This window comes from Mycoplasma sp. 888 (assembly GCF_035609225.1).
Classification (GTDB): Bacteria; Bacillota_I; Bacilli_A; order Mycoplasmatales; family Metamycoplasmataceae; genus Mycoplasmopsis.
In genome coordinates this window covers 1-115,343 of sequence record NZ_CP141192.1, presented here as the reverse complement: position 1 = coordinate 115,343, position 115,343 = coordinate 1, and the positions used below count along the sequence as shown (strand labels likewise).

Here is a 115,343-nt window from a genome sequence, read left to right as displayed (position 1 = left end):
TAATTTTTGCATTATCTAAAATTTGTTCTAATTCGCTAATTCTACCTTCAACAGCACCTTGTTTATCTCTAGCCGCATCATATTCAGCGTTTTCTGATAAGTCCCCTTGTGCTCTAGCTTCTTTTAAAGCAGCTTGAACAGCAGGTCTTTCAACATTAACTAAATGTTCGTATTCTTTTTTATATCTATCATAAGTTTCTTGCGATAGGTAAACAACACCTTTTAATTCTTCATTGTTCATAATCATTCTCCTTATGTTATTTTGAGAAAAGTTAATTTAATTATATTTTATTTTAGTCTGATTTTATCTTTTTACTATAAAAAGAAATTTAGAACTTAAAAATGATACTTCATATGGGATTGAAGATATTCTAAGTAATGAAATTAATCTTTTAATTTCAGATCTTTTTGCATTATCAAAATTAATAATACACATACCTTTTTTCATCTTGTGAACATACTTATCATATAAGTCATTTATGTCTTGCTCAGTACGTAAAATCGCAACAAAATCTAATTCTTGATTTTTATATTCTATTATTCCTTCACCAGCTTCATTACCAAAATGCTCTTTAACTTTATCATATAAGTCTTTATTTAAATTTGAGTTTAAATAATAAATATTTGATTTTGTTTTTGAATCAATTGCAACTATTGGAAACATATCTTTTTCATCAATAATTAAGCAATTTTGATAATGATTTTGATAAATTGTATTAATAATACCTTCAATGTCTAAATCGTTTGCTTTTGATTTTAGGAAGTCTTTAATATCAAAAGGTAATACACCAAGTTCACTACGTAAAGATTCAATTTGAACAAGTGCTTCAGCTTGCGCTTTTGCTAAATATTTTTTACGAATCTTTCTGGAGTAAATATTTAACCCAATGTAAATAGCAATACCTAAAACAAACACAACTATTGCAGATATCATTAAAATCGTTCTTGTTGTATCACTCATTATTTACCTCATTTATGTTTATAGTAATCTAAATAATCATTAAGTATGATTTGTGCCGCAAGTTTGTCTTTATGATCTTTTCTTTTTTTTCTAGTTAAACCGGCTTCAATCATAGTCTCATGGGCTTTTTTAGTTGAATATTGTTCATTGATCAATAAAACAGGTAAGTTAAATTTTTCTTCAAGTTGCTTTTTGAAATCTTCAACCATTAAAGTTCTATCGCTCTTATCTCCACTAATTTTAAGTGGGTAGCCAAGGACTATTCCGTCAATTTTGTTTTTATAGACTTCATTAATGTAGTAGCTAATTCTGTCAAGAGCTTGAGTGAATTTATATTCTTGGAATTTAAAGTTTTCTAATCCTGATGCAATGATTTCACTTTCATCAGTGATTGCAATTCCACAACTTTTAGTTCCTAAATCTAGACCTATTTTTCTCATGTAATCTCTTCTAATGCAGCAATTAAGTTATTAGCAGTTTCGACTTTACCCATAGATAAGATAGCGTTTCCACCACCACGTCCATTAAGTTTTGCAAATAATTGTTGTGCAATAGCATTTGAATTGTATTCTTTTGAAGCTACAACAATCATTGGATTGGTTTCATCATTTGATGTAAGCACGACTAAAATGTCGTTGTATTTTTCTCTTAATGTAGAAGCTACTGTTTTAATGTTTGATTTATCAAGTGTTTGATTTACGTAAATTTTGTTTCCATTTATTGTTAAAACTTCAATTGAGTCATAATCGAATTCAAATGAATTTTGTAAATATTTTTGAATTTGCTTATTGTCTTCTTTAAGTTTTTCAATTGTTTCTTCCAAGTAGTCGATTGCTACTTCTTTTGCAGTAGGAATATTTAAATTAAAGTTGTATGAAGCTTGTAGCTTAGTGTTTTTGTCAATTAATTTTTCTGCTTCAATAATTAATTTATCAATTTCTTCATCTAAAAACTCATCAACTAAAGCATTTGATGAAATAGCTCTAATTCTATATACACCAGCAGCTTTCTTATCAATGTTTGTAATTTTGAAATTTTCTAATTTAGCTGTATTTGATAAGTGAGTGCCTCCACATAAGTCAGCTGTAATATTGTCAAATTTAACAATTCTCACATTTAATGGGTTCATATATTCTTGTTCTTCAAGAGTCATAATTGCGCCCATTTCTTTAGCTTGGTCTGTAGTCATATTCAAGTAATCTCTTACAGCATCCATCTTAATGTACTCACGAACTAAGTTTTCGATTGCTTTAATTTGTTCTTTTGTAGGTTTTGTATCAGCTGGTAAATCAAATGTTAAACGTTCTTCATTGTTATTTGAACCTAATTGTTTAATTTGATTTCCTAAAACACTTCTAAGTGCACTGAATAATAAATGTGTTCCAGAATGGTTTCTTTCAAGACCTAGTCTAATTGTTTCGTCAACAAAGCATTCTACAGGTAAGTTTTTAACAATTTTCCCTTCAACTTTGTGAATGTGGTTTCCAAATTTATCTTTGAAAACATCTAAGATGAAAATTGTATTTGTACCTTGTTTCATGTAACCACGATCGTGTTTTTGTCCACCACTAGTTGCATAAAAAGGCGTTCTATCAAGCACAACATATGAAATTTCGTTAGTTTGCTCAATTTCTGTTTCAGTATCTAGTAAGTATAAAATGTTTGAAACTGATTTTGTGTATTCATAACCAATAAATTCATCAACTTTTGATTTGATTAAAGTTAATGAGTTGATTACTTTATCCATTCCTGAAACTTTTGTCCCTTTACTCATTTCAGCGTGTTTTTGTTTTGCTGCTTCAAAAGCTTCATAATCGATTTGGATATTTTGTTGAGCTAAAATTTCTGCAGTTAATTCAACAGGAAAACCATATGTTTCGAATAATTTGAATGCAATGTCTCCTGGAAAAACTTTTAAATCTTCAACAATAAAGTCAGATAGAATTTGTTTTCCGTTTTCAATAGTTTTAGCAAAAGTTAATTCTTCATCTTCAATAACTTTTTTAATTGGATTTAGATCATATTCAAAAGGTAATGTTTCTTTAATCACATCAACAAGTTTGTATAAGAAAGGTTCGTGAATATTTAATTGCATAGCTTTGTAAACACTACGTCTAATTAATCTTCTCAAAATGTAACCTCTACCAACATTAGATGGTTTAGCTCCATCAGCAATAGCATTAGTTACTGTTCTCATGTGATCGGCAATAACTTTAAAATACGAGTTTATTAAAGTTTGATCTTTATCATTTACAAAGTAATTGTTTGTATCATATCTATAATTTGTGAATTTCTCAATTTCATGAATAATAGGTAAAAATAAGTCAGTATCAAAGTTTGTAGGTGCATCTTGCATAATTGAAACAATTCTTTCTAATCCAGCACCAGTATCAATATTTTTTTGTTTTAATTCTGTATATTCACCTTCACCATTTGAGTTATATGTTGAAAACACAATGTTTCAGATTTCAATGTATCTGTCATTTTCAATGTCTTCTTTAAGTAACTCGATTCCTCTTGAATCATACTTCTCACCACGATCATAGAAAATTTCTGTGTTAGGACCACAAGGGCCTGAACCAACTTCTCAGAAGTTAGTATCTTTGTCACCTGGTATCATGTGTGATTCATCAAAACCATGAGCAATTCAGTAATTTTTAGTTTCTAAATCTTCATAGTAGTATGTGAAATATAATCTGTCTTTATCAAGTTTTAGAACATCTAATAGAAACTCAACAGCAAAATCAATAGCTTCTTTTTTAAAGTAATCTCCAATTGAAAAGTTTCCTAACATTTCAAAGAATGTATGATGTCTAGCTGTAATACCAACATTTTCGATGTCATTTGTTCTAATTGCTTTTTGTGAGTTAGTTAATCTTTTTCCAGGAGCTTCTTTTTTACCTGAAAAGTAATCTTTCAAAGTTGCAACACCACTATTGATTCAAAGTAATGATGGGTCATTTTGAGGAACTAAACTTTTTGAAGGAAGAACAAAGTGTCCTTTAGATTCGAAAAACTTTAATCATGATTCTCTAATTTGTTTTGAATTCATACTTACCTTTCTTATGTTCTTTTATTTCTTTGAAATAAAAGTAAAAATATTACTAAATTATATTAAAAAGATTTTTAAACAGTTTAAATTTTCAATTTGTTTTAATGAATATCCTTATTTTCATTTTTATTACTAAAACATCTTGTACACTAAGTTAAAAGTTTTAATTGCATATTTGAATTCAAAATAACTAGCACAAAATTTTGTTAATTTCAGTTAATTGAAAAGATAAAAAAATATGTCACTTCAAAATATCAATCTTGAATCGTAAAACTAAATAGTGTCAACATAAAAAAATTAGACGATTTTGAACTAGATAATTTGGTTACTTTAGCCTATTATATGTTGAAATCGACTAGCTCATATTTTGATAACATGTATCCGACAGTTATGAAAGTTATTAGAGATAAATATATCTTACTTAATAGAATGGATATAAATTCTTTAAATGATCTATTTACAAATTTAAAGGATCAAGAGTAAGTTAAACAATTCTTTATTGCTGCAATAACAAAATTATATGAATCTTTTAATTCATAATGATAAAACTTTAAAAGAATTAGGCAATAATTCTCTTATTTTTCTATTTTTGAATTATTCTAATCCGGAATCTGATATTCAAGCTGAAAGAAACTTGAATATTGAAACCTATGGAATGGTAAAAACAATTGTTGATATTTCTCAATTAGTAAATTCTGTAATAAATAATCCTAAAACGTTTGATTCATTAGGAATTGAGAAAAAGAAAAAATCGTAACTTTCTTAAAAGAAATAAATAATAAACATAAGGATAATACCAATTTTACTTATATATGATCGACCAAATGCTTGATAACAATGTTATAAAGATTGAAAAAACATAATAGTTGACAATGTATCTTTTATGTTTATTCAAAAAGATGAGACTACAACAATGCTGAATTCAATCATTAGTGAATTTACTGATTTCTTTTTAAAGAAATAAAACAATACTGTTTTAGAACTTAAATACGAAATTCAAAAAAACAAATAGCTATTTTTTCTTAAATGAAAATTACACTGCAATTATGGATGAAGCATTTAAGGATAAAAAAGTTTCATATGTTTATTCTCCATATGTTGAAAAAATTAGAGAAGATTAATTAAATACAGAAGATATTAGAAATGTATTTTTACCAAAAGTAACTTATTTAGGACAAAATGCGATTAGACATCAATTGTTAGCAGAATTTGCGAATACAGTTCCGGAGAACTTTAAAAAAACAAATTTAATTTAATGAGAATACTTATATATCTATGAATAGCAAGCAACTGATCTGCAAATAACTTCGAATAAACCGCTTTATTTTGTAAATGGTTTATTTAAAAGCAATAAAATATTAATAATAAAACTGAAATGACTTTAGACCTATGAATTACACAAATCTACAACTCTGCATTTTCATTTGACAATAAAAATTTCAGAAGCAGCAACTGCTAATGAAATTATTACAAGTATAGCAGCAGAAAATGTTAAATCAGTAAATCAAGGAACATTTGGATCATTATCAAACTTAACAAGTTTAAACTTGCCTAACTTAACTTCTCTAGGTGTTACAGCACTTCAAAGAACATCATATTACAATAACATCTTAAACGATTAAGAAAGGACAAAAGCGATGTTAGGGAAAGTTTTAATTAAACTTAAATCTGATAATCCTTATGTTGCATTGTCTGATGACGTTGAATTTATTTACACAACTGCATTCAATAACTCTCATACTAAATAAACTCAATTCAAGGAAAAAATATTAAGGGTATTGCTTCAAATACATTTGCAAATGGATTTGAAGCAATTTTTGCACTTAATTCCCTAACTTGGAAAGTGTTAGTTCATCTTGAGTAAGATCAATTTTTCCACAAAGTCAACCCCAGTTCTAGTTGCGCCTAAATTAAATGTAGTTAATAAAAACCAATTAATTGAAAATTAAGATAAGAAAAATCATATGAGTTAATTTAACACTCATATGATTTTTTGTTATATGTATCATTTTTTAGTTTCATCATCATAAACTTCATCAATTGTTGCTCCACCAATACATTTGTCTCCATCGTATAAAACAACTTGTTGACCTGGTGTAACAGCTGGTGAACCCTCAGGATAGAATACTCTGATTTTATCATCACCTAAAAATTCAACGGACACTTTAATATCTTTTTGTCTATATCTAAATTTAGCAGTTAAATTGTTAGGATTAAAATCTTTGTTATTTAAGGTTAATCCTGAAGCGATTAGATTATTTGAAATTAAGTATTCAGGTTTTGAGTTAGGCGCAACATATAAAATATTTTTTTGCACATCGTGACCACAAACATAATATGGTTCACTCATACCACCTAAATTTAAACCTTTTCTTTGTCCAATTGTGTAATAGAAACATCCGACATGTCTTCCAACAACTTTATTTGTTGTAATATCTACAATATCTCCATCTTGTGCTGGTATATAGTTTTGTAAGAATTGCCCAAAGTTTCTTTCTCCAATGAAACAAATTCCTGTTGAATCTTTTTTAGTTGCAGTAATTAGACCTAATTCAGAAGCAATTTGTCTAATTTCAGGTTTAGTTAATGTGGCAAGTGGCATAATAACTTTTTTAAGTTGATCATGACTTAATTGAGCTAAAAAGTAAGTTTGATCTTTATCTTCATCTTTTGCTCTGTACAAGTGACCATCAATTACATTTGCATAATGTCCCATAGCAATATAGTCAGCTTTAAGTTCATTAAATGCATACTTAGCAAAAGCATTAAATTTTATGTACTTGTTACATAAAATGTCAGGATTAGGTGTTCTTCCTTTTTTGAATTCTTCAATAAAGTTTTCAAAAACATTATCTCAATATTCTTTAACAAAGTCAACTCTTTCAAGTTTGATACATAATGAATTTGCAACTGATTGAGCATCCATATAATCTCTTTCCTGTGGGCACATATCTTGTTTAAGATCATTGTTTCCAAGAAAATCATTATTAACAACGCTGTCTCAGTTACGCATAAATAATCCTACTACTTCGTAACCTTGCTTTTGTAATAAATAAGCAGCAACTGATGAATCAACACCACCGCTCATACCTATAACAACTCTTTTAGACATATTTCTCCTTTATATACTTAAATAAGTATATAAATTGTAATATAAAAACCAAAAAATCGAAATTTTTTAGTTTTTAATGTAAAAATTCAACTTTTTGCTATTAAGCAAATGGCTCTCATAACTCAAGAACAACTGATTTATCAGCTTTAAGATATTCTTCTGGAACATATTTAGGGTCTACAATAACTGAGAAGTTGTATTCATCAAATCATTCATCAGACATTGAGTAAACACCTTTTTTACCAGAATCATCACCTCAACTGTTTTCAACCTTTCAAGCAATTGGTTTACTGTTTTCTGTCTTAACACCTACAAAAGCCATCGCGTGATTTAACATTGAGTTAAAGTAGATAATTCTATCTTCTTTATTAAAGTCACTAATTGGTTCAAAAACTGAATCAAAATCATAAAGTTTGGGGTCAAAAATTCCTGATTTATTATCTTTGAAAGGATCGACATCACAAGCGAATCAAACTGGTAAGTTATCTTTTAATGAAGCAATTACAGCACTTTTAATCACATCTAATGGGATGTTAATCATTTCAACATCTTGATCTTCATAAACTGATTTTTGATATTTAAGAACATATTTAGTTCCATAGTCATAAAGATTTCTGGGGTCGTGCACTAGATTAACTTTTTTATCAAAATCTTTTCCAACATATTTTTCGAAAAACTCTATTGGAGTTATGTTTTCAATTTTGTGATACTTATTACCTTTATCTTTGTATTCATAAGTGAACTCAGTAACTGGTGTTCCTAAACATTTAGAAACAATGTCATAAACTCTGTAAAGAACATCTTCTTTAACTGCTTGAATTTGTGTTTCATCAGCGCCTTGTGCAACAAGTAATCTAATTTTCTTCATTCCATTTTTAAGATGCTTATCAATTTGTTCATTCATATCTGTTGTATTTCCTGAATGGAATGTTTCAGGCATAATTGATTTTGGAATTGCACCATATTTTTTAAGTAAGTTAGCAAAATATTCTCAGTATCCACCATCTGAAGCAACATTTCTATTAATTAAGTGATAAACTTTTCTATTTTCTAATGGTAAGTTCGCTGTTTGGATTGCATAATTTAAAAATGTATTTGCTTTTTCAATTTTGTCATAGAAAGCAAAGTAGTTTTGTGAAAACTCAAAGCTGCTTACATTTAAGTTTTTAGCAGCTTCAACTCTAGCCATATTTAATGAAGCGAAAATTCAACATCTTCCACTATTTTTTTGTGATGTTATATCACCTAATGTTGTTTCTATATTAAAAATGTGATCGTGTTTGATAAATGTTTGATGATCAAAAACTGTATTCTTAATACCATTTTTGATGATTGAGTTCTGAATCATTTTATTGTTTGATTTTGATTCAAATTTTGACTTAAATTCATCTAATAAGTTTTTAGTTACATTCATTTTTACTCCTATATGCCTTGTATATTAGTTATTAATTTATTTTAGTTTAATTCATAATGTATTACAATTTAAATTATGAATAATCAAGAAACTATTAAAGCAGTTCCTGATGTTAAATCAGGTTCTGTAAAATTATTTTATGGAATTATACTATTAACAAGCACTGGTGGATTGTTTTTATTATCATTATTATCAATCTTCTTTGTGTGAATTAATTTACTAATACTAAATTCAATCTCAGATTGGTCTTATCAACTTTTATTTTTAATAATAATGATATTCGTTCCTTTTATTGGAATTATGATTCTAAGTTTTATAAAACCGAAAAATGAATCTCAAAATGTAATACTCTTGAGTATCAAGTTCTTCTTCTATGCATTATTCTATGGATTTTTAATCGGAACAGCTTTATTATTAATTAGTTTTGGAACACGTACACATGATAACTCTCCATTAGAAATTATCAAGTATGCATCATTGCAATTAGCATCAGTTATTTTTATACCAGTAGGAATATTATTCTTGACCGGAATATTAGGGATGTTAAAAATTATTAATGTAAGATCACTAATAGTAATGATTTCAGTTCTATTATTTGCAATATTAGTTACATTCTTAATTTCATTCTTTGCTTTTAGACAAAGAGATAACATTAACTGATGAATTGGGATTTTAATGGTTGCATTAATTTCATTATTTATGATACTTCAATGATATTCAATTAGAAAAACAGCTGATTATGTTGAGTATATGAGCATAAAATCATTAATCACTTTAGGAATTCAGCACGGACTTCAATTGTTTATTTCATTAGCTCAACTACTTTATTTCGTTATTGTTATATTAGTTAAAAGAAGATAAAACAATTTACTCTCAACACTACGGTGTTGATTTTTTTGTTAAAAATGCAAAGAAAATACACAGACCTAAATCTGTGCATTTGAAATTATTTGTGAAAAACAATTAATCAAATTATTTAATAATTTTTGTAACTGTTCCTGCACCAACTGTACGTCCACCTTCACGGATTGAGAATTTTGTTCCTTCTTCAACAGCGATAGGCGCGATTAATTTAACTTTTAAGTTAACGTTTTCCCCTGGCATAACCATTTCACGTCCTGGTTCAAATTCAACTCCCCCTGTAACGTCTGTTGTACGGAAGTAGAATTGAGGTTTGTAGTTTTTAAGGAATGGAGTGTGACGTCCTCCTTCTTCTTTTTTAAGAACGTAAATAGCTGCTTCGAATTCTGTGTGAGGAACGATTGAACCTGGTTTAGCTAAAACTTGTCCACGTTCAACTTCATCACGGTTAACTCCACGAAGTAATAATCCAGCGTTATCTCCAGCTTGTGCTTCTTTAAGGTTTTTACGGAACATTTCGATTCCTGTAACAACTGTTTTCTTAGTAGGTTTTAATCCAACGATTTCAACTTCATCGTTTAATTTAAGTGTTCCACGTTCTACACGTCCTGTAGCAACTGTTCCACGTCCTGTAATTGTGAAAACGTCTTCAACAGCCATTAAGAATGGTTTGTCAAATTCTTTAACAGGTGTTTGGATGTATGAATCAACTGAATCCATAAGTTCCATAATTTTTTCTTCGTATTTTGCATCACCTTCTAATGCTTTAAGAGCTGATCCACGAATGATTGGAGCATTGTCTCCGTCAAATCCGTATTCTGAAAGAAGTCCACGGATTTCCATTTCAACAAGTTCGATCATTTCTTCTTCACCTTCAAGCATATCTACTTTGTTTAAGAATACAACGATACGAGGAACCCCAACTTGTTTAGATAAAAGAATGTGTTCACGTGTTTGAGGCATTGGTCCATCTGTTGCAGCAACAACTAAGATAGCTCCATCCATTTGAGCTGCCCCTGTAATCATGTTTTTAACATAGTCAGCGTGACCAGGACAGTCAACGTGTGCATAGTGACGTTTTTCTGTTTGGTATTCGATGTGTGACGTGTTAATTGTAATTCCACGTGCTCTTTCTTCTGGTGCATTATCGATAGAAGCGTAATCACGAGCTTCTGATAATCCTTTTTTAGCTAAAACTGTAGCAATAGCAGCAGTTAAAGTTGTTTTACCATGGTCAACGTGTCCGATTGTTCCAACGTTAACGTGTTCTTTACTACGATCAAAATCTAATTTTGCCATGTAATTTCCTTTCTATTTTATATATAAAATTGTTTAATAAATGTATTGTGTTTTAGCGCCAAAACCAACCTATGCCTAGCCTTTCATCTAGGTCCTGTCCATTTGTTAAATTAGCACATTAATTTTATCAAAAATAATTTTTGAAAACATTATTTCCAATAATATTTAAATTAGTTTTTATATTGTATCACAAAATGCAATTTCTTTTATTTCTGCCTAATAATGAAACTAATTAGAGATGCAGTTTTATATAAAATCATCAATTAAATTTAATAAAAATATATGCGATAAATAATACTAAAAATTTCTAAAAATTAATTATATAAATGCACAAAATTTATGAAGTTTGATGGTGCAAAATATTGGTTACTTTCGGTTTTGTTTAAAAAATAAATAAAGTAAAATAATGATACATTAAGTTACAAAACGCTTTTAACTTGATGTTTAAATTTATTTCGAAATAAAATCAAACAAAAAAGGAAACAAGATGAAAAAAACTTTATTTGATAGTAAAAATTATTTAGATAAAGTGCATGCTTGATGACGTGCTGCTAACTATCTTTCAGTTGGGCAAATGTTTTTAAGAAACAACCCTTTACTTAGAGAAGAGTTAAAAGCCGAAGATGTTAAGATGTACCCAATCGGTCACTGAGGAACAATCCCAGGACAAAACTTAATCTATGCTCACTTAAACCGTGTTATTAACAAATACGACTTAGAAATGTTCTACATTGAAGGTCCAGGACACGGTGGTCAAGTTATGATTTCTAACTCATACTTAGATGGAAGCTACACAGAATTATTCCCAGAAATTTCACAAGACGAAGAGGGATTAAAAAGAATGTTCAAGAGATTCTCATTCCCTGGTGGAACTGCATCTCACGCTGCTCCTGAAACACCTGGTTCAATTCACGAAGGTGGAGAGTTGGGATACGCATTATCACATGCAACAGGTGCTATTTTAGATAACCCACAAATCATTGCTGCTACAGTAATCGGTGATGGAGAAGCTGAAACAGGACCACTTACAGCAGGATGATTCTCATCATCATTCATTAACCCAGTTAATGATGGAGCTGTATTACCAATCATTCACATCAATGGTGGAAAAATTGCAAACCCAACAATCTTAGCTAGAAAATCAGATAAAGAAATCAGAGATATGTTAGCTGGATTCGGGTGAGAAGCTATCTTTGTTGAAGCTGATGTTTTTGACCAAAGAGGAATTCACAAACCAATGGCAAAAGCATTTGATAAAGCTATTGAAAAAATCAAAAAAATTCAAGCAAAAGCAAGACAAAAATCAGCTGAAGAAGCTACAAGACCTATTTGACCAGCTCTTGTTGTTAGAACACCAAAAGGTTGAACAGGACCTCACACATACAATGGTTTAACATACGAAGGAAGCTTTAGATCGCACCAAGTTCCACTTCCTGTTACATCAGAAAAACCAGCTACATTAGACTTATTAAAAGAATGATTAACTTCATATCATCCAGAAGAATTATTTGATGAAAATGCTAAATTCAAAGCTGAATATGCTCAAATTGCTCCTAAAGGTTCAAAAAGAATGGCAATGCACCCTATTACAAATGGTGGTGTAAACCCTAGAGCATTAAACTTACCAGACTGAACACAATTTGCATTAGACATCAAAAAACCTGGTTCAGTTCAAGACCAAGATATGGTTAACGCTGGAAAATGATTTGCTGAAGTAATCAAAATGAACCCAGATAACTTCCGTGTATTCGGACCAGATGAAACTAAATCTAACAGACTTTACGATGTTCTTAAAGTTACAAACAGACAATGATTAGAAAGAGTAAATCCTGAATTAGATGAAGCTATCGGACCAGTTGGAAGAGTTATTGACTCACAATTATCAGAACACCAAGCTGAAGGATTCTTAGAAGGATACGTATTAACAGGACGTCACGGAATGTTTGCTTCATACGAATCATTCTTAAGAGTTGTTGACTCAATGCTTACACAACACATGAAATGAGTTGCTAAAGCAAGAAAAGTTCACTGAAGAAAAGATTATCCATCTCTTAACGTTATTGCTACATCAACAGCATTCCAACAAGACCACAATGGTTACACACACCAAGATCCAGGTATTTTAGGTCACTTAGCTGACAAAAAACCTGAATTAATTCGTGAATACTTACCAGCTGACTCTAACACATTATTAGCTGTATTAGACAAAGCTTACAGAGAAAGAGATGTAATTAACCTTATCGTTGCTTCAAAACAACCAAGAGACCAATTCTACAATGTAGAAGAAGCTAAAGAATTGGTTGAAAAAGGTCTTAAAGTTATTGATTGAGCTTCTACAACAAAACCAGGTGAAGAACCAGACTTAGTTGTTGTTGCATCAGGTACAGAACCAAACTTAGAAGCATTAGCGTCATTAGAATACATCAACAAAGCATTCCCTTCACTTAAAATTAGATTCGTTAACGTAGTTGATTTATTAAAATTACGTCACCCAAGCATTGACCCACGTGGATTATCAGATGCTGAATTCAACGCAATCTTTACAAAGAACAAACCAGTTGTATTCGCATTCCACGGATACGAAGGTCTTGTTAGAGATATCTTCTTCTCACGTCAAAACCACAACTTATTTGTTCACGGTTACAGAGAAAACGGAGACATCACAACATCATTTGACATTAGACAAATGAGCCACATGGATAGATTCCATATCTCAATCACAGCTGCTAAAGCAGTTTACGGTGATAAAGCAGCTGACTTCATAAAACAAATGGAAGAAAAAGTTGCATACCACAACAGATACATTAAAGAAGTTGGAATTGACATTGACGAAGTTAGATTCTGAAAATGATCAGGTCTTAAAAAATAAGACAAACACTTTATAAGTGTTAAAAGATAATCAAAAACACCTTAGTAATTCAAACTAGGGTGTTTTCATTTTGCTTTTTTAATTAACTATTTTCTAAACCTACTAAAATACCTCTATTAACAAATGGTTTTCTTCCTTCAAGACTATCAATAAGGTCTGGATAATCGATAAATGGATTTCTTAATCCACCTTGGTAACTAGCTGTTTCGTTATTTCTATCAATATCAAATTGTGAAATTGAATCTGTTGAAACTCAGTTTTTGTATGTTTGATAGTAGTGGTCTTTAATATATGGTTTAGTGTTTGAGAATATTGAATTTGGTTTTTGATTTAAGCTTCTATTTCTATATGTAACTGTAAAATATAGATATGCTCTAGCAATATCTCCTTTGAATTCATCTATTGGTTCAAATGTTGTTGCACCAATTGAGTTTCTTCCTAATTTTCCACCATTTCTTGATGTTTTAGTTGCATCACTAACGTTGTCGTGAGGGAAATTACCTCTGTTTGCATTAACTTTAATATCTGTAGGTCAAACGTGGTGTGCGTCTGAAACCATTGGTGATTCTCTGTTGAATCAAGATTGAGGAATTAAGTGTTCCTTGTTTGTTCCTTTCCCTTCGTCTCTTGCAGATGATTTTTCTCCTCATTTAAAATTAGGGAATGTATATGGATCTTTTCCATTTGGATTTTCTGAATAAATATCTAACAGTGTATTATCTTTTTCAAAATATTTATCTTTAAACGCATTATATTGATCATAGAATGTTCCTAAAGCACCATATGAGCGAACTCCTCCAAAGTGACTGCTTTGAATTGCTAATAATGCATCATATAACTCATCTCCCATTTTGCCATCAGCTTGTGCATAATAATTATTACTTGCATCATATCTTAAACCATTAGTTATAACCGGTTGAGTTGGTTGCGAAGGCTTTGGATTTGAATTTGATCGCGTTTCATCATTTCCTGATGTTGGTAGAATTGATGGATTATCACTTCCATTAACTGATTCTTCTGTAGATGAGTCTTCAACAATATTAAGTTTTACAACAGATGTGTATAAATTATCATTCGAGTAGTCAAATGTCTTATCTTCATTTCTAACTGTTAATTTATATTTAATTGTTAGTGTTTGCGTTTGTGCATTATATTCATAATTTAAGAAACTATTTGGATATTTCTTATTTTTATATGTAAATTCTTTTTCTACATCATTTACCAATTGGAACTCATCGTTTTCAAATTCTGGTTTGAATTTAAGAAATGCTGGTCCTTTTTTCTTATCTAATCCAACCGTTCTGTCTGTGTACATATAAGCAATATTTTCGTGAGCATTTAACTTTGTTAAAACTTGTGTTTTTAAGTCTCCTGAAAGCTGTAATGAAACTAAAATATTGTTATATAAAGTTTTTATATCCTTTTCAGCTGGTTGAGTCACGTTGCCTGAAAAATCAAGAGTAAATGTTGAAGTATACGCATTGCTTCCAACTGCAATATAACCATCAGCTGGTTGTGCAGCTTTATAACTAATTACAACTGTGTTTGTTTGTTCATTGAATGAATCAACATCTATTAATTTGTTGCTTGCAATTTCTTCATTTGTGGTTTCATTTCCTACAAATGATTTATTAATAAGTTTAAACTCTTGAAAAATACCCTCATCATTTAACAACGCAACAAATGTATTATTTGTATCATTCAAATGAAGTGTGCTATCAGCAGCATTGAAGACAAGTTTTGCATTTTGTGCACTTAATCCTGAAACAATTGCTTGCTTGTTTTCTTCTGTTAATGACATTGGGTTAGTAACTATGTTTGAAGCATCAGGCATTTCGTATTCATTTATGGGTTGTCCTGGATTTGGTTCAGGGTTTGGATTTGAAACAGGTAGAGTTATTGGATCTGTAACCGGTTTATTAGGTTCTGATGTTGGGTTAGAAACTATGTTTGAAGCATCAGGCATTTCGTATTCATTTATGGTTTGTCCTGGATTTGGTTCAGGGTTTGGATTTGTAACTGGTTTATTAGGTTCTGGTATTGGGTTACCATCAATTGGATTTGATGGTTCTGAATTTTTTTGTGAACATTGAGTTGATAATACTGATGTAGATGTAACAAATAATGATAATACTAATAATGGTTTTAAAAACTTTTTCATACCCTTACTATTATCACTTTTTTAAAAAAGTAATAGAAAATAGCCTTAATTTTCACAAAATGTGAAAAAAATAAGCCATTTTGGCTTATTTGATTAATTCTTTGGCGTAGCTGAAACAAGTACTCCTAAGTTTGTGAATGGTTTAGGATTTGATCCAACTAAGTTTTCTAATAAGTTAGGATAGTCAATGAATGGGTTTCTTAATCCACCTTCAAATGCAGCAATTTTATTATTTCTTTCGACGTCAAATGGAGAAACTGGATCAGTTGCTGTTCAGTTTACAAAAGTATTAAAGTAGTGTTCTTTAATGTAAGGTGCTGTTTTTGTGAAGATTGATTGAGGTGTAGCTGCTAAGTTTCTGTCATTGTAAGTTACAGTAAAGTAAAGGTATGATCTAGCAATATCACCTTTGAATTCATTGATTGGTTCAAACGATGTAACACCAATTGAATTTGTCCCTAATTTTCCACCGTTCATTGATGTTCAAGTAGCAGAAGCGTCTGTAACTAAATCGTGAGGATAGTTATTTCTTTTTCTGTTTACTACAATATCTGTTGGATAAATGTGGTGAACGTCTGAAACCATTGGCGTCTGTTTGCTGAATCAAGATTGAGGAATAACGTGTTCTCTGTTCATTCCATCGCTTTCACTAGAAGCATCATTACTTGTTGGGTAAGATCTATATGTGTACGGATCTGTGCCTGTTGGATTTTCGGAATAAATATCTAACATTGTGTTATCTTTTTCAAAGTAAATATCTCTGAATGGTGAGTTGCTTGATTGGTAGAAAGCTGGAATATATTTATATTCTCTAACACCTGATAAATGTGCTTTTTGAATCTTTAATAATGCAGCATATAATTCTACACCGCTTTTTCCATTAGCTGATGCATAGTAATTATTGCTTGAATCATAGTTATATGAGTAGCTTGAATTTACTGGTGTAATAGTTATATTTGAACTACCTGTGTTTCTACCTGTTGATGATGGAGTTGTTATAGTTTGTGCTTCCTTAAAGAAAACAGTAAATTTTGATGTGAATGTTTTAGTTGAAAATTCATATCCACTATTATCAGCGGCACCTGTGTTAATTGCAGCTTTGTATGTTAAAGTTAATTCATTTGTATTTGCATTAAATTGAAAGTTAATATCACCATTTGGTCTACCTGTACCATTGTATGTGAAAATTGGTTCTTCAAAATTTGCTGGATGGAATTTAGCATTAATAGCTTCTTTAAATAATACTCCAACAGCTGGCCCTGTTTTTCTGTTTAAACCAATTTCATTTGTATTTCTCATGAAGTATAAGAATTTGTTATTTCCATCTTTTAAATAAGTTAAGATTTGATCTTTTGAAGTAGCAGGAATTTCGATAGGTTTAAATACATTGCTTGCATTTTCTAATGAAACTTCAGCTGGTGAAGCAGGAATAACTGGTTTTGGTGTAACAATTTCTTTTTTTACATCATCACTTGTTTTATTACATGAAAGTGAAACCATCGATAAAATACCACTAGCTGCTAAACTTGATGTTAAAAATAATTTTTTAAAAATTTTCTTCATTTTTCCTCCTTAAAATAAGGTTAAAAATTTCTATTATTTTAGTTCTATTATGTATCAATATAATAATTGGAAATTATATTACTTATAATTTTATACAAATAAAAAATAAAAATATGGAAAATTTATTCCATATTTTGTGAAAATTTACTTGTCTAAAAATTGAGATAAATACTTTGCAAGTCCTGATTGATCGCATGGGAATTCAGTAATTTCATCTGCAATTTTCTTTAGTTCGGAAACTGAATTTTGCATTGCAATTAATGTTCCGACTTTACCTTTTGTAGTTGAATCATTCATTGAATCACCAATGTGCATAGCGTCTTCAGGATCAATTCCCATAAGTTTACAATATGCAACTTCAGCTTCACCTTTCGATGAACCAATTTTAGTAATTTCTAAGGTTTTATTTTTTTCTCCAACAAATGCTATTTCAAATATGTCTTCATATTTTTCTTTTCATCTTTTAGCAAATTTAGCAGCCTTTCTAGCTGATAAACTAGATAAAAGAGCTTTGTGTATAGGAAAATCGTTTTTAAAGTCTTTGTATGGTTTTGCATTTGAAATTCATCTGAATTTCTTAGAAAAGTTTTTGTAAATTTTCTTTACAAATTTAATAATGTAATATAAGTAGTTTTTTACATATACGTGTTTTGAATCAATTGTTACAAAAGCAAAGTTTTTAGAGATTAAATCAAATAATAACTGTGCTTTTTCAGGTTCAATTATTTGCTCTGAAATAATTTTTCCATTCTCAACTGTAACAGCTCCATTTCAAGCTATATATGTAATTTCTCCTGTTAAACCTTTAACAATATCAGAAGTTTTCTCACTTACACCACGACCAGTTGCAACCACAACTGGAATTTGTTTATTTAACTCTGTAAGTGTTTTTTTAGTAAATTCTGTTGCACTACGCATTCAGAATTTTTCTTCTGGACCATCTAATGTGGTTCCATCTAAATCGATAAAAATAATTTTAGGTTTCTGCATTAATCTCCTATTTAACAATGTCAACTAAGTTTTTCATTAAGGCAACCACAGTCATAGGTCCAACTCCACCAGGAACTGGTGTAATTGCAGCTACTTTATCTTTAACATTTTCAAAGTCAACATCACCTGATAATTCTGCTGAAAGTTTGTCATCTAAGTTAGTCCCGACATCGATAACAATAGCTCCTTCTTTAACATTGTGAGCTTTGATGTATTTTGCGACACCTATTGCGACAATTAAGATGTCTGCATTTTCAATACCTTTAATTCCTGTTTCTTCATTATATGTAGAAACGTTAGCATTTTTTCTTTTAATAATGTGTGCAAGAGGTTTTCCTACAACATGTGATCTACCAACAACACATACTCTTTTGTTTTCTACATCAATTCCATAGTGTTCCATTAATTCTAAAACACCACGTGCTGTTGCTGGAATAAAGTGTTTGTCAGTTGTATCATTATATAATCTGAATTCATTTTTTGTTGTAAGTCCATCAATGTCTTTATCGTATGGAACTGCATCTAAAATAACTTGAGTTGGTAAATGAGAAGGTAATGGTAACTGAACAATGATTCCATCGAATTTTTCATTGATTCTGTCCATTTTCTTAAGTAATCTATCTTGAGAAATATCTTCATCGAATTTGAACAATTCAGCCTCGATCCCTAAATCTTCAGCTACTCTTAATTTGTGAGCTATGTATTTGTTTGAAGCAGCATTATCTCCCACTTGGATAATTGCCATTCTTAATTTTCTTTCTAAATCAAGATCAATTATCTCTTGTTTCAATTTAGCTAATTCTTGTTTAGCTAACTCTTTACCACTTAATATTTGCATGATAATTCCTCTTCATATTTTTTAAGTTCATCTGTATATTTTTCTAATTTTGCTTTTTCAACAGCAACTTTATCAGCAGGAGCTTTTGAAACGAATCTTTCATTATTTAAAAGCTGCTCTGCTCTAGCTATTTCTGCTTTAACAAAATTAATTTTTTCTAAAAGTAGCTCTTCATTTCTTTGTTTTGTTTCATCTGATTGTTTTATGAATAAAACATTGTCATTTAGTGCTATTAAGTAATCGTTATTATCTTCGTATAAAGCAAATACCATTTTGTTAATTGTCTCAATAGCAACTTGTGGAACGTTATTTTTAAGTGAATAAATAAGAAGTTCTTTTTTAGAAATTTGATTATTTTCACGATATTTTCTAAGTTCAGTTACAACTTCAATAACTGTGTTTATATAATCAGTTGAATGATCATCTTCAAATGTAGGTCATAATTGTTCTAATAATTCAGCATTAAAAATTTCTGAATATAACCTGTCTGTTATGAATGGTAAGAATGGATGAAGCACAATTAAAGTTTTTCTTAGGACTTCAAGAGCTGATTTTTTAGAATATGAACTCTTTAAGAATTCAACATATCATCCACTAAGGTCAGTGAAAATAAATTTGTAGATTTCTGAACCTATGATTGAAAACTCATAGTTATCAATAAGTGAATCAATCTTAACTGATAAGCTTTTAAGTTGATTTAATATTGACTTATCTGCATCAGTAGCTTCATTGTTATTATCTTCTAGTTCATTAATGTATCTAGCAATGTTTCATAACTTGTTATTAACTCTTCAAGCAGCTTCAACTTTATCGTCTGAGAATTTAATATCTAAACCTGGTGTTGTATTTGTGATTAAGAATCATCTTAAAGCATCTGAACCATATTTATCAACCATATCCATAGGGTCAACACCATTATTTAATGATTTAGACATTTTTCTACCTTGTGCATCTCTAATAAGGCCGTGAAGCAGTAATCTATCAAATGGTTTTTGACCTATAAATTCAAGTCCAAAGAAGTACATTCTAGCTACTCAGAAGAAAATAATGTCATAACCTGTAACTAAAAGAGATGTTGGATAATATCTTTTTAGTTTTTCATCAATTTGAGGTCATCCTAAGAACACAAATGGAGCAAGTCCTGATGAGAATCAAGTATCTAGAACATCTGGATCTTGAACTCATTCTTCACCTGGTGAATCAACTTGAACTTTCATATTGCCATCTTGGTCATATCAAGCAGGAATTCTGTGTCCTCATCAAAGCTGTCTAGAAATTGTTCAATCATAAACATTTTCCATTCATTGACGCATAGTTAATTCAAAACGTTTTGGATAGAACTTAACAGCTTCTGGAAAATCTAAATCTTTTAAGATTAAATCCCTGAAGTGTTCCATTTTAACAAATCATTGTGGTAGCACTAAAATTTCAACTGGTGTTTTAGATCTATCTGAAATACCAACATTTGAAATTGTTATTTCAACTTTTTTAATATAACCATTATCTTGCAAGAATTGTGCAATCTTCTCTCTTGCTACAAATCTTTCTAAACCGTGGAATTCAGGTAATGCAGGATAGTTAATTAAACCATCTTTTGAAATTGTTTCATTGATTTCAAGATTGTGTTTTTTTATAATATCAATATCAACTTCAGCATGTGCACTAAGTTTCATTAATCCTGAACCAAAGTTAATATCAACATATTCATCAGTTATAATTGGTAATTCTTTTTTAGTAATTGGGTGAATTACAAATTGTCCTTCTAAATCTTTGTATCTTGAGTCATTTGGATTAAATACAACAGCAACGTCGCTTAATAAAGTTTCAGTTCTAACAGTAGCAATTGTAAGCACATCGTTTGAATCCTTAATTGGATAATTGATGTAGTACATTTTTTGCTCTGTAGGTTCATTATTAACTTCAATGTTTGATAAAGCAGTTTGTAACTTAACATCTCAGTTAATTGCTTTAACACCTTTGTAAATGAAACCTTTGTTGTATAAGTCGATGAAAACTTTTGAAACAGCTTCATTAGCTTCTGCATCAAGTGTGAATCTTTCAGCTGAATAATCAAGTGCTAGACCAATTTTTGATCATTGTTGTCTAAATAAATTTGCATATTCAGATTTTCATTCTCAAATCTTATCAACGAAAGCTTCTCTGCCTAAATCGTGACGAGTTTGACCTGTTGATTGGAATAAAACATCCTCAACTTTTGATTGTGTAGCTATCCCTGCGTGATCCATACCTGGAACTCACATAACATCAAAACCATTAAGTTTCTTATATCTGATAATTGTGTCTGGTATATAAACATCAAGTGCATGACCTAAATGTAGCTTACCAGTTACATTTGGTGGTGGTAACAAAATAGTAAAAGGTTCTTTGTCTAAATCATGAGTTTGAAAATATTTCTTAGCTTGTCATTTTTTATCAATGTCTTTTTCAACTAGCGTGTGATTATATATTTTGTCCATTAATACCTCCTTTAAATAACTTCAAGGTATTTTTACTTAAAAAAATATCTATATAAATAATTATTAAAATTATATTAAATTTTGCTAAAATTCCTTACCCCTTTTACTGGTAGTACATAAGTGAAAAAATAAAATGTTTATAAAAACAATATAGTAAAATTTAATTGTATGAAGATAATTAGTACAAATAAAAAAGCTCATCGCAATTATGAAATTATTGATAAATATGAAGCAGGAATTGAATTACTTGGTTGAGAAGTAAAATCAGCTAGAACTAATTCAATTGACATTTTGAATGCATTTTGTTCAATTTACAAAGGTGAAATGTATCTTAAGGAAGCTTACTTCAAGCAATATATGCACGTAAAAGCAGATGAGTTTAGAGATAGAAAATTACTTCTTCATAAAAATGAGATTTGTAAGATTAAATTTGCTACAGAATCACAAAGTCTTACTATCATACCTTTGAAAATGTACTTTAATTCTTCGTCAAGAATTAAAGTAGAAATAGCTTTAGCTAAAGGTCTTAAAAAGTACGATAAGAGACAAAAAATCATTAAAGACGAAGTTAATAAAAAACTCAATAAACTAATTAATTCATATAAATAATCATTATGGGGATATAATGGTTTCGACATACTTTGGGGTGTTGTTGTTGCAGTAGTGTGGTAGACTATAATTACTTCTAGACTTTCTTAAATGGAAACGTTAAAAAAGAAAACAAAGTTTCAAACTTTGCAATGTTCTCAATGAACAACTTAAACCCAGTTTTTGCTTAATTAAATGCAATCTGGTGACTTTAATTTAGCTCCTTTCTATATTAAAGTTGGTCTTAAGAGGATAGCATTAGTTTTGGTAAACTAATGTGAAATTTAACCAAACTGTTTAATATTTTTCGAATACTTTATCATTAAAACAGTTGTTAAAAGTGTTCTAAACTGTAGACGCAGCAATATACTCAATTTGTGGACAGGGGTTCGATTCCCCTTATCTCCACCATTAGCCGCTTTAGTTCTAGTGGTAAAACAGTTGACTCGTAACCAACCATCATGAGTTCGATTCTCATAAGCGGCACCATTAGATTAATTTATTTAAACATCATGACTATTGAAGTTGTGATTTTTTAATGTCTTTTTAAAACAATTACTAAATACCTGATTTTCCAGAATTTATTTACATTTTTTTAGAATAAGGATAGATAACTGTAATTATTAAAAGAAATGTATGAAAATAACTAAAATATTAATTCCATTTGGTGAAATATAATCTATTGTTGATGTAGGAGCAATTTCGGTATCTTATGGTTAAAGATACCAACAGGTTGGCTAATAACTAAAACAAAGACAAAATCATAAAAGAGTTCAATGAGTGCGCTTTTTTAGCTATTTGTTTGATTTTATTTATATTACTCTTTTTGAATAAATTACATTGTTTTAATAGTTTATATATTTTGCAAAAAGTTAATATTTAGCAAATATTTTAATCAAATTTCAACGTTTTAATAAAGAAAATCAAAAATAAAAAAACACCTTAGCAATAACTAAAGTGCCTTATATGTTTAATTGAATTTAGAAATTATAATTCGTTAATTGTTCCACCTAATTTAGCAAAAGCTTCTTTAGCTGATGCTGATGCTTTGTGCACATCGATTGTTAATTTCTTTGTTAATGTACCATTTCCTAATAATTTAACAGGCATATTTCTTTTAATTAAGTTTACACTGAATAAAGCTTCGATTGTGATCACATCACCGTCATTAAATCTTGTTTCTAAATCAGCAAGGTTGATTACTTGATATTCAACGTGGTTAACATTGTTAAATCCACGTTTTCCGATTCTACGGAATCATGGTGTTTGACCCCCTTCGAATCCTAATCTGTGACCTTTACGTTTGTTTTGACCTGATTGTCCTTTACCAGCTTGTTTACCTTTTCCAGCAGCGTGTCCTCTACCTTTACGGTGTTTTTCTGGTCTTGAACCTTCTGTAAATTTTAAAGTATTTAATTTAATTGCCATATTATAAATCCTTAACTTCTTTTTCTCTGATTTCAGCGATTTCTTCAACAGTTCTTGTGTTTAATAATGCTTTAACTGTAGCTTTAACAACGTTTGCTTTTGAACGAGATCCATATGTTTTTGTAACGATATCTGTGTATCCAGCTAATTCAACAACAGCACGAACTGTTCCAGAAGCAATAAGTCCTTTTCCTTTTGGAGCAGGTTTTAACATTACTTTAGATGCTAAGAATTTAGCAGTAATTTCATGTGGAACTGTACCATTAACTACTGGTACTGAAACAAGGTTGTTTTGCGCATCTTTAACAGCTTTCTTGATAGCATCTGGAACTTCGTTTGCCTTACCATGTCCAAATCCAACAAGACCTTTTTTGTTTCCAACTACAACAAAAGCTGAGAAGCTGAATCTTCTTCCACCTTTAACAACTTTTGTAACACGAGCAATGTCAACTACTTTTTCTGAGAATTCTGATTCGAATTTAGGAGCTGCTTGACGTGGTTTTCTGTTGATTGGTTTTCTGTTTGCACGTTCTTGTTTATTTTCTGTAGCTTCTGATTTAACTGTTCTTGGTCTTCTTGCTGTAACTTCTTTTGTTCCAGCTTCTAATTTAACTTCTTTTTTGTTTTCCATTAGAATTTAACTCCTTGTTCTCTTACTGCTTCTGCGAATGCTTTAACACGTCCATGGTAGATGTACCCACCACGGTCAAAAACGATTTCTGTGATACCTAATTTGTTAATTTTTTCACCCATTAATTTACCTAATTCTGCTGCAGCAACGATGTTACCTGAATATTTTTCATTTTTAAGTGTTGAAACACTAGCTAATGTAACACCTTTTGTGTCATCGATTAATTGAGCATAGAAGTTTTGGTGTGATTTGAATACATTTAAACGAGGTTTTGTAGCTGTACCGCTAATGTGTTGACGTAAACGAACATGTTTAACTTTTCTAGCTGCGTTTCTTGATTTTGCTTTCATTTTATTCACCTAGCAACTCCTAAATTATTTAGAAGCTGTTTTCCCTTCTTTACGTCTAATTTTTTCACCTTTGTAAGAAATACCTTTACCTGAGTACACGTTAGGTTTTCTGATTGCTCTAACTACTGAAGCAAATTGTCCAACTTGCTCTTTGCTAATTCCAAATACTGAAATTTCTGTAGGTTTAGCAACTGTAACTTTTAATTCTGATGGAACTTGTTTTGAAACTGGGTGTGAGTATCCAGCGTTAACTACAAGTTCATTTCCTCTAAGTTCAGCTTTGTACCCAACCCCTTTGATTTCTAAATCAATTTGGAACCCTTCTGAAACTCCCTTGATCATGTTTGCAATAAGAGCGTTTGTTGTTCCATGTAATTGTTTTGTTTGTTTATTTTCATTTGCACGTACTGTTGTAACTTGGTTATTTTCTACTTGTACTTTGATTAATGGACTAAATGTTCTTTCTAATTTTCCGTGTTTTCCTGAAACTGTAACTGTGTTACCGTTAACTGAAACTTCTGTTCCAGCAGGAATAACTAAAACTCTATTTCCAACACGAGACATACTAATTATCAAATGTAAGCGATGATTTCACCACCAACATTAGCCTCCTTAGCTTGTTTTCCTGTCATTAATCCTTTTGAAGTAGAGATGATTACTGTACCGTAACCTGATAAAACACTAGGAATTTCATCTGCTTTAACGTAAGTTCTAAGACCTGGCTTAGAAACTCTTTTAAAGTCAACGATAGCTTGCTTGTTTTTCTTGTATTTTAATGTAACTACTAATTCTTTGTTTACACCTTCACCTGAAACTGTGTAAGATGCAATGTACCCTTCTTCTAAAATTAACTTAACAATAGCTTCTTTTTTAGTTGAATATGGAATTGAAACAGTTTTATGTTTTCTAATGTTAGCGTTTTTAATTCTAACAACTAAATCTGAAATTGGATCTGTAATAAACATAATTATCAACTCGCTTTCTTCATACCTGGAATTTTACCTTCGTGTGCAAGGTTTCTAAAACAGATACGACATACTTTGTATTTTCTTAAAACTGAGTGTGGACGTCCACATAATTCACAACGTGTGTAAGCACGTGTTGAGAATTTAGGGTGACGTTTAGCTTTTGCGATTAATGCTTTTCTTGCCATAAACTATTTAGCTCCTTTTTTTTCGAATGGTACACCAAGTTCTTCTAATAATGTTTTAGCTTCTTGGTCAGATTTAGCTGAAGTTACAATAATAACGTCAAGCCCTTTAATTTTACGAATTTTGTCAAATTCGATTTCTGGGAAGATAATTTCTTCTTTAATTCCTAAGTTGTAGTTACCTCTTCCATCGAAAGCTTTTGGATTAGCTCCACGGAAGTCACGAATACGTGGCATTGCAACATTGATTAATTTGTCTAAAAAGTCTCACATTCTTTCTCTACGAAGTGTAACTTTTCCACCCATAGGCATACCTTCACGAAGTTTTCATGAAGCGTTTGATTTTTTAGCTGTTGTTTGATATGGTTTTTGAGAAGAGATTAATGTTAATTCATTTAAAACTTCTTCAATAGCTTTTGAGTTGTTGATTTCTTTTCCAGCTGTCATGTTTAATACAACTTTTTCGATTCTTGGAACTTCCATTGATGATTTGTATTGGTATTTTTCTTTTAAAGCAGGAACTGCTTTTTCTAAATAAATATTTTTTAACATATTAGATTTCCTTTTGTGTTCTTTTTGCAATTCTTACTTTTTTACCTTTGTCATCAATTTTGTATCCGATTTTTGAGATTTGTGCTGGTTTATCTTTTGTAGCTTTTTTAACTAAATATGCAACATTTGAAACATGGATTGGAGCTTCTTTTTCTGAAATTGAACCATCTTGGTTTTGGTGTGAAGGTTTGTTGTGTTTTTTAACAATATTTACACCTTTAACGATAACTTTGTTTTCTGAACGTAAGATTTTTTCGATTTGACCTGTTTTTCCTTTATCTTTACCGGCAATAATCATAACTTCATCATTAACTTTGAATTTGATTTTGTTCATAACTTATCTCCTTATAAATAAATTAAAGTACTTCAGGTGCAAGTGAAACGATTTTTGGGTATTTTTCTCTAATTTCACGAGCAACAGGTCCGAACACACGTGTTCCACGTGGTGTTCCATCTTCTTTTAAAATTACAACTGCGTTATCATCAAAACGAATGTATGTACCATTGTCACGGTGAATTCCGTAAGCTGAACGTACAACTACTGCTTTAACAACTTGTCCTTCTTTAACCATACCGTTTGGAATAGCTTTTTTAACTGAACATACAATAACATCACCAATGTTTGCTGTTTTTTTCTTTGACCCACCTAAAACACGAATAACACCAATTTCTTTAGCACCTGAGTTATCAGCAACGTTTGCTCTAGATAATTCGTGAATCATTAGTTATTTCCTTCGATTGCAGTTTGTTTAACTTCAACTAATCTGAAGTGTTTTGTTTTAGATAATGGTCTTGTTTCCATAATAACAACAATGTCACCTAATTTAGCAACATGGTTTTCATCATGAACAGCAAATCTTTTTGTTGATTTGTAACGTTTTGAATATAATGGATGCTTTTTGTATGTGTCAACTGCTACGATGATTGTTTTTGCTGTTTTACCTGCAGAAACAACTGTTCCAACTAAAGTTTTTCTTGAGTTTCTTTCCATAATTATTTAGCTCCTTTTTTTTCATTTAAAGCTGTTTTAACTTTAGCAATGTCTTTTCTAATGTTTGCAATTTTGTGTGTTTCTTTTAAATCACCTGTAACGTTTTGATATCTTAAAGTAAATAATTCTGCTTTAAGTTGTTCAACTAATGTGTTTAATTCATCAACTGATTTATTTTTTAATTCTTTGTAAAGCATTATTTATCTCCTTTTTCTCTTTTAATAATTTTTCATTTAACAGGTAATTTGTGACCAGCTAATCTTAAAGCATCTCTTGCTACATCTTCTGCAACACCTGACACTTCGAACATAACTGTATTAACTTTAACTGCTGTATATCATAATTCAGGAGTACCTTTCCCTGATCCCATACGTACACCAATTGGTTTTGATGTTTTAGCAAAATGAGGGAAAATACGGATAACAACTTCCCCTTCACGTCCCATTCTACGTGTAGCAGCAATACGAGCTGATTCGATTTGACGAGCTGTTACTCAAGCAGATGTTACAGCTTGTAAACCAAATTCTCCAAAAGAAACTTTGTTTCCTTTTGTTGCTTTACGTTTGTCGTGTCTTTGAATGAATGGTTTTCTGTATTTGGTTCTTTTTGGTTGAAGCATTATTTATCTCCTTCCAATTTTTCACCTAATGATACTCAAACTTTAACACCAATTGCACCGTATGTTGTTCTAGCAGTAGCTGTAGCGTAATCAACATCTTGTCTTAATGTGTGAAGTTTCATTTCTCCTTCTGAGTATCCTTCTGTTCTAGCCATATCAACTCCGTTTAAACGTCCTGAAACAGCTGTTTTGATACCTTTAGCACCAGCACGCATTACATTTCTAATAGCAATTTTTTGTGCTGAACGGAAACTTTCACGGTTTTCTAATTTTGTCGCAATCATTTCTGCAAGTAATTTTGCATTTAAATCTGGATTTTTAAGTTCTAAAACTTGAACATTTAAGTTTAAATTTTTGTTTTTAATAAATTTTGATAATGCTAATGTTAAGTCTTGAATGTTTTTACCTTCAGCACCTAACATAGCAGCTGGTTTAGCTGTGTGAACTAAAACTGTAACTTTGTTGTTTGCATTACGTTTTACTTCAACTTTACCAATTTGGTATTGACGTACTAATTTATCAAAGAATTTGTAGATTTTAGCATCTTCAACTAAGTATGAACCAAAGTTAGCTTTTTCTGCAAATCATTGTGAGTTGTGAGCTTTTGAAATTCCGTAACGGAAACCATTTGGATTAACCTTTTGTCCCATATTAATTTCTCTCCTCTAATGTGATTGATAAATTTGATGTACGTTTTAAGATAGAGTAAGCTCTACCTTGGCTTCTTGGTTGGAATCTTTTAAGAGTTGGACCTTCATTTACATAAACTTCTTTTACGAATAATTTTGTAGCATCTAAACCATGGTTGTGTGTTGCGTTAGCAACAGCTGAGTTTAATAACTTGATGAAAATAGGAGCTGATTTTTTGTTTGTGTTGTGTAATAATCCTAAAGCAACAGTTACATCTTTACCTCTAAATAAGTTTGCAACTAATTTAGCTTTAGATACACTAACTCTTTGCAATTTAACGTGAGCTTTTGCTTGTTGTTTTTGCATTATTTCTTCTTCCCTTTATCTGCACCGTGACCAGAGAATGTTCTAGTTGGTGAGAATTCTCCTAATTTGTGACCTACCATGTCATCTGTAACGTAAACTTCAACAAATTGTTTTCCGTTGTGAACTGCAAATGTTAATCCAACGAAGTTAGGGAAAATTGTTGAACGTCTTGATCAAGTTTTAATTGGTTTTTTAGGTGCTTTTCCTTCAATGATAGCATCTACTTTTTTAAGTAAATGGTCATCTGCGAATGGACCTTTTTTAAGACTACGTGCCATTATTTAGCATCCTTTCTTCTTCTTAAAATAAGTTTATTTGAAGATTTCTTAGTTTTTCTTGTTTTAACTCCAAGAGCTTTTTTACCTCATGGTGTAAGAGGAGCTTTACGACCAACTGGCTGTTTACCTTCCCCTCCTCCATGTGGGTGATCTACTGGGTTCATTACTGATCCACGTACTGTAGGTCTAATACCTTTGTGTCTGTTAATTCCAGCTTTACCAATATTTACTAATAAGTGTTCTTCGTTTCCTACAACACCAATTGTTGCACGGCAACGAGCTAAGATACGACGTGTTTCACCAGATTTTAATCTTAACACTACGTATTTTCCATTGTCATCTTTACCAAGGATTTGAGCTGATGTACCTGCACTACGTGCAATTTGTCCTCCAGCACCTGGTTGCATTTCAATATTGTGTACAAATGTACCTTCAGGAATGTTTGAAAGTGGTAATGTGTTACCAACAATAATATCTACGTTGTCTCCTGAAACAACTTTTTGTCCTAATTTAATACCTTTAGGAGCTAAAATGTATCTTTTTTCTCCATCTGCATATACAACTAAACTAATGTTTGCTGATCTGTTTGGATCATATTCAATAGTTTTTACTGTAGCAGGGATGTTATCTTTATTACGTTTAAAGTCTACAAGTCTGTAGAATCTTTTAACACGTCCTCCATGATGTCTAACAGTAATTTTACCTTGGTTGTTACGCCCAGCATGATTTTTTAAATTCACTAAAAGTGATTTTTCTGGAGCGTGACCTGATAAGTTTTGTCTGTAATCAAGAGTAGACATGTTTCTACGACCATTTGTAGTTGGCTTAAAATGTTTAATAGCCATTTGTCTTCTCCTTTGCTTAAAAATATTCGGGGATTTGCAAGATTATCTTTTAAGCAATTATCTAAACCCCTTAACTAATTATTTAAATTGAACATAAAGTTCATCGGATTTAATTATTCTCCACCAACTTTACGTTTTGTAGTAGTTTTCTTAACTGCTGTGTTTGTTTTTTTAGCAGCTAATTTAGCAGCAGCTTTTTTCTCAACTTCTGAAGCCTTAGAAGCTTTTGCTTTTTTAGTTTCATCTGCTTTAGCTTTAGTTTCAGCTAAAACTGCTTCTTCAGCGTCTGATGGAACATAGTTTAATGTTGAACCTTCTTTTAAAGTAACCATAGCTTTTTTGTAACGGTTTGTAAATCCGTGGAAACGTCCTACGTTTTTAGCTTTTTTATCAACTTTGATTGTTCTAACTTTGTCAACTTTAACTTGGAAAATTGTTTCAACAGCTTGTGCAATTTGGAATTTGTTTGCGTGGAAGTCTACTTTGAATGTATAAACACCTTTAGCTCTTTGAATGTCTGATTTTTCAGTTAAAACTGGAGCTTTAATGATTCTTGTTAATTCCATTATTTAATTCTCCCTTTTAATAATTCAAGACTTTCGTTTGAAACAATCATGACGTCAGCAGCAATAGCGGCTTCAACTGTTAATGAATTAGCTTTAACAACTGTAACGTTTGGTAAGTTTCTAACTGATTTGTAAACCATTGTGTTTTCTGTAACAACTAAAACATGTTTTAAGTTCGCTACTTGTAATTCAGCTAATTTAGCAGCAACTGTTTTTGTTGAGATTGTGTCTAATGCTAAATCATCAACGATAACAGCTTGATCTTGTGCTAATAATGTTAAAGCTGAAATAAATGCACGGAATTTAACTTTCTTGTTAACTTTAAGTGAGTAGTTTCTGTTTGGTTTAGGTCCGAATGCTCTTCCCCCTCCAACTCAGATTGGTGAACGCATAGAACTGTGACGTGCTCTACCTGTTCCTTTTTGTCTTCAAGGTTTTTTACCTGAACCACTTACTTCTGAACGGTTTTTAACTTTGTGTGTTCCTTGTCTTCTTGATGCTCTCTCTGATAAGATTGAGTCAAATACTGCTTGTTCATAAATTTTTTCACTAGCAAATAATTGTGCTGGTAAATCTGCTTTATGAGCAACTTTAGCAACGTTTTTGTCTTTTTGAACTGTAACTTTAGCTGATTTAGGAGCAGCTGGTTTTGTTGAAGCTTTTTTAGCTGGAGCTGATTTAGGAGCAGCTTTTTTAGCTGTTGTAGATTTTTTAACTGTTTCTGCCATAAATTATTCTCCTTTGTTTGGTTCTGCAGCATCAATTAATTCTTGTAATTGTTGTGCGTTCATTCCAACTGTAACTTCAATGTTGAATTTTTTAGCTTTTTCAATAAGTTCGTTCATTAACATAGCTTCTTTAACGTTTACTAATTTAATTTCTTCACGGCTTGGTAATCCTTTAACCGCTTCTTTTACTACTACGAATGATTTTTTAGGCCCTGGAATTGAACCTTTGATTAATAATAAGTTGTTTTCTACATCTACTTTAACAACTTCTAAGTTTTGAACTGTTGTTTTAACATGTCCAAGGTGTCCTGGCATTGTCATACCTTTGTAAACACGGTTACCTGATATATCCCCAAGTGATCCTGTTTGTCTAATAGGTTGAGATCCTCCACCTCCACCGTGAGATTTAGGTCCGATGTGTTGGTTATGTCTTTTAATTGTACCAGCGAACCCTTTCCCTTTTGATGTACCTGTAACATCTACAAGTTCACCTGCTTTAAAAATGTCAGCTTTAATTAAATCTCCAAGTTCGTATCCTGACATATCACGAACTTCTTTAACGAAGCGCTTAGGTGTTGTTGAAGCTTTAGCAAAGTGACCGATTTCAGGTTTATTTGCTCTACTTGCTTTTTTATCAGCTGTAGCAAGTTGTGTTGCAACGTAACCATCTTTGTCGTTTGTTAAAACTTTTGAAACAACATTTGGTTGTACTTCGATTACTGTAACAGGAACACTTTTTCCTGATTCAGTAAAGATTTGAGTCATACCAACTTTACGTCCTAAGATTCCTTTCATATTGTCTCCTTAAAAATTGGGTATTAAATTTGATTATTTAACTTTAACTTGAATATCCACACCAGCTGGTAATTCAAGTCTTTGTAATTGATCTTGAGTTTTAGCAGAAGGATCGGTAATTACAACTAATCTTTGGTGTGTTCTGCTTTCGAATTGTTCACGGCTTTTCTTGTTAACGTGAACAGATCTTAAGATAGTAATTTCATCTCTTTTTGTAGGTAAAGGAATTGGTCCACTTACTTTAGCGTCTGTTGCTTTTGCAATTTCATAAATTCTTTTTGCAGCAGCATCAACTAATGCATGGTCAAACCCTTTAACTTTGATGTTTAACTTACTCATTGTTGTCTCCTTTGTTCTTGATTTTGAACATAGCTCCTTTTAAAAACTCAACGTGTCCTCAACAACATTTTGACACGTTGACAACCTTAAAATTCATAGCTATAGTTGCTTATTGATTATATAGTAAAAATTAAAAAACAGAAACCAAAATTTCTGTTTTTATTTCTAGCAACTCCTCTCCGTGTATCAAGGAGCTTTTTCTTATGAAATTTTCTTTAAAATTCAGTTATTTAAAATCTGAAATGGAACGTATTCATAAGCTTTTTCTTGGATAGTTTGACCTTGTAATAACATCATTGTAGGAACCTTTAAAACTTGTCATTTTGTATTAGGAACTCTGAATAATTTAGCTTCTTCAGCATCCACATTAATGAAACGAATTCTATGATTTCCTTCATATTCTTTAGCAATTTCTTCTACAATAGGTCTCATCATTTTACAATCACCACATCATTGAGTAGTGAAATTTAAGAAGATTAATTCGTTATCTTTATTAGCTTCAATTATTTTTTTAGCTTCTTCTCATTTTAAATTTTCAAACATATTCACCTCTAAACAGCTAAAAGTGACAAAGCAATCATAGGGTCTTTATCAGTTGCTTTGAATATTTTTTTTCTAATTGTTTTACGTAATTTTTCATTTAAATCATATATACGTTTGAAGTTGTTTGATTTGACTACATCTACAACGATTTGTTTAATTAAGTTAGTCATTCGCTCTTGCTCAGAAATATCAATAACACCAACATAATTAATGCGTAATTGTCCTGTTAAGTTACGTGTTTTCGAATCGTACATAATATTGATCACAATAACACCTTCTCTACCCAAAAATTCTCTTTCAGAAATAACTTCTGACGAAATGTCTCCAACTCCAAAACCATCAATAATAGTAGTTCCAACTTCTTTAACTTTTCCATTGTGACTAAATAATTTACCATTAATAAAGTGAGCTATTTTTCCATTCATTAAGACAAGTGTATTGATGTCTTGAACATTCTTAAGTTCATCATTAATGTAGTCACTAGCTGAAACTAAATATCTGTATAAACCTTGAGCAGGTATGAATACATCTGGTTTAAGAACTTTTACAAGTGAAACTAAATCATCTCTTGTAGGTCTTACATAAAAGAACATTTTTTCGCTAATATCAAATAGGTTGTGTGTGATTTTAGCTATTTCATCCATTGTTTGTGCATAATCAGACTCAAGACCATTAACTGGTGGAGCTAACATAATTACAGTATCAGTAGATTTAATTTTTAAATAAACGTCATTATTTTCTGTAATTCTATTGAAACGTGAATAAAGTCTTTCAGTTGATGCAGTAATTAAAACAATAGCATTTGAATGCTTATTAATTTGTCTGTGGTCAATTAATTTTGGTAATGGGACCACTGTTGAGAATTTAGAAATTAAATCTAATAAATCAGCATATGTTTTTCCATATGGAACTACTGGTCTGTTGTATTTGATTGCTAAATCTAAAACTTGTTGCAATGTAATCATTTCTTCACCATATGCGCCAACAATTATTTTTTCATTAGGATTTGCTTTCTTGAAAATATCATCAAGTTCGGTATATGCATTATATTTTTCAATTCCTCTGCCTGAAACATTTGATTTACCAGCATCTGAAACAATAGCTACAATTTTTCTACCTTCAAAGTATTTTGCAAGTAATGGGAAGTGAACTTTCCCATAAATTCCTAAGTTACCTTCAACATAGTTAAACATAAATAAGTAGTCACCTGTTTTAGTTTGGAAGTTAAACCCAATGTTTCCGGGCATTGAACCTGTTAGTCCAAAAGGAACGATTGTTAAATCACCAAATTGAAGTTTTTGTCTAATAACTTGAACTTGTCCTTTTTTAAGTTGAATATCGTATTTTGTAATTCTGTCAATAACTAAAACTTGATTAAATGCCGAAGTATAGATTTTAAGGTTAGGAATTTTCATTAATAATCAAGGGATTGCACTGAATGTTTCATTCTTAATGTCTGTGATAAATAAACCTTTAATTCTGTCTTTGTTTTTGACTAAATAATCAAAATTTGGAATAAGTGTATTAACACCATTTGACATATTTAAAGGCACCTTAGCTCCTGCATTAACTATAAAAATGTCGTCATTATATTCAAAAACATAACAGTTTTTACCGTTTTCGTCTTGTCCTCCAAGAGCGAAAATATTTACATTTTCCATATTTTTCTCTCTTTCATTATGTATTATGTGTTTTAAAAGTAAGGAATAATTAGTTTACTAATTAATTTTTTAATTATAGCAAATTGATTTTTTGAGGGTAAAAATAAAAACACCTAATACATAGGTGTTTTAGTAATTAATTACTTAATGCAAATTACTTAACAACGTGTTCTGTAATTTGATCGTTTTCAACAACTAAGAAAGCATCTCCTTGTTGAATTCCGTATGGTTCTAATGCTGAAACAGCATTTTCGTGATCTTGTTTTATAAGTGGGAATAATGATTCTGAATCAACTGAGTTTCATACTGATGAATATGAACCGAATGCATTGATTAATAATGGATCATTTACAATACCAATAACTGTTGAGTTAGGTCTGAATTTAGCAACTTCTTTTAATAAAGCTCCTGTTCTTGATAAAACAACAACATATTTGTATTTTCCTTGTTGTGCTTTTTGAGCTATTGAGTAAGCAATTTGTGAACGTTTGTTTGTTTGATCTGAATTTTTTCAAACTTTTTCTAATTGAATTTCATAGTAGTTTCTTGAGTAGAATTCTTTTTCTGCTCTTCTTGAAATAGCTGACATTGTTTTAACAGCCTCTAATGGGAATGAACCGTTTGCACTTTCTCCTGAAAGCATTGTTGAGTCAGCTCCTAATTCAACTGCATAGTAAACGTCTGTAACTTCAGCACGTGTTGGGTGTGGCGAGTTTTCCATTGAGTCTAACATTTGTGTTGCAACGATAACTGGTTTACCAGCTTCACGACATTTTCTAATGAACATTTTTTCATAGTATGGAACATCGTAGTAAGGAATTTCTAATCCTAAGTCTCCACGAGCAACCATAATACCGTCTGATGCTTCAATAATTTCATCAATGTTTACACATCCTAAATGTGATTCAATTTTTGAGAAGATTTGAATGTGTTTTCCACCGTTGTCATCTAATAATTTTCTTAATTCTTTAACGTTTTTAGCTGAGTTAACAAATGAAGCAGCAACATAGTTAATTCCACTTTTAATTCCGAATTTAACGTCGTTGATGTCTTTTTCAGCTAAGAATGGTAATGAGAAGTCAACACCTGGTAAGTTAACACGTTTGTTTGTTTTTAATTTGTGTGTGTTTTCAGCTTTAACTTTTACGTAACCATTTCCAACTTCTGTAACTACTGTTGATAATTTACCATCATCAATTAAAACTTGGTTTCCAACAGATAAGTCTTGTGCCATATCATATGCAACTGTAATTTCTGTTGATGTACCTTCGTGTGAAAGATATTTTTCTTGTGTTGTGTAGATGATCATTTCTGTACCTGATTGCACAACTTGAGCTCCATCTTTCATTTTTCCAATACGAATTTCAGGTCCTTTAGTATCTAACATAAGAGAAACTGGAACTTTTAATTCTTGTGAAACTCTTTTTCCTAATGCAAATTTATTTAATTGTTCTTCGTGTGAACCGTGGCTAAAGTTTGCTCTAATTGTTGTTACACCATTTTGAACTAATGATAATAACATATCATAGTTATCACTTGATGGACCAATTGTAGCAACTAATTTAGTTCTTTTATCAGTAATTTTCATATTGCTCCTAGTAATTAAATATATATTTAAAATATAAACATATTTTACAACATTTTTTAAGTTTTACCTTATGGTAGTTTGTAATTAGTTCTATATTTTTATTGCTACGCACAAGTAATAAAAACACAATGCGCTAATTGTTAGAACATTGTGTTCACAAATAATTTATTAAACTTGTTGATTTAAAAATGAAACATCTTGATTAAGTTCGATTGTATTATCACTTGTTAATGCAAATACAGATTTAGCAGTTAAATCATCTTTTGTAGCTTTTAAAACGTTTTGATTGAGCACTAAATGAACATTTAATATCTTATCTGCCATTGTAATTGTTGATTGTGCTCAATCAATTGTAACTAAATCATTGACTTGTAAATCGAAGTTAGCTTTGATAAATTCAGGTTTAGTTTCTTCGTTTAAAGTAGTTACATAATCGTTTAATGCTTGAATAGATGAGTAGTTAGCTTTTAATTTTTCTTCACTTAATGTAAGTGATTTAGTAATTAATGTTGAATATTTATTATCTGCAGCAACCGTTGCAAATCCTGTTAGTTCATAAATATATTGTTCTACAGCTTCATTTTTACTATTTAGTTTCTTAAATTGTAAATATAAAGTTCCTGTCTCATCATTTGCATATGATGTAAATTCGATGTTTGACATAGTGTAGAAGATATTTTTAGTTGTTGCATTATCATTATAAACAAATGTAAATGATTTATCTGTATCAGTTTTAGCAGCTTGTTCTGAAGTCATTACATTTTGAGTTTTAAGTTCTGCTAATCATTTATCTTTGTTTCAATTTGTATCGCCGATTTGAAGAATTGGAGAACTAGCAAATTCTGAAGCTAAATGAGTTGATTTATCTAATAAACCTGTTGAAACTAATGAATAATTTTCAATTGTCGGTCTAACAGCGTCCAAGAATGATAAATCAACAGTAGTATCAACTTTATTATTTTCTTCTAAATTAAATACTGATTGTGTACTTAAATTTTCTTTTGTAGCAGCTAATACATTTAAGTTGTATGAAATGCTTAATTTCATTATTTTGCCCTCAAATGTAACTTGCACACTGCTTCAATTAAAATCAGTCAATTTAGATGATTCTTTTGTCAAAAAATGATTTTTAATAAATTCAACTTTTTTATCTTGTTCTAAGGCTTCAAAGTGTGTTTTTAAGGCATCTGAAGATTTGAATTCTCTAAATAATTTTTCAGTATCAGCAGTTAATGTAGCAATTGTTAAATTGGCATATGGATTTTTAGCAGTCAATATTGCAAAACCAGTTAATTCAAAAATGTGAGTTTTAACTGTATTTGCATTTTTATCTTTAACTAACATTTTAAGTAATAATGTACCTGTTAAATCGTTTGCATATGAAACAAATTCAATTCTATAACCTTGATCTCTAGCTTCTTGAGCAATCGCATTAAATACCATTCCATCGCTTGCTGTTAATTGAAATGATTTAATATTATCAACTTGATTTTTATCACTTTCAGTTTGGATTTTGTCAACTGTAAGTTCTTTAATTCAAGCTGAATTATCTCATTTTGTTCCATTAATAGGAACTAATGGGTTTGTTGCATATTCAGAAGCTAAATGTTTATCTTTAGTTAATGAACCAGTAGCATTTAGATTAAAATCTGCATAATTTATATTAGTTTTTTTCATTGATTGTTTAACTAATAATGCCGATGTAGCTGCTATTCCACCAAGAACAACAACTGAACCACCTAAAAGTAATAATGGTTTTAATGTTTGTTTAGTCAATTTCATTTTCATCTCCTGAAAGAGTTTGTGTTAAATCGTCACTAAGTTGCTCAATTCCGACTTTTTTTTCTGAAGAAACTAAGAAATACTCAAAGTTTCCAAATTCATTACGTAAATTTTTAATGTGATTTAATAGTTGGTTTTTGTCTTTTTGTTTAAGTTTGTCAGTTTTTGTGAAAACTAACTTAAAGTTTATATTATTTGATATTAAAAAATTTAATTCGGGAACGTCTGTATTAGTAATTCCGTGTCTAGAATCAATTAATAAGTAAACACATCTAAGGTTTTTTCTTTCTATTAAATATTCATAAATCATCTTAATCATTTTATCTTTTTGAGTTTGTGAAATTTTTGCATAACCATAACCTGGTAAGTCAACTAAAACTGCTCCAAATTCATTTTCAAAATAATTAATTAATTGTGTACGACCTGGGGTCTTAGATGTTTTTGCTAATTTCTTATTTTCAACAATTGCATTGATTAATGAGCTTTTTCCAACGTTTGAGCGACCTCAAAAAGCAACTTCATAATTTGGATGTTCGTATCAATTTGTTCTGTTTGTAGATGATTTAATAAATTTAAACATGTCCTAAATTCCTTTTTTGTTTTGCTTTTTCTGTTTGTTCTTTATGCTGTTGTCTGATTTGAGTTGAAGAAATATTTGAGTTTTCATAATCAGGTATTATTATGATTGTTTCAAGATTATTATTTAAAGCATTATTTGCTGTAGCTAATTTAAGTTCATAATTAAAGTCAGTTTGATTTCTAGCACTACGTACAAGTCATTTTGCATTTAATTGATGGGCCAAATCAGCTGTTAAATCAAAGTAGTTTTTTAAGACAACTACTTTATCGTTTTCTTGATATTTATTTTTAATTGCTTCAAAATTTTCTTCAATTCTTTCAATATTATCTTTATCAGGATTGTAAGTTACAACAACATAAAGTTTGTCAAAAAGCTCGGTAGCTTTTTGCACTATTGATTCGTGACCTTTATGAAATGGATCGAATGACCCAGGAAATAAAGCTATTTTAGTTTTGTTCATAAATTTTAATTGCATTTCTTGCAATAACTAATTCTTCATTTGTTCTAATTACATAAACTGGAACTTCTGAATCAGGTGCAGAAATTAAAGCGAATTCACCAATTCGTCCATAGTTAACTTCTGAGTTTAATTTAATGTTTTTAAAGAATAATTTATCTACAATCATTTCTCTAATAATAGGTGTGTTTTCCCCAATTCCAGCTGTGAAAACAAGCGCGTCTGGTTTACCACCAATTTTGTTTGCATAAACTGCTACATAGTCAGCAATTTTTTGTGAGTAAAGTTCAAGTGCAAATTGTGCATCTACATTTCCTTTATCTGCTGCAGCACAAATATCTCTCATATCTGAAGAAATTGTAGAAACACCTAAAAGACCACTTTGTTTATTTAAAATATCTGTGAATTGATTGATATTTAAACCTGATTGGTTGATAACAAATTGATGAATTGAAGGGTCAATGTCACCACTTCTTGTTCCCATCATTATTCCAGCTAATGGTGTAAGTCCCATTGATGTGTCAAATGATTTTGAATCTTTAACAGCACATAATGAACCACCGTTTCCTAAGTGCATATTAACAAACGTTACAGTTTCTTTGCCTAAGATTTGAGCAAGTTTTTCTGTAATGTATTGGTGTGAAATTCCATGAGCACCATATCTTTTGATTTCATATTTTTCTACTAATTCTTTTGGTAATGCATATGAGCTATTTACTTTGTTAATTGTTGTATGAAATGCTGTATCGAAGTCACCTGATAATTTAGCGTGTGGGAAAACTTTTCTAAATCCGTAAATTGATTGCACTGCCCCTGGATTGTGTAATGGCGCATAAATCGAAACTTTATCTACAATGTTAATTGCTTCATCTGTGATTTTAGCTGTATTGTTAAAGTATGTACCACCTTGAACAATTCTAAATCCAATGTATTCAATTTCTTCTGGTTGGTGGATTAGATTAATTTCTTCCATTAATTCATATAATTTGTTAACAGCAACTTCATGATTTGGCATTGCTACTGTTTTTTCAAATTTTTGACCATTGAATTTAATTGAAATAGCTCCCTCAGGTAATGTAATTCTTTCAGCAATACCACTAGCCATTAATTCTAATGATTCTTTATCAAATAAACTTAATTTAATTGAGCTACTTCCCGCATTAATTACTAAAACTTTTTTATTCATTATCACTCCTTGTTTGTGTTTAGAATTGAAATAAGAATTGTTCCTATTATATCTTTTGTCGTTGCTCCCCTTGATAAGTCTGCAACAGTTTGATTAAATCCTAAAACAAAAGGACCATATGCATTGAATTTACCTAACTGTTGAATAAATTTGTAAGATATGTTAGCTGAATTTAAATCAGGAAACACAAATACATTAGCATCTTGGTAATTGAATAAATCTTTTTTCTCTCTTATTTTGTTATTTAACGCTGCATCAACTTGAACTTCACTTGCATACACATTTTCGTGTGGATATTTTTCTGAAAACAATTTTGCTGCATTTGACATTTTTAAAGCTTGTGCACTTGAGTTTGAACCATTTGTTGAAAACGACACAAATGCACCAGTTGGTTTATCGAGAACTTTTTTGCTAAAGTCCATGGCATTTTTAGTTATATCAACTAATTGTTTTTCAGTTGGCTCAATAATAAAAGAAGGATCAGAAACTACATAAGTTTGTAATTTTTTATTAAGCACCATTGCTGATGAAATTGTGCTTGTTGTTTTATCTAAAACCCTTAGAGCACTATGATAAAATGATTTTGAAGTTGTGTTATATCCTCCTACAACAACGTCATATTTCTGTGTTTTAGCAATGTACATTCCAATGATGTTTCTAGTGTTTGAATCAAACTCAAGGTCAAGTTGATTTAAATCTAAATTAGGTTGTTTTTTTAATCTAGATTCTATGTAGTTTTGCTTAATTTCTTGGATTTGGTCAAATGAGACAAAAACATCGTGTTTATCATTTGAGTTTTTAAATGATAAGTAGTTGATTATGATGTTTTTATTTAGCATTAATTTGTTTATTCAGAACCTTTGAGAAGGTAAATAAGTATCTATTAAAAGCACTGTATATTGGTGCTTTTTGTGTTTAATTTTTCAAAATATTGAGTGTAAAAGCATAGTATCCTTTTTAGTTTGTTATATTATACCAATAGTTTAGTTTTATGTTAATTGTATATAACTAAGTTATTTAGTGTTAAATAAAAAAATATCAGTTTAAATGTAAACTGATATCTATATATAAAACTCATATTTATTATATAAAAGTAAAGATTAAACTAATTCAATAATTGCCATACGTGTTGAATCACCTTGACGACGAGGTAATTTAATAATTCTTGTGTATCCACCGTTTCTTTCTGAGTATTTTGGTGCAATATCATCAAATAAGTATGATAATACAGCTTTACCATCTTTAGTTTTAATTGGACGTAAGAAACCTGCAACAGCACGTCTGTTTGCTAATGTAGGGTTTTTAGCTTTTTGAATCATTTTTTCAGCGTGTCTTCTTAATTCTTTTGCTCTTGTTAAAGTTGTAACAATTCTTCCGTTTACGTATAATTCACTAACAAGTGAACGCATTACACCGTTTCTTCATTTAGTGTCACGTGAATAGATTTGTGTTGGGTTTGCCATATTACTCATCTCCTTCTTTTAATTCAAAACCGTAATCTTTAACTTTATCAATGATTTCTTGAATTGATTTTCTACCTAAGTTCTTTGTTTGCTCTAATTGTGAAACTGTAAGTTCTCTAATTTGTGATAATTTAGTTTTCTTAATTTTTCTAAGTGCATTAGCTGAACGAACTGATAAGTTCATTTGTGAAATATCGATGTCATCTTCTTGTTTTTCTTCTGGTTTTTCAACGATTTCTTCAAAGATATCAACTTTCATTTTATCTGTGTCTCCAATTACTTCAAGAAGACCAATTAAAATGTCAGCTGCTTGTCTAAGAGCATCTTTTGCATCTACTGTTCCGTCTGTTTCAATGTTAAACTCAAGTTCTTCTTCAATTCTGTTTGAAGCTGAGTTCATTTCCTTGATGTTGTAGTAAACTTTTTTGATTGGTGAGAAGTTTGAATCAACTGCGATAAATTCACCTTTTTTAATGTCACTCATTGGAGCTAAATCATCTTTTTTACGTTTAGAAATGTAAGCTTTGTTTTCATCAAATGAAACAAATCCACGCCCTGAACGTAAGTAAATTTCAACATTAAGAGCTTTAACATTCATAACTGTAGCTAACTTAATGTTTGTATCAATAACTTGAACACCTGGGTGTGAAACTACTTTAAGTGATCTTGAAGTAACTTCTCCAGAAGTTTCTGATTGTAATGTCACTTTTACAATTTCGTTGTCTTTAACAATGTTAGGGTTGTAAGCAAAACGAACTTTACGTAAATTCATTAATAAAGTAATAACATCTTCTGTAACATCTTTGATTGTTTGGAATTCATGATCAACACCTTCGATTTTAACTGCAAATGGTGCTAATGATGAAATTGTTGATAATAATGTTCTTCTTAAAGGAACAGCTAATGTATTACCAAACCCTCTTTCAAGACCTCTTAATACAAAAGTTGTTTCAGCAACATCATCTCTTTTGTGGATTACAGGTTTATCTAAGTAAACCAATTTTTTCATTTTTTCCATTGTTTACCTCTTTTGAATTATTTTTTCATACGTTCACGTTTTAAGATACGTTTTGGTGGTCTTGTTCCGTTGTGTGGAACTGGTGTAACATCTTTGATTTCTGTTACTGTAATACCGCTAACTTCGATTTGTTTTCTAGCAGCATCTTTTCCAGCTCCAAGACCTTTTAATTCAACTTTAACTGTTTTGATTCCGTGTTCTTTAGCAGCTTCAGCAGCAGCTTGCGCAGCTAAGCCAGCAGCATATGGAGTTTTCTTTTTAGTACCTTTGTATCCGATTGCTCCTGCTGAACTTCAAGCAATAACATTCCCGTTTTCATCAGCAAAAGTAACAATTGTGTTTTGGTTTGTTGAGTGAATGTGTGCTACACCACTTGTAATGTTCTTTTTCTTAGTTTTACGAGCCATTATTATTTACCTTTCTTTCCTGCTACAGTTTTTCTTGGACCCTTACGTGTACGAGCATTCTTTTGAGTACTTTGTCCACGAACTGGTAATCCTTTACGGTGTCTCATTCCACGGTAGCATTTGATTTCCATTAAACGTTTGATGTTTAATGAAACTTCTCTACGTAAGTCACCTTCTGTTGTGTAAACTTTAGCTGCTTCACGAATTCTTGATAATTCCTCTTCTGATAAATCTTTTACACGAGCATCTTCACTAATGTTTGCTACTTTACAAATTTCTTTTGCTAATGTTCTTCCAATTCCATAAATGTATGTTAACGAAATAACAACACGTTTATTGTTTGGGATTTCGACGTTTAAAATTCTAGCCATTTAAAATCCTTTCTAACAATTACCCTTGTCTTTGTTTGTGTTTTGGTTGAACACAAATAACACGGATAATTCCTCTACGTTTAATGATTTTACAGTCTTTACACATTTTTTTAACACTTGCTCTAACTTTCATTAGTTCTCCTTATTACTTGTGTCTGTAAGTAATACGTCCTTGTGTTGTATCATAAGGACTTACTTCGACATCAACTGTATCACCTGGTAAGATACGAATCTGGTTAATTCTCATCTTTCCAGAAATATGAGCTTTAATTGTGATGCCATTTTCAAGTTCTACCAAATAATCATCAATTGTGAAAACTTCTTTGACAACACCTTTTATTTTAATAGCATCTTTTGCCAATTAGATTCCTTTCGTTAACACGATTCCTTTTCCATTTTTGATAAGTACAGTGTGTTCATAATGAGCTGTTCTTGTATTATTGGCGCTAACTATTGTTCACCCATCTCTAAGTTGAATAAATTTATTAGTTTGGGCAATCATTGGCTCAATACAAATTACCATACCATCTTTAAGTAATGGACCAGTTCCTTTTTTACCTTCATTGAAAATATTAGGATCTTCATGTAATCTTCTTCCGATTCCATGACCACAAAAGTCTCTTGGTGTAAATAAACCGTGCTTATGGATATATTCACCTATTGCATAAGATATATCACCTGTTCTAGCACCTTTTTTAATCGCTTTTAATCCAGCTTCAAAAGCTCCTTTAGCTACATCAATAAGTTTCTGATCTAGAGGCGAAACTTTTCCGACCGGTTTAGTGAAGGCACTATCACTATAAAAACCTTCTCAGATACATCCTAAGTCAACACTAACAATGTCACCTTCTTCTATGATGCGATCTGTAGGTATTCCGTGGATCAATTGTTCATTAACTGATATACATGCTGTACTTGGAAAACCTTGATAACCTTTAAATGCAGGTTTAGCTCCACGTTTGATTATTTCTTTAAAAGCCAATTGATCAATATCTTTTAAAGAAACCCCTGGTCTTACAAAGTCTCAAACTGTTTGTTTGACTTCTGCCAAGATTTGACAAGATTTGGTAATCTTTTGAATTTCTTCTTCTGTTTTTACTCAAGACATAATTAGATCACCTTTCTTTGTAAAAAATAAAATAATCTAACATATATGTTAGATATTTTAAAGTTTATTTATTTTATCACTTTTTTGCAAAATTTCAAGTACCTGTTTTGCAACTTCTTCAGGTGTAGCTGAAGCATCTACAACTCTTAATTCATCGAGTGATTTGTAGTAATCAATTAATGGTTTTGTTTGTTCTTCATAGATTTTTAATCTGTGTTCAATACGTTCAGGTGTATCATCTGCACGTTGAATAATTTGATCAGAACAAACATCACAAACACCTTCCACTTTAGGTGGTTGGAAGTCTACATGGTAGCCTGAACCACAATTTACACATGTTCTTCTACCACTTAAACGTTTAATGATTTCTTCGTTATTTACTTGAAGCTCGATAACTATAAATTCAAAGTCTTTAAGTGAATTTAAGAACTCGGCTTGAGCTTTAGTTCTAGGAAAACCATCTAGGATAAAAAATTGGTTATTTTCTTTTAATTTTAAGATTGCATTTTCAACAATTTTATTTGTGATTTCATCAAGTACATATCCACCTGTTGTCACAATGTTTTGAACTTTAAGACCAAGTTCAGTTTTTTGCGCTATTTCGTTTCTAAAAATGTTACCTGTTGATAAATGAATTAAATTACTTGTTTTTGACAATAAAGAAGCAACAGTGCCTTTTCCTGCTCCTGGTTGTCCCATAAAAATCACATTTTTATTTATTTTATTTATCATAATAAACCTTCTACGTTTTCTGCTGAGTTACTTTCAATATTTTTAATTGACTCTCTTTTTGCTTTTGATAAATTATTTGATTTAATTCTTGCTTGTAATTGTCCTACTGTTTCAAGTGCAACACTTACTAAAATCATAAGTCCTGTACCACCAAATGAAATTACACTAGGTAAAATACCGGCCATAATTTCAATAAATTGCATACTTCCTAACGCTAATAAATAGAATGATGAAAACACACTTAATCTAAACACAATCCCAATTAAGTAATCTTGTGTTTCTTCTCCAGGTCTTACACCTGGAATAAATGTTGAATTTTTAGCAAAATCTTCAGCTATCTTATCAACTTTTGATTGTTGAATACCCATAACTAATGAGAATGCAAAAATAACAACTATAAGTAATATAAATCCAATTGGTTGAGTAAATTGCATATTTTGGTTAATTCATTGTTTTGATGCATTATCATCTGGTAGTACGTTTGCAATCATTGTCGGAAATGATAAAACCATCATAGCAAAGATAATAGGCATAATTCCGGCTGGATTTAGTTTAATAGGTAAATAACCGATGTCTTTTTTAGATTTAGATCTACCTGCTCCTATTTGTTGGATAGGTATATGTCTTTCTGCTACATAAACAATAGCTATAATCATTAAAACAAGTAAGTAAACAAGTATATATGTGAAGAAGTTGACTATACCAACAAGTACGCCGCTTGAGCCAGATAAATCAACACCTATGTAATGTAAGAATGCTTCTTTAAATTGGAATGGTAATCTAGCAGCAATACCTGTGAAAATAATTAAACTTGTTCCATTTCCAATTCCTTTATTTGTGATTTGTTCTGAAATAAATAAAGCAAATAATGAAGCGGAAGTTAAAACCATCGGAAGCATAAAGAATGTTAAAAATTCTTTTGATACAATTCCATATCCATCCAACTCAATGAATTGACTATTTCCATTACCAAGTGTTTTAATCAAGAAAACAGCTTGTGGGTAAGCAATAACAATTGTTAACAATCTAGTAACAATATTTATTTTTCTTCTACCTTGCGGTCCACTCTGACTTAATTTATAGATTGGAGGGAATATTTTTGATTGTAAAATCATCATTATAAGAGAAGCATTAATAAATGGACTAATGCCTAAAGCAAATAGTGAGAACTGTCTAAGCCCTCCACCACCGATTAAGTTTAATGTATTTAAAAAAGAGTTACTACTAATTGCATCTTCATTTTTAATCTTTACAAATGGTAATGTTATAGTAGTTCCTAAAATATAGATTGCCAACATGAGTAAAGTAAAAATAGCCTTCTTCGTTAAATCTTTATTTGTGAAGAATGCTCTTAATCTATTTTTTGTTTTATAGATTAAATTACCCAATGTACTCGCCCCTTTTTTAAAATATATTGGTATTATATAACAAAATATTTTTTTTCATAGTTTGAGTTAATAAAAAAACACCATTAAAGGTGCTAAATATTCTTTGAAAACTGAATAGTTATTTTAATAATTCATTAAAATGTCTGAATACATCTTAATATACTTTTAAACCTATCAATTTATTAGTAATGGTCAGCTGAATGTATTACTACACTTACACTTCCATCCTATCAACCTCGTAGTCTACAAGGAATTTCACACCATTAAAGGTGCTAAATATTCTTTGAAAACTGAATAGTTATTTTAATAATTCATTAAAATGTCTGAATACATCTTAATATACTTTTAAACCTATCAATTTATTAGTAATGGTCAGCTGAATGTATTACTACACTTACACTTCCATCCTATCAACCTCGTAGTCTACAAGGAATTTCAAGGGAATACTTATCTCTGAGGAGGCTTCCCACTTAGATGCTTTCAGCGGTTATCCCTTCCGTACTTAGCTACCCAGCTGTGCTTCTGGCGAAACAACTGGAACACCAGCGGTACGTCCACTCCGGTCCTCTCGTACTAAGAGCAGCTCTCATCAATATTCCAACGCCCACATCAGATAGGGACCGAACTGTCTCACGACGTTCTGAACCCAGCTCGCGTACCGCTTTAATTGGCGAACAGCCAAACCCTTGGAACCGACTCCAGCTCCAGGATGCGATGAGCCGACATCGAGGTGCCAAACCTTGCCGTCGATGTGATCTCTTGGGCAAGATAAGCCTGTTATCCCCAGGGTAACTTTTATCCGTTGAGCGACTGCCGTTCCATGACGTACAGCCGGATCACTAAGTCCTGCTTTCGCACCTGCTCGACTTGTAGGTCTCGCAGTCAAGCACACTTCTACCTTTGCGCTCTTCATACGGTTTCTGACCGTATTGAGTGTACCTTTGAACGCCTCCGTTACCTTTTAGGAGGCGACCGCCCCAGTCAAACTACCCACCACGCACTGTCTCCCCACCGGATAACGGTGGCAGGTTAGAACTCAACATACCAAGGGTGGTATTTCAAGGTCGACTACTCTAAGACTGGCGTCTTAGCATCACTGTCTCCCACCTATCCTACACATGTTAGGCCAAGTTTCAATACGAAGTTGTAGTAAAGCTCCATGGGGTCTTTTCGTCTTGATGCGGGTACCCAGCGTTTTCACTGGGACCATAATTTCACCGAGTCCAATGTTGAGACAGTTGAGAGATCATTGCGCCTTTCGTGCAGGTCAGTATTTAGCCGACAAGGAATTTCGCTACCTTAGGACCGTTATAGTTACGGCCGCCGTTCACCCGGGCTTCATTTCAATGCTTCGCGTAAAGCTAACAAATCCACTTAACCTTCGGGCACTGGGCAGGCTTCACCCCCTATACATCATCTTACGATTTAGCAGAGAGCTGTGTTTTTGATAAACAGTTGCCCCTCACAATTTACTGTGGCCAACTAAAAGTTGGCACCCCTTTCGCGAACTTACGGGGTTAATTTGCAGAGTTCCTTAACATTGGTTTTCTCGCTCGCCTTAGAATACTCATCTTGGGAACGTGTGTCCGTTCTCGGTACAGGTACCATTGACCTTAAAGTTTAGAAGCTTTTCTAGGAAGTATGAAATCACACAATTCGATGAAACCACCTATGCATCATAGCTCCCAGTTAAAGAGTTCGCATTTAACTAAACTCCCCAGTTGCTACTTACCCCCAAATCCAATAATGGGTAGTGTTATCCTCCTTCGTCACTCCATCACAAATCAAGGTAGTACAGGAATATTAACCTGTTGTCCATCGGATACGCTTTTCAGCCTCTCCTTAGGTCCTGACTAACCCTGGGTGGACGAACCTTCCCCAGGAAACCTTTCCCAATAGGCGTTGAGGATTCTCACCTCAAATCGTTACTCATACCGGCATTCTCACTTCTTAACGCTCCACCAGTCCTCACGGTCTGACTTCACTGCGATAAGAACGCTCCTCTAACGTACTAAATGTACCCGTGGCTTCGGTATTGTGTTTTACTCCCGTTACATTATTGGCGCAAGATCTCTTGACTAGTGAGCTATTACGCACTCTTTAAAGGATGGCTGCTTCTAAGCCAACCTCCTAGTTGTTTATGAAATCTCACAACCTTTCTGACTTAACACAATTTTGGGACCTTAGCCGACAATCTGGGTTGTTGCCCTCGCGAGCCGGGACGTTAGCACCCCGGTTCCGACTGCATGATAATACACAATGATATTCGGAGTTTGATTATAGTCAGTACCGCTAGACGCGGCCATTCCATATTCAGTGCTCTACCATCAAAGTTTAACATCACACGCTAGCCCTAAAGCTATTTCGAGGAGAACCAGCTATCTCCAAGTTCGATTGGAATTTCTCCACTATTCACAAGTCATCCGGGCACTTTTCAGCGTACTACGGTTCGGCCCTCCACTTGGGGTTAACCAAGCTTCAGCCTGCTCATGAATAGATCACATGGTTTCGGGTATATATCAACATACTAAACGCCCTATTAAGACTCGATTTCTCTACGGCTCCGTTTTTATCTACTTAACCTCGCATGTTAACATAACTCGCCGGTCCATACTGCAAGATGTACGCCATCAGCCATTAACGGCCTCTGACTAATTGTAAGTAAGTGGTTTCAGATTCTATTTCACTCCCCTCCCGGGGTTCTTTTCACCTTTCCCTCACGGTACTAGTTCACTATCGGTGTCTGATTAGTATTTAGCCTTACCGGATGGTCCCGGCAGATTCAGACAGGGTTTCACGTGCCCGACCTACTCAGGATACTACTAAAAGACTTTGTTATTTCACATACAGGAGTATCACCTTCTGTGCTTAGACTTTCCAATCTATTCTGCTATAACAAAATTTTGTAACTTTGTGTAAGTAGTCCTACAACCCCAATTAAAAATTGGTTTGGGCTCTTTCACGTTCGCTCGCCGCTACTGATGAAATCATTTTTTATTTTCTCTTCCTGTTGCTACTAAGATGTTTCAGTTCACAACGTGTCTCGCAAAAGGGACTATATATTCATCCCTTAGCAACTAGACATTACTCTAGTTAGGTTTCCCCATTCGGAAATCCCCGTTTCGTAGCTTATATCCAGCTCCACGAGGCTTATTGCAGGTAATCACGTCCTTCATCGACTTCCAGACCCAAGGCATCCACCACAAACTCTTACTTATTTAAAAGTTGTAACAATATAACCTATTATTGTTGATGTATTCAAAGACATTTTAATAAATTATTATTTCTAATAATTTATAACTCGGTATCCAAAACAAATTGACTTTAATTTATTTTTGATGTCGTTGTTATATTAATATCTTTATATAACTATTCAGTTTTCAAAGAACATTAGAGAGAAATTCTCTCAAAACTAGATATATCATGACAAAAATTATCGTAATAAAAAGATTTAGAATAGCAATATAAAATTGCTGATTGTACTCCGTAGAAAGGAGGTGATCCATCCCCACGTTCTCGTAGGGATACCTTGTTACGACTTCACCCCAGTCACCAGTCCTGCCTTAGGCGGTCGTCTCCGTAGTTGACATAACCGACTTCGGGCATTACCAGCTCCCATGGTGTGACGGGCGGTGTGTACAAGACCCGAGAACGTATTCACCGTAGCGTAGCTGATCTACGATTACTAGCGATTCCGACTTCATGTAGTCGAGTTGCAGACTACAATCCGAACTGAGAATGGTTTTTTGAGATTTGCTCCACGTCGCCGTATTGCTTCTCTTTGTACCATCCATTGTAGCACGTGTGTTGCCCCACTCGTAAGAGGCATGATGATTTGACGTCGTCCCCACCTTCCTCCCAGTTACCCGGGCAGTTTCCTTCAGATCATCTAACTAAGGACAAGGGTTGCGCTCGTTGCAGGACTTAACCGAACATCTCACGACACGAGCTGACGACAACCATGCACCATCTGTCATTCCGTTAACCTCTACTATATCTCTATAGCTTTGCGGAAGATGTCAAGAGTGGGTAAGGTTCTACGCGTATCTTCAAATTAAACCACATGCTCCACCGCTTGTGCGGATCCCCGTCAATTCCTTTAAGTTTCACTCTTGCGAGCATACTACTCAGGTGGATGATTTAATGCGTTAGCTGCGCCAATAGCTTCATCACTATTAGCTAATCATCATCGTTTACGGCGTGGACTACCAGGGTATCTAATCCTGTTTGCTCCCCACGCTTTCGTCTCTCAGTGTCAATATGCACCCAGTTAACTGCCTTCGCCATGTTGGTGTTCTTCCTTATATCTACGCATTTCACCGCTTCACAAGGAATTCCGTTAACCTCTATGCAATTCTAGCATGCCAGTATCCAACGCGATTTGGGGTTGAGCCCCAAGTTTTGACGTCAGACTTAACATACAACCTACAGACGCTTTACACCCAATAATTCCGGATAACGCTTGCAACCTATGTATTACCGCGGCTGCTGGCACATAGTTAGCCGTTGCTTTCTGATTTAGTACTGTCAAGATAATAGCATTTCCTCTACTATTTTTCATCCTAAATAACAGCAGTTTACAACCCGAAGGCCTTCATCCTGCACGCTGTGTCGCTCCATCAAACTTTCGTCCATTGTGGAAAATTCCCTACTGCTGCCTCCCGTAGGAGTCTGGGCCGTATCTCAGTCCCAGTGTGACGGTTCAGTCTCTCAACCCCGTTAAACATCATAGCCTTGGTAGGCCATTACCCTACCAACTAGCTAATGTTACGCACCCCAATCCTTTAGTGAAGCTTTAAGGCTCCTTTTATATATAGAACATGCGCTCCATATAAGTATCCGGTATTAGCGATAATTTCTCATCGTTATCCCAATCTAAAGGGCATGTTAAGTACGTGTTACTCACCCATTCGCCGCTAAGTTCAAAGAACTTCGCTCGACATGCATGTATTAGGCACACAGCCAGCGTTCATCCTGAGCCAGGATCAAACTCTCGAAAAAAATTGACTTGTCATGTCTTGTATATATCTAGTTTTCAAAGAACTTCTTTGCTATCAAAAGCATGAATATTATAACACTAAATTAATTTCTCAAAATTTTTTTTAATTTTTTTAATGTTGAATAAAAAAACACAACTAGTTAATAAATACTAGTTGTGCTTCTTAATAATTAGCTATCTGAAATTTTATTCTCAGTCTACTTTTATTACCCCTCTAAAATTGACTTATTTTAAATTTCTATATTATATATATTTATTGGTTTTATTGTATTCTCTCTTTTAGTGTTTAATTCAATAATTACAGCATTTAACTGTGTGTTATTTTCACTGACAGTAAATTTCTCCCTACTGTTATATCTCATTTTTTTATAAACTTCCTCAAAGTTTGCGCCGATTGCCGCATTCATAGGACCAACCATACCTACATCAGTAATATATGCAGTTCCTTTTGGTAAGATCCTATAATCATTAGTTTGAACATGTGTATGTGTTCCGACTAGTGCATCGACAACTCCATCTAAATATAGACCCAGTACATTTTTCTCACTTGTTGTTTCAGCATGGAAATCAACAAAATTAAAGTCTACAAATTCTTCTTGCATAATAGAATCCATAGCATCAAAAAAGTTATTTGCACTTTCTTGTTCTCATGGACTAAGTAGATTATTAAAAGTTATTCCCAACAAACTAATAACTCTTAGTTTGGAATTTTTAACTTTAAATATCTTAGCCCCACTTCCTTGATAGCCTCTATCTATATTTAATGGTCTAATTATATTATTCTCATTTTCTAATAGTTCATAAATTTCCTCATTAGCTCATACATGGTTTCCCATAGTAAATGCATTTATCCCTAATTCTGAAAGTTTTAAATAATCTGTTTTATTAAGGCCTTTTCTTCCAGAAATGTTTTCCCCTTGAGCAATGATAAAATCTATTTTGTATTTTTCTTTTAAAGTTTGGATATATTTTTCTACAGTTTTAATTCCTGGTTCTCCAAAAATATCTCCAAAAAATAGTATTCGAATTTTCTTATTTCTTTGCTTAGTCAAGTTCATATAGCAATTATATGACTAACAAATTAAATATTTAACTTATTTTTAACATTTAATTTTAGTTAAAATTGCTTCTCTTAACTCATTGTCATTTTCAATATAATCGCGCATATTTTTCTTTCCTTGAGCTATATTTTTGCCATTATAGCTATATCAAGAACCTTTTTTCTCAATTATTTTTTCTTCGACTGCGACATCAACAAGTTCTGAAAACTTATCAATACCTTTCGAAAATATCAATTCGCTCTGAGCAGATGTATAAGGGGCTGATAATTTATTTTTAACGACCTTGAATCTAATTTCAGTTCCTGCATTTGATTTTCCATCTGTAATAATCGTTCCTTTCCTTACTTCAACTCTTATACTTGAATAAAATTTAAGAGCACGTCCTCCCGGAGTTGTTTCTGGACTACCAAAAATAACTCCTATTTTTTCCCTCATTTGATTTATAAATAAGATTGTTGTCTTATTCTTATTTGAATTTGCTGTTATTTTTCTAAGTGCTTTTGACATTAATCTTGCTTGAGCACCAATTTGTTGATCACCCATTTCTCCATTTAATTCAGCTTCTGGAACTAATGCAGCAACACTATCGATCACAATCAAGTCAATGAATCCTGATTTAGCTAGTGTATCGACAATTTCTAACGCTTGTTCTCCTGAACTTGGTTGAGATAAAATTAATTTGTCTAGTTGAACACCAATTCTTTTAGCATATTCAGGATCTATTGATTGTTCTGCATCTATAAATGCAGCTAAACCTCCATTCTTTTGAACTTCAGCTATAGTATGTAGTGCTAAAGTTGTTTTACCACTACTTTCAGGACCATAGATTTCAATAATCTTCCCTTGTGGAAAACCACCTATACCTAAGGCTCTGTCTAGAACATAGCTACCACTATGTATAGTTTGTATATTTATTTCAGGTTTCTCACCTAAAATCATTATTGAATCATTACCAAACTTTTTTTCGATTTCATTTAAAACTGATTTTGCATTTTTCATTAATGTTGCATAATCAGGAATCAGAATGGTTGTTTCGATTTCTGTTAAATTCATTTTTTCACCTCCCAATCTAATTACACAACTTTTTTAAGAAAATTTATCACTCATTCCAAAACTGAACTAAAAAAGAACCACAAGCATCATAGTATAAATTTCCGATTAACTTTGATGACTTGTAGTTCTTTTTTTATAATAACTGCAATAAAATAAAAAATTAAAACTTTTTGGTTAAATGTGAAAAAATTTTAAAAAATCAATTATTTACGAATATTTAAAGCTTCAATCACTTCGTTGTATTTTTCAAAATTTGTTTCTTTTAAATGTTTTAAAAGAACTTTACGATGTGAAATTTTTGCTAAGAAACCTCTTCTAGAATGATTATCTTTTGGGTTGTTAGCAAAGTGAGGTTTTAAAAGTTCGATATCTTCTGTTAAGATAGCGATTTGAACCGCTATATTTCCAGTGTCTTTAGAATTTTTACCGAATTTTTCAGTTAATTCTAATTTTCTTTGTTTTGAAACCATAATATCTCCTTTGAATTTGAAATTATTATGTTTATAACCCAGATGTTTTATATATCAAAACTCCGAGCTATAAATTTGTGTTTTATATGAAAAAATCTGATATTTCCTAGTATCTGTAAGTTTTATTTAATAATTATATATTGCAATTATTTTTAATTATATAACTTTTTGATTAAATTGTTCTAATTCTAAATCTAATTTAATAATTAAATAATATTTCTTTAGATTTTGCAATATCAGTGTCACTTAAAAATGCTTCATATTCATTTTTAATTAATTTAACTACTCTTTTGAATTCAATAACTATTTGACTATCTGCTAAATCTTCAAGTTCGAAGTTAAATAAATCTAAATAAACTGAATGATCCAAATCAATTAATATGCTTGCATATATTACTAAATCTTCAAAATAAATCACACCTGAATATACACCTGGATGAATGTTTACTAAATTTGCAGATTTTGTGATTATTAAATCAGAATTGACATTACAACTGATTGCATAATTGAAAACTAATAATGAATTAACAAAATCTAAATCACCAAACTCTATGCTTTCTTTTAGTTTCGATGTACTGATTTTTACATCTGCAATTTTCTGAGTTCGCTCAGTAATAAATGAATAATTTTGATTTAAAGTATTTTCATTTTTTACAAGTTCAAAATTATAACCTGCTTGATGACCGTATTTATAATCTTCACCAGATATAAATGTAACTTTTTTATTTTGACCCAATTTATTTAAAAATAAAATTCCATCTCAATTTCTGATCGTTTCAAAATCAAGTTCAATAATTGAATCTAAATCCAATTGAGTAAGCTGCATATATTTAGCATTTTTATCTGTAAAACTAGTTCCATTATCTTTTGGCAGTAATTTGTCAGAATTAAAACAAACTAAAATAACTCTGCTATCTTCATTTTGTTTTTTTAATTCAATAGCCTTTTTATAGAGTTGATAATGTCCTAAATGAAATGAATTAAATTCACCTAAAAGAAAAATATCATTATCTTTTGCCTCAAAATCAGATAAATTATAGATTAATAAATCTTTCATATTAAATTAAACCTAATTCTTTTAATTTTAAATATGCTCCATCGTATTCTGCATCTAACATAATTTCATCAGCATATTTTTTAACGCTGTTACTTGCAGTCTCTGTAGTTACACCAATATAAGCTTTTTGTAACATATCAACATCATTTGCTCCGTCACCAAAGGCAATTAGGTTTTCTTGCAATGTGAAACCAAGTTTTTCACACAACACTTCTAAAGCAGTACTTTTCATACAGTTTTTTGGACTAATGAAAATTCCATTACTTCAAGTTGAAGACACTTCCATTGATAAATCGTTATCTTCGATGAATTTTTGCATTTCTTTACCTAATATTTTTGCATCAGGTGTCTTAATTGTAATCATATATAAATCATCATTTGATAGTTCTTTTTCATCAAAATCATAATAATTAGTCATAAACGGTCTAATAAATCAAGATCTTAAATCCATCGTAGGCGACTTAAAAACTTTATCAAAATCAGTTACTGCAAATGCAACAATTTTATCTTTGTACGCATTATAAAACTTGATAACATCTTCTTTAAGAAGAGTATTTTTGTAAATAAATTTGTCAGTTTTAGGATCATAAATAAATGATCCATTTGCTCCTATAAAGTAATTTGGTTGAAGAACTTTTAAAAAATCCCCAATTGTTGCAAATTCTCTTGCTGTAGCTAAAACTGAAACAATTCCATTTTGTTTTAATAATGAAAAAATTTTTCTTGTATTTAATGAAAATTCTCTGATTCCTTTAGCTAATAATGTCCCATCAATATCAAATGCAGCTACTTTAATATTATCTTTGATTGTTTTCATATGAATTTATCCTTTCAATCGAAACTTTCTTAGGTTTAAAAATACCTTTTATTACTTGTCCAATGGCTCAAACTTCATTTTCATTTGGTGAATAAAGTAGGTAATCACCATCTTCTTTTTCAACTTTAAATTCGTTACCATTTTTAATGAATTTAAAAATTTCATTATTTGAAATCATTTTTTTTAGATTTAATAATTTATCAATTTCAATTTGTTCATAGTATTCTTCAGATAAGTTATCGACATAAATATTTCCACAGCTTACTCTTTTTAAATAAGTCATTACACAATTTGTTTCTGCTTTTTGCGCTGTATCAACTAAAACACTTCTAACGTAGGCACCTTCAGAAACTTTTAATTCAACTGTTGCTTCTTGAGTTTGCTCATCAAAGTCAATCAAATTGTAAGCAAATATTTCTATTGGTTGTTTTCTTAATTGAACTTCCTTTTGCTCTCTTGCAAACTGATATGCTTTCTTACCATTTATCTTTTTTGCACTATATATAGGTGGTATTTGAAATTTTAATGTTTTAACGTACTCCATTGCTTCAAGAAATTCTTGTTTTCTAATAGGTTTATTATTTAGCATTTCAACCTTACCATCAACATCATACGTATCGCTTTTATAATTGAATTTGCATTTTGCTATATAGGTTTTAGTTTTGTCAGCAATATAAGGCAACAATTTAGTTTCAAAATCTGTTGCAAAAATTATTAAACCGCTTGCTAATGGGTCTAAAATTCCAGAATGGCCTATTTTTTTGGCGCCCAATTCTTTTTGTAAACCTCTAATAGTTCTATTTGAAAAATCACCACTTTTTTTATGATATTTGTAAAACATAATGCACCTACTTTTAGTATTTAAATTTTATAAGAAAAAATAATATTAATTTAATATTATTTGCAAAGTTATTCAATGACAAAAGTGCTATAATACTTTCAACTATGAATGCATCTAAGAATCCAATTATTATTTTCACTGGACCTAGTGGTGTAGGAAAAGGGACAGTTGAAAGATTATTATTCGAATACGATGAGTTAAACTTATCGTTATCTTGTTCTGCTACAACAAGACTTCCTAGAGAAGGGGAATTAGATGGTATTCATTATTATTTCATTGATAGAGATAGATTCAGAGACAAAATTAAAAGTAGAAAGTTTCTTGAATTTTCTTACCATTTAGATAATTATTATGGAACTTTATATTCTGAGTTAGATAAGATTCATAAAAAACATAAAGTGCCTATGTTAGAAATAGAAACAAATGGTGCTAAACAAGTTATTAAAAAGTTCACTCAAGATACAAGAGAAGCTGATAGATATCACTTGATAACTATATTTTTAGCTCCACCATCAGTTGATGATTTAAGAAAAAGAATTTTAAACCGTGGTTCTGAAAATCCACAAACTCTTAAGAGTAGACTTAAAAAAGCTGAAGAAGAAATTGCTGATTCACGCATTTTCCAATATATCGTTGTAAATGATGTTCCTGAAAGAGCGGCAGAAGAAATCAGAAGTATTCTACATAAGGAGCTTGGAATTGAGTAGTTTCTATTTTGAATCATTACAAGGTATTAGACCTAAAAACGATGATAGAGTAGCTGTATTCGAAAATGATACAGCTTATTTATCAATTCTATGTGATGGAATCGGTGGACAACCACATGGTGATACGGCTGCTCAAACAATAATTTCGAGATTTAAAACAGAATTCGAAAGCATTGCAACTCTTAATTCAACTATTGCTATTGAATATTTTATAAAAAACACATTCGACAAAGTTCATAAAGATTTTTACAACTTAATCAAAGAAGATCCATCAAAATTTACAATGGGTTCAACTTGTGTTGGATATTATTTTTCTAAATTGTTAAATTCACTTGTTATTTTTAACATCGGTGACAGTAGATGTTATTTATTAACTAAAAAATCTAAAAAAACAGAACTTAAGTTAATGACAAGAGATCACAACTTATTAAATAAACTTGCTGAAGAAAATAAAGATTCATCAACTTTTTCAGATAGCTATTTAAGATTGCTTGTTAATGCTATTAGTTATAATAACAAAAAACATTTTGATGTTGACTTATTTGTTTTAGATCCAAAATCATTAGATATTATTGAGTGAATTTTATTAACTTCAGATGGTATTCACGAATTTGTTTCAACTTCAAAAATTGAAAATATTTTAACATCAACTAATTATCCCGAAGAGGCTACTAAAAAGATAGTTTCAGAGGCACAAAAGAATAAATCAAGTGATAATATGAGTATGGTTTTACAAAGATTGAGAGGTAGAAATGAGTAAATCAAATGAACAAATTAATTTAAATCCTCAATCTAATATTTATAAAAAATATGATGTTCAAAGAATTCTTGGAACAGGAGGGATGGGAACTGTTTTTTTAGCTACATTCAAGAATGATAAAAACAAAAAAGTAGCAATTAAATATTTAAATAATATTTTTAATGAAACTGAAGCTAAAAGATTTGAAGATGAAGCTAAATTACTTTCAAAAGTAAAATCTAAGTACTTACCAAGTTTTTATGAGCATCATAAAAGTTCATCTGAAGAATACTATGTTATGGAATATATTAGTGGCTTGACATTGCACGACCACATTCGAAAACATACATCCTTAAGTGCTAAAAAAGCAAGATCATACATTATGGAAATCGCTGAAGGAATAGGTGAACTTCATGCGCACGGAATTATTCACAGGGACATAAAAAGCCAAAATATCATAATTACTAATGACCAGAAAATTAAAATCCTAGACCTTGGTATTTCATTAACCCCTGAATCACAAAGATTAACAAGAGAAAATGCAGTTATTTGTAGCCCATATTATGCAGCACCTGAATACTCAATTAAAAACCACAAAATAACAAAAGCTGTTGATATTTATGCTTTAGGTGTTTTATTGTTTGAAATGTTGACAGGAACTTATCCATACAAAAGCGAACACGAGCACCAAACAATAACATTGCATTATAAAGGTACGTTTCCATCAGCCAGAAACTTTACCGACATCCCTCAAGCATTGGATAATGTTATCTTGAAAGCTACAGCTAAAAAACCTGCAGATAGATATGAAACTGTTTTTGAATTTAAAAAAGCGCTCAGCGAATCGCTTGATCCATCAAAAATGTTTGAGACACCATTGAAACCTAGCAAAGCTAAACAAAAGAAAAAACTTAGCAATATTATTAACAGCAATCCTTTCCTAATTACAATGATTGTTATTATTCTTGTAATAATTCTTGCTGTAGTTTTATGATTCACAATTTGAGGTAACAATTAATGATTTACAAAGTCACAAAAATTGTTGCAGGAATTTATACATTGCAAAATAATCAAGACGAGATTTTAAATATACCTGCAGCAGGTAAATTAAGATACCAAAATCAAACACCTATTGTCGGAGATAATGTTTTAGTTGAGAATAATCAATTAAAGGAAATCTTAGAAAGAAAAAATGAATTCATAAGGCCCAAAGTTGCAAACATTGATCAAATGATTGTTGTAATGTCTGTTAAGGACCCACAATTTCAATTTTTTTTAGTTGATAAATATCTTGCGATTATTGAATTTAAAAAAATTAAGCCAGTCATCTTTTTAACCAAGGCCGATTTGGATTCTGAATACTCTAGAAAAATTTATGAATATTACTCAAATATGGGTTATAAAGTATTTTTAATCGATAATCTAAAACCATCAAGCTACATAAATGAAGTCAAACAAATATTTAAAGACAAATATTCTGTTTTTATGGGTCAAAGTGGTGTTGGAAAAACAACAACTATCAATAATTTGGGTCAATTTAGCTTTGACACTCAAGAAATTTCTAAGGCACTAGGAAGAGGAAAACATACAACAAGAGTTGTGTCCATAATCCCTTTTAATGATGGTTATTTTATTGATACGCCCGGTTTTTCATCCTTAAATTTGGATTTAACAGCAGTTGAATTAGCACAAAGTTTTGAAACGTTTTATGAGTTATCAAAACTTTGCAAATTCAGAAACTGCTTGCACATAAGCGAAAAAGTTCAAGACTGTGCTATTAAGCAACAAATTAACACTAAGCTAGTTCCTTTAAAACGTTATGAAAATTATGTAAAATTAAATCAAGAAATTAATGAAAATAAAAGAGGATTTTAATATGACAAAATATGTAACACCAAGTTTATTAAATGTTGAAAAAGAAAACAGATTAGCAATGGCTAATACATTGGTAGAAAATGGTATCAAATGAATTCACTATGATGTTATGGATGGAAAATTTGTTCCTAACACAGCTATTCAAGTAGAAGAAATTGAAAACATCAATAAAAATGGTTTAAAACACCTTAAAGATGCTCATTTAATGGTCGTTAACCCTTATGATTATGTAGACCAAGTTAAAGATGTAGTTGATATTATCACATTCCACTTTGAAGCTATCAAAGATGATCTTAAAAAATTTGATGAATTTTTAACTCAAAAATATGACGAATTAAAAATCGGTTTAGCAATCAAACCATCTACATTAGTTGATGAAATTAAGCCATTTTTAGATAGATTAGCTCTTGTTTTAGTTATGTCCGTAGAACCAGGTGCTGGAGGGCAAAAATTTATGCCATCTGCGTTAGAGAAAATTGCTTACTTAAAAGATTTGAAAATTGAAAATGGTTACGAATACTTAATTCAAGTTGACGGAGGAATTAACAATATAACTGGACCAGAAGCTTTTAAAGCAGGTGCTGATGCATGTGTCGCAGGAACATACATTATTGTTGAACCAACAAAAGAAAGAATTCAATCAGTTTTAGGACACCATAGATAATTTTAGAAATTAGCAACAATTGTTGCTTTTTCTTTTATATTTTTTCGCTCTTATATAACCAAATAAAAAACATTTTTTTATTTTAAAAATATTTTTTTTGTTTTATAATATTGATGTGTTTGGGGGGATAGCAAAGCGGCCAAATGCGGGTGGCTGTAACCCACTTTCTTCGGATTCGGGGGTTCGAATCCCTCTCCCCCCACCATTATTGCCCCATAGCCAAGCGGTAAGGCAGTGGGTTTTGGTTCCACGATGCGTTAGTTCGAATCTAACTGGGGCAGCCATATCACCGAAAGGTGTTTTTTTATTGCCTTTTTACATTACTTTTTTATTAAAAATGCAATTTTTAAATAAAAATAGTTTAAATTTGTGCTTTTTGAATTTTAGCCTCTTAAATTTATCTTTTGTGCTAAAATTTAAAAACTATGAATAATAACAAACAATTAGACAAAATTACACCATTAGAAGAAGACTTCACTCAATGATATACAGACGTTGTTCAAAACGGAAAATTAATGATGTACGGACCTACAAAAGGTACAATGTTTTTACTTCCTAACTCATATGGAATTTGAGAACTAATTCAAGAAAGTTTAAATAAAGCATTCAAAGAAAAAAATGTTCAAAATGTTAACTTACCATTATTAATTCCTGAATCACTTTTCAACAAAGAAAAAGAACACATTGATGGATTCAATCCTGAACTTGCTACAGTTACAATGGCCGGTAATAAAAAGTTAGATGAGAAACTTTTTATTAGACCTACATCAGAAGTTTTATTTGCACACTTATTTAAAAATTCAATTCAATCATATAAAGATTTACCAATGATCTACAACCAATGAGTAAGTGTTATTAGATGAGAAAAAACAACCAGACCATTTTTAAGATCTAGAGAATTCTTATGACAAGAAGGGCATACAGCTCATTCATCATCACTGGAAGCTAGAACTCTTTCAAAAGAAATGATTAAAGTGTATTCTAAATTCCTTAAAAAATACCTTGCTATTCCTACTATTATAGGCAAAAAAACACCAAATGAAAAATTTGCAGGTGCATGTACTACTTGAACAATTGAAGCTATGATGAAAAATGGATATGCTCTTCAAGCGGGAACTAGTCACTATTTAGCTCAAAACTTCTCAAAACCTTTTGAAATTCTTTTTAAAAATGAAAAGAATGAATTTGAAAACGTTTATCAAACTTCATGAGGTTGCACAACTAGATTAATTGGTGCAGTTATTATGACACATGGTGACAATAGAGGAATTATCATCCCTCCTTATGTTGCTCCAGTTCAAATTGATATTTTAGAATTATTTGCAAACAAGAATCCACAAATTCATGAATTGGCTAAAAAACTTTTTGCTGACCTTTCAAGAAAATTCCGTGTTAGATTAGATGATACTGATAAAAATCCAGGTTTCAAAGCTTCTAACTCAGAAATCCAAGGGGTGCCATTAAGAATTGAACTTGGACCTAAAGATTTAGAAAACAATCAAGTTACAATCGTTAGAAGAGATACTCTTGAAAAATCACAAGTAGCAATTAAAGATGTTAAAAATGTTGTTTCAAACTTATTAAAACAAATTCATGATAATTTATATGAACAAGCAGAACAAAGATTAATTAGCAATCAAGAATACGTTTATAACTACGAAGATTTCAAATTAAAAATAGTTGAAAACAAGTTTGTTATTGCTCCATTTTGCTGTGATGGAAATGTTGAAGATCAAATCAAAGAAGATACTGGTGCAACAGCAAGATGCATTCCTCTTTCTTTAGATAAACCAATCAAGGATGTTGAATGTTTTTGAGAGGGTTGTGATAAGAAAACAAGTAGATATGTGGTCTTTGCAAAGGCATATTAAAAATGATGTTCTACATCATTTTTTTATATTCTATTTTTTCATTAAATGCAAACAAAGCAATACCTTTGTTCTTTTTTAGTGTTTTTTTGATCAAAATCAATAATTTTTTTTACAAAATAAGTGTGAAAGGAGGAAAAATATGGCCAAAAATATTCAAAAAATAACTACATATATAAATTTATTAAACGGAGAAAACATGCAACAAAATCTATTAACCGAAGCACAAGAAAAAGCATTATATGCTTAAGAGTGCGCAGTAATCAATAATATATTTAAATTGAGAGATATTTTTATTAAGAATCTTAAAAGTAAAATAGTTAATTTAGAAACTATTTTAAGACACAAAAATGATCCTGAGGTTTCTAAACAACTCGAGATTGAAACTAACAAACTCAAGAAAGACTCTTCATTAGTCGGATTAGTTTTATCATTGATGAAAATTCAAAATTCTTGAATAATCAACAAAATGTATTGTGATGAAGAAACAAGATATAACAAAGAATGATATACTGATTATTTCTCAAAAACCACATTTTACAAGAGGAAAAGAGAGGCTATCAAAGAGTTTATAGAAATCTACTTTAACTATGTATAACATTGTGTCCATACACAATCAGGATACTTATATTGCTGAATAAAGAGACTTCAAAGTAAACATATTAAATGGTGGCAATCTGAGAAATTTTGATACAAGTAATTTTGATTTACCATTTATTATTAGTATAGATAGAATTTTATCAAATGGATATACAGATATCAGTTTTGGATTTAAAGATAAAATCAATACACCCTTCACTGAAGCTCTTAGATACCTTCTAAAAAGAAGATTTAATATAAACATTTTAAATAATAAATTTACTATTAAAGCTTATGTTTTTGTTAATATGGAACAAAAAGCTGAATTTAGTACTGATGATTTTGGTCTTAGTAATTTCAAAAGATTAAATTTCATTGAGTTAAATACACCATTCAATAAATTAAATTCAATCTTCATTAAGTTTACGTTTACATCCAAAGTTCTGGGAATTGAGGAAGAATTATTTAAGGAATATCAGGTAATTTTTGGGAATGAAATTAAGAATTCACAACAAATATCTCCACAAAATTTATTATTTAAAATCAAAATACCTTACTCATATGTTTTTAATTTTTCTGAAAATTCAACTTACTGAACTAAAAAGTACTATCACAATATCATTTTAGAATTGCCAAAAATTAATAATACAAATCAATTCACGAATTTATTGAAAATTACACAATTCAATGATAAAAAAGATAATTTGATGCCTGGAGAAAATAATAAAAATACAGATATGCAAATTAGTGTCAATGAAGTTCATATAAATAATTTTTTATCCAAAAATGAAAAAATTAATTTGCATTTAGAAAAGGAAAATGATGATAATATTTATCACTCTGGACTAATTGAAAATAATTATTATCATAAGGTAGTAAGGATAGATGACTATTTAACTACTAATGAATCAGATGTGACAATTAACAAAATTCCAGGTTTAATACCTAGTAAATCCTTAAAAATTCCATATCAATATAGTGGTCTATTAACTTTCAAATTTCCAATTTCCACACCTTATTTCAATTTTGATTTCATCAAAACTTTTGATATCAAACCCACTCAACTTTACGAAAGTAATGCAGATAAAAGATTGAGAATTACTTATTTTGATGATGACAATCCTAAAGTTACATATCGCTTCGTAATCGATTTAAAGGATTCAATCAAAATAATTAAAGAAGAATTTTTCAACTTCAATGAGTTCATTTTAGATGAACAGGCAAAGAAAAAACTTAATCAAAAAAATCAGTAAAGTTGTACTTATTTGTGTTGGTGGTGCTTTAATAGGGACTGGAGCATACTTTCTACATAGAAACTTATCAGAAAATAGAAAACAGTTTGAAGAAGTTCCTGGCAAAAGATGAAAAAGAATTGATGGAAAAATCAAAAATTATTACGATTACAAAGAAGAAGAGAATTCCTGATTTTTCCCGACATTAGAGACAAAATATTTTGAAAAATTTGTAAAAGTTGATGAATATGGATTTAAATACATTGATGAAGACATTATTAAATCTGTAATTCACGACGTAATCAGAAGATTTCCTACAAAATATGGTTCAATTTTGTTTGATTATAAAATTATCAATAAAAATCAAATTTTTATTTACATGAAGCACATTAATGAAGACAAAGTAAAAACTAAAACTTACTTAATAGAGCTTAAATAATATATAATTAAGCTATGAATTCAAATATTAAAGACTTAGTTTTTAGTGAACTTAAAAAAATATCTAAAAACAAAAACATCACAGAAGACTCTAATATTAGGGAACTTGCAGTTGACTCTCTGGATCTAGCTGAATTAATTTTTGATGCCGAAGAAAGATTAGGAATTACAATTTCTGACGATGAATTAAGAGATGTAAAAACAGTTAAAGATGTTATTAGGATTTTAGATAAATAATATATAATATAGATGGCTTAGGAGTATAGTTCAACGGTAGAACAACGGGCTTCAACCCCGTGTGTTGTGGGTTCGAATCCTGCTACTCCTGCCATTTTTTATACTCTTTTTTTATATTAAATAAAGTAAAATTAGTAATATGAAAGAAAAAATTAAATTCGGTGTGCTAGGGACTGGAGCATTCGGTTCTGCATTAGCAAATATTTTAATTGAGAATAATTTTCCAGTAATGATGTATGGAATTAATGAACAAGAAATTAGCGATATTAACGATGGATATAATCGCAAATTTTTTGGCGAGATTCCATTTAAAAACTCTAATCTTATTTCAGCAACAAATGATTTAGGTTACTTTTACGAAAATGTAAACACGGTTATTTTAGCTGTTCCATCAGTTGCAGTTGGTGCAATTTTAAAACAATCAGCTGAAGTGCTTGGAAATAGAAAAATTAGCATTATTAACTTATCAAAAGGTCTTGAACCTGAAACAAAACAATTCTTTTCAGACTATATAACTGCTGCATTTGGCAAGAATCTTGAAAATCTTGCATCAATTATGGGTCCATCATTTGCAATTGAAGTTTTTGAAAAAAAACTTACGATGGTTAACATTGTTGGGACAAATTCAAAATTCAACCAAGAAGTTGCACAATACTTTAATAATTCACATTTTTACGTAAAACCATATAACGATATTAAGGGAGCTGAAGTTTTTGCTGCTCTTAAAAATGTTTTAGCTATTGGATTAGGAATAGCATCAGTTTTATATCCAGGTCAAAATTCACACGCCGGGCTCCTTACATTAGGGACTTATGAAATCTTCAAAATATATAAAACCATGTTCCCTAATGAGAAAGATACAATTGGTTACAATTTTGCAGCTATGGGGGATATTTTCTTAACGTGTTCATCACCTACAAGCAGAAATTTTAGCTTTGGTATTAATGTTGCAAAAGTAGGTGTTAAGGAAGCTTCAGCAACACAAAACGTAACTACAGAAGGTTATGATACTGCAATAACATTGCAAAAAATAATTCGAGAATATAACATTAAAGATATCCCATTTTTACAAGGAATTATTGATGTTTTATTTAATGACAAAGACCCAAAAGTTATTTTAGATTCAATAATTTAAGCATGCTCTGGCATGTTTATTTTTTACACCCTTAATTTTTAATATAGTGTAAAATATTATTAATTTATTAATAATATTGGAGGTAACCATGATTACACATACAAAAGATAAGAAAAAATCAGAAGTTGTTGTTAAAGTTAAAATTAATCAAGCAGATTTTGATAAAAAATTAAAAGAATTTACAGACAAATTAGCTAAAAAAGTTAAAGTTAAAGGTTACAGACCAGGAAAAGCTCCTAAAGCTGAAATCGAAAAATATGTAGACCACAGAGCTGCATTTACTGATACAGTTAACTCATTTAGCAACGAAAATCTTCCAGCTGTTTTTGAATATGCTACAAAAAACAAAATTAAAGCAGCTAGATACCCAATGTTAGACTTACAAAAAGATGGCGAAGATCTTTACTTAGTTTACATTTTTGTTGAAGAACCGGATTTTGCAGTTGAACCTAAAAAATTAAAATTAGACTACAAATCAATTAAAGTAGCTAAAAAAGATATTGACGATATGAAGAAAGATATCCAAGAAAAATTATCTGTTAATGAAGAAATTACAGATAAAAAAGATAAAACAAAACTTGGGGACACAGTAAACATTAACTTCAAAGGATTTATTGACAACGCACCATTTGAAGGTGGAGAAGCTGAAAACTACGATTTAAAATTAGGTTCAAAAACATTTATTCCAGGATTTGAAGACCAACTTCTTGGCAAATCAGTAGGATGAAAAGGTGATGTAGTTGTTACATTCCCGGCTGATTACTTCGTTAAGGGATACCAAAACAAAGAATCAGTATTCCAAGTTTCAATTAACTCAATCAAGAGATTAAAATTATTCGAATTTACAGATGAAAATGTTAAATTACTTGGTGATCCTAAAATCACAGATCTTAAATCGCTTGAAAAAGAACTTAAAAACAATGTTTTCATTAAAAAATTCTTCTCAAACGTTGATTCATTCTATCTTTCATTAATTGAACAAACAATCAAATTAGCAAAGGTTAACTTGCATCCATCATTCGTGGAAGAAAGACTTGGATTATTAAAATCTGAATTCGAAAAACAATTAAAACAATTTGGAATGAAGAAAACTGAGTACTTACAATTAATCAAATCATCAGAAGCTGATTTAGAACAAGAATTTGTGAAACAAGCTACAAAAGATGTTGAAAACGCTAAAGCTATTCAATACTGAGTTGCTAAATATCCAGTTAATGCTTCAGAAGAGCAAATCGCAGAATTTACATCAAAAATCGAATCCTTTGGATTTGATAAATCTGTAGCAAACAACTTAATTATCTCAGCATTAAGAATGTCATTAATTTTAGCTGACGTAAACTCAGAAGCTGCAGCTGACTTAGAAAGTGACTTTACAAAAATTACAAAATAATACTTTTAATGATTAACTAGCTCATTTAAATAATATGAGTTAGTTTTTTTAGCCCTTGTGCACTATGAAATAAGTAAATTAAAAAATGAACAATTTATATTGTTCATTTTGAAATTTCGTTACCATTTGCATCTTTTTGTTTTCCACAAACAGCTAAAATGAAGTCAACAAATGGCCAAATTTCCAAATCATCATCCTACCAAAACTTTTAAATAAATCTAATCTGATTCTTCCAGCATAGAATCTATCTACTCCAAATGCTCTAAAGAAGAATGATAATAAAGTTAAAGTAATCTGCTTTTTAGTGATACTGAATTCATAAATACCTTCTAATTAATCTATAAATTTAATTATAAATTATTTAAAAGTCTTTTTATTTTTTTGGGAAAAAGCTAGATAGGCAACTTGAGCTATCATAGCACCATTATCTGTTGCATATTTTAATGATGGAACGATAGTGTTTTTATGCAATTTACAAAACTCTTCTCTTAGGTAAGAGTTAGCAGAAACTCCACCACCTAAAACTAAAGTTTTAACATCATATTTCTCTAATGCTGCTTTAGTTTTACTAATCAAGTAGTCAATAGCTGTTTTTTGAAAAGAAACAGCAAGTTCTTCCTTGTTAAGTTCTTCATTTTTCATTTGAGCTTTGTTAACTTTATTTAAAACTTGTGTTTTAAGACCGCTAAATGAAAAATCTAATTCATTATCTGTGTGTGGAAATGTTAATTTTGTAAATTCACCATCATATTCTTTGAAAAGCTTATCAATAATTGGTCCACCAGGAAAACCTAGACCTAATCTTGATGAAACCTTATCGAAAGCTTCTCCAACAGCGTCATCAAGTGTCTCTCCGACGATTTTCAAATCATCTACATCTTTAGCACAAATTAATTGCGTATGTCCACCAGAAACTAATAAACATAATGCAGGGAATACAATTTCGTTAGTTAATGTGGCTGATAAAAAGTGACCAACAAGGTGATTGACAGGTACTAAAGGTTTATTTATTGCTAGTGCAAAAGCACTTGCAAATAAACAACCAACTTGTAACGTTCCTATTAAACCAGGTTCTTTCGTGTAAGCAATATAATCAAAAGAATTTGGATCATATTTTTGCAATATTAATTCTTGAATAAGTGCAATATTTTTAACATGCTCACGTGAAGCTATTTCAGGAATGGTTCCTCCGAACTCTTTAAAAATATCAATTTGTGATATAGTTCATAAATCTAAAACTTTTCCATCTTCTAAGACTGCTAAAGATGTGTCATCATGGGAAGTTTCAATACCTAAAATTCTCATTAGTTTACACCTCCAATTTGAGGTTGTTTAATATATAAAGGTTCTACGCTCATAGTGTTTTCTTCTTTGAATTTATCTTTAAAATCTTTGAAGCTATCAATCATCTTTTTATAATCTACTTTGTCTACTTCTATTGAATCCTTATCAACTATTTGAATGGTGTTTTTATCATAAAAATATACTTTTGAACCTTGTGCGTCTATATAGAAGTTTTCTTTATTAGGACTTAATGTTTCTAAAATTTCAAATGTATTTATTGTAAAGAGAGGTTTTTTAAATAAAAGAGCAAAAGTTCTAAAGTAAACTAAAGAACTTCTTACGCCAGTGAAAAAACCTGGGCCCTTGTTTATATAAAAGTTATTAATTTTATCTACTGTTAAATTATTTTTACTCAATAATAGTTGAAATTGTTCGGTTATTAACTGAACTTTTTTCTTATAACCTTCTAATAAAACAAAGTCAACAACATTGAAATCTTTATCAAAAAAAACTAAAATAAAGTCCTCTGTTGCTGTATCTAAATAAACATTCATTATTTAACCTCTACAATTTCAAAAACATGTTTTTCATCTTCATTAATATATGCATTAATTTTTACATAATGTGTAAAATCTAAATTTTGCAAGTTAGCTCATTCAATAACAACTAAATTATCATCAAAATAATCTTCAAACTCATCAATCGAAGATTTAAAGTTATATAAATCAATATGAATTAGACCATCATAGTCTTTCATATATGAAAAACTTGGTGACGTAATCTTCTCTTTTATACCTATTTTTTTACCTAATAATTTAGTAAAAGTAGTTTTTCCAGCTCCTAAATCACCTGATAATAATAAAAATTGTTTCTCTTTAAATAGTTCAAAATTTTGATTTATAAAAAGTTCTAAGTCTTGCAGACTAGAACAAACGATTTTTTTTAGCATTCTATAATGTACTAATTTTTTCTTCAGTTAAGTTTTTTGATAATTGAACTACAACAATAGTTTCAGGCCCTGTATGAACTGAAATGCAGTTAGGTAATAATGCTGTGAAAACTCTATTTTTCCCCTTGCTTTTTATATAATCAACAACATCTTTTAAGTCACTTGAATTTGAATGGATAATTAAGATATCTTTATTGTTATCCTTTAATTTAACATCGATATTCTTGTAAATTGTTTTTAAGAATACTAAACCTTTTCCTTCTTTTTCTAATTTCCCTTTATAGAAACTCACAATAGGAATGATTCTAAGCAATCTAGCAACAACAGCTGCAGCAGGTGTTAATCTTCCTCCTTTTAATAAGTATTCATTGTGTTTAGGAAAAATTGAAACTTTTTGTTTCTCATCTCATTGTTCAATTTCTTTAATTGCTTTATCAAGATCAGTTCCATTTTTGATTAATTCAACAAAATCTCAAACTTGAAGTGTGATTAATGATGCAACAAAAATTGACTCAATAACTCTTAATTTTGGATATGATGATTCAAGAACCTTTAAGTTTTGATATTGACTTGATAAATGCTTTGAAATAGGGAAAATAACAACATAATCGTGCGTTTTTGATAACTCACTAATTAAATCTTCTGCTATTCCGATTGGTGTTGCTGAAGTTTTATAAGTTTTTGTATCTAAATTAAAATAAGTGAAAAAATCTTCTGGTGTTAAGTCAATACCATCATTGTATGTTTTTCCATCTAATTCAATTCTTAAAGGGAGATAAAATCATCCTAAATCTTCAGCTTGTTTTTTATTTAATCCTGAAGCTGAATCTACTACTATAGCTACGTTTTTCATAAATTCAATTATATTAAATTTATGTATAATTTTGTTTATGATATTGTTTAATAATTTGAATAAATCATTCTCAAATGTATCTATTATTTTTGTTGATAGTAGAGTTTCGAAAACTCAACAAATACAACTTAATAATATGATTATTTTCTCAGATGATAATAAAAAAATACATTCTATAAATTTACTTGATAATAAGCTTCTTGATATTGAACCTAGTTCGAAATTTGGTGCATTAAATGCAGAACAAATTACAAAATTATCTTCAGTTTTAGTTAAAAATGGTTTTGCTTTAGAAAATGAATCTAAAATCATTTACGGTTTAATTACGAAAAGAGAAAATCACCCTAAAAGTGAAAAGTTATTTGTTCTAGAAGTTTTAATTAATAAAGAAACAAATCAACATATTCAATTAGTAACAAACACATTAGATTCTCAAGAAGGTAAAGTTATTGTTTTATCATTACCAGGAGCAACTGTTTTCAATGGTCTAGAAGTCTTAGAAGGTGAAATGCTTAATGTAAAAAGTTACGGAATGATATCAGGATACAGAACTTTAGGAATCGATAGAGAAGAATTAATTTTTGGAACAAACGAACAAATTGGAAAGGATTTTGAATTTTAAAATGAATGTACTTAAAGAATTAAGATACCGTGGTATTTTAAAGGCCATTAGTAATGAGGAAAAATTCAACTCACTTCCAGAAGGTGTTGGAGTTTACTGTGGTTTTGACCCAACGGCAACAAGTTTACACTTAGGAAATTATATTCAAATTGCTAACTTATTAAGATTTAAACAAGCAGGTTTTACAATTTATGCAATTCTAGGTGGAGCTACAGGAATGATCGGCGATCCTTCTTTCAAAGATTCTGAAAGACAACTTCTTGATGATGTTACTGTTCTAGAAAATAAAAATAAAATTAAAGCACAACTTGAATCATACGGTTTAACCGTTGTAGATAACTATGATTTTTACAAAGATATGAATATTTTAGAATTTCTTAGATCTGTAGGTAAATTAGTAAATATTTCATATATGCTTGCTAAAGATTCAGTTGCTTCTAGAATTGAAAAAGGATTAAGTTTTACCGAATTCACTTACCAATTAATTCAAGGTTGAGACTTTGCTACTTTATACAAAGATAAAAATATTTGCATTCAATTCGGCGGTTCAGATCAATGAGGAAATATCACAACTGGTTTAGATATGATTTCTACATTGTACGGAAACAATCATAAAGCAGTCGCAATTACAGCTAACTTATTAACTGATGCAAATGGAAATAAATTTGGTAAATCAACAGGTGGTGGTAGTTTATGATTAGATACATCAAAAACAAAACCATTTGTTATGTATCAATTCTTATTAAATCAACCTGATAGTGAAGTTGAAAAATTACTTAAATGATTAACATTTTTATCATTAAAGCAAATTGAACAAATTATTGAAAAACATAAAGAGAACCCTTCATTAAGATATGCTCAAAAAGAGCTTGCTTATGCAGTTATTTCCGACGTTCACTCTAGTGCTGAAGCTAAAAAAGCAAAATTAATTTCAGAAATATTGTTTAATAAAAATTTAGATTTATCAAATTATTCAACACAAGAAATATCTGATATTTATGAAGATATTAACCATTTTGAATTAGTTAAAGACCAAAATTTAATTAATCAACTTATTGAAAATAACATTATTAAATCAAAACGTGAAGCTAGAGAGTTTATTACAAATAATTCAATTAAACTCAATTTAGAACCAGTAAATGAAGACAGCGTTTTAAATTCAAATTTATGAAATAACAAATTTGCACTTCTTCACGTTGGTAAGAAAAATATTTACTTAATCAAAATTAAATAGAAATGAAAAATTCTCATCAGTTGATGAGAATTTTCTTATACCTTTGAGGTTCTGCTCAAAATTGGATGATAATGAGCTTGAATCTTTTCTTTTAAATCAGGTAAATAACGAACTAATTCTTTTTTAAAAGTTTTATCATGTTTAATAAAACCTACTGCATGCAATAATTCGTGAACCACAGTTTCTTTAATAAAATATTCATCGATTAAATATAATCTCTCATTGAACATTATTAAAAATTGTTTTTTAGGATCTGATGATCTAATTACACATCTTCCTCAATATGATTTTGATTTCTTTAACTCCCATCTTCACCTTTTGTCAATGTTCATTATTTGTGAATATTCATCAAAGTATTTCTGAATAATTATTGAAATTTGTTCTCTTGCAAACCTCAATAATAATGGTTTTATTGTTCTTTCAGACCTACAACGTATTGATTTTGTTACTTTCTCGCTTGAGTCAAATATGTAAAGATAATTATTAGGAAGTAATTTGTAAGTGTATCTTTCCCCTAATAAAACGAATCAATCTTTATCGACTGAAATTTCATTTTCAGCAAGTAATTTATGTGTATAAACCATAATTAAAGATAAAGAAAATGCCTATTAAGCATTTTCTTTATTATGTTCCTCTTTAGCTTGTTTTGTGTAATTAAAAATTAGTTCAGCTAATTTATCTTTAGGCATTTCTTGATATCCACTAATACCTAATAATTCAGCCATTTTGAATAATTGCTCATTTGGAATTTCTAAAAGTTTTTTGATTGCAGTTTCTTTTTGAACATCTGCTTGAATTTTTTCTTCTTCTGGTAAATCTTTCTTTTCTGAATCAGTAGCATCTGCTGATTTGTTTTGATTTTTGAAAATATCATTTAAGTTTGCACCGTTAGCAAATCCTGAAAATAAATCAGAAATACCATTTGGGTTATTTTTAAATAACTCTTGCATTTTAGCAGTCATAGCAAGTGTTTCTTCTTCCATTTTAATTGAGTAGAACATCTTAATAATAAATATAACTTTTTTAGCAGGAATTAATCAGTTAATAATTGTTAATGCAGTTATAACAACATCAATAACAACAATTGCAATTACAATATTTGGTAAACCTGATTGATTAAATGTGCCGCTAAAAATGTACTTAAATAATGTAAAAACACTAAATAGCCCTACAATTGTTGATAATAAGATTGGCCATCTATTGAAATTAAGATAAGTTTTTTCCTTACGAACTTTGTTAAAAGAAATAATTATTACAATTGCAGCAGCACAAAAAATAATTATGTAAAAAATTTGATTTATTATGTAGAAAATGAATAAACTTTTACTTTCATTTGTGACCTTAATTACATTATCACTTGATAAATTTGTGGTTTCAGGTTTTAAAAATGTATTGTGTCCAATTGTCACGATTAAGAAACCAGCCAACGTTAATGCAGCAATTAATGTGATTGAAGCAAATAAAAGTCAAACTCAACTAGCAAATGTTTTTTGTCCTTTTTCATACAATTCATCTGCTTTACGATATTTTAGAAAATCTCTTAAATTTCATTTAAACATTCAATACCTCCTTTATTCCATCTTCTTTTATAAATTCATCAAAGTTAAAATCAGCTGCATCAAAGTCGTGTGGTGGTTTTGAATAAAACACCATTTCTTTTCCAGTCATAGGATGATGTAATTCTAATTTATAAGCATGTAATCTTTGTCCATTTTCATCAACATACTTGTTGTAAACAGGATCTCCATAAATTGGATTTTTAATATATGCCATATGCACTCTGATTTGATGAGTTCTTCCTGTCTCAAGTTCGCATTTTACAAGTGATTTAGGTAAGTTCTCAATGTAAAATGTTTTTAATAAAGTAACGTGAGTAGTTGCTGGTTTAGCATTAATATCAGTTACTTCCATTTTCAGTCTGTCTTTAGCATTTCTACCAATAGGTAAAACTAATTTAAGTTTTTTACTTTCTAATACACCATCACAAATTGCTAAATATGAACGCTTAATTTCGTGAGTAGCGAATAACTCAGAAAGTTTATTATGAACTTCATTTGTCTTTGCAATAACTAATAAACCACTTGTGTCTTTGTCAATTCTATGAACGATACCTGGTCTAAGCAGTCCATTTTGATCTGATAAATTATTTTTAAAATGATATAAAAGTCCATTCACTAATGTGTCTTCATAATGACCCGGAGCCGGGTGAACTGTCATGCCAGTAGGTTTATTAATGACACATAAATATTCGTCATCATAAACAATATCTAAATCCATTTGTTTGGGAACTACTTTAATTTCCTTATCAAGTACTCTTGAAATTTTAATTACTTGACCTTCTCTAACCATAAATTTAGGTTTATTAATCAAAACATCATCAACTGTTACAACTCTCTCATCAATAAGTTGCTTAATATCATTACGTGATATTTCAGTATTATTTGAAATATATTTATCAATTCTTTCAGGATATTTAACTACTAATTCAATCATAAATTCAATTATATATTTTTTATAGATTTTATTTGTATTTACTAATAAATATTTATTTATTAGTACGTTTGAGAAAAGCATATAAAAAGTTTTTAATGTTATAATATGACTATGTTAGATTTTTTAGAGAAAAGAATACAAAAAAGTATTGTAAAAATGTCAAAAAAAACAACTCTAAATGAAGCTGATATTTTAGAAGTAACTAAAGACGTAAAATTAGCACTTCTTGAAGCTGACGTTAACTTAAGGGTTGTTAAAGAGTTTATTAATAATGTTAAAGTAAAGGCTTTAGAATCTGAAATTATAGGCAAATTAAACCCATCACAACAAATGATTAAAATTTTTCACGATGAACTTGTAAATATTTTAGGTGGAAAAACTACCGAAATTTCAATCACAAAAAAACCTTATATCATTATGATGTGTGGACTACAAGGTTCAGGGAAAACTACAGCAACAGCTAAAATTGCTTACTATCTTAGAAAGAAAAAATTCGTAAATAATCCACTTGTTGTTGCAGCTGACATCTATCGTCCGGCTGCTGTGCAACAATTAGTAACTTTAGCAAAGAGTATTCAAGTTGATTACTATGAGCAGGGTGTCGAAGTTCCTGCAGAAGAAATTGTAACTAATGCATTAAAACAAGCTAATGCCAATAAAAATGACTTAATTATTATCGATACAGCCGGTCGTTTATCAATTGATGAGAAGTTGATGCAAGAGCTTAAAAACATTAAACAAATTGCTCATCCATCTGAAATATTCTTTGTTGCTGATGCTATGTCTGGTCAAGACATTGTTAATGTTGCTCAAACATTCAATGATAACTTAAGCTTATCAGGTTTAATTATTACAAAACTTGATTCAGATGCACGTGGTGGAGCCGCATTAAGCTTACGTCAAGTACTAAATGTGCCTATCAGATTCATTGGTACAGGTGAAAAAACATCTAATATTGATTTATTTCACCCTAATCGTATGGCTGATAGAATTCTTGGAATGGGTGATGTTTTATCACTTATCGAACATGCACAAGATAACATTGATGAAGATAAAGCAAAAAATATGGTTGAAAGAATTTTTTCAGGTAAATTTGACCTTGATGATTTAATGGATCAAATTAAGCAAATGAAGAAATTAGGTAAATTCTCAAAATTACTTAAAATGCTTCCTAGTTCTTTATCAAATAAAATTAATGAAGAAGACTTAGATAAAGCTGAAGAAAAAATGCAACTTTACCAAATCTTAATGTCTTCAATGACTAAGAAAGAAAGAAAAAATCCTAAACTTTTAAAACAAGCATCTAGAAAAGAAAGAATTTTAAAAGGTTCGGGAAGAAGTGTTCAAGAATACAATAAACTACTTAATGAGTTTGAATCAATGCAAAAAAGAATGGTTGATATTACTAATAAATTCAAAAATGGTGGGACAAGTGGTTTAGGTGGTCTTGGAGGATTGTTCTAAAACAAAAAGCAACATTTAATTATGTTGCTTTTTTAATTTTATTGATAAAATTAACTTATTAAATGTGCCATCATAGCTCAGCAGGCAGAGCACTTCCATGGTAAGGAAGGGGTCGCTGGTTCGAGTCCAGTTGTTGGCACCATTTTTTTATTACTCTTTTGACATTTTGTCTAAAACAGATTTTAATTCTGAATATGGTAAATATCCTGAAAGTGCAGTTACATATTTTGCATCTTTGTAAATTTGAATATATGGAATACTTGTAACATTCATCTCTTTTGCAAAATCTCCATTTTTATCAATATTAACTCTTAATATTTCGACATTATCTTTTTTGTCTAATTCAGTTAATGTGTTTGCATATAACATTTTACATGGGCCACATCAATCTGCATAAAATACTAAAAGTTTTACACCTTTTGAGTTATCTAAATGTGAAAAAACATCTTGTTTTGTCAAATCATTGTGAATCATTTTCACCTCCCTTAAATAATATGTAATTATTATACCAAAAAATAAAAAAGTGTTTTTTAGCACTTATTTTTTGTGAAATTTGAACTTTTTACTGCTTTTAATATAACATTTTTTTAAAAAAAGTATAAAAAAAGCAGCGGCTCCCTATTTTCACTGTAAAGCTATCTTCGGCACTGAAGGGCTTAACTACTGAGTTCGGAATGGATTCAGGTGATCCCCTTTGCTATAACCACTGCATATATTATAACACTGATAAATAAAAACAAAAATATTTTTTAAATTTTTTTTGAAAAATTCTGATCTCTAATGAAACACAAATTTCATCACTTACATTCATTGATTAGTTAATTAAATTTAACACTATGAATTTACGAAATTAGTAGAAGAAAAACATTCCAACAATGTTGAGATGTTTTTTTAATTACTGAATTATTTATTACGTATATAAATATTAGCTTCGTATTCTAAATCTTTATTCTCATCACGTGCTTCTTTAATTCACATTGTAATTGAAATAATAACGAATACTATAATACCAGCAAATACAAAAGTATCAGCTAGATTGAATGTGCCTTTATCTGCTCAAGGTAAGTAAAACATATCTTTTACATAACCGTTAAATAAAATTCTATCTAACGCATTTCCGAAATCTCCTGCTAATAAGATACCTAATGGGATCGAATAGTATAAAGATTTCTTAGTGAAGAATAAAGGCAATATTAGGATAAATGCAACCACCATAAAGCTTAATCCTTGAATTAAAGCAATATCAGTTGTCTTCATGAACGTAACACCTTTATGTCAAATGGATCTAATTCCAAATAAACCAAAATTTTGTCATTCATCAGAATTTGATGGATAAATATTTTCAGGAAAAATGTATGTTCCATCTGGTAAAGGAGCTTGGCCATCTGGTCTTAATCTTAAAACATCACCATGTTTAAATAGAAAAGTTTTTGTTAATTGGTCTATTGTTAAGAAAATTGCAAAAAGAATGAATAATATTACATATGCAGTTAAAATCGATTTTCAATTTACTTTGAAGTGTTCAACTATTTTAGTATCAAAAGTTTTATTTTGTTGTTCTTGATTATTCATAATTATTTATCTTCCCAATCTTTTACAATTTCATAACATGTATTACATAAATTATCTATCATCTCTGATTTTTCAAAATGATTTCAACATCTTTGGCATTTTTCAGAATCAAATGTTGTAATTTCTGATTCATCATTTGAATCAAATGATACTTTACCTACCATTAATAAAGTTTTTAAATCAAGTGATTTAATAAAGTCTGATAATGAATTTGGTAATTTAACATATGCTTCATTAATTCTCTTAATTGTACCTTCTTTAATTAAGTTATCAACTTTAGCATTTACTTCAGCACGTAATTGGAAGAATTCATCAAATTGTTCAATTAATGATTTATTAACTGTAACATTATTAAAATCAAATGCATCAAACATTATTGAGTCGTACTTTATAGCTTTATTAAAGTGTTCATATGCTTCTTCAGCTGTTGTAGGTAAAATAGGAGCAATTGCTTTAATAATGAAGTCTACGATTTCATATAAGTTGGATTGAACCATTAATCTTTCTGGATCGTTCGATTTTCTTATATAAAGAATGTCTTTAGTAATTGATAAATAGAATCCAGATAAGTCAACAATATAGTTATTTAATAATTTAACAACATTAATGAATTTATATTCATCATAAGCTTTTTTAATGTTTAATTTTAATTCATTTAATTGTTCTGAAATAACTGCATGAACATCTGTTTTTTGAATATTAGAATCATATTTAAAACCGGATAAATTACCTAACATAAATCTAATAGTATTTCTTATTTTTCTGTAGATTTCAGTATTTTGATCTAGAATATCATCTGAAATATTTACATCATTTGTATATTCACTATTAGCTGCTCATAATCTTAATATATCTGCACCACGTTTTTTAACAACATCAATAGGTTTAATTACATTTCCTAATGATTTTGACATCTTGTCGCCATTCTTATCTAAAACAAAACCGTGTGAAACAATTTGCTTATATGGAGCTGTTTTTTGATATACAACTGAGTTAATGATAGATGAGTTAAACCAACCTCTGTATTGATCAATTCCTTCTAAATATAAGTCATACGGAGCTTTGTAACGCTCATCAATATCAACAGCAGTAAATGAAACACCAGAATCAAATCAAACATCCATAATATCCATTTCTCTTGTGAATTCTCTACCTTTGTATTTTGGATGCAATAAGTCTTGTGTATCTCATTCTCATCAGATATTCATATCGTGCTCTAAAACTTGATTAATTGTGAAATCAAATTGTTCTTTATCGATTACAGGATTTTTATGTTCATCATAAAAGATAATGATTGGAACGCCTCAAGTTCTTTGTCTTGAAATGGTTCAGTCACCTCTTTCTGCGATCATATTTCTTAATCTTGTTTTAGCTCATTCTGGGTATGTTGAAACTTTTGTTTCAATATTTTCTAAAATGTCTCTTCTAATTTTATCAATAGAAACAAATCATTGAGGTGTCCCTCTATAAATAATTGGTTTGTGAGTTCTTCAATCATGTGGATATGAGTGCTTCATAAACTCCAATTTCATAACTTTATTATCTAAAAACTCAACAATAGGTCTGTTTGCACTATCATAAAATAAACCATCAAAATCAGTACCTGTTCCAAAGATAGTTCCATCATCTGCAACGTGCATAATTTGTTCTAAATTAAATCTTTGTCCAATTAAAAAATCGTCTTCTCCGAACATAGGAGCGATATGAACAATACCTGTACCAGTTTCTTCAGTAACATGATGACCAACAACTAACGGAGCTAATAAACGAGTGATTGGTGTGAAATATAAAATATTTTTATCAATAACTTCGTGCCCATAAAATTCATCTAGAATGTCATATTCATAAATTTCATTCTTCTCAGCATATTTTTTAAATAATTCTTCTGAAAAAATTAGAGTATCATTTTCAACTTTAACTCTAACGTATTTAATTTTAAGCCCTACGGCAGCTGCTGAGTTAGCTAATAATGTTCAAGGAGTAGTTGTTCAAACAACGATATCATCACCTTTATGGATCTTGTCGAAGTTACTACTTACAACTCTTAGTTTTAAATATAATGATGGACTTCTTACTTCTTTATATTCAACTTCAGCTTCTGCTAAAGCACTTTGTGAAGTAGGAGATCAATAAATTGGTTTAAGCCCCTTATATACTAAACCATCTAAAATCATTTTAGAAAAGACTTCTAATTGTTTAGCTACATATTTCTTATCTAAAGTGATGTAATACTTTTTAAAATCTGAAAAAAGTTGTAATTGTTTAAATTGTTCTTTCTGAATTTCGACTTGTTCCAATGCATAAGCTTTCGCTTTAATTCTTAATTCAAGTGGCGAAATTTCTTCTTTCTTAAGGTTACTTTCTGAAAGCATTTTATGTTCAATAGGTAATCCATGTGTATCTCATCCAGGAACAAATGGAGAGTAATATTTATTTAAAGTTTTTCATCTCACAATTATATCTTTTAATATTTTGTTTAAAGCATGACCTACGTGTAAATCTCCATTAGCATATGGTGGACCATCATGCAAAATGAAAGATATATTATCTTTATATTCTTCTAATATTCTTTGATATATGTTATTTTGATATCACTTTTCTCTATATTTGCTTTCTTTTTCAATTAAATTAGCTTTCATTTCAAAGCTTGTTTGCGGCATATTTAAAGTCTTTTTGAAGTCCATATTTTCTCCCCCTGTTGTTAAATTACAAATTAATTATAAATAAATTAAATTATATAAGAAAATCCTCTAATTTACTAACTTAACAAGTTAACAAATTAGAGGATTTTTGGTGGCCTCGGCAGGAATCGAACCAGCGACACACAGAGCTTCAATCTGTTGCTCTACCTACTGAGCTACAAGGCCATAATGGCGGTCCAGACGGGGATCGAACCCGCGATCTCCTCCGTGACAGGGAGGCGTATTAAACCACTTTACCACTGGACCGTTTTGGTTGCAGAGGAAAGAATTGAACTTTCGACCTTCGGGTTATGAGCCCGACGAGCTACCGCTGCTCTACTCTGCTATGTATCTCCTGTTATTGGCGGGTGATGAGGGATTCGAACCCCCGCGGGCCGTGAAGCCCCTGCTAGTTTTCAAGACTAGTCCCTTCAGCCGGACTTGGGTAATCACCCGTATGGTGGACCTAACAGGATTCGAACCTGTAACCGACCGGTTATGAGCCGGTTGCTCTAACCGTTGAGCTATAGGTCCGTAATTTGGTAGCACCGAAGAGATTCGAACTCTTGACCTTCCGGGTATGAACCGGATGCTCTAACCAACTGAGCTACAGTGCCATATATGGTGGAGAGTATGGGATTCGAACCCACCACCTCCTGCGTGCAAGGCAGGCGCTCTAGCCAAATGAGCTAACCCCCCATATAAATGGTGAAGAAGACAGGATTTGAACCTGCGACCACTACAGCCCAAATGTAGTGCTCTACCAAGCTGAGCTACTTCTCCAACAATCATTAGTTGCGTTATTATTATAATATAAAAAATATTTTTATGAAATTTTTTTTATATTTTTTTGAAAATAAAAAACACCATTAAGGTGCTAAATATTCTTTGAAAACTGAATAGTTATTTTAATAATTCATTAAAATGTCTGAATACATCTTAATATACTTTTAAACCTATCAATTTATTAGTAATGGTCAGCTGAATATATTACTACACTTACACTTCCATCCTATCAACCTCGTAGTCTACAAGGAATTTCAAGGGAATACTTATCTCTGAGGAGGCTTCCCACTTAGATGCTTTCAGCGGTTATCCCTTCCGTACTTAGCTACCCAGCTGTGCTTCTGGCGAAACAACTGGAACACCAGCGGTACGTCCACTCCGGTCCTCTCGTACTAAGAGCAGCTCTCATCAATATTCCAACGCCCACATCAGATAGGGACCGAACTGTCTCACGACGTTCTGAACCCAGCTCGCGTACCGCTTTAATTGGCGAACAGCCAAACCCTTGGAACCGACTCCAGCTCCAGGATGCGATGAGCCGACATCGAGGTGCCAAACCTTGCCGTCGATGTGATCTCTTGGGCAAGATAAGCCTGTTATCCCCAGGGTAACTTTTATCCGTTGAGCGACTGCCGTTCCATGACGTACAGCCGGATCACTAAGTCCTGCTTTCGCACCTGCTCGACTTGTAGGTCTCGCAGTCAAGCACACTTCTACCTTTGCGCTCTTCATACGGTTTCTGACCGTATTGAGTGTACCTTTGAACGCCTCCGTTACCTTTTAGGAGGCGACCGCCCCAGTCAAACTACCCACCACGCACTGTCTCCCCACCGGATAACGGTGGCAGGTTAGAAACTCAACATACCAAGGGTGGTATTTCAAGGTTGACTACTCTAAGACTGGCGTCTTAGCATCACTGTCTCCCACCTATCCTACACATGTTAGGCCAAGTTTCAATACGAAGTTGTAGTAAAGCTCCATGGGGTCTTTTCGTCTTGATGCGGGTACCCAGCGTTTTCACTGGGACCATAATTTCACCGAGTCCAATGTTGAGACAGTTGAGAGATCATTGCGCCTTTCGTGCAGGTCAGTATTTAGCCGACAAGGAATTTCGCTACCTTAGGACCGTTATAGTTACGGCCGCCGTTCACCCGGGCTTCATTTCAATGCTTCGCGTAAAGCTAACAAATCCACTTAACCTTCGGGCACTGGGCAGGCTTCACCCCCTATACATCATCTTACGATTTAGCAGAGAGCTGTGTTTTTGATAAACAGTTGCCCCTCACAATTTACTGTGGCCAACTAAAAGTTGGCACCCCTTTTCGCGAACTTACGGGGTTAATTTGCAGAGTTCCTTAACATTGGTTTTCTCGCTCGCCTTAGAATACTCATCTTGGGAACGTGTGTCCGTTCTCGGTACAGGTACCATTGACCTTAAAGTTTAGAAGCTTTTCTAGGAAGTATGAAATCACACAATTCGATGAAACCACCTATGCATCATAGCTCCCAGTTACAGAGTTCGCATTTAACTAAACTCCCCAGTTGCTACTTACCCCCAAATCCAATAATGGGTAGTGTTATCCTCCTTCGTTACTCCATCACAAATCAAGGTAGTACAGGAATATTAACCTGTTGTCCATCGGATACGCTTTTCAGCCTCTCCTTAGGTCCTGACTAACCCTGGGTGGACGAACCTTCCCCAGGAAACCTTTCCCAATAGGCGTTGAGGATTCTCACCTCAAATCGTTACTCATACCGGCATTCTCACTTCTTAACGCTCCACCAGTCCTCACGGTCTGACTTCACTGCGATAAGAACGCTCCTCTAACGTACTAAATGTACCCGTGGCTTCGGTATTGTGTTTTACTCCCGTTACATTATTGGCGCAAGATCTCTTGACTAGTGAGCTATTACGCACTCTTTAAAGGATGGCTGCTTCTAAGCCAACCTCCTAGTTGTTTATGAAATCTCACAACCTTTCTGACTTAACACAATTTTGGGACCTTAGCCGACGATCTGGGTTGTTGCCCTCGCGAGCCGGGACGTTAGCACCCCGGTTCCGACTGCATGATAATACACAATGATATTCGGAGTTTGATTATAGTCAGTACCGCTAGACGCGGCCATTCCATATTCAGTGCTCTACCATCAAAGTTTAACATCACACGCTAGCCCTAAAGCTATTTCGAGGAGAACCAGCTATCTCCAAGTTCGATTGGAATTTCTCCACTATTCACAAGTCATCCGGGCACTTTTCAGCGTACTACGGTTCGGCCCTCCACTTGGGGTTAACCAAGCTTCAGCCTGCTCATGAATAGATCACATGGTTTCGGGTATATATCAACATACTAAACGCCCTATTAAGACTCGATTTCTCTACGGCTCCGTTTTTATCTACTTAACCTCGCATGTTAACATAACTCGCCGGTCCATACTGCAAGATGTACGCCATCAGCCATTAACGGCCTCTGACTAATTGTAAGTAAGTGGTTTCAGATTCTATTTCACTCCCCTCCCGGGGTTCTTTTCACCTTTCCCTCACGGTACTAGTTCACTATCGGTGTCTGATTAGTATTTAGCCTTACCGGATGGTCCCGGCAGATTCAGACAGGGTTTCACGTGCCCGACCTACTCAGGATACTACTAAAAGACTTTGTTATTTCGCATACAGGAGTATCACCTTCTGTGCTTAGACTTTCCAATCTATTCTGCTATAACAAAATTTTGTAACTTTGTGTAAGTAGTCCTACAACCCCAATTAAAAATTGGTTTGGGCTCTTTCACGTTCGCTCGCCGCTACTGATGAAATCATTTTTTATTTTCTCTTCCTGTTGCTACTAAGATGTTTCAGTTCACAACGTGTCTCGCAAAAGGGACTATATATTCATCCCTTAGCAACTAGACATTACTCTAGTTAGGTTTCCCCATTCGGAAATCCCCGTTTTCGTAGCTTATATCCAGCTCCACGAGGCTTATCGCAGGTAATCACGTCCTTCATCGACTTCCAGACCCAAGGCATCCACCACAAACTCTTACTTATTTAAAAGTTGTAACAATATAACCTATTATTGTTGATATATTCAAAGACATTTTAATAAATTATTATTTCTAATAATTCATAACTCGGTATCCAAAACAAATTGACTTTAATTTATTTTTGATGTCGTTGTTATATTAATATCTTTATAACTATTCAGTTTTCAAAGAACATTAGAGAGAAATTCTCTCAAAACTAGATATATCATGACAAAAATTATCGTAATAAAAAGATTTAGAATAGCAATATAAAATTGCTGATTGTACTCCGTAGAAAGGAGGTGATCCATCCCCACGTTCTCGTAGGGATACCTTGTTACGACTTCACCCCAGTCACCAGTCCTGCCTTAGGCGGTCGTCTCCGTAGTTGACATAACCGACTTCGGGCATTACCAGCTCCCATGGTGTGACGGGCGGTGTGTACAAGACCCGAGAACGTATTCACCGTAGCGTAGCTGATCTACGATTACTAGCGATTCCGACTTCATGTAGTCGAGTTGCAGACTACAATCCGAACTGAGAATGGTTTTTTGAGATTTGCTCCACGTCGCCGTATTGCTTCTCTTTGTACCATCCATTGTAGCACGTGTGTTGCCCCACTCGTAAGAGGCATGATGATTTGACGTCGTCCCCACCTTCCTCCCAGTTACCCGGGCAGTTTCCTCAGATCATCTAACTAAGGACAAGGGTTGCGCTCGTTGCAGGACTTAACCGAACATCTCACGACACGAGCTGACGACAACCATGCACCATCTGTCATTCCGTTAACCTCCACTATATCTCTATAGCTTTGCGGAAGATGTCAAGAGTGGGTAAGGTTCTACGCGTATCTTCAAATTAAACCACATGCTCCACCGCTTGTGCGGATCCCCGTCAATTCCTTTAAGTTTCACTCTTGCGAGCATACTACTCAGGTGGATGATTTAATGCGTTAGCTGCGCCAATAGCTTCATCACTATTAGCTAATCATCATCGTTTACGGCGTGGACTACCAGGGTATCTAATCCTGTTTGCTCCCCACGCTTTCGTCTCTCAGTGTCAATATGCACCCAGTTAACTGCCTTCGCCATGTTGGTGTTCTTCCTTATATCTACGCATTTCACCGCTTCACAAGGAATTCCGTTAACCTCTATGCAATTCTAGCATGCCAGTATCCAACGCGATTTGGGGTTGAGCCCCAAGTTTTGACGTCAGACTTAACATACAACCTACAGACGCTTTACACCCAATAATTCCGGATAACGCTTGCAACCTATGTATTACCGCGGCTGCTGGCACATAGTTAGCCGTTGCTTTCTGATTTAGTACTGTCAAGATAATAGCATTTCCTCTACTATTTTTTCATCCTAAATAACAGCAGTTTACAACCCGAAGGCCTTCATCCTGCACGCTGTGTCGCTCCATCAGACTTTCGTCCATTGTGGAAAATTCCCTACTGCTGCCTCCCGTAGGAGTCTGGGCCGTATCTCAGTCCCAGTGTGACGGTTCAGTCTCTCAACCCCGTTAAACATCATAGCCTTGGTAGGCCATTACCCTACCAACTAGCTAATGTTACGCACCCCAATCCTTTAGTGAAGCTTTAAGGCTCCTTTTATATATAGAACATGCGTTCCATATAAGTATCCGGTATTAGCGATAATTTCTCATCGTTATCCCAATCTAAAGGGCATGTTAAGTACGTGTTACTCACCCATTCGCCGCTAAGTTCAAAGAACTTCGCTCGACATGCATGTATTAGGCACACAGCCAGCGTTCATCCTGAGCCAGGATCAAACTCTCGAAAAAAATTGACTTGTCATGTCTTGTATATATCTAGTTTTCAAAGAACTTCTTTGCTATCAAAAGCAAGAATATTATAACACTATTATTTTTTTATTCAAAGCTTTTTTAAAAAAAATAAATTACTTGATCAAGGTAATTTATTTTGATTATATATGTTTAATTTAAAAATTTAATAGTATTAGAGAAATGATTAAATTAACCCTTTGTTTTTAAGAGTTTTTAATGTTTTTGCACTTACTCTTAATGTCATTTTTTGACCATCTATTGTAACTCTAACTTTTTGCAAGTTAACATTAAATTTTCTTTTTGTAGCATTTAATGCGTGTGAACGTTTGTTACCTGATTGAGGTCCTCTGCCTGTTAAAACGTCTCTTCTTGACATAATTTCTTCCTTTCTATAAGTAATAAATGTTTATAAACTTTTATTTAGTCTTTATAAAAAGAGTAAAAATAAAATTCTTTGATATTATAGCAAAAAACTTTATTTTATTGTTTTTTTATAAAAATCATTTTGATTAATTAGATATGTTTAATTTTTCAATGAAATTATCTTCAAGTGTAAAGTTTACATTTTGATCAATTCAATATCTTCTGTTTTCAGCATTTTCTCCCATAAGAACTGAAACTCTTCTTTCAGCAATAAGAGCATCTTCGATTGTTACTTGAACTAATGTTCTTGTTTTAGGATCCATAGTTGTTTCTCACAATTGATCAGCATTCATTTCCCCAAGACCTTTATATCTTTGGAGTTCATATGATTCTTTTATATTTTCCAGCATATCACTTAAATCATCTTCATCTCATGCATAAAGAATTTTTTTACTGCTCTTAAGAGTCACTTTATATAATGGAGGAAGTGCAAGGAAAATTTTTCCTTGTTCAATCATTTGTTTCATAAATCTATAAAAGAATGTTAATAATAGAAGTTGAATGTGAGCACCATCAGTGTCAGCATCCGTCATAATGATTATTTTTCCATATTGGGATTTTTCAATATCAAAATCTCTACCGTATCCAGCTCCAATTGCATTAATAATTGTGTTGATTTCTTCATTTTCAAGAACTTCAACCATTTTTTTCTTTTCAGAGTTAATGACTTTTCCACGTAATGGTAAGATAGCTTGAAATCTTCTGTCTCTTCCACTTTTTGCAGAACCACCAGCTGAATCCCCTTCGACTAGAAATAGCTCATTTTGCTCATTATTTTTGCCAGTTGCAGGTTTTAATTTATCACTTAAAATTAATTTTTCTTTACCTGTTTGCTTTGTTTTTCTACTTTCATCTTTTAATGATTTTTGTTTTTGTCTTAAATCATATGAAGATTCAATTTTATCTATGATTAATTTAGCTTGCTCTTTGTGTTCACTTAATCAAGAATCTAAATATTTAAAGACAATTTCCTCAACAACAGGTTTAGCGTCTGGAGTCCCTAATTTATCTTTAGTTTGACCTACGAATTCAAGAATACTTTCAGGAATTTTTAAAGAGAGAACACAACTAAGTCCTTCTTTAATGTCTGCTCATTCATAAATTCTTTGGCCTTTGACTACATTTTCTTTTGATACAAAGTTATTAACTGATTTAACAAATGCAGTTTTTAGTCCAACCATATGTGAACCACCATCACTTGTTTTAACATTGTTAACAAAACTCAGAATTGTATCTTCATATTGAGTTGTTCATTGAAAAGCAAAATCAACAGAGATGCCTCTTTTTTCATCTTGAAATGAAATAGGTTTTGAAACTAAATCTTTTGAATCATTTAAAAAGTTTAAGAATGATTCAAGACCTTTAGTGTATTCATAAATTTCTGTTTTATCAGTATTTTGATCTCTTAAGATTATTTTTAAATTAGAAATTAAGAAAGCTCTTTCTTTAAGCCTTTCTGAAATTTTGTCAAAACTTAACTTAGCTCTTTTAAAAAGTGGATAATCAGGTCAGAAAGTTACTATTGTTCCAGTATTTTTAGATACACCTACTTCGTGAGTTCTTTGAAGGATTTTTTCTTGTTGAAATTCAGTTAAATAGATCTTTTTATCTCTTGAAACTTCGACAACAACTTTTGTTGATAAAGCATTAACAACACTAGCTCCAACACCATGAAGACCTCCTGATGTTTTATATGCACTATCATCAAATTTTCCACCTGTATGCAATTCAGTAAAAGCAGCTTCTACAGCTGTTTTTGTTGAACCTTTAATTTTATCAACAGGAATACCACGTCCATTGTCTTGAACCGAAACACCATCATCATTTCTTAATGTAACAATTATTTCAGTTGCATAACCAGCTAGTGCCTCATCGATTGAGTTATCTACAATTTCTCAAACTAAGTGATGTAACCCATGTACATCAGTTCCACCTATGTACATACCAGGTCTTTTTCTGACAGCTTCAAGCCCTTTTAATTGTTGAATATTACTTGCATTATATGTATTGTTTTGACTCATAGTTTAAATATTATAAAAGATTAAATAAAAAACATACGAATTAATCGTATGTAACTCCTTCTAAATTTTTAGCTCAATTTATAAAATGTTTGTAAGTTTTTGCAGTGTCGATTCTTTGGTTTTCTTTGTAAATTTTAAATCTTTCTCCATAACTAAATAATTGTGAGTAAATTTCAATATCATCTTGAGATGATTTTAGACCTAATTGTTCTAATTTTTCCGGATAATATTTTGAAATTAATCCATAAAACTTCATTGAAACAACCTCTGGCGAGAAATTATCTAATTTAATAGCGCCTGTGATTAATAATTTAACAGCAACTTCTTGATCTTCAAATTTAGGAAGCAAAATGCCTGGTGTATCTAAAAATAAATATTGACCATTGACAACTCACTTATTTTCTCTTGTTACACCCGGATAGTTAGCAACTTTTAAAGTTTTTTTATCTGAAACTAAATTAATAAGTGTACTTTTTCCACAGTTCGGAACACCAACGACAAATGATTTCATTCTGGTTATCAACATTCCTTTTTCTTTGTTTTTATTAATTCTTTCTTGTGAAAGTTTTTTAATTGTTTTTAAAATAACTTGCTTTGAAGAAGATTTTCTAAGATCTAATCATAATAACGTTTCGTCTGCAAATCTTTTTTCAATTTTTGCTTTTTTGGATTGATCCATTAAATCTGATTTAGTAATAATGAACAATCTCTTTTTTTGTGGTGCAATCTTGTCAAAGTCTTCGTTATATGAACTAATTGGACATCTTGCATCTAAAACTACTATAAAAATATCAGCTAATGAGGCTTTTTCTTTTAATTCCTTGAAAGCCTTAGCCATATGACCAGGGAATCATTGAATTAAATTCTCATATTTTTGTTCTTTGTGTTCTAATTCCATATTTATCCTATTTATTTAATTTTTCCAGCTCTGATCTAAGTTTATTAACTTCTTCAGCAAGAATTTTATTTTCTTTGTAAAGTTCTTTATATTGGGCTTTATATAATTCTGTTTTTTCGGTTGATTCATTTATTTCATTAACAATTTCATTAATTTGTCTAATCAATTCATTTAAATGACTTTCAACTTCTGTTTTATTGTACCCTTCTAAAGATAAATGAAAGTTATAGTTTTTAATTTGTTCAATTAAATTATCAAATTTATTCATAATTACCCATTTCTAACTTTATTCAACACAATTGCTGCAGCAGTTGCCACGTTTAAACTTTCAAATGAAATTGGAATGTAAACTTTTTCATCAGATAATGAAGCAGTTTGATTATCAATTCCATTACCTTCGTTTCCTAAAATAATGACAATTTTTTCTTCTCTTGAAAAATCAATTTCATTTAACTTCTTAGCATTTGTGTCTAACATAGTTGCATATAAAATATAGTTTTGTTTTTTAAGTTGCTCTAAAATATCAATATTATTTGTCTTAATTAAATTCAAATCAAAAAATGTCCCTTGTGAAGAACGAATAACTTTTGGATTAAAGTAATCAAAGTTTTGGATAATAACAGTATCAAAATCAAAGGCTCTTGCTAATCTAAAAATTGTCCCTACATTTCCAGGTTCTTGCAAATTATTTAAAAATAAAACTCTGTTACCAATTAATTTTGAGACATCAGGAAATTTACAAATACCTATAATACCTTGTGGTGTGGATGTGTCTGATAAATAATTTAAGATTTGTTCTGTGACTAAAATAGAATCAGCGAATTTATTTTTATCAACTACTTCAATTGTTTCTAGCAAAATACCCTTTTCTTTTGCTTCATTGACTAAGTGATAACCTTCGACTAAAAACTTAGATTCCTTACTTCTATATTTTTTATCTAAAAGTTTATAAACATCCTTGATAAACTGATTTTGCTTACTGGTTATTATTTTCATCATATTGTTCTAAGTAATGTTTTCCTTTTTCGACTTCAAATTTTGATAAATCTTTAAAATCAAGTTGTCTCATAACTTCAAAACCTAAAATAGCAACACAGTTAGCAAGATTAATTGAACGCATAGCTGAAACCATCGGTATTCTGATGCAATTTTCTAAATTTTCTTTCAAGATTCTTTTATCAATACCTGTAGATTCTCTACCAAACATTAATCACACTTCACCAGTTTGTTCGTGAACTTCATTATATTTAACATTTGTATATGTCTCTAAACCATATCTAGTTACAAAAAAGATTTTCTTATCTTTGTACTTATTGTAAAAATCTTCATATGAGTTATGAATTTCATGTTGAATGTCACTGAGCATTCTTCCTGCACCTGCTCTTTTAAGATATTTAGGATGAAGATCAAAACTTGTTGGTTTGATAATGTGTAATTTTGCACCTAGTGCATAACAAGTTCTGATTATATTTCCTGTATTTGGAGCGATTTCCGGTTGATATAAAACTATATTTAACATAATACTATTATACATAGTATTATGATGCTGATTAATAACTCATAATTATTGTGTTAATTTCACTTTTGCAATAGTGTATAAGTTAAATAAGTAAAAAATAAAAAGTAGGATATGCCTACTTTTTTAAATTATTTAAAGTGAAAATTTAAATATTAATCTTCATCTTTATCTTGAATGTTTCTACGTTTAATAATTTCATCAGCAATTGATTTTGGAGTTTTTTCGTAGTGATCAAATTGCATTTGGTATGTTCCACGTCCACTTGTCATAGATCTAAGTTCTGTTGAGTAACCGAACATTTCTGAAAGAGGAACCATCGCTCTAACAATAACAGCTCCATCATTTCTTTGTTCTTGGTCGTTAACAAGCCCTCTACGTCTTGATAAATCACCGATAACATCTCCGATATGATCTGATGGAACAACTACTGAAACGTCCATAATTGGTTCTAATAATACTGTACCAATTTTATCTTTTGCTTTTGTAAGTGCTTTAGAAGCAGCGATTTTGTAAGCCATTTCTGATGAGTCAACGTCGTGGTATGATCCATCGAATAATGTAGCTTTAATGTCAATCATTGGATAACCAGCTAAAATACCAGCTGCCATTTTTTCTTCAAGACCTTTTTGAATTGATTTAATGTATTCTTTAGGAATTTTTCCACCAACAATTTTGTCCACGAATTCAAATCCACCATCTGGGTTTGGTTCAAATTTGATTCATACGTGTCCATATTGTCCTTTTCCTCCTGATTGTTTGATGTGTTTTCCTTCAACTTCAGCAGGAATTGTAATTGTTTCACGGTATGAAACTTGAGGTGCTCCAACTTTAGCTTTAACACCAAATTCACGTTTTAAACGATCAACAATAATGTCTAAGTGTAATTCTCCCATTCCGGCAATAATTGTTTGACCTGTTTCTTCATCAGTATATGTTCTAAATGTAGGGTCCTCAGCAGCTAATTTTTGTAATCCTAATGATAATTTTTCTGTAGCAGCTTTTGATTCTGGTTCTAAAGCTTGTGAGATAACTGGTTCTGGGAATACCATTTTTTCAAGAACGATTTTTGGTGATTTTTCTCCGACTAATGTATCTCCTGTTGTTGTGTATTTAAGACCAACAGCAGCAGCAATATCTCCAGCTCTACATTCATCAATTTCTACACGTGAGTTAGCATGCATTTGTAAAATACGTCCAATACGTTCTTTTTGTTCTTTAGTTGTGTTGTATACGTAGCTCCCTTTTTCAAGAACTCCACGGTATACACGGAAGAATGTTAATGAACCTACGTATGGGTCTGTCATAACTTTGAAAGCTAATGAAGAAAAGTCTCCATCGTCTGTTGCACTAACAAATAATTCTTTATCACCATCGAAAGCAGGGATTGGTGGTACATCAAGTGGTGATGGTAAATAATCAACAACAGCGTCAATCATTCTCTTAACACCTTTGTTTTTGAATGATGTTCCACATACTACTGGGAAGAATTCTGACGTTAAAGTAGCTTTTCTAATTGCAGCTTTAAATTCTTCAACGCTTAAATCTCCACCTTCAAGAACTAACATCATTAATTCTTCGTCAAAGTTAGCAACTGCTTCTAATAATTCTTGACGTTTTTCAGCAACGATGTCTTTTAAGTGAGCAGGAATTTCTGTTGGAAATTCTTCTTCTTGTGCTTCTCCGTTGTATTTAATAGCTTCTAATGTAACAAGGTCAATAATACCTTCGAAATCTGATTCAGCACCGATAGGTCATTGGATAGCAACCGCATTTCCACCTAAACGTTGTTTAACTGAAGCAACTGAAGCTGCAAAATCAGCACCTGCTTTATCCATTTTGTTAACGTAAACAATACGAGGAACTTTGTAGTTTGTAGCTTGTCTTCAAACTGTTTCTGTTTGAGGTTCAACTCCTGATTGAGCATCAAGAACTGCTACAGCACCGTCTAGTACACGTAATGAACGTTCAACCTCAACTGTGAAGTCAACGTGTCCTGGTGTATCGATAATGTTAATTCTTTTTCCTTTTCAGAAAGCTGTTGTAGCAGCTGATGTAATTGTAATTCCACGTTCTTGTTCTTGTGCCATTCAATCCATTTGTGAAGCACCATCGTGTGTTTCACCGATTTTGTGAATTTTACCTGTGTGGAATAAAATTCTTTCTGTAGTTGTTGTTTTTCCAGCATCAATGTGGGCCATAATACCGATATTACGGTAATCTTTTAATTCATATTCTCTAGCCATAAATAAACCTTAGACTATCATCTGAAGTGTGCAAATGCACGGTTAGCTTCAGCCATTTTGTGTGTATCTTCACGTTTTTTGATAGCTCCACCTGTTTTGTTTGATGCATCAATGATTTCGTTAGCTAAACGAACATCCATTGTTTTTTCATTTCTTAATCTTGAGTATTGAACAAGTCATCTTAATGCTAATGTTTGTTTTCTACGAGGAGAAACTTCTGTAGGAACTTGGTAATTTGTTCCACCAATTCTTCTTGTTCTGATTTCTAATTGAGGTGTAATGTTTTCAACTGCTTCTAAGAAAACTTCCATTGGTTCTCTTTGAGTTTTTTCTTTAATAATGTTAAATGCTGAATATAAAATATCTTGAGCGATAGATTTTTTACCATCTAACATAATTTGGTTAATTAACTTTGTAACAATAACAGAGTTAAAAACTGGATCTGCAAGTACTTCACGTATTGGGGCACTTTTTTTTCTTGACATATGTCCTCCTTATATTAATAATATATTGTGTGTATAAATTAATTTAAATTATTATTCTGATTTAGGTTTTTTAGCACCGTATAAACTACGTCCTTGGTTACGTTTTGCTACCCCGGCAGCATCTTGTGTTCCACGAACGATGTGGTATCTAACCCCAGGTAAGTCTTTAACACGTCCTCCACGAATTAAAACAACTGAGTGTTCTTGAAGGTTGTGTCCTTCTCCTGGAATGTAAGCTGTAACTTCCATTCCGTTTGATAATTTAACACGAGCATATTTACGTAATGCAGAGTTAGGTTTCTTAGGTGTCATTGTAGCAACACGAGTACATACACCACGTTTAAATGGTGAAGCCATTTTTTTAGCTTTTTTAATTAATGAGTTGTAGCTAACGCTTAAAGCAGGAGCGTTTTGTTTTTTAATTTTTGAGCTACGACCATGTGTGACTAATTGATTAGTTGTTGGCATTTTATGCTTCCTTTCATTTGTAATTTGATAAATTTTAAGATTAATATCGTTAAGCTATTTATTTTGATAATAATATTAGCAAAGCAATTATATAACAACTTACCCGTGTGTATCAATGTTTTTTAATTTTTTTATTTAGTTTTATCAGTCACTAAAAAAATGTTTTTAACACTTACACATAGATGTTTTGGTAGTTATATCGAAAGTTATTTTTGAGAATATACAAACTTAACAGAGTTTGAAAATCACATAAAATTAAACAAAAATGTGAAATTAATTACAGATAAACTTGCTCAAAGTATATAAATTTAAAAATGTTATAATTACATTACTTTTCTAGAAGAAAAGTTAATTAATTTAAATGTGCATTAAAAATTAAATAAAGGAGACTAAATGTCAGCAATTAAAAAAATTCACGCACGTGAAATTCTAGACTCACGTGGTAACCCAACTGTTGAAGTTGAAGTATTTACAGAATTCGGTGGATACGGTATTGCTAAAGTTCCTTCAGGTGCATCTACAGGATCACGTGAAGCTCTTGAATTAAGAGACAAAGATTCTAAATATGAAAGTAACTGATTTGGTGGAAAAGGAGTTATGTTAGCAGTTGATCACGTTAACAACGATATTGCTCCTTACATCGAAGGTATGGAAGTTACATTACAACGTGAAATTGATAGAAAAATGATTGAATTAGATGGTACAGAAAACAAATCTAAATTCGGTGCTAATGCTATCTTAGGAGTTTCATTAGCTGTTGCTAGAGCTGCTGCTAATGAATTACAAATTCCACTTTACAAATACTTAGGTGGATTTAACGCTCACGAATTACCAGTTCCTATGTTAAATGTTATCAATGGTGGAGAACATGCTTCAAACACAATTGACTTCCAAGAATTTATGATTATGCCAGTTGGAGCTAAAACATTCCGTGAAGCTTTACAAATGGCTAACTTTGTTTTTCATAACTTAGCTAAATTACTTAAAAAACACGGGCACGGTATTCAAGTTGGTGATGAAGGTGGATTTGCTCCAAACTTCAAATCACACGAAGAAGCTTTAGACTTCTTAGTTGAAGCTATTAAAGCAGCTGGATATGTTCCTGCTAAATCAGGTGAGAATGCTGTTGCTATTGCAATGGATTGTGCATCAAGTGAATTATATGAAGATGGTGTATACACATTCAAAAAATTAAAAACAGCTGTTGAAAAACAATTACCTGGATTTGAACACTTAACAGATACTAAATTCACATATACATCAGACGAAATGTTAGATTACTTAAAACATTTAGTTGACAAGTACCCAATCATTTCAATAGAAGATGGATTTGCTGAAGGTGACTGAGAAGGATTCAAAAAATTCACAGCAGAATTAGGAAACAAATTACAAATTGTTGGAGATGATTTAACAGTTACAAACACAGCAATTTTAAAACGTGCTATTGAAGAAAAATCAATGAATTCAATCTTAATTAAAATTAACCAAATCGGTTCATTAACAGAAACTTTTGAAGCTATCCAAATGGCTCAAAAAGCAAATATGACAGCAGTTGTATCACACCGTTCAGGTGAAACAGAAGATACAACAATCGCCGATATTGCTGTTGCCATGAACACAGGACAAATTAAGACAGGTTCATTATCAAGAACTGATAGGATCGCAAAATACAACAGATTATTAGCAATTGAAGAAGAATTAGGTTCAGTATCTTCATTCAAAGGTAGAGAAGCATTCTATAACATTGAAAAATAATGATTTAATTTAACAAAAAATAGAGAGACTTTAAAATCTCTCTATTTTTTGTTACTTCTATCTAAAAAAGATAACTTTCTTTCCTGATTCTTAAAAATTCTAACTAAATTATCTCTGTGCATTATAACTATTAGCAATACTGCTACTATAAAGAAAATTCCACTAGTTAATTGATAATTGTAAAGTGATGCGCTCGTATGCTGATTATAGTCAGCAAGTCATTTCATATTAGTTGCTCAAGAAAGATCTGAACTTAAAAATCAGTGACCAAAAATAATTACAGGTGTCATTAAAAGAGCTGACACAATACTTGCTAATGAAACATATTTTTTTCAGAATAATATTCCAAAGAATATAACTGCTGCAATTGGTAAAAGTGCAATGTTGATTGAAATTAATAAACCAATTGATGTAGCAACTCCTTTTCCACCCTTGAATTGGAAGAAAATAGGAAAACAATGTCCGACAACAACTCCTAAACCACATAAAATTGGAAATACATATAAGTTCATATTTAAACTATTTTTGTTGATAGCCTTGCACAATCCATACCCAATTGAAACCATTAAAATTGTTTTAAAAATATCTATTAATAAAATGTATAGTCCTGTTTTTTTTCCTAGTACTCTAGAGGAATTAGTTGCTCCTGCATTTTTTGAATGAAGCTCTCTAATATCTTTTCTGACAATTTTTCCTCATAGAATTGAAGTGTTTAAGGATCCTACAATGTATCCTAAAATAAATAATAAAATATTAAACAAAATTGAATTGCTAAGTTGAATCATTGTCACTATCCTCCTAATTAATTAATTATACTTTGTTAACTAATTTATATTAAATTAAAATTAATTTAATATATTATAATTAATATTGTATGAATAAAAAATTTAAAGTAGAAATCGTACAATTACCAGAAAAAGTACTTAGAAAAAAATCACAAGATGTACCTCTTCCATTAACAGATGAGGATATTGAATTAGCTGAGAAAATGATTTATCACATTGATGATTCACAAAAAGATGGCTCTGAATTTAGAGCTGGAGTTGGTGTAGCAGCAGTTCAATATGGTGTTCTTAAAAATGTCTTTTATGTATTTGTTCAAGATGAATTAGGTAACACAATTTATAAAGATGTTTTATTTAACCCTGTTATTATTGCTAAAAGCGATAAGAAAATTGCACTTTCTGAAGGCGAGGGTTGCTTAAGTGTTTCTGAAGATTGGCCAGACCAAGAAGGATATGTTTATAGATCTGAAAAAATAACAGTCAGAGCTTATAGCTATTTTTCTAGAGAATTCCAAAACTTAACAGTTGACGGATATTTAGCAATAGTATTTCAACACGAATTAGACCATTTAAACGGAATGCTATTTATCGATAGAATCGCTAAGAAAAACCCTTGAAAGAAACTACCTAAAGCTAAATTCTTATAATTTAACTAACTAAAAATATAGAAAGGAAAATATGCTTACATTTTTTCAAACTCAAACATCATCAAGTAGTGAGTCATCGAACGCAATGGATAAGTTATATGACTTCTTCGCGAATTTGATGTCGTCTAAAATTTCAGACCCAACTATTTGAATGCCTATTTTAATTGTTACACTTGTTTTATTTTCATTTGTAACAGGTTGATTCTTAAGATGAAAATGAACTGTTTTTAAAACAGTTTCAATAGTTATCACAATTATTGTTTCTGTTATTTTATCAGTAGCTCTTAAAACTGCATTTGAGAAAAAAGCGCAAGAAGATCAAAAATTTCAATCTGCATCTGAAATTCTTACATTTGCAATAACTTTCATTTCTTTAGGAGTTTACTGAATCACTAGAGGATTTTTATGATTCATAATCGGAATCATTCATTTAGCAACAATAAAGAAAAGAAAAGAGAAAAATAAGCAAAGATCTAAATTCTTTAGAGCAGCTTTCGGTGGATTTTGAGGAATTATAAACGTAATTCTTACCTTACCCGGTGTATTATTGCTTGCTAACGTAATTTCATCAATGGTGCCTAACTCGAATAAAGCAAATAAAGCTACAGAACTTGGTGTGAAAATTATGACTGGTGGTAAAGGTTCATCTGTAACAAACTTGGCCTCAGGAATTTTCTCAATGGTTCAATTGTTTATCGACTCAGAATTACATGATTTAGCAATTAAATTTATTAAGGATCCAAATTCATTATCTAAAGATGATATTGAAAAATTAATTAAAAACTCAAATGCTATTGCGGCTATGTTAGAAAATGAAAAATTTGTTGATTTAGTTGCTAAAAACATTCCTACATTATTAGATGAAAAATCTAAAAATGAAATCAAAAACAATAGAGAACTTGAAGCTTACATTACAAAATATGAAGCTCAATTTATTGTAGCAAATCCTGGTTCAACAGTGAACTCAAGCGAACAAAATAAAACAGACTTTACAAAATTTGTTGTTGGTAAAATTAATGAAGAATTACAACAAAATTCAATTACATTAGTTCCAGAAGAAGTCAAAAATGTCTTCGGAATGCTAGGGTTAGCAGCAGCTAAATCAGATAGTTCACAAGAGCAAAACTTATCAAAAATTGTTGATGCTATTTTAAAAATCAACCCAACAATCTCTGAAAAAACAAACACAGCAGTTTTAGCTTCAGGAATTTTAGGAAATCTTAAAAATTCTGTTTTAAGAGATCTAAATAAACAAAAAACAACTGAAACCTTAGATAACACAAATAATCAACCAAATACCGAGAACCCACAACCAGGTGCAAATATACCAACTGGAGCAAGTGAGTAATTATGAATAATCAAGAACAACAAAATCAAAATCCAGTTTCAGTTCAAAACTCGTCTGGTTCAACTGGTATTTATGCAAATCAAACACAAGTTCAAAATGTTACCACAAACCAAGTTACTAATGTAAATTCAAAAAGCATAATTCCTGAAAATATTCTTAAATTATTTAAAAGAGAAAGAAAACTAGCATTACTTTCTTTCTTGATATGATTTTCCATTTTCTGTCTTTCTATAGTTGCTGCAATTATTAATTATTTTGTTAATACATTTAAATCAGAACCACCTCATACACAAGGTATTGCTTGATACATTGGAATAAGCATTGTGTTCTTAATTTCATTAAGTTTATGAATTAAAGCTTTAACAAGACGTAAGTCATGAATTAAAACTGAAGAAATAACTAAAAACAGTTACATTAATGGAACGCAAATGAATGGTGTTCTTATTGCTGAAGCATACAGAACAATTACACTCAAAATGCTTCGTTTAAGTTGAATTTATGCTTTCTTCTTAACATATACTGGATTGTTCATTGCTGTAGTTTGCTTACTTTACTTTACATCTCCCTGAGAAGTAAATATGGGTCAAGAAGGTTCATGAATTCATATTAACTCAAAAGTTGAATGAACCAACATTTTAGATAATGCTTTTGGAAGCACTAAAAATATGCTCATTATTTTAGGAACTACAATAGCAGCTACTGCGATTGTATTTACCGTTCTTAGAATTTACGATAGAAAAAGACAAGCTGAAATTAAATTAGCAATCTTAAACAACCCAGAAGAAGTTGTTGCTAAAACAAATACGGATAGAAGATTAGAGAATAAAGCTTGAATTAAAGCTTACATCATTGTTTTCATCTTAGTTGTATTATTACCTTTAACAGTATTCTTATACTTAATTTGAAAAGGTGTGATTAAAAGAGGTAAAAAATAATGAAACTTCTTGTAATAATTGAAGATAAATTTAATGACATAGAATTAAACACAACTTTATCTGTCTTAGTCGCTTCAGGCAAAGTAGAATCAATTACTTATTATTCACCAAACTTAAAAGAAGCTTCAGGACAATTTAATATTGTTAAAATAACAAACATTGTTAATTCAGTTAATTTAAATGAATTTGATTTAATGTTCGTACCTGGTGGTAGAGGTTGTCAAACACTTAGGCAAAATCAGCAATCATTAGAATTAATTAACAAATTCTTTAATGACCTTAACAAACCTCTTGCAGCTATCTGTGATGCACCAAACGTTTTAACTGAATTTAATATAATCAAAGACCAAAAATACGTTTCATTCTTTTCTGAATGAAGTAAACCATTCTGAAAAGATGGAAAAATCATTAACTCTAACAATTGAAAAAAATCTCCATTCACTAATATAGACAAGAACCTTATTACAGCATCAAATGCAACTGCTTCATTAGATTTTGCGTTCGCTATATTAGAATACTTTTATGGTGAAGATTTTTCTGATACTGTACGTTCAAATATGACTTTTGGAAAGCTTACACAAATATAATCAAAATTACCTACACAAATATTGTGTAGGTTTTTTAGCAAAAAAACAACCAATTTTGGTTGTTGATTCAATTATTAAGCACGGTGTGAATGTCTTACTGTTGTTTTTTGCGTTGTAAATTTATCGTGTAATGTAAATCCTAATTGGATTGAGAATAGTGTTAATGAAATTGATTGTCATACTAATCCACCGATAGCTGATGTGATTGACTCTCCTTTTGATTCATTAATAAGGATTAATAAGATTCAGTAAACTATTCAAATAATGTTATTTACAACATATAAAACATACATTCAGTATGACACACCTTGTCATTGTTTTGTTTTAAACGATGTTATTAACTGAGGTAAGAAAGCAAATGTAGTAAATGCTGGGAAAATGAATCCCATAACAGTTGAAATTGAAGAATGTAATTTTCCAATTATATATGGAGCTTTTTCACTACCATTTCTACCATAATCAATAATGTAAAATACAGTAAATATTCCAGCAATAATTCATGTAGCTAAAACAGCAAGATAACCTTGTAATTTTTGTTTCTTAGTAAATTCTTTTTTGTAATAGTAAAGTAAACCTGTCATAATTCCGTTTACAAGTACACCTACTCCATCTGCGACCATAACAGTTATGAATTTTTCATTATTCACATCTGTTGCACCTCAAATTACTCAAAGTAAAATCCCAATATGGAAAATTCAGAATGACACAAAGTTAATAGGTCCTGTCTTTTTATCTTTAAGAATTTTCAATAATTGAGGAACACTTAATGAGATAACAGTAATTGCACAAATTCATTTAATAATTTCAAATGCAGTTCACATAGTATTCCTTTCAAATATAAATTTTGTTCTTTAATATGATGTATATTTTATATTATTTTTTATTTTAAGTAAATTAAAATAAAAAAGCACAAAATTTACTTTTGTACCTATATATATGTGTTAAAAGTTTTCTGAAATGAATTGCCCAATTGTGTCTGTGTCATTATCACCAATAACAAAGTTAGCAGCTGATTTTGCTTCAATTGTCGCATTCCCCATGGCTACACCCACGTGTGCCTCAGAAAGCATATGAACATCATTTCCACTATCACCAAATGCTACAACTTCATAATCTTTTAATTGTTCTAATTCGACAATTTTCATAATTCCAGCTCACTTAGAAATATTTTTAGGGTTAATATCTGTGTAAACTGAGTTTGTTAAGTAAACTTCACAATCAAAATCTTTTAAACTACTCATAATGTTTTCTGTAGCTTCTTTAGCATTGTGTGCTTGGTTTCTCATAGCCATTTGAGTTATTTTTGTTTTAGGATTACTGATTGCTTCTTTTACTTCTTCAATTGTAGCTTCATTAAAAATGTTCATATTTTTAATTTGTTGTGGTGACATTCATTTTGGATAAGTTCCATTAGGTAAGATTGAACCATTATAGTTATTTCCATCAACGGAAAGAACTAAATCATATTTAAGTGCATGTGCGTGAACTGTATCTAACATTTCTTTTGATAATTCACCTAGTGTGTATGTTGTATTAGTTTTCATATTGTGAACTAACGCACCATTTGAACACACTAAATAATCAACAAATTTGAATGTATCGTGATTTAATGCAAGCATCTTAACTAAACCACGACCTGTTGCAATAATAATTTTATTTCCTTTAGCTTGCTCTTGAAGTAAAACTTCTTTTGTTGAAGGGTGAATTGTTTCGCTTTTTGTAAATAATGTACCATCTAAATCAAATGCAAATATTTTTGTCTGCTGCATAATTTTATTCTCCTTGTCCTTTGTACGGAATAACGTGAATGTGTGTGTGGAATACAACTTGTCCTGCTTCTTTACCTGTGTTGATTAATATTTTAAAACCCGGGATGTTGTTATCTATAACTCTTTGCTTAGCTAACATTCTAGCAACTTTCATAGCGTGTAAGAAAGTTGCTTCATCCTGTTCTAAAATATTAGATTTCTGCTCTTTAGGAATAACTAAGAAATGTCCTTCTTGTTGTGGAAATGCATCTAAAATCGCAATAACAACATTATCTTCATAGATGATGTTTGAAGGAATTTCTCTTTTAATTATTTTTGTAAAGATTGAATCATTCATTATTGAAGACCTGCTGTTTTCTCTTTAAGTTCATCAATAGATGAAATTTTGTAACCCATCGTAATGTAAGCTGCTTTTGCATTTTTGTATAAGTTTTCATCACTGATTGAAATGAAGATAGCTAATTTATCTAATGAATCTTTGTAAATTGTTTGGTCGAATGATAAAACTGTTTTTTCTTCTTTTGTTCCATTTTCATTTGTATCAACTGTAATTTTTTTAGCAACTGGAACAATTTTAGCAAAGTAAGCTACTTCAACTTTTTTACCATCTTTTGAAACAGGAATTGCTTCAGCTAATTGTCCGTTTTCATCAACTGAAACTAATTTACCATTTATTAAGTTATAGAAACCAACTAAATTTTCAGGTGATGTTACTTTTAATAATTCATCAACGGTATAGTCTGATTTGTAAGGGTTAGATTTAATACCTTGGTATCCACCCATTGTAGCTTCAAATTTAGCTTTAGCAGGAACATTGTTAAAAATTAAATCTGTTGTTGCAATGTTTTGAGCTTCTTTAGAATTCTTTAATAAGTTATTGTAATCTAAAACGTGTTTAATAACTTTATTAGCATCTGTATACATTTCATTTACATTGTCATTTGTGTAACTTCATAATTGAACTGTTTTATTTGAAATAACATATTTAATTAAGTTAAATTGCTTGTTATCGTATTTTTTACCATATAAACTAAATGAATTTGGATCGATTTTTTCTAATGTAACAACATCTGAAATAAAGAAGTAGTTTTTAACTAAAAGGAGTTTATTAACTGTGAAAGCCACATTTGTATTTTCGTTGTTGTATAAGATTTGGAATTGTTCATTTGTTAAGTTAATGTTGTAAACATCTCTATATAAAGCGTTCAATTCAGCTAATTCAGTTTCATTGAAAATTCCGTTTGATTTTCACTTGTTTAATTGAGTAGCTAAATATAAGTTATTCTTTTGTGATTCTATAGCTAAAAATCCTTTGTAAGCAATTAGAGCTTCATTAAAGAATTTTTCATTTGAAAGTAAGTTTGTATCTTTTTCAACTTTGTATTGGTCTTGTAAAACTGATTTTAATCATAAGTTTTCTGCAATAGTTGAAACTGCAGGTTTATCAAATAAAATGTTTTGTTTATTTTTTTCTTCTGTGTTTTTATCAACTCCACATGAAAGCGCAACTAATGGTGTGAAAGCAACTGGTGCTAAATATAAAGATTTTTTAAATATATTTTTCATTATTTGCTCCCTTCATTTTTTTTGAAGATTGAATAAACTAAGTCATTAATAACTTCGATAGCTTTTTTATCGCTATATACATTATCCTTATGGTTGTAAACTATTTTTGTAAGACCTTTATCAACTATAAAGTTGTAACTGTTTCCATAGTTTAATTGTTTTTGAATGAACTCACTTACTGATGTTAATACTGAAATTAATTTGCTTGTGTCTTCTCCACTTTTTACACTAGTAACTTTTGCTTGCAAGCTTGTTACATCAGCATCTGTATAGTTTGCTCCTGTAGTTGTGTTTGTTTTTGTTTTAAGTTCTGCAACAAATTTTTTATCACTTAAAGCTAATGAAAGAATTTGTGAACTTGATAAGTTATTTGAAATTTGTGCAGGTGTGTTGAAGTATGAAACATTTCCTAAAGCTAAGTTTTTAGCATCCTCAACAATGAATTCTTTGAATTTATCTAATTCTGTAATTTGTGAATATCTTACAATTTGCACATTACTATCTGTAATTATCATAAATGCATCTTCCATATCTGATAATTTAAACACATAAGGAATTAATGGATTATTTGTTGTTTGTGCGTCTTGCACTTTTGAAAATATATAGTCAGCAATAACTTTATTAATTGTGTTAAATCTTGATGGTTCAAATTTTAAGTCTTCTAACTTCTTATCGATTTGAGCATCGTAATCTTTAACAATTTTTGCTGCTTCATCAAAGTTTGTTGCTGATGTTAAATCAGGTTGCTTCTGAATGTTTAAAGAATCTTTGATTGCGTCAATTAATTCTTTTAATGAGAATTTAGGTAAATTATTTTGTTTGTTAGCAAAAATTGAAGTTGCATTTACACCTAATGCAAGATCTAAATCTTTAGTAAATAAGTTGATGTTTGATGTTAAACCTGGTGTTGCTAATTTTTCGACATCAGAATTTGTGATTGATGATAAGAAGTTTTTATATTTTTGAACTCTACTTACAAATTTTTCTTTAGTTTCATTTTCTTTTTGGAACACATATTCTTCTGCTTTATTAAATTTTGTTAATGATACAACGTTTGATTCTGCAATAAATGAATCAGCTGTTGGAGTTACATTTCATTTTAATAAGTTAAATAATTTCACTTTGTCATCGTCAGATGAAATTTTTCATGGATAAAGTACATCATTTTTAGAAATGGTTCCTGCTAATTTGTAAACTGTAGGAACGATGATGTTATTTTTGTTGAAGTATTCAGAAACGAAGTTTGCTGGTGATTTCAATTCAATAATGAATGATTTTGTTGTTAATAAAGTAACTTTTGTTGAATCTGCTGATGGAGAAAAGTAATTAACATTTTCTTCTAAATATGGGAAAACTTTGTCACCTTTACTGAATAATTTAATTGGTTGACTGTTTTCACCTTTAACTTTGTTTCCGTTTTTATCAAGTTTATAAATATTTTTTGTAGCAGTTCTATTTACAAATGTTCTATCAACAACTTTGTATTCTAATTGATATCTGCGTGTAGCAATTTCTTCAACTTGTTTGAATAATAAAAAATTTGTTGCATCTGTTTCATTAGCTGAATTTCCGTATTCATCTTTTTTAAGTTCTTCAAAAAATTGTTTTTCTCAATTTTGGAAGCCGTAAACTTTTTTGAAGTTAACTTTTAAATCTTCAAATTTAGCTTTAATTTGTTTTTTAATTTCATCTAATGATTTAAGTTCAATTGAATTGTTAACTTCTTCATCATTTTGTAATGAACTATTGTAAATGTTTTGATATTGAATTGATGCTTCAACTTCTTGTTCATACATATAGAAAATTGCTTCTCTGTATGCATTTTTGATTTCTTCTGAAACTTCTTGACTTTGTGATTTTACTAAATCTGTTAATTTACCAACTGTTAATGAGTTAAGTTTATTACCTTTTGCATCATTAACAACAAAAGCAGATTCTTTTCCATCAATTGGTTCAATGTAATTAACCTTTGTAGTTGTAATTGTTAAAGGAATTGCAATAGATGCAATAACTCCAACTGTTAAAGCAGAAAAAATACCGATTAAAATTTTTGATCTTTTTGATTTGTTAGTTGAAGTTTTATGTTTTTTCTCATCATGTCTATCATTTAACTCAACTAAACGTTCAAAGAATGATTTTTGTCTTTTAGCCATTAATACCTCTTAGTTTTATAAAATTTATTTATTATGTAATAATAAATATTGTTTTAATTATATCAAATTTAATTTATTATAATTTCACTATGAAACAAGCAGAAATTAAAAATGTTTTTGAGGAATTGCTCAAAATTAGCAAGGAAGAAAAATTCATTTTCTCCCTATTCTCTAGTACTTTAAGTCAAATTAAAGAGAAAAAAGAATTAATTAAACCACTTCAAATTATGATTGATGTTTATGCATTTTTGAAATTAAAAAACAAGTTTCCTGAGTTAATTAACATCTCTAATAAAATGAATAAAAACGAGAAATTTCTGCCTATTTTTTCTTTAAATAACACTGATATTATCCTTAATTTACTGATTCAATCAACTGATAATAATGCTAAAAAGATTAATTTAGCTAAGAAAATTGTTGAAAAAGAAAATAATAAACAAAACCAATATTGTCATGAATTAATTGAAGTTTTGTTTTCCCAAAACCCAAATACAAGGTTTTTGATTTCTAGAGATAAAGAAGCTAAACTAGTTATTTCTAGAGTTAAAAATCTTAACCCAAACTACTATGATATAGTTGAATTTGATGATTTAAAACTTCCTTATTTTCATATAGAAAATGTTGATTTAGATTAAAAACACCACCCGAAAAGGTGGTTTTAAATTATTATTTTTATAAAAAGGTATAAAAAAAGCAGCGGCTCCCTATTTTCACTGTAAAGCTATCTTCGGCACTAAAGGGCTTAACTACTGAGTTCGGAATGGATTCAGGTGATCCCCTTTGCTATAACCACTGCTTATATTATAGCACTATTAAAATAAAGTCAAGTGAATTTTTTATTTTTTTAATGTTTATTATTTAAATGAAAAAGTTATTTATCGAGTTTTCTTATTTATGAATTTCTCTTTAAATTTTTTAGAATGTATGAGCTTGTGAATAATTAATGTTTGCATAATTGTTCATATTGAACCGAATAATCAATAAACCTGAACACCAGCTGTAAAGATTAAGGTAATTACTGTGAACACAAGCATCATAATCTTTTGTGTTCTTTCAGATTTCTTAAGTGCTTCAGCTTCTGCAATTGTTGTTTTACGTTTCATTTTCTTACTATTAAGAAGTCTTGGTAAGAAGCTTGAAAGTAATTGGAATCCAACAACAAGTACTAAAATTCATAAGTAAACTCATTCTCCCTCAAACAATCTCTTATATGATGTTGAGGCGAAGTTAATACCAAGCCATGTTGTTTGTTTGATTTCAGGAATACTTTGAATAACTCTTCACATAGCAAGGAAAATCGGCATAGTAAGTAACATATTTCCAAATTGGTCCAATGGATTTATGTTGTATTTTGTATATAAAGCTTGAATCTCTTGATTTTTCTTAAGTTTCATAGCTTTATTATCTTCTAAACCTTTATATTTAGCTTCAATAGCAGCTTTTTTGTATTTAAGTTCTTCCATTACTGATTGCATTACAGTTGTTCTAAATGTAAATGCAAGTGTAATAAGACGTGAAATAATGATTGCAACTATAATTGAGATAACAGAAGCTCAACCAAGCATATCAGGCATTGATTGACGCATTGATTGCACCAATACTGAAAGTGGATATACTAATAAACCGTAAAATGGCCCATATTTTCAAGCTTCGCCTCAAGTTGTAATAGGTTGTAATGGTAAATCACCTCTTAAAGGAAGTGTGTTAATGTTTTCAGAATAAAGAATATTTGTATTGTAGTCATATTTATTAGTTCTATTTAATTTGTATTGATTTTGAACTTGTTCTCTTCTTTCTTTATATTCTTCAGAAGATGTGTTAGGAACTTCTCCATTAAAGAATCCTAATTCATTCATGTATGACTGCATTGTATTTTGATATTCAATAAGCAATTGGTATTGTTCTTGAGTTAAGGTAAATAATGTGTTATTGTGTTCTGAGATATTTTCTTCTTTAACATTTGTTGGAATGTTATCAACTAATTCTTTAATAAATAAAGAAGGTTCTTTACCTAATTTTGCAGCAAATTTAGATCCTTCACCAAATGAATATGTATATAACATTTGGAGAATATCTCTAGCAAACTTATTAGAAACAGATTCGTTTTCTGATGTGTAGTCATAAATTTTTTGAATACCTGAAATGTATGTAATTTCGTATTCTTTTGCATCAGTAAGAACAGGGATTATTTTATCTACTTCTTGTTTACCATTGACTTCCTTGTATTTTGTTTCTGTTTTGAAAATCATGTAACTTTGAAGTTTACCTTTATCGTAGTTATTTTTTTCATCTTGAGGGAAAGTGAATGGGAAAATAAAGATATCTCTAGGTTCTTTTACAAAGTTGTAAGTTTTATCAGATGCTGTTGCAAATAAATATTTTTTAGCATCATCTGAACCTGTGTAAATTAATTTGAATTTTTCATCAAATTTGTAACCTGCGTTTTTAAGAATTTCAGAATTAAACGGAATTCTTAAAACAGACATGTATCCACCAGGTACACCATATTCACCCTCATGTGATTTTCTTTGTTCTCTAAGTTTGTTTAATATCTCTTTATCAGTAACAAAAATGTTTGATTCCGTATTAAGTGCTAATCTGTCGTATTCAAATACTTCAGATGTTTTGTTTTCTCCATTTGGGTCTTGAAGTGTTACTAAATCTCTTTTTTGATTTGTACTCTTTAAAGTATTAACTCTAGGTGCTATGTCACCTTTATCTCTATAAAACTCAAGTCCGTTACCTACGTTGTAAGAGTTTTTAATAACAAAGGATTGAACACACCCTGTTACAGTAAGTCCAAAAATTAACACGTAGAAAACTATTTTTAATCATTTAAGGATTTTTTTAGTTAATTCTTTACGATTAGTTTTCGGATCATTACCGTTAGTAAAGTATGAAAAATTTTTTGCGTTTTTCTTCATTATTTAAATTTCTCAAAGAGTTTTGCTATATGTTGTTTTTTAATAGCAAAATCTTCCTTCATAAATTCTTTACGAACAATTAAAACAAAATGATATTTGAGGTGATATAAATTCAACTCATGCATAATTGCTCTTAATTGTCTTTTAAAAAAATTACGACCTACAGCTTTTGCGAATTTTTTTGGAACTGTAATTCCTGCAGCGAAGTTTTTATGTTTCTTAAAATAAATGATTAAATACCTATTTGAAACAAAGTTGCCTTTTCTTGCATTAATTACATCTTCAAATTCTCAATTCTTCTTTAGTCGATATTGTTTTTTCATTGTTTAAAATTATTTATCAGAAACTGTTAATCTTTTTCTACCTTTAGCTCTTCTTCTTGCTAATACTTTTCTACCATTTGCTGTTTTCATTCTAGCTCTAAAACCATGAACCTTAGCATGTTTACGCTTGTTTGGTTGATAAGTTCTTTTACTCATAATTTCCTCCTTTATGTGAATAATTTTATATATTTATATAAGCGTGTTTAAATTATAGCAAATGACTAATTTTTTAGCATCTATTTTTTTAGTATCATTTTTTGAATTATTTTGCTTAATTTAAGGATTAAAAAATCTATTTGCAACATAATAATTGATTAACTCTTTATTAATGTATAATTTAAACAATTTGAATTACGAGGTCGAAATGCTAGATATAAAATATGTTTTAAATAATGAAGAAAAAGTAAGAAAAAACTTACAAAACAGAGGTTTTAAAATTGAAATTTTTGATGAATTTGTTTTATTAGCTAAACAAAGAGGTAGCGTGATGAAACAATCACAAGATAAAAAAAGTGAATTAAACAATCTTTCAAAACAATTTGGTTTTTTTAAAAACGATAAAGGTAAATTAATAGAATTAAAAGCACAAATTGAAGTAGTTAAAAACGAAGATTTAATTTTATCTAATCAAGAGCAGGAGTTAAATAGCAGAATTAATGAATTGATTTTACAAATCCCTAACGAAACTTTAGAAGAAATTCCTGTTGGAGAAGACGAAAATCAAAATGTAATCATTAAAGAGCATGATAAATTAGGTAGAGGCCTTGTTAAAAATGTGTTACCTCACTATGAAGTTGCTAAAAATTTAGGTATCTTGGATATCGAAAGAGCTGTTAAGTTATCAGGTTCAAGATATGTAATTTACAAAAACAATGGTTCGAAATTAATTCGTGCATTAATTTCATTTATGTTGGATTTACACACTTCAAAGGGTTATGAAGAATTCACAACACCTGTAATTGTTAAAGATAAAATGTTATATGGAACAGGTCAATTACCTAAATTCAAGGAAGATTTATATAAATTAGAAGGATTAGATGAATATTTAATCCCTACTGCTGAAGTTACATTAACAAATATTTACAATGATGAAATCATTAACTTATCAACTCCTTTTAGAGCTACAGCATATACAGAATGTTTTAGATCTGAAGTAGGAAGCTCAGGTAAAGATACAAAAGGTATCTTAAGACAACATGAATTTAAGAAAATTGAACTTGTAAAAGTTACATCTGCAAAAGATGCTATGGTTGAGTATGAAAAAATGGTTGAAGATGCTAAAGATGTGCTTGAAAAATTACAAATTCCTTATAGAGAATTACTTTTATGTACTGGTGACTTAGGATTTTCTTCAAGAAAAACAATTGACTTAGAATTATGATTACCTTCAGAACAAAGATATAGAGAAACATCTAGTATAAGTTATATGGGTGATTTCCAAGCTCGTAGAGCTATGATTAGATATAAAAATGATGAAGGTAAAACCGAATATGCTCACACGATGAATGGTTCAGGTTTAGCTGTCGATAGAGTAATTGCAGCTATTTTAGAAAACTACCAAAACCCTGATGGAAGTGTTTCTATTCCCGAAGTTCTCATACCATATATGGGTGGATTAAAATCATTATAATAACGCTTATGCGTTATTTTTTACACATTTTGTGAAAAAAATAACTATTTACTCAACTTATAGTTTAGTATGTAATAAAATAAATTTATATTTATTATTTTATTTACTCAATTACTAAGGAGATTTATGAAAAAATTAAAATACTTATTATTCGGAGCAGGTTCAATTGTTTTAACTGCTGCACCTATTATTACTAACTCATGTTATTCAGAAAAAACAGCTGAAGCACCTAAAGTAAAAACATACACAGAAGATGAAGTTGCTAAAAAAATTAAAGCAGCTCAAACTCTAATCGAAAATGGAGGAGGAATTGGTAGTTCAAATGCATGAAACTCATTCTCTGGAGAAAAACATGCTATGGGGCTGCAAGTTTACAAAAATGCTAAAGTTGCTTTTGATAAAATGATTACACAACCAAATGTTGATTTAACTAAAGTTAATATTTCTGGTGATCAAATTGTTGTTTCAGCACCTGAAGAAGGTAAATTCATCCCAGTGGTATTCATGGATTTAGATGAAACTGTTTTGAATAACTTTAAATACCAAAACTATTTATTCCTTAACAACCAATCATACGATGCACGTGCATGAGATGATTTTGTTAGTCAAGCTATTTCTACAGAAGTTCCTGGAGCAATTGATTTTATTAAGCATGTTTACTCAAAGGGTGGGGTAGTATTCTTTAACTCTAATCGTTCTCAAAAATATCATAAAGAACCAAGTAAAACAAACTTAATTAATTTAGGGCTTGATGCTAAATATATGCCTGATTTTGTTTGATGAATGCAAGGTGTGGATTTATCTAATAAAGAAAAACCTTATTCAGCAATAACCACTACAAGATCAGAAAAAGAAGAAAGAATGCATCTTGTAAACAATAATAAAATTACAATTGATAAAACACCAGTTCAATTCAAAGTCGTTATGAGAGTTGGAGATGACATTTCTGATTTCAACGACAACTTCACTAAAAAACCAGGTGTAACTTCTGAACAAGTTATAAATGAACTTAAATCTGATTCAAATAGATATGGTGACTTATTCGGAAATATGGATATTTCTGTAAAGGGAACATACTATAACAAAGAAAAAGGTGTTTGAGAAGACGAAACTCACTCTGAATCATATGTTTTAATCCCTGGAAATTCATCATACGGAAGTTGATTAACACATTTAATTAACCAAAGATCATACAACTATGCTAAGATTGCTGAAAAATTAAAGGGATTTATTTACGTTCCATCAAAAAGTTAGTTAATTTAATATAAAAAATAAACCATTTTATTGGTTTATTTTTCTTCTTCAATTACATAAATTTGATCGTTTATTCAAACAACATCGCCTGGGTATATTTTTGAAGATCTACCTTGAGGTTTTTTATTATTTATTTTAATTTCGTTTGTCTCGATAAAGAATTTAGCTTGACCACCTGTATCAGTTTCATTGATTTTCTTTAAAAATTGACTTAATTTGATTGAATCACATGTTATTTTAATTGTCATAATTAATTGTTATAAAACTTTCTTAATGGTGTAATTAACTGAATGTGAGAATTATTATTTTCTGTTAATAAAAGTACTCTATCTTCTTTTTCAGAAATAAAAATATTGATATTACCTGATTCTAACTGTGAAACTGCATCCTTAATATAGATGTAGTTAAAGTCCATATCAATAGGTTTTCCTTCTAAAATTTGAAATTTATTCGAAACAGCCTTTCCTTTTCCAATTTCAGGAACTTCAAATAAAACTTTAATTTCATTTTCATTAAATGAGAATTCCATTTTTCTATCTTTTTCTGTAATTTGGAATAAAGCTGTATTAATAACTTTTAATAATTCATCTTTTTCAATAGAAAATCTTCTTGTATATTTTGTCTGGAACAATGATGAAATATCAATATATTGAATTTTACTTACAGAAATGTAAATTACTGTATTTTCGTAAGAAATACCTATTTTATGTTCATCAAAGAATAATTGAACTTTTTCTGGTGCATCTTTTGTAATAAGTTTTTTAAGACTTTTTGAATCAACTGTTAAATCGATATCAACTTTCTTATCAACTTTTAAAATTTCAGTTGAAAGTCTATATGAATCAGTTGCTACAAATCTTACATTTTCTGAATTTTTAGATGTTATATTAATGCATTTAAAAACTATTGAGTTTAATTTATCATTACTTATCGCTGTTGAAATCGAAACGTTGTTAATAATTTTGTCTAATCTCTGAGCGTCAATTTCAATAGTATTTTTTTGATCTTCAAAATTTGTATCAATATATTGTGTAATATCATTTGTTGTTAAAGTAAATGAAGTTGAACCTTCATAAATATCAATTAAATTACCTCTTTGTTTAAAAGTGATTTCTTTATTAAATTTCTTAATAATGTTTTTTAATAAAGAAGCTAAAATACAAAGTTTTCCTGCTTTTTCAACTTTAATTTTATCTTCATCAACTTTAATAACTTTTCTAGCTGCTATAGATGCGTTAGCTGCTGTTAAAACTAAGTTTTGAGTATCTAATTCAATCTTAATTGTTCTTGATAAATAATGCATATCATTATTATCAATATAATTAGACATAAATTCAATCAATTGATCTATTAAATGTTTTGAAATCGTAAATTTCATATCTTCTCCTTAAATATAAATATTAACAATTGTTAATATGTTTATAACTTTCAGAAAGTTAAATTTTAGTGTGTTTTTCTACTATTTTTTTAAGTTTTTAGTTAAAAATAAATGTTTACAAATTATTAATAATTCTTGCGCATCTTATCTTCTACTTCATTTATAACTTTTTTAACTTTAATATCATCTTTAGCATTTATTTTCTTTAAAGCACTTAATATAGTTGAATGATCTCTTTTAAATAATTTACCTAATTCATTAGATGAATAATTTAAATGTTTTTTAATCATATAAATTGCAATTTGTCTCGCTAAAAAGATATTAGATTTTCTCGATGTACTTAAAATATCTTTGACTGGTATTTTGTAATATTCCGAAACAGCTTTTAAAATTATTTCATCAGTAATTTCTGCTTTATCTTTAATAAAATCATCAAAAATATTTCTAATTGTTTTTATAACTAAAGTTTTTGGTAATGATTTAATTTCTTTTTCATAGAAACTTAATCTTTTTACAGCACCTGTAAGTGTTCTGATTGAATTTGAATGATTTCTTATGATAAAATCTTTTGATTCATCATCTAATGTGTTTGTGTCAAAGTTGTTTTCTGTAAGTAAAAAATCTAAAATCTTATGTAAATCTTCTTGTTCAGGTTGTTTGATTTTTGTAATAAATCCAGATTGAATTCTTGAAACAAGTCTTTCATCAAACATTTTAGAAATTCCATTTATATCTGTATCTGAACAAAAAATGGTCAATTTGCCTTTTTCCATTCTGCTATCTAGAACTTGGAAAATATAATCCTTTGTAGCTTTTTTATTCCCTGAACCATACAATTGGAAATCGTCAAACATTAAAATGTCGTAATTATCGATCATTTTTTTCTGAAATTTATTAAGAACATCAACTGAATTTTCTTTTAGCAAAGGTTGAATTCATTGAATAAACTCAGTCGCATTAACAAGAAATGATGATTTACCTTCTTTACTTAAAGCGTTAGAAATAGCTTTTAAGAGGTGAGTTTTACCTAAACCGGAGTTACCTGTTATAAATAAAACTTCTAGTTTGTATGCATCGTCAATAATTGATTTACAAATATTTAAAGTTTCATCATTGAATGAACCATGAATATAGTTGTGAAATGTATATTCAATAGCATCTGTTTTCTTTTTATTTGTTGCAGGTATTTGAATATTTAAGTTTTTACTTTGTTTTTCAGTTTCTTTAAGTGCATCTAAAGTCTCTTTATCAATTATTCTATAAGCAACATTAGTTCCAAAAATTTCTTTGACTGACTTATCAAAAACATTTTTATAATAATTTTTAAATGAACTTAAATTAGGATGGACTTTAGGAAAATAAATAACAACTTCATTGTTTTTGAAACTAAGAATTGTTAAATTTTTAAAAAATGTTTTAAAAGCGAGATTATCTTGAATTTCATTCTTTATATATTCAATATAAAGTTCATTGTAAGAGTTTAATTTCGCTTCTTCTTTGTTTTTTTCTTCATCGAAATTATTAATATTCATAGCTAAATTTTATTACTATATAAAAAACATATTTAAAAA

113 protein-coding genes, 13 tRNA genes, 6 rRNA genes, 1 other RNA gene and 1 pseudogene (1 of these 134 running past the window's edge) are annotated in these 115,343 nt (G+C 30.6%); 34 read left to right on the top strand and 100 right to left on the bottom strand.

All coding sequences use genetic code 4. From position 1 onward, the window contains the following. The 4 genes from greA to alaS form a co-directional block, all read right to left on the bottom strand. Nucleotides 1–241: the 5' end (the start) of a transcription elongation factor GreA gene (greA, locus tag U5U50_RS00670; protein WP_324672959.1), read on the bottom strand. It extends 254 nt beyond the left edge of the window; only the first 241 of its 495 coding nucleotides appear in the window; the start codon lies at nucleotides 239–241; its stop codon lies beyond the left edge, outside the window. A gap of 63 nt (nucleotides 242–304) precedes the next feature. Further along, nucleotides 305–961 (bottom strand): BC85_0335 family putative methyltransferase, encoded by a 657-nt coding sequence (locus U5U50_RS00665; protein ID WP_324672957.1) that lies wholly within the window; start codon nucleotides 959–961, stop codon nucleotides 305–307. After that, nucleotides 961–1,401 (bottom strand): Holliday junction resolvase RuvX, encoded by a 441-nt coding sequence (ruvX, locus tag U5U50_RS00660; RefSeq protein WP_324672955.1) that lies wholly within the window; start codon nucleotides 1,399–1,401, stop codon nucleotides 961–963. The genes U5U50_RS00665 and ruvX overlap by 1 nt, the downstream gene beginning before the upstream one ends. Beyond that, complete coding sequence (gene alaS, locus U5U50_RS00655) at nucleotides 1,389–4,013, bottom strand: alanine--tRNA ligase (RefSeq protein ID WP_324672953.1); 2,625 nt, start codon at nucleotides 4,011–4,013, stop codon at nucleotides 1,389–1,391. Before alaS ends, ruvX begins: the two co-directional genes overlap by 13 nt. Before the next feature lie 520 nt (nucleotides 4,014–4,533). Between alaS and U5U50_RS00650 the strand changes: the two genes are divergently transcribed. Further along, nucleotides 4,534–4,770, top strand: a complete 237-nt coding sequence (locus tag U5U50_RS00650) for a hypothetical protein (protein ID WP_324672951.1) — start codon at nucleotides 4,534–4,536, stop codon at nucleotides 4,768–4,770. Nucleotides 4,771–5,437: 667 nt separating this feature from the next. After that, nucleotides 5,438–5,635: a hypothetical protein gene (locus tag U5U50_RS00645; protein WP_324672949.1), complete on the top strand. Its 198-nt coding sequence runs from the start codon at nucleotides 5,438–5,440 to the stop codon at nucleotides 5,633–5,635. 374 nt (nucleotides 5,636–6,009) lie between these two features. Here the strand turns inward: U5U50_RS00645 and mnmA are convergent, their stop codons facing one another. Both mnmA and U5U50_RS00635 read right to left on the bottom strand, forming a co-directional pair. Next, nucleotides 6,010–7,125 (bottom strand): tRNA 2-thiouridine(34) synthase MnmA, encoded by a 1,116-nt coding sequence (gene mnmA / locus U5U50_RS00640; protein WP_324672947.1) that lies wholly within the window; start codon nucleotides 7,123–7,125, stop codon nucleotides 6,010–6,012. A gap of 100 nt (nucleotides 7,126–7,225) precedes the next feature. After that, complete coding sequence (locus tag U5U50_RS00635; protein WP_324672945.1) at nucleotides 7,226–8,539, bottom strand: C1 family peptidase; 1,314 nt, start codon at nucleotides 8,537–8,539, stop codon at nucleotides 7,226–7,228. Nucleotides 8,540–8,614: 75 nt separating this feature from the next. Here U5U50_RS00635 and U5U50_RS00630 point away from each other — a divergent pair, with 75 nt between their 5' ends. Continuing rightward, nucleotides 8,615–9,400 (top strand): MAG0110 family membrane protein, encoded by a 786-nt coding sequence (locus tag U5U50_RS00630; protein ID WP_324672943.1) that lies wholly within the window; start codon nucleotides 8,615–8,617, stop codon nucleotides 9,398–9,400. A gap of 111 nt (nucleotides 9,401–9,511) precedes the next feature. Here the strand turns inward: U5U50_RS00630 and tuf are convergent, their stop codons facing one another. Then, on the bottom strand, nucleotides 9,512–10,699 hold the full coding sequence (gene tuf, locus U5U50_RS00625) for an elongation factor Tu (RefSeq protein ID WP_324672941.1): 1,188 nt from the start codon (nucleotides 10,697–10,699) through the stop codon (nucleotides 9,512–9,514). Between the two features lie 487 nt (nucleotides 10,700–11,186). Between tuf and U5U50_RS00620 the strand changes: the two genes are divergently transcribed. Further along, nucleotides 11,187–13,568, top strand: a complete 2,382-nt coding sequence (locus U5U50_RS00620) for a phosphoketolase family protein (RefSeq protein ID WP_324672939.1) — start codon at nucleotides 11,187–11,189, stop codon at nucleotides 13,566–13,568. Between the two features lie 82 nt (nucleotides 13,569–13,650). Here the strand turns inward: U5U50_RS00620 and U5U50_RS00615 are convergent, their stop codons facing one another. The 5 genes from U5U50_RS00615 to U5U50_RS00595 all read right to left on the bottom strand — a co-directional run bounded on the left by U5U50_RS00615 (nucleotide 13,651) and on the right by U5U50_RS00595 (nucleotide 21,597). After that, entirely contained in the window at nucleotides 13,651–15,729 is a 2,079-nt protein-coding gene (locus U5U50_RS00615; protein ID WP_324672937.1) for an endonuclease, read from the bottom strand. A 93-nt stretch (nucleotides 15,730–15,822) separates the two neighbouring features. Continuing rightward, nucleotides 15,823–17,292: an endonuclease gene (locus U5U50_RS00610; RefSeq protein WP_324672935.1), complete on the bottom strand. Its 1,470-nt coding sequence runs from the start codon at nucleotides 17,290–17,292 to the stop codon at nucleotides 15,823–15,825. 144 nt (nucleotides 17,293–17,436) lie between these two features. Continuing rightward, entirely contained in the window at nucleotides 17,437–18,282 is an 846-nt protein-coding gene (locus U5U50_RS00605; protein ID WP_324672933.1) for an HAD-IIB family hydrolase, read from the bottom strand. A gap of 7 nt (nucleotides 18,283–18,289) precedes the next feature. After that, nucleotides 18,290–19,120 carry a bifunctional 5,10-methylenetetrahydrofolate dehydrogenase/5,10-methenyltetrahydrofolate cyclohydrolase gene (locus U5U50_RS00600; RefSeq protein WP_324672930.1) on the bottom strand — a complete coding sequence of 277 codons (831 nt, stop codon included), beginning with the start codon at nucleotides 19,118–19,120 and terminating at the stop codon, nucleotides 18,290–18,292. Then, the gene (locus U5U50_RS00595) at nucleotides 19,108–21,597 is read right to left on the bottom strand and encodes a valine--tRNA ligase (protein ID WP_324672928.1); all 2,490 of its coding nucleotides are present in this window, start codon (nucleotides 21,595–21,597) and stop codon (nucleotides 19,108–19,110) included. Before U5U50_RS00595 ends, U5U50_RS00600 begins: the two co-directional genes overlap by 13 nt. A 168-nt stretch (nucleotides 21,598–21,765) precedes the next feature. On the opposite strand from U5U50_RS00595, the gene smpB reads away from it, so the two are divergent. The 3 genes from smpB (at nucleotide 21,766) to U5U50_RS00580 (ending at nucleotide 22,674) form a co-directional block, all read left to right on the top strand. Beyond that, on the top strand, nucleotides 21,766–22,206 hold the full coding sequence (gene smpB, locus U5U50_RS00590) for an SsrA-binding protein (protein WP_324672926.1): 441 nt from the start codon (nucleotides 21,766–21,768) through the stop codon (nucleotides 22,204–22,206). 7 nt (nucleotides 22,207–22,213) lie between these two features. After that, nucleotides 22,214–22,596, top strand: a transfer-messenger RNA (tmRNA) gene (gene ssrA / locus U5U50_RS00585). Between the two features lie 3 nt (nucleotides 22,597–22,599). Next, a tRNA-Thr gene (locus U5U50_RS00580) sits at nucleotides 22,600–22,674 on the top strand. A 498-nt stretch (nucleotides 22,675–23,172) separates the two neighbouring features. Here the strand turns inward: U5U50_RS00580 and rplO are convergent. The 45 genes and pseudogenes from rplO to U5U50_RS00355 form a co-directional block, all read right to left on the bottom strand. Continuing rightward, the gene (gene rplO / locus U5U50_RS00575) at nucleotides 23,173–23,613 is read right to left on the bottom strand and encodes a 50S ribosomal protein L15 (protein ID WP_257089325.1); all 441 of its coding nucleotides are present in this window, start codon (nucleotides 23,611–23,613) and stop codon (nucleotides 23,173–23,175) included. A gap of 1 nt (nucleotide 23,614) precedes the next feature. Then, on the bottom strand, nucleotides 23,615–24,244 hold the full coding sequence (rpsE, locus tag U5U50_RS00570; RefSeq protein WP_416383400.1) for a 30S ribosomal protein S5: 630 nt from the start codon (nucleotides 24,242–24,244) through the stop codon (nucleotides 23,615–23,617). Beyond that, on the bottom strand, nucleotides 24,244–24,594 hold the full coding sequence (gene rplR / locus U5U50_RS00565) for a 50S ribosomal protein L18 (protein WP_324672924.1): 351 nt from the start codon (nucleotides 24,592–24,594) through the stop codon (nucleotides 24,244–24,246). Before rplR ends, rpsE begins: the two co-directional genes overlap by 1 nt. Nucleotides 24,595–24,618: 24 nt before the next feature. Next, nucleotides 24,619–25,158: a 50S ribosomal protein L6 gene (gene rplF, locus U5U50_RS00560; protein WP_257089319.1), complete on the bottom strand. Its 540-nt coding sequence runs from the start codon at nucleotides 25,156–25,158 to the stop codon at nucleotides 24,619–24,621. Between the two features lie 5 nt (nucleotides 25,159–25,163). Further along, a complete protein-coding gene (gene rpsH / locus U5U50_RS00555; RefSeq protein WP_257089317.1) occupies nucleotides 25,164–25,559 on the bottom strand; it encodes a 30S ribosomal protein S8 in 396 nt (131 codons plus the stop codon). Nucleotides 25,560–25,561: 2 nt separating this feature from the next. Continuing rightward, on the bottom strand, nucleotides 25,562–25,747 hold the full coding sequence (locus U5U50_RS00550; RefSeq protein ID WP_257089315.1) for a type Z 30S ribosomal protein S14: 186 nt from the start codon (nucleotides 25,745–25,747) through the stop codon (nucleotides 25,562–25,564). Nucleotides 25,748–25,750: 3 nt separating this feature from the next. After that, on the bottom strand, nucleotides 25,751–26,296 hold the full coding sequence (rplE, locus tag U5U50_RS00545) for a 50S ribosomal protein L5 (protein WP_324672921.1): 546 nt from the start codon (nucleotides 26,294–26,296) through the stop codon (nucleotides 25,751–25,753). 1 nt (nucleotide 26,297) lies between these two features. Beyond that, on the bottom strand, nucleotides 26,298–26,621 hold the full coding sequence (rplX, locus tag U5U50_RS00540) for a 50S ribosomal protein L24 (RefSeq protein WP_416383405.1): 324 nt from the start codon (nucleotides 26,619–26,621) through the stop codon (nucleotides 26,298–26,300). Between the two features lie 31 nt (nucleotides 26,622–26,652). Then, nucleotides 26,653–27,018 (bottom strand): 50S ribosomal protein L14, encoded by a 366-nt coding sequence (rplN, locus tag U5U50_RS00535; RefSeq protein WP_257089308.1) that lies wholly within the window; start codon nucleotides 27,016–27,018, stop codon nucleotides 26,653–26,655. Next, nucleotides 27,018–27,287 (bottom strand): 30S ribosomal protein S17, encoded by a 270-nt coding sequence (gene rpsQ / locus U5U50_RS00530; protein ID WP_306428736.1) that lies wholly within the window; start codon nucleotides 27,285–27,287, stop codon nucleotides 27,018–27,020. Before rpsQ ends, rplN begins: the two co-directional genes overlap by 1 nt. Nucleotides 27,288–27,289: 2 nt before the next feature. Further along, a complete protein-coding gene (gene rpmC / locus U5U50_RS00525) occupies nucleotides 27,290–27,484 on the bottom strand; it encodes a 50S ribosomal protein L29 (protein ID WP_323176676.1) in 195 nt (64 codons plus the stop codon). After that, the gene (gene rplP, locus U5U50_RS00520) at nucleotides 27,484–27,906 is read right to left on the bottom strand and encodes a 50S ribosomal protein L16 (RefSeq protein ID WP_324672916.1); all 423 of its coding nucleotides are present in this window, start codon (nucleotides 27,904–27,906) and stop codon (nucleotides 27,484–27,486) included. Before rplP ends, rpmC begins: the two co-directional genes overlap by 1 nt. Continuing rightward, nucleotides 27,906–28,556 (bottom strand): 30S ribosomal protein S3, encoded by a 651-nt coding sequence (gene rpsC, locus U5U50_RS00515; protein WP_324672914.1) that lies wholly within the window; start codon nucleotides 28,554–28,556, stop codon nucleotides 27,906–27,908. Before rpsC ends, rplP begins: the two co-directional genes overlap by 1 nt. Nucleotide 28,557: 1 nt before the next feature. Then, entirely contained in the window at nucleotides 28,558–28,902 is a 345-nt protein-coding gene (rplV, locus tag U5U50_RS00510; RefSeq protein ID WP_257089299.1) for a 50S ribosomal protein L22, read from the bottom strand. Continuing rightward, nucleotides 28,902–29,180 carry a 30S ribosomal protein S19 gene (gene rpsS / locus U5U50_RS00505; protein WP_324672911.1) on the bottom strand — a complete coding sequence of 93 codons (279 nt, stop codon included), beginning with the start codon at nucleotides 29,178–29,180 and terminating at the stop codon, nucleotides 28,902–28,904. Before rpsS ends, rplV begins: the two co-directional genes overlap by 1 nt. Continuing rightward, complete coding sequence (gene rplB / locus U5U50_RS00500) at nucleotides 29,180–30,025, bottom strand: 50S ribosomal protein L2 (protein WP_323176678.1); 846 nt, start codon at nucleotides 30,023–30,025, stop codon at nucleotides 29,180–29,182. Before rplB ends, rpsS begins: the two co-directional genes overlap by 1 nt. 113 nt (nucleotides 30,026–30,138) lie before the next feature. Next, a complete protein-coding gene (gene rplW / locus U5U50_RS00495) occupies nucleotides 30,139–30,591 on the bottom strand; it encodes a 50S ribosomal protein L23 (RefSeq protein WP_324672909.1) in 453 nt (150 codons plus the stop codon). After that, complete coding sequence (gene rplD, locus U5U50_RS00490; RefSeq protein WP_324672907.1) at nucleotides 30,591–31,319, bottom strand: 50S ribosomal protein L4; 729 nt, start codon at nucleotides 31,317–31,319, stop codon at nucleotides 30,591–30,593. Before rplD ends, rplW begins: the two co-directional genes overlap by 1 nt. A gap of 171 nt (nucleotides 31,320–31,490) precedes the next feature. Further along, nucleotides 31,491–32,114, bottom strand: a pseudogene (gene rplC, locus U5U50_RS00485) (50S ribosomal protein L3); the annotation flags it as partial. A 33-nt stretch (nucleotides 32,115–32,147) separates the two neighbouring features. Continuing rightward, nucleotides 32,148–32,453, bottom strand: a complete 306-nt coding sequence (rpsJ, locus tag U5U50_RS00480; RefSeq protein ID WP_257089286.1) for a 30S ribosomal protein S10 — start codon at nucleotides 32,451–32,453, stop codon at nucleotides 32,148–32,150. 201 nt (nucleotides 32,454–32,654) lie between these two features. After that, nucleotides 32,655–32,996, bottom strand: a complete 342-nt coding sequence (locus U5U50_RS00475) for a thioredoxin family protein (protein WP_324672905.1) — start codon at nucleotides 32,994–32,996, stop codon at nucleotides 32,655–32,657. An 8-nt stretch (nucleotides 32,997–33,004) separates the two neighbouring features. Further along, nucleotides 33,005–34,657 (bottom strand): ribonuclease J, encoded by a 1,653-nt coding sequence (locus U5U50_RS00470; RefSeq protein WP_324672902.1) that lies wholly within the window; start codon nucleotides 34,655–34,657, stop codon nucleotides 33,005–33,007. 154 nt (nucleotides 34,658–34,811) lie between these two features. Further along, nucleotides 34,812–36,245, bottom strand: a complete 1,434-nt coding sequence (pyk, locus tag U5U50_RS00465) for a pyruvate kinase (protein WP_324672899.1) — start codon at nucleotides 36,243–36,245, stop codon at nucleotides 34,812–34,814. A gap of 168 nt (nucleotides 36,246–36,413) precedes the next feature. Next, entirely contained in the window at nucleotides 36,414–38,027 is a 1,614-nt protein-coding gene (locus tag U5U50_RS00460; protein ID WP_324672897.1) for an MAG1430 family protein, read from the bottom strand. Beyond that, nucleotides 38,014–38,607 carry a ribosome biogenesis GTP-binding protein YihA/YsxC gene (gene yihA, locus U5U50_RS00455; protein WP_324672896.1) on the bottom strand — a complete coding sequence of 198 codons (594 nt, stop codon included), beginning with the start codon at nucleotides 38,605–38,607 and terminating at the stop codon, nucleotides 38,014–38,016. Before yihA ends, U5U50_RS00460 begins: the two co-directional genes overlap by 14 nt. Then, nucleotides 38,600–39,067 (bottom strand): pantetheine-phosphate adenylyltransferase, encoded by a 468-nt coding sequence (coaD, locus tag U5U50_RS00450; protein ID WP_324672894.1) that lies wholly within the window; start codon nucleotides 39,065–39,067, stop codon nucleotides 38,600–38,602. The genes yihA and coaD overlap by 8 nt, the downstream gene beginning before the upstream one ends. Then, complete coding sequence (locus U5U50_RS00445; protein ID WP_324672892.1) at nucleotides 39,054–40,250, bottom strand: acetate/propionate family kinase; 1,197 nt, start codon at nucleotides 40,248–40,250, stop codon at nucleotides 39,054–39,056. The genes coaD and U5U50_RS00445 overlap by 14 nt, the downstream gene beginning before the upstream one ends. Continuing rightward, complete coding sequence (locus U5U50_RS00440) at nucleotides 40,250–41,089, bottom strand: phosphate acyltransferase (RefSeq protein ID WP_324672890.1); 840 nt, start codon at nucleotides 41,087–41,089, stop codon at nucleotides 40,250–40,252. Before U5U50_RS00440 ends, U5U50_RS00445 begins: the two co-directional genes overlap by 1 nt. A gap of 261 nt (nucleotides 41,090–41,350) precedes the next feature. Beyond that, nucleotides 41,351–41,713: a 50S ribosomal protein L17 gene (gene rplQ / locus U5U50_RS00435; RefSeq protein WP_324672887.1), complete on the bottom strand. Its 363-nt coding sequence runs from the start codon at nucleotides 41,711–41,713 to the stop codon at nucleotides 41,351–41,353. Nucleotide 41,714: 1 nt separating this feature from the next. Continuing rightward, nucleotides 41,715–42,731 (bottom strand): DNA-directed RNA polymerase subunit alpha, encoded by a 1,017-nt coding sequence (locus U5U50_RS00430; RefSeq protein ID WP_324672885.1) that lies wholly within the window; start codon nucleotides 42,729–42,731, stop codon nucleotides 41,715–41,717. A gap of 17 nt (nucleotides 42,732–42,748) precedes the next feature. After that, entirely contained in the window at nucleotides 42,749–43,138 is a 390-nt protein-coding gene (gene rpsK / locus U5U50_RS00425; protein ID WP_257089267.1) for a 30S ribosomal protein S11, read from the bottom strand. A gap of 2 nt (nucleotides 43,139–43,140) precedes the next feature. Then, nucleotides 43,141–43,509 carry a 30S ribosomal protein S13 gene (gene rpsM / locus U5U50_RS00420; RefSeq protein ID WP_257089265.1) on the bottom strand — a complete coding sequence of 123 codons (369 nt, stop codon included), beginning with the start codon at nucleotides 43,507–43,509 and terminating at the stop codon, nucleotides 43,141–43,143. A 19-nt stretch (nucleotides 43,510–43,528) separates the two neighbouring features. Further along, a complete protein-coding gene (rpmJ, locus tag U5U50_RS00415) occupies nucleotides 43,529–43,642 on the bottom strand; it encodes a 50S ribosomal protein L36 (RefSeq protein ID WP_257089263.1) in 114 nt (37 codons plus the stop codon). Between the two features lie 12 nt (nucleotides 43,643–43,654). Next, complete coding sequence (gene infA / locus U5U50_RS00410) at nucleotides 43,655–43,870, bottom strand: translation initiation factor IF-1 (protein ID WP_324672881.1); 216 nt, start codon at nucleotides 43,868–43,870, stop codon at nucleotides 43,655–43,657. Next, nucleotides 43,871–44,617: a type I methionyl aminopeptidase gene (gene map / locus U5U50_RS00405; RefSeq protein ID WP_324672879.1), complete on the bottom strand. Its 747-nt coding sequence runs from the start codon at nucleotides 44,615–44,617 to the stop codon at nucleotides 43,871–43,873. Nucleotides 44,618–44,674: 57 nt separating this feature from the next. After that, nucleotides 44,675–45,349, bottom strand: a complete 675-nt coding sequence (locus tag U5U50_RS00400; protein ID WP_324672877.1) for a nucleoside monophosphate kinase — start codon at nucleotides 45,347–45,349, stop codon at nucleotides 44,675–44,677. Beyond that, the gene (gene secY / locus U5U50_RS00395; RefSeq protein ID WP_324672875.1) at nucleotides 45,343–46,737 is read right to left on the bottom strand and encodes a preprotein translocase subunit SecY; all 1,395 of its coding nucleotides are present in this window, start codon (nucleotides 46,735–46,737) and stop codon (nucleotides 45,343–45,345) included. Before secY ends, U5U50_RS00400 begins: the two co-directional genes overlap by 7 nt. 341 nt (nucleotides 46,738–47,078) lie before the next feature. Beyond that, nucleotides 47,079–49,961: ribosomal RNA gene (locus U5U50_RS00390) — 23S ribosomal RNA — on the bottom strand. A 266-nt stretch (nucleotides 49,962–50,227) separates the two neighbouring features. Beyond that, nucleotides 50,228–51,738: ribosomal RNA gene (locus tag U5U50_RS00385) — 16S ribosomal RNA — on the bottom strand. Together the 16S and 23S rRNA genes form the textbook arrangement of a ribosomal RNA operon. Before the next feature lie 228 nt (nucleotides 51,739–51,966). Then, nucleotides 51,967–52,794 carry a TIGR00282 family metallophosphoesterase gene (locus U5U50_RS00380; RefSeq protein ID WP_324672873.1) on the bottom strand — a complete coding sequence of 276 codons (828 nt, stop codon included), beginning with the start codon at nucleotides 52,792–52,794 and terminating at the stop codon, nucleotides 51,967–51,969. A gap of 42 nt (nucleotides 52,795–52,836) precedes the next feature. Continuing rightward, nucleotides 52,837–53,850 carry a recombinase RecA gene (recA, locus tag U5U50_RS00375; RefSeq protein WP_324672872.1) on the bottom strand — a complete coding sequence of 338 codons (1,014 nt, stop codon included), beginning with the start codon at nucleotides 53,848–53,850 and terminating at the stop codon, nucleotides 52,837–52,839. Between the two features lie 203 nt (nucleotides 53,851–54,053). After that, nucleotides 54,054–54,320, bottom strand: a complete 267-nt coding sequence (gene rpsO / locus U5U50_RS00370) for a 30S ribosomal protein S15 (protein ID WP_324672870.1) — start codon at nucleotides 54,318–54,320, stop codon at nucleotides 54,054–54,056. Nucleotides 54,321–54,519: 199 nt separating this feature from the next. After that, nucleotides 54,520–55,377: an FAD synthase gene (locus tag U5U50_RS00365; RefSeq protein ID WP_324672869.1), complete on the bottom strand. Its 858-nt coding sequence runs from the start codon at nucleotides 55,375–55,377 to the stop codon at nucleotides 54,520–54,522. A gap of 1 nt (nucleotide 55,378) precedes the next feature. Further along, nucleotides 55,379–56,194, bottom strand: a complete 816-nt coding sequence (locus tag U5U50_RS00360; protein ID WP_324672867.1) for a YcsE-related riboflavin metabolism phosphatase — start codon at nucleotides 56,192–56,194, stop codon at nucleotides 55,379–55,381. Next, nucleotides 56,175–57,035, bottom strand: a complete 861-nt coding sequence (locus U5U50_RS00355; protein ID WP_324672865.1) for a hypothetical protein — start codon at nucleotides 57,033–57,035, stop codon at nucleotides 56,175–56,177. Before U5U50_RS00355 ends, U5U50_RS00360 begins: the two co-directional genes overlap by 20 nt. 104 nt (nucleotides 57,036–57,139) lie before the next feature. Here U5U50_RS00355 and gmk point away from each other — a divergent pair, with 104 nt between their 5' ends. The 15 genes from gmk (at nucleotide 57,140) to tig (ending at nucleotide 67,899) form a co-directional block, all read left to right on the top strand. Further along, the gene (gmk, locus tag U5U50_RS00350) at nucleotides 57,140–57,742 is read left to right on the top strand and encodes a guanylate kinase (RefSeq protein WP_324672863.1); all 603 of its coding nucleotides are present in this window, start codon (nucleotides 57,140–57,142) and stop codon (nucleotides 57,740–57,742) included. After that, nucleotides 57,735–58,502 carry a PP2C family serine/threonine-protein phosphatase gene (locus tag U5U50_RS00345; RefSeq protein ID WP_324672861.1) on the top strand — a complete coding sequence of 256 codons (768 nt, stop codon included), beginning with the start codon at nucleotides 57,735–57,737 and terminating at the stop codon, nucleotides 58,500–58,502. Before gmk ends, U5U50_RS00345 begins: the two co-directional genes overlap by 8 nt. After that, nucleotides 58,495–59,499 carry a serine/threonine-protein kinase gene (locus tag U5U50_RS00340; RefSeq protein WP_324672859.1) on the top strand — a complete coding sequence of 335 codons (1,005 nt, stop codon included), beginning with the start codon at nucleotides 58,495–58,497 and terminating at the stop codon, nucleotides 59,497–59,499. The genes U5U50_RS00345 and U5U50_RS00340 overlap by 8 nt, the downstream gene beginning before the upstream one ends. Then, a complete protein-coding gene (gene rsgA / locus U5U50_RS00335) occupies nucleotides 59,499–60,356 on the top strand; it encodes a ribosome small subunit-dependent GTPase A (protein ID WP_324672857.1) in 858 nt (285 codons plus the stop codon). Before U5U50_RS00340 ends, rsgA begins: the two co-directional genes overlap by 1 nt. After that, nucleotides 60,334–61,020 carry a ribulose-phosphate 3-epimerase gene (locus U5U50_RS00330; protein WP_324672855.1) on the top strand — a complete coding sequence of 229 codons (687 nt, stop codon included), beginning with the start codon at nucleotides 60,334–60,336 and terminating at the stop codon, nucleotides 61,018–61,020. Before rsgA ends, U5U50_RS00330 begins: the two co-directional genes overlap by 23 nt. A 121-nt stretch (nucleotides 61,021–61,141) precedes the next feature. After that, nucleotides 61,142–61,225: transfer RNA gene (locus U5U50_RS00325), tRNA-Tyr, on the top strand. Between the two features lie 4 nt (nucleotides 61,226–61,229). Next, a tRNA-Gln gene (locus U5U50_RS00320) sits at nucleotides 61,230–61,304 on the top strand. Between the two features lie 141 nt (nucleotides 61,305–61,445). After that, complete coding sequence (gene proS / locus U5U50_RS00315; RefSeq protein ID WP_324672853.1) at nucleotides 61,446–62,891, top strand: proline--tRNA ligase; 1,446 nt, start codon at nucleotides 61,446–61,448, stop codon at nucleotides 62,889–62,891. A 277-nt stretch (nucleotides 62,892–63,168) separates the two neighbouring features. Further along, nucleotides 63,169–63,486, top strand: a complete 318-nt coding sequence (locus U5U50_RS00310; protein WP_324672851.1) for an MG284/MPN403 family protein — start codon at nucleotides 63,169–63,171, stop codon at nucleotides 63,484–63,486. A 61-nt stretch (nucleotides 63,487–63,547) separates the two neighbouring features. Then, nucleotides 63,548–64,720, top strand: a complete 1,173-nt coding sequence (locus U5U50_RS00305) for an MHO_1580 family protein (protein WP_416383404.1) — start codon at nucleotides 63,548–63,550, stop codon at nucleotides 64,718–64,720. Beyond that, nucleotides 64,680–65,138: an MHO_1590 family protein gene (locus tag U5U50_RS00300; RefSeq protein WP_324672848.1), complete on the top strand. Its 459-nt coding sequence runs from the start codon at nucleotides 64,680–64,682 to the stop codon at nucleotides 65,136–65,138. Before U5U50_RS00305 ends, U5U50_RS00300 begins: the two co-directional genes overlap by 41 nt. Before the next feature lie 14 nt (nucleotides 65,139–65,152). Further along, nucleotides 65,153–65,374 carry a phosphopantetheine-binding protein gene (locus U5U50_RS00295; RefSeq protein WP_324672845.1) on the top strand — a complete coding sequence of 74 codons (222 nt, stop codon included), beginning with the start codon at nucleotides 65,153–65,155 and terminating at the stop codon, nucleotides 65,372–65,374. A gap of 19 nt (nucleotides 65,375–65,393) precedes the next feature. Further along, nucleotides 65,394–65,468 (top strand) — tRNA-Trp (locus U5U50_RS00290). 45 nt (nucleotides 65,469–65,513) lie between these two features. Then, nucleotides 65,514–66,509, top strand: a complete 996-nt coding sequence (locus tag U5U50_RS00285; RefSeq protein ID WP_324672843.1) for an NAD(P)H-dependent glycerol-3-phosphate dehydrogenase — start codon at nucleotides 65,514–65,516, stop codon at nucleotides 66,507–66,509. An 88-nt stretch (nucleotides 66,510–66,597) separates the two neighbouring features. After that, complete coding sequence (gene tig, locus U5U50_RS00280) at nucleotides 66,598–67,899, top strand: trigger factor (protein WP_324672841.1); 1,302 nt, start codon at nucleotides 66,598–66,600, stop codon at nucleotides 67,897–67,899. A 357-nt stretch (nucleotides 67,900–68,256) separates the two neighbouring features. On the opposite strand, the gene tsaD is transcribed toward tig, so the two are convergent. From tsaD to U5U50_RS00260, 4 genes are read right to left on the bottom strand one after another with little or no spacing between them, the layout of a single operon-like run. Continuing rightward, nucleotides 68,257–69,204 carry a tRNA (adenosine(37)-N6)-threonylcarbamoyltransferase complex transferase subunit TsaD gene (tsaD, locus tag U5U50_RS00275; protein WP_324672839.1) on the bottom strand — a complete coding sequence of 316 codons (948 nt, stop codon included), beginning with the start codon at nucleotides 69,202–69,204 and terminating at the stop codon, nucleotides 68,257–68,259. Then, the gene (tsaB, locus tag U5U50_RS00270; protein WP_324672837.1) at nucleotides 69,204–69,737 is read right to left on the bottom strand and encodes a tRNA (adenosine(37)-N6)-threonylcarbamoyltransferase complex dimerization subunit type 1 TsaB; all 534 of its coding nucleotides are present in this window, start codon (nucleotides 69,735–69,737) and stop codon (nucleotides 69,204–69,206) included. The genes tsaD and tsaB overlap by 1 nt, the downstream gene beginning before the upstream one ends. After that, complete coding sequence (gene tsaE, locus U5U50_RS00265) at nucleotides 69,737–70,132, bottom strand: tRNA (adenosine(37)-N6)-threonylcarbamoyltransferase complex ATPase subunit type 1 TsaE (RefSeq protein ID WP_324672834.1); 396 nt, start codon at nucleotides 70,130–70,132, stop codon at nucleotides 69,737–69,739. The genes tsaB and tsaE overlap by 1 nt, the downstream gene beginning before the upstream one ends. Nucleotide 70,133: 1 nt before the next feature. After that, nucleotides 70,134–70,985 carry a DegV family protein gene (locus U5U50_RS00260; protein WP_324672832.1) on the bottom strand — a complete coding sequence of 284 codons (852 nt, stop codon included), beginning with the start codon at nucleotides 70,983–70,985 and terminating at the stop codon, nucleotides 70,134–70,136. Between the two features lie 37 nt (nucleotides 70,986–71,022). On the opposite strand from U5U50_RS00260, the gene tapR reads away from it, so the two are divergent. Further along, the gene (gene tapR / locus U5U50_RS00255) at nucleotides 71,023–71,607 is read left to right on the top strand and encodes a TyrS-associated PheT N-terminal domain-related protein TapR (protein ID WP_324672830.1); all 585 of its coding nucleotides are present in this window, start codon (nucleotides 71,023–71,025) and stop codon (nucleotides 71,605–71,607) included. Nucleotide 71,608: 1 nt separating this feature from the next. Beyond that, nucleotides 71,609–72,841, top strand: a complete 1,233-nt coding sequence (gene tyrS, locus U5U50_RS00250; protein WP_324672828.1) for a tyrosine--tRNA ligase — start codon at nucleotides 71,609–71,611, stop codon at nucleotides 72,839–72,841. Between the two features lie 35 nt (nucleotides 72,842–72,876). On the opposite strand, the gene U5U50_RS00245 is transcribed toward tyrS, so the two are convergent. Genes U5U50_RS00245 through U5U50_RS00235 form a run of 3 tightly spaced genes read right to left on the bottom strand, consistent with a single transcriptional unit; the run spans nucleotide 72,877 to nucleotide 75,334 of the window. After that, nucleotides 72,877–73,425, bottom strand: coding sequence for a SprT-like domain-containing protein (locus U5U50_RS00245; RefSeq protein ID WP_324672825.1), 549 nt, complete (start codon nucleotides 73,423–73,425; stop codon nucleotides 72,877–72,879). Between the two features lie 24 nt (nucleotides 73,426–73,449). Then, nucleotides 73,450–74,400 carry a hypothetical protein gene (locus tag U5U50_RS00240; RefSeq protein ID WP_324672823.1) on the bottom strand — a complete coding sequence of 317 codons (951 nt, stop codon included), beginning with the start codon at nucleotides 74,398–74,400 and terminating at the stop codon, nucleotides 73,450–73,452. After that, nucleotides 74,393–75,334, bottom strand: a complete 942-nt coding sequence (locus tag U5U50_RS00235) for an RluA family pseudouridine synthase (RefSeq protein WP_324672821.1) — start codon at nucleotides 75,332–75,334, stop codon at nucleotides 74,393–74,395. The genes U5U50_RS00240 and U5U50_RS00235 overlap by 8 nt, the downstream gene beginning before the upstream one ends. A gap of 105 nt (nucleotides 75,335–75,439) precedes the next feature. Between U5U50_RS00235 and ffh the strand changes: the two genes are divergently transcribed. Beyond that, nucleotides 75,440–76,798 carry a signal recognition particle protein gene (gene ffh, locus U5U50_RS00230; protein ID WP_324672818.1) on the top strand — a complete coding sequence of 453 codons (1,359 nt, stop codon included), beginning with the start codon at nucleotides 75,440–75,442 and terminating at the stop codon, nucleotides 76,796–76,798. 66 nt (nucleotides 76,799–76,864) lie between these two features. After that, nucleotides 76,865–76,940, top strand: a tRNA-Thr gene (locus tag U5U50_RS00225). An 8-nt stretch (nucleotides 76,941–76,948) separates the two neighbouring features. Here the strand turns inward: U5U50_RS00225 and U5U50_RS00220 are convergent. The 23 genes from U5U50_RS00220 to rpsL all read right to left on the bottom strand — a co-directional run bounded on the left by U5U50_RS00220 (nucleotide 76,949) and on the right by rpsL (nucleotide 94,718). Next, entirely contained in the window at nucleotides 76,949–77,272 is a 324-nt protein-coding gene (locus U5U50_RS00220; RefSeq protein ID WP_324672816.1) for a thioredoxin family protein, read from the bottom strand. 131 nt (nucleotides 77,273–77,403) lie between these two features. After that, nucleotides 77,404–77,509, bottom strand: a 5S ribosomal RNA gene (gene rrf, locus U5U50_RS00215). 192 nt (nucleotides 77,510–77,701) lie between these two features. Continuing rightward, on the bottom strand, nucleotides 77,702–78,370 hold the full coding sequence (locus tag U5U50_RS00210; RefSeq protein WP_324672814.1) for a signal peptidase II: 669 nt from the start codon (nucleotides 78,368–78,370) through the stop codon (nucleotides 77,702–77,704). Nucleotides 78,371–78,372: 2 nt separating this feature from the next. Beyond that, nucleotides 78,373–81,054: an isoleucine--tRNA ligase gene (ileS, locus tag U5U50_RS00205; RefSeq protein WP_324672811.1), complete on the bottom strand. Its 2,682-nt coding sequence runs from the start codon at nucleotides 81,052–81,054 to the stop codon at nucleotides 78,373–78,375. A gap of 107 nt (nucleotides 81,055–81,161) precedes the next feature. Continuing rightward, nucleotides 81,162–81,237: transfer RNA gene (locus U5U50_RS00200), tRNA-Phe, on the bottom strand. Nucleotides 81,238–81,241: 4 nt separating this feature from the next. Then, nucleotides 81,242–81,318 (bottom strand) — tRNA-Asp (locus U5U50_RS00195). A gap of 4 nt (nucleotides 81,319–81,322) precedes the next feature. Then, nucleotides 81,323–81,397: transfer RNA gene (locus tag U5U50_RS00190), tRNA-Met, on the bottom strand. Between the two features lie 16 nt (nucleotides 81,398–81,413). After that, nucleotides 81,414–81,506: transfer RNA gene (locus U5U50_RS00185), tRNA-Ser, on the bottom strand. Nucleotides 81,507–81,509: 3 nt separating this feature from the next. After that, nucleotides 81,510–81,585, bottom strand: a tRNA-Ile gene (locus tag U5U50_RS00180). A gap of 6 nt (nucleotides 81,586–81,591) precedes the next feature. Beyond that, a tRNA-Met gene (locus U5U50_RS00175) sits at nucleotides 81,592–81,668 on the bottom strand. 5 nt (nucleotides 81,669–81,673) lie between these two features. Beyond that, nucleotides 81,674–81,750 (bottom strand) — tRNA-Ala (locus U5U50_RS00170). A gap of 7 nt (nucleotides 81,751–81,757) precedes the next feature. Then, nucleotides 81,758–81,834: transfer RNA gene (locus U5U50_RS00165), tRNA-Pro, on the bottom strand. A 163-nt stretch (nucleotides 81,835–81,997) separates the two neighbouring features. Further along, a 23S ribosomal RNA gene (locus U5U50_RS00160) occupies nucleotides 81,998–84,883 on the bottom strand. A 264-nt stretch (nucleotides 84,884–85,147) separates the two neighbouring features. After that, nucleotides 85,148–86,658: ribosomal RNA gene (locus U5U50_RS00155) — 16S ribosomal RNA — on the bottom strand. Between the two features lie 187 nt (nucleotides 86,659–86,845). Next, nucleotides 86,846–87,037, bottom strand: coding sequence for a 50S ribosomal protein L28 (rpmB, locus tag U5U50_RS00150; RefSeq protein WP_323188685.1), 192 nt, complete (start codon nucleotides 87,035–87,037; stop codon nucleotides 86,846–86,848). 133 nt (nucleotides 87,038–87,170) lie between these two features. Next, nucleotides 87,171–89,105: a DNA topoisomerase IV subunit B gene (locus tag U5U50_RS00145; RefSeq protein WP_324672809.1), complete on the bottom strand. Its 1,935-nt coding sequence runs from the start codon at nucleotides 89,103–89,105 to the stop codon at nucleotides 87,171–87,173. 40 nt (nucleotides 89,106–89,145) lie between these two features. Continuing rightward, nucleotides 89,146–90,003 carry a ribosome biogenesis GTPase YlqF gene (gene ylqF / locus U5U50_RS00140; protein ID WP_324672807.1) on the bottom strand — a complete coding sequence of 286 codons (858 nt, stop codon included), beginning with the start codon at nucleotides 90,001–90,003 and terminating at the stop codon, nucleotides 89,146–89,148. 7 nt (nucleotides 90,004–90,010) lie between these two features. Further along, on the bottom strand, nucleotides 90,011–90,271 hold the full coding sequence (locus U5U50_RS00135) for a hypothetical protein (protein ID WP_324672805.1): 261 nt from the start codon (nucleotides 90,269–90,271) through the stop codon (nucleotides 90,011–90,013). A gap of 2 nt (nucleotides 90,272–90,273) precedes the next feature. After that, entirely contained in the window at nucleotides 90,274–90,999 is a 726-nt protein-coding gene (locus tag U5U50_RS00130; RefSeq protein WP_324672803.1) for an RNA methyltransferase, read from the bottom strand. Next, nucleotides 90,980–91,522, bottom strand: coding sequence for a tRNA (cytidine(34)-2'-O)-methyltransferase (locus tag U5U50_RS00125; RefSeq protein WP_324672801.1), 543 nt, complete (start codon nucleotides 91,520–91,522; stop codon nucleotides 90,980–90,982). Before U5U50_RS00125 ends, U5U50_RS00130 begins: the two co-directional genes overlap by 20 nt. Nucleotides 91,523–91,674: 152 nt before the next feature. Next, complete coding sequence (gene fusA, locus U5U50_RS00120) at nucleotides 91,675–93,765, bottom strand: elongation factor G (RefSeq protein ID WP_324672799.1); 2,091 nt, start codon at nucleotides 93,763–93,765, stop codon at nucleotides 91,675–91,677. Between the two features lie 14 nt (nucleotides 93,766–93,779). After that, nucleotides 93,780–94,250 carry a 30S ribosomal protein S7 gene (rpsG, locus tag U5U50_RS00115; RefSeq protein ID WP_257089177.1) on the bottom strand — a complete coding sequence of 157 codons (471 nt, stop codon included), beginning with the start codon at nucleotides 94,248–94,250 and terminating at the stop codon, nucleotides 93,780–93,782. Nucleotides 94,251–94,301: 51 nt separating this feature from the next. Next, on the bottom strand, nucleotides 94,302–94,718 hold the full coding sequence (gene rpsL / locus U5U50_RS00110) for a 30S ribosomal protein S12 (RefSeq protein ID WP_323188689.1): 417 nt from the start codon (nucleotides 94,716–94,718) through the stop codon (nucleotides 94,302–94,304). A gap of 393 nt (nucleotides 94,719–95,111) precedes the next feature. On the opposite strand from rpsL, the gene eno reads away from it, so the two are divergent. Continuing rightward, complete coding sequence (gene eno / locus U5U50_RS00105; RefSeq protein ID WP_324672794.1) at nucleotides 95,112–96,473, top strand: phosphopyruvate hydratase; 1,362 nt, start codon at nucleotides 95,112–95,114, stop codon at nucleotides 96,471–96,473. A 41-nt stretch (nucleotides 96,474–96,514) separates the two neighbouring features. On the opposite strand, the gene plsY is transcribed toward eno, so the two are convergent. Then, entirely contained in the window at nucleotides 96,515–97,258 is a 744-nt protein-coding gene (gene plsY / locus U5U50_RS00100; protein ID WP_324672792.1) for a glycerol-3-phosphate 1-O-acyltransferase PlsY, read from the bottom strand. An 89-nt stretch (nucleotides 97,259–97,347) separates the two neighbouring features. On the opposite strand from plsY, the gene def reads away from it, so the two are divergent. From def to U5U50_RS00080, 4 genes are read left to right on the top strand one after another with little or no spacing between them, the layout of a single operon-like run. Then, on the top strand, nucleotides 97,348–97,905 hold the full coding sequence (gene def, locus U5U50_RS00095) for a peptide deformylase (protein ID WP_324672790.1): 558 nt from the start codon (nucleotides 97,348–97,350) through the stop codon (nucleotides 97,903–97,905). Between the two features lie 31 nt (nucleotides 97,906–97,936). After that, nucleotides 97,937–99,253: a hypothetical protein gene (locus U5U50_RS00090; RefSeq protein WP_324672788.1), complete on the top strand. Its 1,317-nt coding sequence runs from the start codon at nucleotides 97,937–97,939 to the stop codon at nucleotides 99,251–99,253. Nucleotides 99,254–99,255: 2 nt separating this feature from the next. After that, on the top strand, nucleotides 99,256–100,188 hold the full coding sequence (locus U5U50_RS00085; protein WP_324672786.1) for an MSC_0882 family membrane protein: 933 nt from the start codon (nucleotides 99,256–99,258) through the stop codon (nucleotides 100,186–100,188). Further along, nucleotides 100,188–100,775 (top strand): DJ-1/PfpI family protein, encoded by a 588-nt coding sequence (locus U5U50_RS00080; protein ID WP_324672784.1) that lies wholly within the window; start codon nucleotides 100,188–100,190, stop codon nucleotides 100,773–100,775. The genes U5U50_RS00085 and U5U50_RS00080 overlap by 1 nt, the downstream gene beginning before the upstream one ends. Nucleotides 100,776–100,849: 74 nt before the next feature. On the opposite strand, the gene U5U50_RS00075 is transcribed toward U5U50_RS00080, so the two are convergent. The 5 genes from U5U50_RS00075 to U5U50_RS00055 form a co-directional block, all read right to left on the bottom strand. After that, nucleotides 100,850–101,596, bottom strand: coding sequence for a PQ-loop domain-containing transporter (locus U5U50_RS00075; RefSeq protein WP_324672782.1), 747 nt, complete (start codon nucleotides 101,594–101,596; stop codon nucleotides 100,850–100,852). A gap of 120 nt (nucleotides 101,597–101,716) precedes the next feature. Then, nucleotides 101,717–102,544 (bottom strand): Cof-type HAD-IIB family hydrolase, encoded by an 828-nt coding sequence (locus U5U50_RS00070; RefSeq protein ID WP_324672780.1) that lies wholly within the window; start codon nucleotides 102,542–102,544, stop codon nucleotides 101,717–101,719. A gap of 4 nt (nucleotides 102,545–102,548) precedes the next feature. After that, nucleotides 102,549–102,881, bottom strand: coding sequence for a histidine triad protein HinT (hinT, locus tag U5U50_RS00065; protein ID WP_324672778.1), 333 nt, complete (start codon nucleotides 102,879–102,881; stop codon nucleotides 102,549–102,551). Next, the gene (locus tag U5U50_RS00060; RefSeq protein ID WP_324672776.1) at nucleotides 102,881–104,110 is read right to left on the bottom strand and encodes a HinT-interacting membrane complex lipoprotein P60; all 1,230 of its coding nucleotides are present in this window, start codon (nucleotides 104,108–104,110) and stop codon (nucleotides 102,881–102,883) included. Before U5U50_RS00060 ends, hinT begins: the two co-directional genes overlap by 1 nt. Further along, nucleotides 104,110–106,263 (bottom strand): HinT-interacting membrane complex protein P80, encoded by a 2,154-nt coding sequence (locus U5U50_RS00055; RefSeq protein ID WP_324672774.1) that lies wholly within the window; start codon nucleotides 106,261–106,263, stop codon nucleotides 104,110–104,112. Before U5U50_RS00055 ends, U5U50_RS00060 begins: the two co-directional genes overlap by 1 nt. A gap of 89 nt (nucleotides 106,264–106,352) precedes the next feature. Here U5U50_RS00055 and U5U50_RS00050 point away from each other — a divergent pair, with 89 nt between their 5' ends. After that, entirely contained in the window at nucleotides 106,353–106,898 is a 546-nt protein-coding gene (locus U5U50_RS00050; protein ID WP_324672771.1) for a hypothetical protein, read from the top strand. Between the two features lie 56 nt (nucleotides 106,899–106,954). Here the strand turns inward: U5U50_RS00050 and rrf (U5U50_RS00045) are convergent. From rrf (U5U50_RS00045) to rpmH, 4 genes are all read right to left on the bottom strand, one after another. Then, nucleotides 106,955–107,060 (bottom strand): 5S ribosomal RNA (gene rrf, locus U5U50_RS00045). Nucleotides 107,061–107,138: 78 nt separating this feature from the next. Continuing rightward, nucleotides 107,139–109,187 carry a membrane protein insertase YidC gene (gene yidC / locus U5U50_RS00040; protein WP_324672769.1) on the bottom strand — a complete coding sequence of 683 codons (2,049 nt, stop codon included), beginning with the start codon at nucleotides 109,185–109,187 and terminating at the stop codon, nucleotides 107,139–107,141. Further along, the gene (gene rnpA, locus U5U50_RS00035; RefSeq protein ID WP_324672767.1) at nucleotides 109,187–109,510 is read right to left on the bottom strand and encodes a ribonuclease P protein component; all 324 of its coding nucleotides are present in this window, start codon (nucleotides 109,508–109,510) and stop codon (nucleotides 109,187–109,189) included. Before rnpA ends, yidC begins: the two co-directional genes overlap by 1 nt. 9 nt (nucleotides 109,511–109,519) lie before the next feature. Beyond that, entirely contained in the window at nucleotides 109,520–109,666 is a 147-nt protein-coding gene (rpmH, locus tag U5U50_RS00030) for a 50S ribosomal protein L34 (protein ID WP_257089135.1), read from the bottom strand. Nucleotides 109,667–109,874: 208 nt separating this feature from the next. On the opposite strand from rpmH, the gene serS reads away from it, so the two are divergent. Both serS and U5U50_RS00020 read left to right on the top strand, forming a co-directional pair. After that, on the top strand, nucleotides 109,875–111,140 hold the full coding sequence (serS, locus tag U5U50_RS00025) for a serine--tRNA ligase (RefSeq protein ID WP_324672764.1): 1,266 nt from the start codon (nucleotides 109,875–109,877) through the stop codon (nucleotides 111,138–111,140). A 126-nt stretch (nucleotides 111,141–111,266) separates the two neighbouring features. Then, nucleotides 111,267–112,394 (top strand): HAD family acid phosphatase, encoded by a 1,128-nt coding sequence (locus U5U50_RS00020; protein WP_324672761.1) that lies wholly within the window; start codon nucleotides 111,267–111,269, stop codon nucleotides 112,392–112,394. Between the two features lie 35 nt (nucleotides 112,395–112,429). On the opposite strand, the gene U5U50_RS00015 is transcribed toward U5U50_RS00020, so the two are convergent. The 3 genes from U5U50_RS00015 to U5U50_RS00005 all read right to left on the bottom strand — a co-directional run bounded on the left by U5U50_RS00015 (nucleotide 112,430) and on the right by U5U50_RS00005 (nucleotide 115,304). Continuing rightward, nucleotides 112,430–112,642 carry an RNA-binding S4 domain-containing protein gene (locus U5U50_RS00015; RefSeq protein ID WP_324672759.1) on the bottom strand — a complete coding sequence of 71 codons (213 nt, stop codon included), beginning with the start codon at nucleotides 112,640–112,642 and terminating at the stop codon, nucleotides 112,430–112,432. A 2-nt stretch (nucleotides 112,643–112,644) separates the two neighbouring features. After that, nucleotides 112,645–113,772, bottom strand: coding sequence for a DNA polymerase III subunit beta (locus U5U50_RS00010; RefSeq protein WP_324672756.1), 1,128 nt, complete (start codon nucleotides 113,770–113,772; stop codon nucleotides 112,645–112,647). Between the two features lie 125 nt (nucleotides 113,773–113,897). Then, nucleotides 113,898–115,304 (bottom strand): helix-turn-helix domain-containing protein, encoded by a 1,407-nt coding sequence (locus tag U5U50_RS00005; protein WP_324672754.1) that lies wholly within the window; start codon nucleotides 115,302–115,304, stop codon nucleotides 113,898–113,900. Nucleotides 115,305–115,343 lie beyond the last annotated feature (39 nt).